This is a genomic window from Pseudomonas sp. NFACC25 (assembly GCF_900100935.1).
Taxonomy (GTDB): domain Bacteria; phylum Pseudomonadota; class Gammaproteobacteria; order Pseudomonadales; family Pseudomonadaceae; genus Aquipseudomonas; species Aquipseudomonas marginalis.
Map to the genome: position 1 here is coordinate 1 of NZ_FMUC01000020.1, position 98846 is coordinate 98846.

Below are 98846 nucleotides of genomic sequence, written 5' to 3' on the forward strand. Positions count from 1 at the left end.
ACGTGCTGATCGTCGTAGCGATAAACCTCGCTTTCACCTACCGCATTGGTCGCCGAGACCAGTCGGCCAGCGTCGTCATAGGCGTAGGAAACGACGGTCTGCTCGGTAATCCAGACATACGGGCCACGGCCTTCGGCCCGCTGCACCTGGTAGTCCACCGCGACGATGCGTGCCGACGCATAGCGCAGGAACAGCGCACACCCCGCACCGTTATCCAGCCGCTCAATCCGCCCCAGAAAATCCCGAGAAATCCGCAGCCGGTTGTCGTACGCATCACTGATCGAGACCAGCACACCGTCGCGAAAGTGATAAAACCGCGACGCCTGGGCCAACACCAGTTCATCCGGCGACGCGCCCAAATAGATCGCGGCTTCGGCCAAACTATTGGTGATGGCGGGTCGAGCAACAGTCGGCAGTGGAAACCCAATCGAGCGGTTCTCATGGTCCGTCCACACCACCGAATCGCCCGACACCGCAAGCCGATGCGCCAGCGAATGACTCCAGCCAAACCCCAACCCGCCATCCACTTCCACCGCACTGGTGCGGTACAACCGTGTCCACTCGAACGGCAAGATTCCATCCAACGTGCCGTCGGTGAGGGTGAGCAATTCCTCCCCGGTAACCATCGACACCGGGCAGCCGTTGGTGACGGTCTTATCCGAAGGGGCCGCCGCATCTCCGTTCGGGTTCTTCCCTGAAACCGGCACATCATCGACAGGCTCCTGCCTTACCAACGCGGTCTTCTGTGTCTTGTTACGAACCGCCGGCACCGGGTTCGAAACCACATGCTCCCCAGCCTTCAACGGCGCCACCGGAATGGTCTTGATCGACGTTTCAGGGCCACCCAGCAGAACCGGTCTGGCGAGCTCGACATGCTCATCCATGGGCGATTTTCCGAACTGCCCCGCCATGCGTTCCAACCATCGGCGCGCGCGTTGAGACTTGATGCCGCCCAGCACGTTGGTACTTATTCGAACCGCCATCCCCATCCCTGCAGTGGCGAGGCACAGCAACAAGTTGATCAATACGTCGGCGCTGATTTCCCCGAGCAACTCGTTCATATAGGGCGGCGGCAACAGGCGCATCCAGCTGACCATTGCCGACAGATGGATGAACAGCAGCGGCTCGTCGCTGAGCACCAACAAGCCCTTGGCGAGGGTGTCGGCGCCGAGGCTCAGCAGCTTTTCAAGCTCGTCCGCTGACAGGTAGTGCAGCAGTTGTTCGGCATAGGCCAACGGTTCGCCAAGCCACTGGAACAGCTGCTTGACAGTGTCCCAGAGCGAGTAGAGCGCTTCGCCGAAGCCGCGGGCGTAGGCTTGATGCAGGGCGAGGTAACGCTTGGGGAGGCTGGCTTCGGCGTAACCCTTCCACAACGGTTCGAAGATGGTCTCCCATTCACTGCGCAACCAAGCGTCCAGCGGGGCGATAACCGACTGATAAGAGGCATACAGCGCCTTGAAATGGTCTTTGGAGACGTTGGGGTAGAAGCTGATCCGGTACTGTTGGTTGCGATCACACTCGGTGATTTCGAGGATGCCGCTGGGGCCGATGGTCCTGTGGATCGGCTCGCCCAGGGGACCGCCCTCTGGATCGATGCGTTGCACCATCACGGGCGTATTGCCAATGGGCACGAACCGAGCGCTCTGGAACATATGCACCAGGGTCAACGTGCCGTTTGCCTGGCACATTGCGGTCGTGCTGCTGGGAAGGATGGCGCGGTTGATCGGCGCGACGAGCGCCACGTCATCCCCGACCTTGAAGACCTGTTCGATATCCAGGGCCGAAAAGCTAAAGAAGCTTTCCGCCCAGGTCTCGTAGGTATTGAGGCAGCGCCCGAAGTCGCTGAGAACGGATTCGACGTCCCGCGTCTTTGAATCCATGGCGGCCAGCACCAGGTAGCCAATGGCTTGGCGGGTCACCTCGATCATGAAACAGCCCCGTCAACCGGGGCCTTAACGAAAACCACCATCTGCAATCCCTCGCACTGTGTATTCAGGCGAGGGACTTTGCAGCGGTTTTCAGGGCAGGGGAGTAGCGCTTATCCGGCGCTTACGTGGGGCGTTTCGACAATTTTTGTCTTCTCCCGCCCCAGCACCAGGCTGCACAGCGCCGGCAGAAACAACAGCGTCAACACCGTGCCCACCAGCACCCCGCCAATCAGCACGAATGCCAGGGACGACCAGAACACCGACAGCGTCAGCGGAATAAACGCCAGCGCCGCCGCCAGCGCGGTCAATATCACCGGCCGCGCGCGCCGCACCGTGGCCTCGACAATCGCCGCGTGGATCGCCATGCCATGTTCCTGGTTCTGGCGGATCTGGTCGGTAAAGACAACGTGTTGCGCATCAGGATCCCGCCGATCCCGATCAAGCCCAGGATCGCGTTGAACCCGAACGGCTGGTTGAACAGCAGCAAGGTCGGCACCGCGCCAATCAAGCCCAGCGGCGCGGTGGCGAAGACCATGAACATCACGCCGAAGGAACGCACCTGGAACATGATCACCGTGAGGGTCAGCAGGATCATGATCGGGAACAGCGCCGCCAGCGCCACGTTGGCCTTGGCGCTTTCTTCCACCGGGCCGCCGATGTCGATCCGGTAACCGGCCGGCAGCCGGGCGATCAGCGGTTGCAGGTCTTTGTACACGGCCATTTCCACGTCGGGCGGTTGCACGCCGTCGATGATGTCGGCACGCACTTCCACGGTGCTCGCGCGGTTGCGGCGCTTGAGGATCGGTTCCTCCATCACCGCCTGGAACTGCCCGACCTGGGCCAGGGGCACCGACGTGCCGGCGCTGTTGGTCAGGGTCATGTTGTTGAGGTTGCCGAGGTTCTCGCGCTGGTTGCCCTTGGCCCGGGCGACCACGGACACGGTGCGGTTGCCCTCACGCACTTCGGTGATCGGGTTGCCGCTGAGCAAGGCGTTGAGCTGGGATTTGACCTCGTTGGGGGTAAAGCCCAGCAGGCGCAGGCGGTCTTGATCCAGCACCAGGCGATAACCACTGGTGCGCTCGCCCCAATCGAGAAAGGCGTCCTTGGTCAGCGTGTTGGCGGCAACGACCTTGCGCACGTCCTCGGACACCCCGCGCAGCACCTCCACATTCGGGCCGGACACGCGGAACACCACCGGGAAGGGCACTGGCGGACCGAACAGCAGTTGGGTGACCCGCACCCGCGCCGCCGGAAACTCACCGGCCGCAATTCGCTCACGCATGCGCAGCTTCAAGGTGTCGCGGGCGTGAGAGTCCGGCGTCTGCACGATCAGCTTGGCAAACGCCGGGTCCGGCATTTCGGGGTTCAGCGACAGGAAGAAACGCGGTGCACCACCGCCCACATAGGTGTCGACCATGCTGGTCTGCGGCTCTTGCAGCAGCGCCTTTTCCAGCTGCGCCGCCACCGCCTCGGTGCTCTTGAAGGCACTGCCGGGCGGCATATACACCTCAAGAATCAGCTCGGACCGGTCGGAGTTGGGGAAGAACTGTTTCTTCACCACGGCCATGCCCAGTACGCACAGTACAAAGGCAGCGATCACCAACCCGGTCACCAGCCAACGCCTGCGTACGCAGGCTTCGACCAAATCACGCAGCTTCTGGTAATAGCGCCCGGCATAAATCGCGTCGTGGCCACCGGGCACCGGTTTGATCTGCGGCAGCAACTTCACGCCCAGGTACGGCGTGAACACCACCGCCACCAGCCAGGACGAGATCAGCGCAAAGCCGACGATCCAGAAGATATTGCCGGCGTATTCCCCCGCACCGGACCGTGCAAACCCCACCGGCAGAAAACCGATGATCGTCACCAGCGTACCGGTGAGCATCGGTGCCGCCGTGGAGCTCCAGGCGAAGGTGGCCGCATGAATCCGGTCAAAACCTTCCTCCAGTTTCACCACCATCATCTCAATGGCGATGATGGCGTCATCCACCAGCAGGCCCAGGGAAATGATCAGCGCGCCCAGGGTAATGCGGTCGAACTCACGCCCGGTGAGCAGCATGATCACAAACACCACCGACAAGGTCAGCGGCACCGCCGCCGCCACCACCAGGCCGACGCGAAAGCCCAGGGCCAACAGGCTGATGATCATCACCACCGCCAGGGCGACGAAGAATTTGAGCATGAATTCATTCACCGCCAGGCTGATGTTTTTCGCCTGGTCGGAGACTTTGGCGAAGTTCACGCCCAACGGCAGGTCCGCCTGGATCCGGGCTTCCTCGGCCTTGAGGCTTTTGTCCAGCTCCAGACCGTTCCAGTGCTTTTCCATGATCACGCCGAGCATCAGCGCCGGGTCGCCCTGGTGGCGGATGCGGTAGCTGGGCGGGTCTTCATAACCGCGGCTGACGCTGGCCACATCGGCAATGCGCAGCACGCGACCGTTGACTTCCAGGGGCACGTTTTCGATCAGCGCCAGGCTGTCGAAGGCACCGTCGATACGGATATAGGCGCGCGCGCCTGCGGTTTCGACAAAACCTGACGGGGCCACGGCGTTCTGTGCGGCGAGGGCGGCGAAGATCTGCTCCGGCTTGATCCCGAGGGTCGCCAGGCGCTCATAGGAGAACTCGACGAAGATCCGCTGCGCCTGCTCGCCGAGGATATTGACCTTCTTCACCCCCGGCAGGTTGAGCAAGCCCTGGCGCAACTCCTCGGCCATCTGCACCTGTTGCCGATGGGGCAAGTGCTCGGCCTCCAGGGCGTACAGGGCGAAGTACACATCGGAATATTCATCGTTGAAGAACGGCCCGATCACCCCGCTGGGCAGCCTCGCGGCTTCATCGCTGAGTTTTTTGCGCGTCTGGTAGAACAGCTCCTGGATTTCGCTGGGGCGCGTGGACTCCTTGTAGGTCATGCGCATCGACACAAAGCCCGGCTGGGCGATGGTCTCGACGCGGTCGTAGTAGTCCAGTTCCTGCAGGCGCTTCTCCAGGCGGTCGGCCACCTGCTCCTGCATCTCCTGGGCAGTGGCGCCGGGCCAGGCGGCGGTAATGGTCATGACCTTGACGGTAAACGAGGGGTCTTCGGCGCGTCCCAGTTTGCCGAACGAGAAGATCCCGGCGGCGAGGATCGCAATGATCAAAAACAGCGTGACTGCGCGGTGCTTGACCGCCAGTTCCGAGAGGTTGATACCGCGCATGCTCATTGGTCCTGTTTGCGGTTGAGGGCCAGCACCTGGGCGGGCAGCAGGCGCACCGCGTCGCCGCTGTGCAACAGGTGCGCACCGAGGGCGACGACGACCTGGCCGGGGTTCACGCCGCTGTCGAGCAGGGCGTCTTCCTGGCCGAGGCTGGCGACCTTGACGGCGGCGAAGCTGACCTTGTCATCCGCGCCGATCAACCACACACCGGTGCCTTGCCCTGCATCGTGCAAGGCGCCGATCGGTACGCGGGTTTGTTGTGCCTGGCCATTGCCTTGCAGGCGCACGGTGATGGTCGAGCCGAGGGCGAAGCGCTCGACGTTACCGTGCAGTACATAACGGGCGCGGTAGGTGCGGGTGGTGGGATCGGCGCTGGCCGACAGTTCGCGCAAGGTCGCCGTCACTGCCTGGTCCGGGGCGCCGAAGGGGAAGGCCAGGGCTTTTTGCGCGGCCTGGTCGCGCTGGTTTTCCGGCAGGTTGACGATGGCTTCGCGGGCGCCGTCATGGGCCAGGCGCGCGACGACTTGCCCTTCGGCGACCACTTGGCCGCGGTCCACCCGCACGTCGGTGATGATGCCGTCGCCATCGGCCTTGAGCACCGAATAAGTGCGGCGGTTCTCGATCTGGCTGGCGTCGGATTGCGCCGCGGCCAACTCGGCCTCGGCCACGCGCAGGTTGGTGGCCGACTGGTCGAAGATCTGCCGTGACACCGCACCGGTACTGGACAGGCGCTGGTAGCGGTTTTCATCGTCGCGGCGCTGACGCAGCTGGGCCTGGGCGGCGTTGACGCGGTTTTTCGCCGAACGCAGGGCGAGCTCGAAGTCGCCGATGTCCAGCACCAGCAGGGTGTCGCCACGGGAGACATGCTGGCCGGGGTCGACCTTGCGTTCGATGACCTTGCCGCCGACCCGGAAGCCCAGGTCGCTTTCCGTACGTGCAGCCACCACGCCGGTATAGGCGCTTTGCTGAGTTCCGGCGGCGTCGACCTTGGCGGCGAGTACCGGACGCGGTTGCGGCGCTTGGGCGGTGGTGTCGGCCTGGCTGTTGCAGCCGCTGAGGACGATCAACACGGCCAGGGGCGTGAGAAGGCGCGAGGGGAGAGGGATCATGTCGGGCTCCGGGGATGACCAGTGGGCAAAAAATTATGGACATAATTTTTCACGCATATTATGGTCGAAATATAAATAAAACCAGCCCCGGATAATCCCCATGTCGAACGCCCCGGCCCCATCGCGAAGCTTGTTGTTTTTACTGGTGGCCTTGACGGCGCTGGGTGAAGTCTCGACCCAATTGATCATTCCAGGCTTGGGTCTGATCGAGCATGCCCTGTTGGCGCCACCGGGTTCGGCGTTGATGGCACTGTCGGCGTTTGTCGCCGCCTTTGGCCTGGGGCAACTGCTGTTCGGCCCGCTGTCGGACCGTATCGGCCGCCGTCCGGTGCTGATCGGCGGGCTGCTGCTGTATGTGCTGGCGACCTTGTCGATGCTGCTGGTCAATGACATCCAGCAATTTATCGCCGCTCGCGTCGTACAAGGCCTCGGCGCCTGCGCTGCGCTGGTACTGGCGCGCACCGTGGTGCGTGACGTGTGGAAGGCCCAGGCGGGGCCGGCGCTGGCGCTGACCATGATCGGCATGCTGTACGCCATCGTCGTCGCACCGATGGTCGGCGGCCTGCTGATCAAGCTGCTGGGCTGGCGTGCGCCGATCCTGCTGGCACTGGCGATTGGCAGTGGGGTGTTGCTGCTGGCGCTGCTGTTCTTCCGCGAGAGCAACCACTTCCTCGACCCCAAGGCCGGCCACTGGCGCACCCTCGGCGGGCAATACCTGGACCTGCTCAAGGGCCGCCCGTACCGCGCGTTCGCCGTGGCGCTGGCGTGTACCTATGGCGCCATGTTCGCGGTGATCGCCGGTTCCTCGGCGGTGTATATCAATCTGCTGGGCTTGAGCAGCCTGGAGTACGGCATCAATTTTGGCCTGATCGTGTCGATGCTGATCATCGGTTCCACCTACACCCGACGCAACATCCAGCGCCTGGGGCCGCAACGGATTGTGGCGATGGGCGTGACGCTGGTGGCCATGGGCGGGATTGCCGCACTGGTGATTTATGCGCTGTTTGGCCTGTCGGTACTGGGCCTGGATATTCCCATTGCGCTGGCGACCCTCGGCGGCGGCCTGGTATTGCCCGGGTCGGTGACCGGAGGGGTCATGCCCAACGCTCACCGCGCCGGTTTGGCGGCGGGCTTGATGGGCTTTGCGCAGATGTTCGGCGCGACCTGCAGCGGCCTGTTACTGAGCCATCTGCGCGACGGCAGTGCCACACCGATGATCGTGATCCAGGCGTGTTTTGCCGTGACGGCCTTCGTGGCCTTCCATCTGTTGCGTGAGCGCCGTACCGCGGAGGTCGCGGCGGCTTGAGTTGTCACACTTTGTCCAAGTTATTCGGGGCTGGATGATTACGATTCTCTTTTGAGTCTAATCCGAAGGTCTTCGCCCATGCTGCCTGCTTTTCGTTTCTCGCCCCTGGCCCTGCTGGTGGCCGCCAGTCTTCATGCCCACGCCGATGAGCCTGTTGCACTGGAACTCAATGATGTAGTGGTGACTGCATCCGGTTTTGCGCAAAGCGTGGAAGACGCGCCGGCCTCGGTCACCGTGATCGATGGCGAGGCGCTGCGTCGCAAGTCCTACCGCGACCTCGGCGACGCGGTTAAAGACGTGGAAGGCGTCACCGTCAACGGCGGTGCGAATGAAACCGACATCTCCATCCGTGGCATGCCGGCCGACTACACCCTGATCATGGTCGACGGCAAGCGCCAGAGTGCGCGGGAATCGCGGGTCAACGGCAACAGTGGCTATGAACAGAGCTTCGTGCCACCCGCTGCGGCCATCGAGCGGATTGAAGTGGTGCGCGGGCCGATGTCGTCGCTGTACGGCTCGGATGCCATCGGCGGGGTGATCAACGTGATCACGCGCAAGGTCTCACCGACCTGGGGCGGCTCCGTCGGGTACGACTACTCGGCGCGCCAGCACAGCGACCAGGGTAATGCACGCCAGACCCAGTTCTACCTCAGTGGTCCGCTCAAGGAAGATTTCCTCGGTTTGCAGGTGTGGGGCCGCTACCTGGACCGCCAGGCCGATGACGACATCGAGCAGACCAATGGCTTCAGCAAGGCTGACCACCGCGACCTCACCGCGCGCCTGGCCTTCACCCCCACTATCGACCACGACATCCTGCTGGAAGCCGGCGCCACGCGCTTGAAGAATGGCGACGGCATGAGCGCCAACTGGGCCACCCGCGAACAGGAAAACAACCGCGATCACTGGTCGCTGTCCCATCAGGGCCGCTGGGGCTGGGCCACCTCGGACATTGCCTTGTCCCAGGAAACCTCCAGCCGTGAAGGCAAGGCGACACCGGCGCAGACTGACATCTACGGGCGCAAACCCGAGATCAAGAACAGCGTGTTCGACGCCAAGCTGGTGGTGCCCACCGCCCACAACGTCAGCACCGTGGGCGTGCAATGGAATAAAAGCGAGCTGACCGACTGGAACCAGGGCCTCGGTGACCGCGTCGACTATAAATTCTCGGTGGTGCAAAAAGCCCTGTTCGCGGAAAACGAGTGGTCGATGACCGACAGCTTCGCCCTGACCACCGGCCTGCGCCTGGATGAGCACGAAGAGTACGGCGCCCACCTCAGCCCACGGGTCTACGGGGTGTGGCGCGCCACCGAGCAGTGGACGTTCAAGGGCGGTGTTGCACGTGGCTTTAAGGCCCCCGAGCTGCGTGCGGTCGTCGAGGATTACGCCTACCTGCGCCGCAACCGCTTCGTGATGTTCGGCAACCCGGACCTCAAGCCCGAGACCAGTACCAACTACGAAGTCTCGGCGCTGTGGAGCAACCGCGACAACCTGTCCGGCGGCGTGACGCTGTTTTACAACGACTTCCAGGACAAGCTTTCCACCGTCACCACCGACCGGCGCTGGAACGGCTACACCATCATGGAGCGGGTCAACGTCGACAAGGCGATCATCCAGGGCGTTGAGCTCAACGGCCAATGGGACATCAACCCCAGCGTGCTGCTCAAGGCCAACTACACCTACACCGACTCCGAGCAGAAAAGCGGTGCCAACAAAGGTGCGCCCCTGGCCCTCACCCCTGAGCAAAAAGCCAATGTGCGTACCGAGTGGACTATTAACGATCGCACCCAGGCCTGGGCCTCGCTGAGCTACTACGGCGAGGAAACCGGCAACACCATCACCACCGACGAACCGGCGCCGGGCTACACCACCGCCGACCTGGGCGGCTCCTATGACGTGAGCGATTCGTTGACCCTCAACGCCTCCCTCAACAACCTCACCGACAAGCGCCTGGACGATGAAACCTATGGCACGGTGAACTACGGCCGCACCCTGTGGATGGGCGCCACGCTCAACTTCTAGAGCGCTGTGGGCAATCGCACCACCGCGCACAGGCCGGCCGGTGGGCGATTCTCCAAGACCAGTTCACCGCCATGGGCCTGGATGCACGAGCGTGCGATCGCCAGGCCCAGCCCCACGCCGCCGTCACTGACACCCCGTTGTACGAAGGGCTCGAAGACTTTGCTCAACCACGCCTCGGGTAGACCTTGGCCGTGGTCGAGAATCTCGATGCGCAGCCAACCGTTGTCCTCGCGCGCCAGGCTCAGGTCGGCGTCGCCGGCATGGCGCAGGGCGTTGTCAATCAGGTTGGTCAGTGCGCGCTTGAGCGCCAGCGGGCGGCAGGTCAGCAGCAACGCGGGTGCGCCGGCCCAGGTGACGGGCTGTCGCAGGCGTTGGTAACGCTTGGCCAGGTCATCCAGCAAGTCGCTCAACGAAAGCGTGGCAGTCGCTTCCTGCACCGCGTCGTCGCGCACGAAATCCAGGGTTTCACGCACCATCGCACTCAGTTCCCCGAGGCTTTCGAGCATGTCATCGCGGGCTGCGCCGGACTCCAGCAACTCCACTTGCAGGCGCAGTTCGGTGATCGGCGTATTCAAGTCATGGCTGACCGCTGCGAGCATCCGCGTGCGCCCTTCGACATGCCGTGCGAGGTTGACCTGCATGGTGTTGAAGGCGGCAGTGAGGTCGCGGGCTTCCTGTGGGCCGGTTTCCGCCAGCGGGGCGATCCATTCACCACGGCTGACGCGTTCGGTGGCCTGGGCCAGGGTCTTGATCGGGCGCACCACGCGGGCAATGAAAAACATCACGATCAGCAGCACCGGCAGTGTGGTCACCGGCAGGCTGTAGGCCAGGACGCGACCCCACTCATAGGCGCCGGCGGGGTATTGCACGGCATTCAGGTAGGTACCGTTGGGCAGCGGCACGCTGCTGCGCAGGCGCAACGGCGCCCAGCCGGCGGGGCTGAACACATGGGTGCGGGCGTCGGCGCCGCTGATGCGTTCCAACTGCATGCCAATGGCGGCGCTGTTATCCAGCTGTAATTGGCGGCGCAGCTCGTTGGCCAGGCGCTGTTCTTCCGGGCGTTGCGCAAACGGCGCCACCTCCGGCGTGGGGCCGATCCAGAAGCGCGTGTCGTCGGTGCTCATGCCGGCCAGCAGGTGCGCGGTTTCACCTGGGGTCAGGTCGATTGCCGTGTGATGGGCAATCCCCAGGCGTTCCAGGCTGAAACTGCGCGACAGCGGGTGGATCAGGCTGCCGGTGCGTTGCAAAAACAACATCGCAATGGCGTTCGACGCCAGCAGTGCCAGCAACAACAACAGGCTCAATTGCCGTGCCAGGGTGCGCGGCCACAGCCGGTTCAGGGCGTGCATTCGCTGACCTCGGCGGCCAATAGATAACCGCCGCCCCAGATGGTGCGCAACAGTTCCGGCGCCGCATCGCCCTGGGCCAGCTTGCGGCGCAGGCGGCTGACTTGCCGGTCGATGGCGCGGTCGCTGACATCGCTGTCGGCGGCGGCGGTGAGGTCGATCAAGCGTTCGCGGGGCAGCAGGGTGTTGGGGTGGGCGAGGAACACCTGCAGCAACCGGCTTTCAGCGGTGCTGAGTTGGATGTCGGGGTGGGCATCGCGGCGTAAGGTGGCGCTGGTCACACTGAAGTGCCAGCCGGCAAACTCATAGGCCCGTGCGCCGGCGCCGGGCGCGGTGGGGCCGGTAGCGCGGCCCTGACGACGCAGCACGCTGTTGATACGCGCCACCAGCTCCCGGGGCTCGAACGGCTTGGTGACGTAATCGTCGGCACCCAGGTCCAGGCCGCGTATGCGGTCGGCGGCAGTGTCGCGGGCGGTCAGCAGGATCACCGGGGTGTTGCTGCGCCGATGCAACTGGTTGCACAACTCAAAGCCATCGCCATCCGGCAGCAGCACGTCGAGCACCACCACATCGAACGCCTGGGTCTTGAGCAATTGCCACATGCCGGCCGCGTCTTCAGCGGTGCGCACCTCAAAGGTGTAACGTCGCAGGTACGTGGCCAGGGGTTCACGAATCTTGCGGTGGTCATCCACCACCAGTACGCGCGGTGCGGCAGGCGCAGGGGCAAACGGCATTGCAGCCTCGAGGGTTGAGCGGGAGAGGGTGGATATTACTACGAGTCATTATCATTAACGCTGTTTTGTGAGGATGCCGCCGTAGATCGTCCTGTCGGTAGGACGATCAAGGTTTTTTTTACCGTCTAGCGCCGAATTGCTGCGAGTTTTAAGGTGTATGCACTTTGGAGGACTACCATGAAAAAACTCATCGGCATCTACACCAGCCCTCGCGCCCATTGGGTCGGCGACGGCTTCCCCGTGCGTACGCTGTTTTCCTACGACTCGATGGGCAAGCACATCAGCCCATTCCTGCTCCTGGACCACGCCGGCCCGGCCGATTTTGCCCCGACAGACCAGCGTCGCGGCGTCGGCCAGCACCCCCATCGCGGTTTTGAAACCGTGACCATCGTCTACGATGGCGAAGTCGAACACCGCGACTCCACCGGCGCCGGCGGCAAAATCGGCCCGGGCGATGTGCAATGGATGACCGCCGCCAAGGGCATCCTCCACGAGGAATTCCACTCCGCCGCCTTCGCCCGCAGCGGCGGTGCGTTGGAGATGGTGCAACTGTGGGTCAACCTGCCCGCCAAGGACAAAATGGCCGACGCGGGCTACCAGACCATCGTCGACGGCGATATCCCCTTGCTGCCCCTGGCCAACGACGCCGGCCACCTGCGCCTGATCGCCGGTGAATTCGCCGGCACCCAGGGCCCGGCGCGCACCTTTACGCCGATCGATGTGTGGGACCTGCGCCTCAACGCCGGCAAGCCCGTCACCCTCGACCTGCACGCCGGGCGCAACACCGCCCTGGTGATCCTGCGCGGCACGGTGCTGGTCAATGGCGAAGAAGTCGCACGCCAAGGCCAACTGGCGTTATTCGAACGCGACGGCCGCCAACTCACCCTGGAGGCCAACGACGACGCCAAGGTCCTGCTGCTCAGCGGCGAACCGATTGACGAGCCTATCGTTGGGCATGGACCGTTTGTGATGAATACCGAGCAGGAGATTCACCAGGCGTTTGCGGATTTCCAATCGGGTCGTTTCGGACAGATGCAGGATTAAGGTCGGCCACAAGGCCAATGTGGGAGGGGCGGTGCGACGATTCGACTTGCCCCCGATGGCGGTGGATCAGGTACAGAGGTTCAACCTGACACTCGGCTATCGGAGGCAAGCCTCCTCCCACTTTTTTTCGCTATACCCTGGAACGGCATTTCATGCGATCTTCCCGTCATTCGCCCTGGAGTCTCCTGGATGCCCTCATTTATCGCTGATCACCCGATGCTGTGCGCCGTGGCGCTGATCTTTATCGACATCGCCGTGTGGCGCCTGATCTCTGCCGACCTGGCCAATTGGAAGCTGGCTGCGCGACTGGCGATTTTTGCCGTGTTCAGTGCCGTGCTGTTCAACGACGGCATGAACCCCATGCAACTTGCGCCCTATGCCGACAGTACCGCCTTGCACTTGGCCGCCACGGCCCTGCAGATCGGCTGGTGGCTGTTTGCGGCGCGTACGCTGACGGTGTTGCTGGGCGCGGTGATGATGCAGCGGGTAGGCCACACCGGGCGGTTGTTGCAGGACTTGATGGGCGCGGTGATTTTCCTCATCGCGATCATCGCCGCCATGGCCTACGTGCTCGACCTGCCGGTCAAGGGCGTGCTGGCCACCTCCGGCGCGGTGGCGATCATCGTCGGCCTGGCGTTGCAAAGTACCCTCAGCGATGTGTTTTCCGGGATCGTGCTCAACACCACCAAGCCTTATCAGATCGATGACTGGATCTCCATCGACGGCACCGAAGGGCGGGTCACCGACATCGACTGGCGCGCCACGCGCCTGCAAACCTCCCAGGGCAGCCTGGCGGTGATCCCCAACTCCCTGGCGGCCAAGGCCAAGATCATCAACTTTTCGCGCCCGGCGGATATGTTCGGCCTGGCGGTCAGCCTGCAGGTCAGCCCCCATGCGCGCCCGCAAACCGTGATCGAGGCGCTGGAGCGTGCGATGCAGGGGTGCCGGCCACTGTTGGCCAAGCCGGCGCCGAGCGTGGCGTTCAAGACCTCTGCCAGTGGCGGCGTGGAGTATGAAATCAGCGGCTTCGTGCCAGCCATGGCCCTCAAGCGCGAGGTGCGCAACCAGCTCTATGACCTGGCGTTCCGGCACCTGCAGGCGGCGGGCGTGGCTGTGCTGTCCGCCACCGAAAGCAGCGCGCCGCCGGCCATGTCCGCCGCGCGGGCGTTGCTGGAGCGGTCGTCGATTTTCTCCACCCTGCGCCAGGAAGAGAAAGACACCTTCAGCCAGAACATGACCCTGCACACCTACCGCGCCGGCGAGATGATCCTGCCGGCGGGGGAGGTCAGCGATCATTTGTTTATCGTCGAGTCCGGTGTGGTTTCGGTGATGTTGACCAAGGGCGGCCATGTATTCGAAGCCGGGCGCATGGGGCCGGGAGAAGTGATTGGCGAGGCCGGGATCTTGTCTGACCAGGCCGCGCTGGCGGACTTTTCCGCCAAGACCTTCTGCACGCTGTACCGCATCGAGAATGAATACTTGAAACCGTGCCTGGACGCGCGTCACGACATCGGCGAGGCGATGAAGGCGCTGCTGGATTTCCGCCTGCACGCCGCCCAGGTCCTGACCCAGGAAGCGCCGGTGGTGCCGGTGAAAAAGGGCTTTTTGCAGTGGTTGCGCAAGCGCGGTCTGTGAGAGGCGAGGGCCTGGAAGTGCTGTACTCGAGGTCGAATGATCTCCAATGTGGGTTTCTTGACTGTCTCTGACCACGTGAGGGCTCGACCTTGATTCGACTCGCCGACTACATCGCCAACCTTGCTCAATCCCCCTTGGCCCCGTGGGCCGGCCTGGCGCCCTGGGCCCTGGTCGCCCAGGCGCCGGCCGTTGTTCGTCAGATGCTCGCCGAACTGCCGGCCGACGACTACCGCGTGCACGACGAAGTCGCCATCCAGCGTACCGCCATCGTCGAACCCGGTGCCTTGCTCAAGCCGCCCCTGATCATCGGCGCCCATTGCTTTATCGCCAGCGGCTCGCTGCTGCGCGGTGGGTGCTGGGTGGATGAGCACTGCATCATCGGCCCCGGCGCCGAACTGAAAACCACCTTCATGTTCAGCGGCAGCAAACTGGCTCACTTCAACTTTGTCGGTGATTCAGTGCTGGGCCATGGGGTCAACCTCGAGGCGGGAAGTATCGTCGCCAACTACCGCAACGAGCGGGACGACAAGGAAGTACTGGTACGGGTTGACGGGGTGTTGCAGCGCAGCGGCTGCGACAAGTTCGGCGCGTTGCTGGGGGATCAATGCCGGATCGGCGCTAACGCGGTGCTGGCGCCTGGGGCGCTGTTGGTGCCAGGCAGTGTCGTGGGGCGTGGGCGGGTGTTTGATGCCGAGGCGTCGGTATAAACGCGAAGTTGAAAAGATCATGGTGTCCCGGCACGATATTAAATAGAATGAATCTCATTTGAGACTCAATCGCGCCGTGCAGGTTGTTGCCATGAATGATGCTGTTGTCCCCACGCACGCTCCTGAACTGACGCTATCGAGCTTGTACCGTGACCATCGCAGTTGGCTGGAAAGCTGGCTGCGGCGGCGCCTGGGCAATGCCTGGGATGCGGCCGACCTGAGCCAGGATACGTTCCTGCGGGTGCTTGCCAGTGCGCAGCCGATTGCGCAGATGCAGGAACCCCGGGCGTACCTGGTAACGGTGGGCAAGCGCCTGCTGGTGAATTTTCATCAGCGCCGCAGTTTGGAACAGGCGTATCTGAATGCCCTGGCCACCTTGCCCGACACCTGTGTGCCGTCGCCCGAACAGCGCTGGCTGGTGCTGGAAACCCTGCAAGCCCTGGATGAATTGCTCGACGGCTTGCCCGTGCTGGTGCGCCGTGCGTTTCTATGGAGCCAGCTGGAAGGCCTGGGTTACCGCGAGATTGCCGAGCGCCTTGACGTGTCCGAACGTACGGTGAAGCGCTACATGGCCCAGGCCTACGAGCATTGCCTGCTGGTGGAGCTGTGAGCCGCGACGTCGCGCGCGCCGCCGCCCAGTGGCTGGCGCTGCTCGAATCCGGCGCGGCCACCGAGCGCGATCACGCCGCCTTGCAGCACTGGCGCGACAGCCATCCCCAGCATGAACAGACCTGGCAAAGAGCCCAAACCCTGCGCCAGCGTTTCAGCGATTTGCCCCAGGCGCTCGCCATGGCCAGCCTCGACCGCCCGCAACCGGGGCGACGTGCCGTGCTCAAGCGCGCCCTGGGGGTGGCGGCGCTGGTGCCGGCGGCCTGGCTGATCAGCCGCCAGTTGCCCATCGACGCCTGGCGTGCCGATTTGCACACCGCTACCGGCGAACGCAAACGCCTGCCGTTGGCCGAGGGGGGCAGCCTGCAACTCAATACCGCTACAGCCGTAGACGTGGACCTGGCACAACGGCGCATCACCCTGGTCGACGGTGAGCTGGCGCTGAACGTTCCGGGTACGGCGGCGATGACGGTGCAAACCCGCTACGGCCAATTGCTCGTCAGCCAGGCCGAGGTGTGCGTGCGTCAACTGCCTTCCGGCTGCCTGGTGTCGGTGCTCAAGGGCACGGTGCAGGTGCGTGATTTGCGCGCAAACCTGGCGACATTGCAGGGGGGCCAGCAAGCGCCGTTGAAAGCCGCCGGGCTTGGCGCCTCGGTGCCCTTCGATGTGCTGCAATTAGGCTGGCGCGACGGCGTGTTGACCGCACAGAACCAGTTGCTGGGGGATTTTCTGCGCGAGCTGGAACGCTATCGTCCGGGCGTATTGCGCTGGGATCCCAGCCTGGAAACGCTGCGGGTGACCGGCAGTTTTCGCCTGGATGACACCGACCGCATCCTCAACCTGCTGGCCTCGACCCTGGGGCTGGAGGTGCAAGCTCGAATGCGTTATTGGGTGAGCCTGCGCAAGGCGGCATGATGCGGTTTTGTGGCCTGCCTGCTTGTTGCGGTGAACAAGCTTATTGTGCTGAGCGGGCTTGCTGTGGTGAGCGGGCTTGCCCCGCGCTGGGCTGCGCAGCAGCCCCAATCAGGCTCCCTGTGTTCTGTCAGGTAAACCGCAGCGCCTGGTTTTGGGTCTGCTTCGCAGCACAGCGCGGGGCAAGCCCGCTCACCACAGGTTACGAGTAGTCCTCAGATCACGTGGGGCGTGGAGGTGCAATCTCGAATGCGTTATCGGGTGAGCTTGCGCAAGCTTATTGTGGTGAGCGGGATTGCCACAGGTTACGAGTAGTCCTCAGATCACGTGGGCACGCTGCAACTCGGTCAAGGCCCGCGCCTTGAGCCGGGCCAGCAACGGATCACGCCGATCCCTCGGGTGCGGCAGGTCGATCGTCAGCTCCTGGCGGATGCTGCTGGGCCGGTTGTCCATCACCAGCACCCGGTCACTCAGGTACAGCGCTTCGTCCACATCATGGGTCACCAGCAACAGGGCGATGGCGTGGTGCGCGGCCAGTTGCAGCAGCAAGTCCTGGAGCTTCATGCGGGTGAAGGCATCCACCGCACTGAACGGTTCGTCGAGCAGCAACACCTGCGGACGTGAATACAGGCCGCGTGCGATCGCCACCCGCTGTGCCATGCCGCCGGACAACGCCTTGGGCAGCGCCTGGGCGAAGCCCTTGAGGCCGACTTCCTCGATCAATTGTGTGACCCAGGCCCTGTCGTAGCGGTTGTCATCGCTGAAACCAATGTTCTGCTCCACCGTGAGCCAGGGCATCAGGCGCGGTTCCTGGAACACGAACGCCACGTCGCCGTCAGGGCTGCGCAGTTCGCCCTGGAAGTCCTTTTCCAACCCGGCGACGATCCGCAGCAGGGTACTTTTGCCACAGCCACTGGGGCCCAGCAGGCTGACCGCTTCGCGCGGCTGCAAGGCCAGGCGTACGTCTTTCAACACGGTGGTGCTGGCAAAGCTTTTACGCTCCACCCGAATGTCCAATAACGGCTGCGTACTCATTGTTCCGCTCCTTGGCCGGTGAAGGTGTCGCGCCAGGCCAGGCAGCGTTTCTCCAGCGCCGCGAGCAGGCCGTCGCTGACCTTGCCCAGTAGCGCCAATACGATGATGGCGGCCAGCACAATGTCGGGCCGTGAGGTTTCCCGCCCATCGCTGAGCAGGTAACCCAAACCCTTGGTCGCCGCGATCAGTTCGGCCGCCACGAGGAACATCCACGCCAGGCTCAAGCCACTGCGCAGCCCGGTGAACAGGCCGGGCAGGGCCGCGGGCAGCAGGATCCGGCGCACCAGGCGGCGGCGACTGAAACCGTACATTTGCCCGACTTCCACCAGCTTGCGATCAATATCGCGAATCGCCGCGACGCCATTGAGGTACACCGGGAAAAACGCGCCAATGGCGATCAGCACAATCTTCGAGGTTTCATCGATGCCCAGCCAAAGCAGCAGCAAGGGCACCCAGGCCAGGCTCGGGATCGAACGCAGGCCGGCGAAGGTCGGCTCCAGGTAGGCTTCGGCTTCACGGCTCAAACCGACCCAGGCGGCAAACACCAGGGCCAGGCTGGCGCCGATGGCAAAGCCCAGCAGCACGCGGGCGAGGCTGGCGCTGATGTGTTTCCACAAGGCGCCCTCGGCCAGGTCGGTGAGGGTCACGGCGATCTCGCTGGGGGCCGGCATCTGGTAGGACGGCAGCCAGCCCACCCGCACGACCACTTCCAGGATCAACAGGATCAGCACCGGCAGGACCAGGCCTTTGAACCGTCGTGGCCAGGCGCTGCGCTGGCTGACCGCGGGGACCGGAAGGGGCAATGCCTGGCTTTTGCTGGTCATCGCGCGCCCCTTATTGCTTCGACAGGGTTTGGCCGAACGAAGGGTCGATCAGTTGATCGATCACCTGGTCCACATTCACCCCGCGACGCACCAATTCCTCGGACACCAGGATCGGCGCCGCCGCCTTCGACGACTGCACATCCTTGGCGCTCAACAACGGCGTGCTCAGATCGGTGCGCGACAATTGCAGCTTGGCCACTTCCAGCGGCAGGCCGGATTCATCCGCCAGCAACCTGGCGAATTCATCGGGGTGCTTCACCGCCCAATCCCGGGCTTTTTCATACGCCCCGAGCACCTTGGTGATGGTCTGTGGGTGCGCCTTGGCGAACTGCTCGGTGACGCTCACCACGCCATAGCTGTTGAAATCCTTGTTGCGGTACAGCAGGCGCGAACCGGCCTGGATTTCACTCGCGGCCATGTGCGGGTCGAGGCCGGCCCAGGCGTCCACGTCACCTTTTTCCAGGGCGGTGCGGCCGTCCGGGTGTTGCAGGTGCACCAGTTCCACGTCGTCTTTTTTCAGCCCGGCCTGTTGCAGGCTGCGCAGGGTGAACAGGTACGGGTCGGTGCCTTTGGTCGCGGCGATTTTCTTGCCCTTCAGGTCGCTGACGCTGTTGAGCGGCGAGTCCTTGCGCACCACCAGGGCGGTCCACTCGGCGCGGCTGTAGACGTACACCGATTTGATCGGGCTGCCATTGGCGCGGCTCAACACGGCGGACAAGCTTGCGGACGAAGCGAAATCCACGCCGCCGCTGTTGAGGTATTCCAGGGAGCGGTTGCTGCCCTGGCTGAGTACCCAGCCGACCTTGCTGTGGGGCAGGGCCTGTTCCAGCCAGCCGAAGTGCTTGAGCACCAGGCTGACCGGCGAGTAGTAGGCGTAGTCGAGGTTGACTTCGGCGGGATCGGTTTCGGCGGCATAGGCATGTGCCTGCAGGCTCAGGATGAGGGCGCAGGCGCCGAGTAGACGCTGGGTGAAGGGTTTCATGGAACAGCTCCGGACAAGGCGTTGAGAGAAGGCTTTTCTTATATTCAGAAAGATGATTTTTAATGTCTCATCATGCTTTACAGGAATATGCAGTCTCTATGCCAAGGTTACCGCTACCCCGCGTAGAGATCGTCTTAACCGTAAATATCGCCTTATCCAAATCCGCAGCTGCTACGGGGGTAGCAAATTGTTGATCGGCTGTTGGTGGGGCAACAGTGCGCATATATTTTTATGGAATAAATAAAGAGTTATATATTCCTTTTAATGTTCTGCGTGATGGCGCACTTTGAGGGCCTGCGCATTCGTGCGGATTGACCCAACAGCCAAAAGGAAAGCCGACATGACCATTAAAGCGATCAACGTGCGCAACCAGTTCAAGGGTGTGATCAAGGAAATCCTGCTGGGGGAGGTGGTGTCCGAAATCGACGTGCAAACCGCGTCCGGCATCGTCACCTCGGTGATCACCACCCGCTCGGTGCGTGACCTGGAATTGAAGGTGGGCAGCGAAGTGATTGCCTTCGTGAAGTCCACCGAAGTGTCCATCGCCAAGCTGTGAAGCCCACCGGATGTGGGAGCGCTGCTCCCACATCCATAAAGCCTGCCTCAGCGTTGCTGCAGCGCACGCTCCATACGTTGCAGACCCTCTTCCAGCAAAGCCCGTGGGCAGCCGAAGTTCAGGCGCACGAACTGCTGGCTGTCGTCACCGAATTCGATCCCCGCACTCAGCCCGACCTTGGCCTGTTCGAGGAAGAACTGCTGTGGGTCGTCCAGGCCCAGGGCGCTGCAGTCCAGCCAGGCGAGGAAGGTGCCTTGCGGCGCATGCATCACCACGCCGGGCAAACGGGTTTGCACGGCGTCGAGAAGGTAATCGCGGTTGGCTTGCAGGTAGTGCTTCAGCGCGTCGAGCCATTCACCGCACTGGCTGTAGGCAGCGCGGGTGGCTTCCAGCCCCAGGGGGCTGACGCTGTCGACCATGCCGCAGCGGGCCTGGTTGAAGCGCTCGCGGATCTCGGCGTTCTGGATCACCGCAAAGCAGGTCTTCAGGCCGGCCACGTTGTAGGCCTTGCTCGCCGACATCAGCGTGATGGTGCGCTGGGCAATCTCAGGGCTAAGGCTGGCGGTGGGGATGTGGCGGCGGCCGTCGAAGCACAGTTCGGCGTGGATTTCGTCGCTGATGATCAGCGCGCCGTTTTCCAGGCAGGCAGTGGCCAGGGCCAGCAGTTCTTCGCGGGGGAAGACCTTGCCGATCGGGTTGTGCGGGTTGCTCAGCAGCAGTGCGCCGGCGCCGCTCAGGGCCTCGCGCAGGGCGGGCATGGGGGTGACGTATTCAGCGTTGTTCAATTCGAACGGTACTTCGATGCGCGGCAGGTTCCAGTGGCCGGGCGCCAGGCGAATCGGCCGGTAGTTGGGGGTTTGCAGCACCACCGGCTGGCCCGGTTGGACGAAGGCGTGCAGCGCCATATTGAAGCCAGGCTCGACGCCGGGCAGGAACAGCAGGTCGTCGGGCTGCACGCGCCAGGCGTACTTGGCCCACAGGTCGGCCACGATGGCCTCGCGTACATCCGGGCCGGCCACGCTGTAGCCGAGAATCTGCTGGTCGAGGCGCGCGTGCAGGGCCTGCAGCACGGCGGGCGGCGCGGCGATGTCCATGTCGGCGATCCACATCGGCAACACATCGGCCGGGTAGCGGTTCCACTTGGTGCTGCCGGTGCCGAGGCGGGGGTGGATCGTGTCGAAATCAAAGCTCATGAAGGGGCTCGTGTCAGGGAGGGCAGGCGGGAATGGCGATGATTCTAACGGGATAAAATCCAGATGCCAGCCCCGTCTTTACAGGCCCTGGCTGCCCCGGATCAAGTCATACGCCTTGCGCGCAATCGGGTTCGCCGTATTCGGCCGAATCCACAGGTAATACGTGACCTCCGGCAACCTCGGCAACCCATCCGTTTCGCCCAGCACGCGCATGTCCGGGCCGAGCATTTCCATGCTGCGCGGCGTCACCCCCAGGCCCGCGCGAGTGGCCGCTTTAATCCCGATCAGGTTCGACGCCAGGTACGCCTGGCGCCAGGGAATGTTCGCCCGTTCCAGCGCCTCCAGCGCGTAGCGCCGGTAGATGCTCGGCTCATCCACCAGGATCAGCGGCAGCGGCTCGCTCGGCTGGTGGATGTACTGCGCCGAACAGATCCACCACACCGGCGACGTACGCAGCGCAAAGCCTTCCAGGTTCGGGTCGGCGCGGGTGGAGATCACCATGTCCACCTTGCCCCGGTGCAGGTCGTCCATCAGGAACGGACTGCGGCCCACGTCGATCTCCAGGCGCAGGCGCGGCGCCGAGCGGGCGATATGGCTGAGGATCGGCGGCAGGATGGTGTCGGCAATATCGTGGGGCGAGCCGATGCGCAGCACACCGCTCAGGCTGCTCTCGCGCAGGGAATTCAAGGCATCGTCATTCAGCGCCAGCATCTGCCGCGCATGGCGCAGCAGTTGCAGGCCGGGCTCGGTCAGTTGTTTTTGCCGGCCGCGCTTCTCGAACAGGCTGACCCCCACTTGCTGCTCCAGGCGCTGCATATGCTGGGTCACGGACGACTGGGTGCGCGCCAGGTGCGTGCCGGCTTCGGCGAAACTGTGGTGGTCGACCACGGCGATAAAGGTGCGCAGGAGTTCAAGGTCGAGGGTCGACATGGCCATTTCCAGGGGCGGTTTTATATCAAGGACGTGAAGTTAAACATTACAGATATTTATGCTTTTCTGGAGATTATTTTTGCGTGGGTCAATAAATAAAGGGTTATGCCAAAAACGAAGGCGGGGCGGACACGGCAAGTTATAACGATATGAGATATTTGCATTTCCGTTGCCCGCGCACTCTCCCTAGCATGCCCCTCCATCAGGTCGGGGTACGCCGATCATTCGCCAGGGGGAAGTCCAATGATGTTGAAGAAATGGTTGCCGGTGGCCCTGGGGTCGATGATCGCCCTGGGCGGCAGTGTGGCGGCGCAGGCCGATGCGACCCTGGACAAGATCGAGCAGCGCCATGTGCTGGTGGTGGGCGTGTTGTTGTCCGGCGGGCCGTTTGGCAGCATCGATCCGGCCACGCAACAGCCCAAGGGCTTGAACGTCGACCTGGCCAATGAGCTGGGCCGTCAACTCAAGGCCGAAGTGCAACTGGTGCCGGTATTGCCGGCCAACCGCGTGCAGTTCCTGCAACAGGGCAAGGTCGACCTGCTCATCGCCAATATGGAATGGACCGCCGAACGCGGTGAAATCCTCGGCTTCGTGCCGACGCCGTTCTACCGCGTCGGCGGTGCGGCTGCGGTGCTCAAAGACAGCCAGATCACCCGCTGGGAAGACCTCAAGGACCAACCCGTGTGCACCTCCCAGGGCAGCAGCTACGTCAAGCCGCTGACCGGGTTCGGCGCGCAACTCAAGGCGTTCAAGAGCTCGTCCGAATCGCTGCTGGCCCTGCGGGGCAACAACTGCGTCGCGGCGGTACACGACTCTACCCTGATCAACCCGTTGATCAACGACAGTGCCGAATGGAAGGACTACCGCGTCCTTGGTCCGGAGCTCAACCCGGCACCGTCGGTGATCTGGACCCGTCGTGGCGAGAATGACACCCAGGCCAGGCTCGACCCGATCGTCAAGGAACTGCACCGCAGCGGCTGGCTGATCGACGCCCAGACCCGCAACCGCATCAGTCCGGCATCACCGGCCCTGGTGGAATTGCAGAAACAGTTCAAGGGCGCCTGAGCATGAACCTGAAAACCTTCACCGCACTCGGCCTGGCCCTGTGCGCGGGCCTCGCCCATGCCGACGCCACCCTCGACAAGATCCAGCAACGCCACGTCGTCAGCGTCGGCGTGATCCTCAGCGGTCCGCCGTTCGGCACCATTGATCCCAAGACCGGCGAACACCTGGGCTACAACGTCGAGCTGGCCAAAGGCATCGGCCAGGCGCTGGGTGTCGAGACCCAGACTGTCTCGGTGCTGGCGCCCAACCGCGTGCAGTTCCTGCAACAGGGCAAGGTCGACATTCTGATCGCCAATATGCAGTTCACCGAAGAGCGCGCCGAAATCCTCGACTACGTGCCTACGCCCTATGAAGAAGTCGGCGGCGCTGCGTTGATTCGCAAAGGCGCCGGCATCCAGCAGTGGGCCGACCTCAAGGGCCAGCCGGTGTGCGTGTCCCAGGGCAGTAACTTCATCAAGCCTTTGCAGGAGACCTACGGCGCACAGATCAAGGCGTTCCGCAGCCAATCCGAATCGCTGCTCTCGCTGCGTGGCAATGGTTGCGTGGCCGCCGTACATGTCAGCCCGACCATGCATGCGCTGCTCAGCGATGCCGAGTGGGCCGGTTATGAAATCCCGTTGCCTGGCGATTTGATCCCGTCGAAATCGGTGATCTGGATTCGCAAGGGCGAGCACGACACCCAGGCCAGACTCGATGCCATCGTGAAGAGCTGGCATAAAAGCGGCTTCCTGATCGCCCTCGGCGAGCGCACCGGCATGGCGCCGTCCCAGGCCTTGCGCGACCTGCATGAGCAGTTCAGCCATGAGTGATGCGCTGTTCGCCACCTTGCAACAACTGCTCGGCGCGGCCCATGTACAAACCAGTGATGAGGCGGCGCACCGCCTCACCGATAAACAGGGCCGTTATAGCGGGCGGGTGGTAGCGGCGGTGCACCCAGGGAATACCGAAGAAGTTGCCGCGGTGGTGCGCGCCTGTGTGGCGTTGAAAGCGCCCATCGTGGTGCAGGGCGGCAACACCGGCCTGATGGCCGGCGCGACGCCGGATGCCAGCGGGCGCTCGGTGTTGCTGTTGCTCGACCGCATGAACCGTGTGCGCAATGTCGATACCGACAATGACACCCTCACGGTAGAAGCCGGCTGCATCCTGCAAAACGTCCAGGACCTGGCCCGCGAGGCCGGCCGTCTGTTTCCGTTGAGCCTGGGCGCCGAAGGCAGTTGCACCCTCGGCGGCAATCTCGGTACCAATGCCGGCGGCACCGCCGTGCTGCGCTATGGCAACACCCGTGAGCTGACCCTGGGCCTGGAGGTCGTCACCGCCGAAGGCGAGATATGGGATGGCCTGCGCGGTTTGCGCAAGGACAATACCGGCTACGACCTGCGCGACCTGTACATCGGCAGCGAAGGCACCCTTGGCATTATTACTGCCGCCACCTTGAAGTTGTTCCCGCTGCCCAAGGCCCAGGCCACCGCACTGTTGGCCTTTGATGAGCTGGCCCAGGCGGTGGCGTTCCTGTCCCACGCCCGTGCCGGTTTTGGCGCCAATCTCACCGCTTTCGAATTACTCAGCGCCGATTGCCTGGCCTTGCTGCGCGACCAGTTCCCTGAAGGCCCCCAGCCGTTCAGCAGCGCGCGCCAACCCTGGTTTGCCTTGATCGAACTCTCGGATAACCATGGCGAAAGCCATGCCCGCGAGGCTTTTGAACACGTGCTTGGCGAAGCCTTCGAGCACGAATTGATCGCCGACGCCCTGATCGCCGAAAGCCTGGCGCAAAGCGACGCCTTGTGGCTGCTGCGCGAGAACATGAGTGAGGCGCAGAAACGTGCCGGGGGCAACATGAAGCACGACATCTCGGTGCCGATTTCTCAGGTGGTGGCCTTCGTTGCCCACACCGATGCAGTGCTCCAGGAACATTTCCCCGGCGTGCGCAACTTCACCTTTGGCCATCTGGGCGACGGCAACCTGCATTACAACGTGGCCCATCCGCTGGATTCGACGGTGGAGGCGCATATGGCCCATTACGCGCAATTGAGCGCGCTGGTGCATGACAGCGCCCACGCCCACGGCGGTTCGATCAGCGCCGAGCATGGCATCGGCCAGCGCAAGGTCGGCCTGCTCGGCCGCTATAAAAGCCCGGTGGAGCTGGACCTGATGCGCCGCATCAAGCAGGCGCTGGATCCGCACAACCTGCTCAACCCCGGCAAAGTCCTCGAGGTTCAGCCATGACCGTACGCCTGTCCCGGCGCGTGCAGCGAGTGTCGCTGTCCGCCAACGCCGCGGCCAAATCCCGCGCGACTGAATTGCGCGATGCCGGTCGCGACATCCTCGACCTCACCACCGGCGAGCCGGATTTCGACACGCCCGAGCACATCAAGCAGGCCGCCTGCGCAGCCATCGCTGCCGGTGCGACCAAATACACACCGACGCCGGGCGTTAAAGCCTTGCGCGTCGCGGTGCAGCGCAAGCTGGCCGAAGAAAACCAACTCGACTACCCGCTGGCGTCCATCGTGATTGCCAATGGCGCCAAGCAGATCATCTTCAATGCCTTCGCCGCTACCCTGGATGACGGTGATGAAGTGCTGGTGCCGACGCCGTACTGGCCGTCTTTCCCGGATAGCGTGCGTTTCAATGGCGGCGAACCGGTGTTTATCGAATGCGGCCTGGAGCAGGGCTGCAAGCTGCTGCCGGCGCAATTGGAGCAGCACATCGGCGCACGCACACGCTGGCTGATCCTCAATGGCCCCGGCAACCCCAGTGGCGCGGTGTACAGCGAAGCCGAGCTGCAGGCGCTGGCCGAGGTGCTGCGGCGTCATTCCCACGTATTGATCCTGCTGGACGAGCTGTATGAACACATCCGCTTCGATGGTCGCCCGGCGCAGAGCCTGTTGAATGTCGCGCCGGATTTGCAGGCGCGCTGCCTGCTGGTGGGCGGCGTGTCCAAGACCTACGCCATGACCGGCTGGCGCATCGGCTTTGGGGCGGGGCCGAAAACCCTCACCGACGCCATGGCGGTGGTGCAATCCCAATCCACTTCCGGCGCCTCATCGGTGGGGCAGGCGGCAGCGTTGGCGGCGTATACCGGCGGGTTGGACTTCCTCGCGGAGCAGGTCGCAGCCTATCAATTGCGCCGCGACATGCTGGTCGAGGCGCTGAAAAACATCGATGGACTGGACGTACTCGAGCCCCAAGGCGGCTTCTTCGTCTTCGTGCGTTGCGCCGGGCTGGTGGGGCGTTCTCGTCCGGACGGCCAGCGTATCGACAATGACGCCGATGTGGTGGCCTGGTTGCTGGAGGAAGGCGTGGCCGGCGTGGCGGGCAGTGCCTATGGCCTGTCGCCGTGGTTCCGCCTGTCCATCGCCACCGCGACCGACAGCGTTGCCGAAGCCGGGCGGCGTATCGTGACAGCCTGCGGAAAATTGCAATGATGGAGCTTTTCGTCGATTGGGCCGCGCGTATCGGCCTGAACTACACCTTCCTGCTCGACGCCTATCAGCGCGGCAGCCTGGTCCAGGGCGCGCTGACCACCGGCCTGCTGTGCCTGTTCACCATCCTCGGCAGCTTGCTGGCGGGGATCACGCTGGCTGCGATGCTGACCTCAGGCAACCCGTGGCTGGCCAAGCCGGCGCGGGTGTTCGTGGAAGTCACGCGCAACACGCCGACGCTGGTGCAGCTCTATTGCGCGTTCCTGGTGTTGAACATGCTGCTGACCCAGGCGGTCGGCGCGGCCAATCCGCTGACGCCGTTTGCCTGGGTGGTGATCGTGATTTCCCTGCACAAGGGCGCGTTCCATGCCGAGGCCCTGCGCGCCGGCATCGAAGCGGTGCCGGCCGTCACGCTGGAGGCCGCCAGCTCCCTGGCCTTCAGTCGCCGCCAGTTGCTGTGGAATGTGCAGTTGCCCCTGGCGCTGCGCTTTGCCTTGCCATCGCTGATCAACAACCTGATCGACCTGGTGAAGATGACCGCCGTGGCCTCCGCGATTGCGGTGGGCGACATCACCTACGCGGCGATCATGATCTGGACCCAGAGTGACAACGTGCTGGAGCTGATGCTCCTGATCCTGAGCTTTTTCGGCCTGCTGAGTTTTATCGTCAATTGTGTGGGGCGCTGGCTTGAAGCGCGCCTGAGGATGCCCGGCTATGGCCATTGATTCATTTCCCGTGCTGTCGGCGTTGTGGCAATGGTCGCCGGCGCTGGTCGCAGGCTTTGGCCAGAACATTCTGATCAGCCTGCTGGCGATCGGCATTGGTTCGGTGCTGGGCCTGTTGATCGGTGCATTGGCATTGTCGCCCCTGGGCTTTGTGGCGCGGCTGTGGGTGCAGGTGTTTCGTAATGCGCCATGGCTGGTGCTGATCTACTTCACCACCTATGTGTTCCCGTTCGAGATCCGGATCGGCAGCGGCTACGTGTCGTTCCCCGACTGGGTCAAGGTCACTATCGGCCTGGCCTTGCCGGCCAGCGCCAATGTCGCGGAAATCTTCCGTGGCGCCATCGGTTCGATCCCCAGCACCCAATGGGAAGCCGCGCGGTCCCTGGCGTTCACCCGTGGCCAGCTGTTTCGCTCGATCATCCTGCCGCAGTGCTTCAAGCGCATGTTGCCGCCGTGGATGAACCTCTACGCGGTGGTCACCATGGGCACCGCGCTGGCCTCGCTGGTGGGCGTGCATGATGTGATCGACACCGCGCAGATCGCCAGCAACACCGTGAACATGACCGGCTTTACCGTGGTGATCTACCTGAGCCTGCTGGTGCTGTTCTTTGCGTACTGCTACCCGATTTCCCGCCTGACCCAACACCTGGAGCGCCGTTATGCCTTCTACTGAACCCCTGGTGAGCCTGCGGGATGTGCACTTGTCGTTCGGCGCCAACCCGGTGCTCAAGGGCATCGACCTCGACGTGCTGCGCGGCCAGGCCGTGTCGATCATCGGCCCGTCGGGCTCGGGCAAGTCCACGATCCTGCGCTGCATCACCGGGCTGTTGCAGCCCCAGCGCGGCAGCATTCGCGTGGACCAGACCCAGGTCGACAGCCTGGTCCAGGAAGCCCAGCGCATCGAGTTGCGCAAGCGCGTCGGCTTTGTGTTCCAGCAATACAACCTGTTCCCGCACTTGTCGGTGCTGGAAAACCTGGTGATCGCCCCGCGCAAGGTGCTCGGTCGCAGCCGTGCCGATGCGGAAAAAGACGCGCGGGCGCTGCTGGCCAAGGTGCGCATGGAGCACAAGGCCGATGCGTACCCGGGCCAGTTGTCCGGCGGCCAGCAGCAGCGCGTGGCGATTGCCCGCGCCCTGGCGATGCGCCCGGAGCTGATCCTGTTTGACGAAGTGACCTCGGCGCTCGACCCGGAAACCGTCGGCGAAGTGCTGACGGTGATCCGCGAGTTGACCGAAGAGGGCATGACCTGCGTGCTGGTCACCCACGAAATGCGCTTCGCCGAAGAGATCAGCGACGTCGTGTACTTCACCGAAAACGGCGTGATTGTCGAGCATGGCAGCGCCGCGCAGATCTTCCAGAACCCTGGCAACGAACGCACCCAGACGTTCCTGCGCCATGCCTTGGGCGATTCGGGGCGCCGTGGCCCCATCCACCATGACCCGTACCTGTTGACCCATTTGAGCCGTTACAGCCTGTCAGTCTGATAAGAGGAAAACCGTGATGAGCAACGCAAACCGTGCCGCCGTGATCGAGGCGTTTTTGCAGCAGATCCGCGTCATCAACCAGCGCGGCGTAGACCGTGCGGCCCTGGTGGACATCGTCGGCCTGCTGGAGCAATTGGCCGAGCGCCGCGACCTGTTCAACTTCGAGGCATTCCCCGCACCTGTGCCAGGGCAGGGCAGCAGCGCATTCCGCTATCGCCTCAACGACGACGGCGATACGCCGACCCTGTACCTCAACTCGTTGTTGCCGGGCAAAAGCACGCTCCCGCACAACCACGAGACCTGGGCGATCATCAGCGCGGTGGAAGGCCAGGAGATCAACTACGTCTATGCACGCAATGACGAAGGCCGCGAACCGGGCTTCACCACCCTCAGCCTTGAGAAGGAAGTGATTGTGCAGCCGGGCACGTCGATCTCGTTCCTCGGTGAAGACCTGCATGGCATCAAGGTTGAAGGTGAGCAGGCAACGTTGCATTTCCACCTGTATGGCTTGCCGCTGGAATCCCTCAATGGCCGCTACGGCGTGGACGCGGACGGCCGCATCCTCAACTACAACGCCTCGCAGATGGCGCCGTCGATCAAGGCCTATGCCTGACGCGTTGCAGTCACTTTTCTCTTAATTGTTGGGACTTCCATGAGCCAGACCATCACCCCACTTCAACTGCAGCAATGGCTGTTCGATGGGCAGGAAATCGCCGTGTTCGACGTGCGTGAGCACGGGCAATACGGCGAAGCCCACCTGTTCCATGGGGTGAACCTGCCCTATAGCCGCCTGGAGCTGGAAGTACGCCGCCTGGCGCCCAACCCGCAGGTGCGGCTGGTGATCTATGACCAGGATGGCGGCGAGGTGGCGGCGCTGGTTGCCGCGCGTTTGCAGGCGCTGGGCTACCGCCGCGTGCATGTGCTGGAGGGCGGTGCCGAGGGTTGGCAGGCGGCGGGGTTGCAGCTGTTTGCCGGTGTGCACGTACCGTCCAAGGCCTTTGGTGAGTTAGTGGAAGAGGCCAGTCACACGCCCCATGTCACTGCGCGGCAGCTGGCGGATTGGCAGGCGCGCGGCGAACCGCTGGTGGTGCTGGACGGACGACCGTTCGAGGAGTACCGCAAGATGACCATCCCCGGTTCCATCTGCTGCCCCAACGGTGAGCTGGGCTACCGTGTACAGGACCTGGTGCCGGATGAAAGCACGCCCATCGTAATCAACTGTGCAGGACGCACCCGCAGCATTATCGGCGCCCAGACCCTGATCAACCTGGGCCTGAAAAACCCTGTCTATGCCTTGGAAAACGGGACCCAGGGCTGGTACCTGGAAGATTTCCAGCTGGAACATGGCAGTACTCGGCGCTATGCCGATCAGGTCAGCACTGACCTGGCTCGGCAGCGCCTGGCTGCGCGGCAATTGGCAGAGCGGGCAGGGGTGGTGACGGTATTGGCGGATCAGGTTCGACAATGGGCCGAGGACGCGCAACGCAGCCTGTTCCTGTGTGATGTGCGCACCGCTGAAGAGTTTGCCCTTGGCTCGTTGCCAGGCGCGCAACATACACCGGGCGGGCAGTTGATCCAGTCCACCGACTTGTATATCGGCGTGCGCCAGGCACGCATCGTGCTGGTGGACAGCGATGGTGTGCGTGCGCCGATTGTCGCCAGTTGGCTGCGTCAACTCGGGCACGAAGCCTATGTGCTCAGCGGTGGTATCGACAGCGGCCTGGCGCTGCCGGTGTTGCCGACGGTGGCGTATCAGCCGTTGCCGCTGATCAGCGCCCAGGCCCTGGCGCTGGAATTGAGCGATGTGAACCTGATCGACCTGCGCCCGAGCATGGCCTACCGCAAGGGCCATATTGCCGGATCCCGCTGGTCGATTCGTGCGCGGCTCAAGACCGACCATCGTCCCTTGGTGCTGGTGGCAGATGACCCGGCATTGGCGGCCTTTGCTGCCGAAGGCCTGTCGGCCAGGTTGCTTGACGGTGGCTTCGCTGCCTGGGTCTCGGCCGGCCTGCCGGTCAACCAAGATCCGCAGACACCGCCCGACGCCGAGTGCATCGACTTCCTGTTTTTCACCCACGACCGTCACAGCGGCAACAAGGACGCCGCGCGCCAGTACCTGGCCTGGGAAATCGGCCTGCTCGCACAAATGAGCAAAGCGGAAATCGCCAGTCTCAAGCCGCTGGTACCTGTGTCGCGGGTGCGCACGCGCTTGATCCATGCCGCGCGTACCGAAAAAGGTCATGGCGGCCGTGCCGTCAACGTACCGATCACGCGCCTGAGCACCGTGCTGTTCGACAACCTGGCGCAGATGCGCGACGCCCGTGCCCGCCGCGACGGCGAGCGGGTGCTGACCTACGGCGCGCGTGGCAACCCGACCTCCCATGCGCTGGAAGACCTGGTCACCGAGCTGGAGGGCGGCTTTCGCACACGGCTCTACGGCACGGGCCTGGCGGCGGCGGCCCAGGTGTTCCTGGCCTACCTGCGCCCCGGCGATCATGTGCTGATCACCGACGCGGTGTATTCCCCGGTGCGCAAGCTGGCACGGGAATTCCTCCAGCCGTTCGGCATCGAGGTCGGCTACTTCGCACCCGATGGCAAGGGGCTGGAAGCGCAACTGCAAGCCAATACCCGGCTGGTCTACGCCGAAGTGCCGGGCTCACTGTTGTATGAGCTGTGCGATCTGCCGGCGATTGCCGCATTGTGCAAGCCTCGCGACATCCTGCTCGCCGTCGACAACACCTGGGGCTCGGGCTACCTGTACCGGCCACTGGCGTTGGGCGCGGATATTTCGATCATGGCCCTGACCAAATACCTCGGCGGCCACAGCGACGTGATGATGGGCAGTGTGTGCACCACACCAGCGGCCTGGCCGGCGCTGGGCAGGATGAGCGACACCTTCGGCAACGCGGTGAGTGCCGACGACGCCTACCTGATCCTGCGCGGCGCCCGCACCCTGGCCTCGCGCCTGGATGTGCACGAACGCCAGGCCGTGGACATCGCCCTGTGGTTGCAGGCGCAACCCCAGGTCAAGCGCGTGTTCCACCCGGCCTTGCCCGGGCATCCGGGGCATGGGTTGTGGCGCCGGGACTTCACCGGCAGCAATGGCTTGGTGTCGTTTGAACTGGTGAATGCCGAGGCCGCCTACGTCGAGCGGTTTATCGACGGCTTGCAGCTGTTCGGCCTGGGCGCCTCGTGGGGCGGCTATGAAAGCCTGGTCACCGTGGCCGACACCGGCGACCGCGAGAGTGCGGCCGACCGTGGGCTGAACCCGGTGGTGCGCCTGCATATCGGTCTGGAAGATGTGGCGGCGTTGATCGAGGATCTGCAACGCGGCTTTGCACGTGCCGTTCTGTGACCGACAGGTTCTGTAATAAAAACGCCATTGCGCTGGGGATTAAATTCGGGACGGGCTATTTTGGTGCATCTCAATAACTAGAGTAGCCATGGATGAAATACCAACCCTTCAGCCGCACACTGATTGCCACCGCCCTGGTGTTGACGGTCAGCGGCGTGCACGCCGCGTCCCAGGCCCCGGTGGCCGGTGAAAATGGCATGGTGGTGACCGCCCAGCATTTGGCCACGCATGTCGGCGTGGATGTACTCAAGGCCGGCGGTAACGCGGTGGATGCCGCCGTGGCGGTCGGCTACGCGCTGGCGGTGGTGTACCCGGCGGCGGGTAACCTGGGCGGCGGCGGGTTCATGACCGTGCAACTGGCGGATGGGCGCAAGACCTTCCTCGACTTCCGCGAAAAGGCCCCGTTGGCGGCCACCGCCGATATGTACCTGGACAAGGCCGGCAATGTGGTCGAAGGCCTGAGTGCCAAGGGGCACCTGGCGGTCGGCGTGCCCGGCACCGTGTCCGGCATGGAGCTGGCCCTGAGCAAGTACGGCACCCTCAAGCGCGCCCAGGTGATTGCCCCGGCGATCAAGCTGGCGGAAAACGGCTTTGCCCTGGAGCAGGGCGATATCGACCTGCTGCACACCGCCACCGGTGAGTTCGAAAAAGACAAGGATATGCGCGGGATCTTCCTGCACAACGGCCAGCCGCTGCAGGTCGGCCAGAAGCTGGTGCAGAAAGACCTGGCCAGGACCCTCAAGGAAATCTCCGCCAAGGGCAGCGACGGTTTCTATAAGGGTTGGGTCGCCAAGGCCCTGGTGGATTCCAGCCAGGCCGGCAAGGGCATCATCACCCAGGCCGACTTGGACAAGTACAAGACCCGCGAACTGGCGCCCATTGAGTGCGACTACCGTGGCTACCACGTGGTCTCGGCACCGCCGCCAAGCTCGGGCGGTGTGGTGATCTGCCAGATCATGAACATCCTCGAAGGCTACCCGATGGCTGACCTGGGCTATCACTCGGCCCAGGGCCTGCACTACCAGATCGAAGCCATGCGCCACGCCTACGTGGACCGTAACAGCTACCTGGGCGATCCGGATTTCGTGAAGAACCCGATCGAGCATCTGCTGGACAAGAACTACGCGGCCAAGCTGCGTGACGCCATCGAGCCGCAGAAGGCCGGGGATTCCCAGGCGATCAAGCCGGGTGTGTCTCCGCACGAAGGCAATAACACCACGCACTACTCGATCGTGGACAAGTGGGGCAACGCGGTCTCGGTGACCTACACCCTCAACGACTGGTTCGGGGCGGGCGTGATGGCGAGCAAGACCGGGGTGATCCTCAACGATGAAATGGACGACTTCACCGTCAAGGTCGGGGTGCCGAACATGTACGGCCTGGTCCAGGGTGAAGCCAACGCCATCGCACCGGGCAAGGCGCCGCTGTCGTCGATGAGCCCGACCATCGTGACCAAGGACGGCAAGGCCGTAATGGTCGTCGGTACGCCAGGCGGCAGCCGCATCATTACCGCGACCCTGCTGACCATCCTGAATGTCATCGACTACAAGATGAATATCCAGGAGGCCGTGGACGCGCCGCGTTTCCACCAGCAGTGGATGCCGGAAACCACCAACCTGGAGACCTTCGCGGTCAGCCCGGACACCCAGAAGATTCTGGAAAGCTGGGGCCACAAGTTTGCCGGGCCGCAGGATGCCAATCACTTGGCGGCGATCCTGGTGGGGGCACCGTCCCTGGAGGGTAAGCCGGTGGGCAACAACCGCTTCTATGGGGCGAATGACCCGCGTCGTAATACCGGCCTGTCGCTGGGCTACTAACCCCCCCCTAAAACCAAACACCGCGTCCTGTCTGGCAGGCTGCGGTGTTTTTATTGGGGCGGCTTCGCCACCCAGCGCGGGGCAAGCCCGCTCACTACAACAGCTGTTCTACCGCAGCAAACGCGGCGGTGCGGCGCTCCTCCCAACTCCCCCTGATGACCACCACCGCCTGTCGATGCGCCTGCATCCACGCCAGGCTGTCCTGGAAAAACGCCTGGCGGTCGGCCAGTTCCGGTTGGCAGCGCTGCCCGTCGGCGGTCCATTCCACATCATCCGGCGACAGCAGCAGGTGCAGGTCGTAGTGACGCGCCAGCAGTTCGTCGTCGAGCCATGCCGGGTAGTCTCCGAACAGGGTCTGGCTCCAGAGTTTGTTGGTCAGCAGGTGCGTGTCGAGGACCAGCAGGCGCGGCTGCCGGGCGCGGGCGGCATCTTCCCAGGCCAGTTGGCCGTGGGCGATGGCCGGGATATCCGCCAGGCTGGTGTCGCGCTGGTGGCGGTCCATGAAATCGCGCACGTATTCACGCACCATCAGCCCACCGAAATGCGCGTGCAACTCGGCAGCCAGCCAGCTTTTACCGCTGGATTCGGGTCCGGCCAGTACCACCACCTTCATGGTTGCAACGCCGGGTCGGCGCGCCATTCACGCCAGCCTTGCACGGCGATCACGGTGAACAGGGCGTAGAGCGCAGCGGTGAGGTACAAGCCCTTGTAGAGGAACAGCCCGACAAAAATCACGTCCACGGTGATCCACAGCGGCCAGCATTGCACGCGTTTCTGCGCCATCCACATTTGCGCCACCAGGCTGAAACCGGTGAGGGCGGCATCCAGCCAGGGTTGCGCGGCGTCGGTCCAGTGCGCCATCGCAGCGCCCAGCAGCAGGCTGCCGACCGCACCGATGGTCATGCTGATCATGATTGCCGGCCAACCCAGGCGGGTGACCTGGCGCCCTTGCCTGACCTCGCCGGCGCGGGTCCACTGCCACCAGCCGTAGACTTGCAGGGCGGCGTAGACCACTTGCAGCAGCATGTCGGAATAGAGCTTCACGTCATAGAACACCCAGGTGTACAGCAACACCATCACCAGGCCGATGGGCCAGCACCAGGGGTTTTGCTTGACCGTCAGCCAGACAGCGATCACCCCCAGGGCGGCGGCGAACAGTTCAAGCCCGGACATGGCGGTTCCTTGGGAGAGTGGGAGAGGGCGGGGATTGTAACCAGAGGCCAGCAATCTTCAAAACACAGTAAGGCAAATGTGGGAGAGGGCTTGCCCCGATAGCGGAGGGTCAGCTGCACATATGCAGACTGATGTATCGCCATCGGGGTGTAGCCCCCTCCCACATTTGGAGCAGTGTTAGACCTTGAACTGGCGCAAGAGGCCGTCGAGCTGCTCGCTCAGCCCGCGTAAATGCACGCTGGCCACGTTGGACTGCTCGGCCGCCATTGCGGTGCTGTGGGACAGGCTCGCAGCCTGGGTGACGTTCTGGTTGATGTCTTCCACCACATGGGCCTGTTGCAGGGTGGCGCTGGCAATCGAGGCATTCAAACCGTTGAGGTTGTGCAGCGCCTGGCCGATGGCGGTAAGGCTGGCACCGGCCTGGCCGGCTTGTTCGATGGTCAGTTGCGAGGCGCTGTGGCTGTCGCTGATCACCTTGACCGCGGCTTCCGAGTGACCTTGCAGGCGCTCGATCATCGCCTGGATCTCGGCGGTGGATTTTTGCGTGCGCTGGGCCAGCAGGCGGACTTCATCGGCCACCACGGCAAAACCACGGCCTTGTTCCCCGGCGCGCGCCGCTTCGATGGCGGCGTTGAGGGCCAGCAGGTTGGTCTGGTCGGCGATGGAGCGGATCACTTCCAACACGCCACCGATCTGCGTGCTTTCGCTGGACAAGGTGCGGATCACTTCCACGGCCTGGCTGATGGTGGTGGAGAGCTGGTCGATCTGCTGCAGGCTGCTGTCGATATTGACCTGGCCTTGCTGCGCCTGGGCCTGGGCATCGCGCATTTCGCTGGCGGCGTGTTCGGCGTTCTTGGCCACGTCCTGCACGCCGTAGGTGACTTCATTGATGGCGGTGGCCACCAGTTCCATCTGCTGGGACTGCTGCTGGCTGCGGTCGTGGGCCTGGGTCGCGTTGTTGCCCAGTTCCGTGGAGGACTGGCCCAGGGCGTTGGCGCACACCTGCAACTGGCTGACGACCTGGCGCAGCTTGGCCGTGAAGGTGTTGAAGTGCTGGGACAGCTGGGTGACTTCGTCGCGGCCGTGGGTGTCGAGGCTGCGGGTCAGGTCGCTTTCGCCGCTGGCGATGTTGCCCATGGCGTTCACCGCATCCTGCAGGGGGCGCACGATGCTGCGGGCAATCAGCGATACGAGCAGGGCCATCACCAGTGCGATGCCGAGGACGATAAGCGAGGCCTTCCACACTTGGCTGTTGAACTCGGCCTGCACATCGTCCACGTACACGCCGGAGCCGATGATCCAGCCCCACGGCTCGAACAACTGGATATACGAGGTTTTCGCCACCGGCGCCTCCGCGCCCGGCTTCGGCCAGCGGTAGTTGATGATGCCGGCACCCTTGGCCTTGGCCAGGATCACGAACTCGTTGAACACGGCAAACCCGTCGGGATCGCGGATGGCCGAGAGGTTCTGGCCGTCCAGCTTGGGGTTGGCCGGGTGCATGATCATCACGGGGGTGAGGTCATTGATCCAGAAATAGTCGTCGTGGTCATAGCGTAAGCCGCGCACTGCGCTCAGGGCTTGTTTTTGCGCCGCTTCGCGGGTCATAACCCCGGTGGTTTCGAGGCTGTGATAAAACGTCAGGATCCCGCTGGCGGTCTGGACCACGTGCTGGGTCTGCTGGCGCTTGGCCTGGTACAGGTCGTCGTGGATCTGCTTGAGCATCAGCAAACCCAGGGCCATCAGCATCAGCACGGCGACGATCAGGATCATCCAGAGGCGTCGGCTGATCGACATATTGCGCAAACTGTTCATCGTCCTGTCACTCCGGGCTTTTTATAATTGTGGGCGTCGCATCGACTTTTACGCCTTGTCTGATAGGCTTTCGGCCTGAAATCGCAAAACCTGAGTACTGCCTGATTTTTCACAGAATTTTTGCAGGCCGGCATTGACCATGGTCAACACCGGGCACTTGAGTGCGCTCGTCAGTGAACCATTAAAAGATTGATAAGGCATGCCACCGCGCATGACCTTTGGGGGAAGCATGGATTTTTGGACCGCCATTCAGGCATTGATTCTTGGCGTCGTGGAGGGGCTTACCGAGTTCCTGCCGATCTCCAGCACCGGACACCAGATTATCGTCGCCGATTTGCTCGACTTCGGCGGCGAACGCGCCATGGCGTTCAACATCATCATCCAGCTGGGCGCCATCCTCGCGGTGGTCTGGGAATTCCGGCGCAAGATCCTCGATGTGGTCACCGGCTTGCCGACCCAGCGCAACGCCCAACGCTTCACGGTCAACCTGCTGATCGCGTTCCTGCCCGCCGTGGTGCTGGGGGTGATCTTTGCCGACCTGATCCACCATTACCTGTTCAACCCGATCACCGTGGCCGCCGCGTTGGTGATCGGCGGCATCGTCATGCTGTGGGCCGAGCGCCGCGAGCATGAAGTGCACGCCGAAAGCGTCGATGACATCACCTGGAAAGACGCGCTCAAGGTCGGTTTTGCCCAGTGCCTGGCGATGATCCCGGGTACGTCGCGCTCCGGCTCGACCATCATTGGCGGCCTGCTGTTCGGCCTGTCGCGCAAGACCGCCACCGAGTTTTCGTTCTTCCTGGCCATGCCGACCATGGTCGGTGCGGCGGTGTACTCGGGCTACAAATACCGCGACCTGTTCCAGCCGGCGGACCTGCCGGTGTTCGCCATCGGCTTCGTCACCTCGTTCATCTTCGCGATGATCGCGGTCAAGGGCCTGCTCAAGTTCATCGCCAGCCATAGCTACGCGGCGTTCGCCTGGTACCGCATTGCGTTCGGCCTGCTGATCCTGGCGACCTGGCAATTCGGCTGGATCGACTGGGCAGCGGCCAAGGCATGATGATTCAGCATCCGCGCTTGAAAGCGGCGATCTTTGTGCTGCTGTGCGCGGCGCCGCTGGTGGGGTCGGTATTGGTGTGGCAACGCGGCGAAACCGTGATCCCGCTGGTGGCCTATGGGGTGGTCAGCGTGATCGCGTTTTTCCTGTATTGGAGCGACAAGCGCAAGGCTCGCACCGACAGTTGGCGCACCCCTGAGAACATCCTCCACGCCGTGGAACTGGCGGGCGGCTGGCCGGGGGCGCTGATTGCCCAGCAGGTGTTCCGGCACAAGACGCGCAAGGTGTCTTACCAGGTGCTGTTCTGGGTGATCGTGTTGTTGCACCAGGTGTTCTGGCTGGACCAATTGTTCCTCGGTGGCACGCTACTGTCCGTTCTCTAGCAGCAACCCCACCTGTGTGCGCTTGGGCAATTTGCTCACCACCAACTGGTGGGAGCGCTGCAACAGGCTACGCAGTTCCTCGGCCCCCAGCGGGTAGGGCGTGTTCATGATGATCCACTGCGCGCGTGCCAGGTACGGCGCCGGGTGGATGCCGGGACGGTCCACATGGCCGAGGAACAATTCCTTGTCGACCTTGAACGCCAGCGAGTCGCCGCGCAGGTTTTGCAGGGCAAACATCTTGTTGCCTGCTATCGAGAACACCCGCACGCCACCCCATTTGTAGTCTTCCCGCGCGCCGGGCAGGCTCAGGCAGAACGTCGCGACCTGTGCTTCGGTCATTTTCATAGCAGGCGGTCTCCGCAGCTTTTGAAGCCTTCTTCCAGGTAATCGATCCAGGCGCGAATCGCCGGCAGCACGCCACGGCGATGCGGGTAGACGGCCTGCAGCCAGCCGCCCGGCAACGACCATTCCGGCAGCAATTGTACGAGCCGGCCGCTGGCCAGTTCTTCTTCGCAGTACATCATCGGCAGCACGGTAAAGCCCAGGCCCATGATGGCGCTGGCCTTGCGTACGTTGAAGTCATCGACGCCCAGGCGCGCTTCCATCACCAGGTCGTGGGGGTTGCCTTCGGGATCGAGGATGCGTTGGTGCACCATGCGGTCTGCTTCCAGCGCGCCGAGTATCGGCAGTTGCTTGAGGTCGTCGAGGCTGTTGATGTGCCGACCGTGCAAAAAGTTCGGGCTGGCGACCAGTGCCGTCTGGGCCGGGCGCAGGCGCTTGGTGACCAGCAGCGGGTCTTCATCGCCGAGTTCGCGCACGCGCAGCGCCACATCGATGCCTTCGGCTACCAGGTCGACACGGCGGTTGACCAGGGTCATCTCCAACTGCACCTGGGGGTGGGCGGCCAGGAAACCCGCGACCACATCCGGCATCATGTTTTGCGCCAGGCCCACCGGACACGTCACCCTCAGCCGCCCACGGGGTTCGCTGGACATGCTGGCGACGGCCTCGTCGGCCATTTCCGCTTCCAGTAGCATCGCCTGGCAGTGGCGCAGGTAGCGCTCGCCGACGGCGGTCAGGGTCAGTTGCCGCGTGGTGCGTTGCAGCAGGCGCGCGCCGAGGCGTTCTTCCAGCTCGGCAATGCGCCGCGACAGCCGCGACTTGGGAATGCCCAACAGCCGCCCGGCCGCCGCAAAGCCGCCGGCTTCGACGACTTTGGCAAAATAGTAGAGGTCGTTGAGGTCTTGCATGGTCAGCCTATTGTCCTGTCAGTGGGACAAACTATCGCATTTCAGGCGTCTTATCGACTATTGGTTTCATGCGTAGCATCCCCTCCATCTGATCGCCACTGTCGATCCCACCCTCGGAGATCCACCATGAAACTGTTGCACATCGATTCCAGTATCCTCGGCGACAACTCGGCTTCCCGGCAGCTCAGCGCTGGCGTGGTCAAGGCCTGGCAAGCGGCCGAGCCAGGTGTGGAAGTGACCTACCGTGACCTCGCCAGCGAAGGCATCAACCACTTCTCCGGCGCGACCCTGGGCGCCCTGGGCACCGCCGCCGAACTGCGTGACGCCGCACAACAGCACGAGGCCGACCTGAGCGCCAACAGCCTGGCCGAATTCCTCGCCGCCGACGCCGTGGTGATCGGTGCGCCGATGTACAACTTCACCATTCCAACCCAGTTGAAAGCCTGGATCGACCGCATCGCCGTTGCCGGCCAGACCTTCCGTTACACCGAAGCGGGCCCTGAAGGCCTGTGCGGTAACAAGAAAGTCATCATTGTGTCCACCTCCGGCGGCATGCATGTCGGCCAGGCAACCGGTGTGGCCCACGAGGAATACCTCAAGGTGATGCTGGGCTTCCTCGGTATTACCGACATCGAATTCGTCCGCGCCCATGGCCTGGCCTACGGTGATGAAGTGCGCAGCAAATCCCTGAGCGACGCCAACGTGCTCATCAACGAACAATTGTTCGCTGCTGCGTAAGGCTTGTGTAAATTTCGCCTCTGCTCGGTTTCAATCCGAAGCCGGGCGCCTAAACTCTGTATTCTTGTCGCCTGAAACGACCGGAGTACGGAGTTTTTTCGTTTACCCGCTGTCATTACTTTGGCCCAGGTTATGCACGCATGGGTTTATCACCCGATGCGAGTGCCTTGAACCATGGACTTTTCATATAGACATGCCGCGGGTGTTGAACGTGGTCACGCAGCAAAGGTGGACATCCTCATGATGCGTCTTTGTGCTGTTATGGTTCTTTCCCTGCTCGGCGGCCTGATTTCAGTGCACGCCGCGCCCGCGCCGCACCCCCATTGGAGTGTGGGCTTCCACCGCATGAGCTTTCTCGACCCGCTGGACCTGCAGCCGATGAAAGCCGTGGCCTTCTACCCGTCCACCGACGATGAACACAGCACGCAACTGGGTCCCTACCACGTCGCCGCCAGCGAAGATTCCAAGATCGCCATTGGCCGCTTTCCGATGTTGATGCTGTCCCATGGCAACACCGGTACGCCGCTGGCCCTGCATGACCTGGCCACCTCCCTGGCGCGCAAAGGCTTTGTGGTGGTCGCGGTGTTGCATCCCGGCGATAACTATAAGGACCACAGCCGCCTGGGCACGGTGAGTAACCTGTACGGCCGGCCGATCCAGATTTCCGAAGCGATCACCGCGACCCTGGCCGACCCGATGCTGTCGCCGTTCGTCAACGTCGATCAGGTGGGCGTTATCGGCTATTCGGCCGGTGGCGAAACCGCGTTGATCCTGGCGGGAGCCAAGCCGGACTTCGACCGCCTGCGCCGCTATTGCCAGGAACGCCCCGAAGATCGTGATGCCTGCACCACCAAGGGCGAACTGGTGGTGGACCGTGACGACCTGCAACCGCAATCCGACCCGCGCATTCATGCCTTGATGTTGATGGCGCCGTTGAGCCTGATGTTCGGCCGCCACACCCTGGCCGACGTGCATGTGCCGGTGCTGCTCTACAGCGGCGATGGCGACAAGCTGGTGGCGGTCGACAAGAATGCCGCCGCCCTGGCACGCAAACTGCCGGAGCCACCGGACTTCAAGCTGCTGGCGGGGGCAGGGCACTTCGTGTTCATGGCGCCGTGCGACAGCGACCAACTGGCCGCGATGCCGGCCATCTGCACCGATGCGGACGGCGTCGACCGTGAAGGCATCCACCGCGACCTGATCTCCGAGGCCGGGCGTTTTTTCACCCATACCCTCGGCCAGGCTACCCGCGCCGGCTTGCAGACCGCCGATCAGTAAGCGCGGCGCTTGAGCAGCAAGGTCACGCCCAGCGCCGTGACCGATAACAGCGCTGCGCAGAAGAAAATCCAGCTGTAACCCAGGTTCAGCGCCACGGCGCCCATCAACGGCCCGGCAATCGCCAGGGCCAGGTCGAAAAACACCGCATAGGCACTCAGGCCGGCACCGCGGCTGCTGTTGGGCACCTGCTTGATGGCCTCAACGCCCAGCGCCGGGTACACCAGCGACAAGCCAAAGCCGGTCAGCCCTGCACCGATCAAGGCTACGCCGGTGGACGGTGCCAGCCATAGCAGTGTCAGGCCCAGGGTCTCGATGATCATGCAGGCAATCGCCGCCCTGAAGCCGCCAAACCGGCTGATCGCGGAGATGAACAGCAGCCGCGAGAGGATAAAACATACGCCAAACACCGTGAGGCAGTACGCCGCGCCGGCCCAGCCGCGATTGAGGTAATACAGGGTGATAAAGGTGGTCAGGGTGCCGTAGCCGATGGATGCCAGGCACAGGCTGGCACCAAAGGGTGCGATGCGCCCGAACACCGCCCAGAACGGCAGGCGCTCGCCACGCACCACCGGCACCGAGGGTTTGTTGCGGATCAGCATCAGGCCCAGCGCCGCCAACACCGACAGCGCGATACCCAGGCTGGTGTAGCCATATTCGGCGACCATCACCACCCCGAGCGGCGCGCCGATGGCGATGGCACCGTAGGAGGCAATGCCATTCCACGAAATCGACCGCGCCGTGTGCTCCGCCCCGACCTGGCCCATGCACCAACTGATGGTGCCCACGCCGATCAGACCCTGGGCCACGCCCAGTAACAGCCGGCCGACGATCAGAATCCCCAGGCTCAGGCTGGGCAGGCTGTCCACCAGGGTGGCGAAGAACGTCAATACACCGCTGACCAGGATGCCCGCCAGCCCCAGCACAATCGCGCGCTTGGTGCCGACGTTGTCGGACATGCGCCCGGCCATGGGGCGGCTGAGCAGGGTTGCCAGGTACTGCGAGCCGATGGTAATCCCGGCCACCACCGCGCTGAAGCCCAGTTGCTCATGGACATAGCCCGGGATTACCGCAATCGGCAGGCCGATGCAGATAAAGGCGATGAAGGTGTAGAACACGATGGAGACGATCTGCAGGGTGATCGACAGGGAGGAGGGGGCGGCGTTGGACATGGGCACTCGTTCGCGGGCGGGCGGTGAATGCATCATGGCAAGGGCTTGGGGGAAAAGGAAGCAGGCTAACTACTTTGGCTGAGAAACCGTCCTACTGTGGCGAGCGGGCTTTTGTGGTGAGCAGGCTTGTTGTGGTGAACGGGCTTGTTGTGGTGAGCGGGCTTGCCCCGCGCTGGGCTGCGCAGCAGCCCTGAAAACGAACACCGCGTTTTGCCTGGCAGAATGCGGTGTTTTTTATTGGGGCTGCTGCGCGGCCCAGCGCGGGGCAAGCCCGCTCACCACAAAAGCCTGCTCACCACAAAAGCCCGTTCACCACAACGAGCCTGTTCCCCAGGGTTTCACGTCGCTACTGTTAGAACACCACGCCCTGGCTGCGCAGGTAATCGTCGTAGGTGCCGCTGAAGTCGATCACGCCGTTGGCGCTCAACTCGATGATGCGGGTGGCCAGGGACGATACGAACTCACGGTCATGGCTGACGAAAATCAGCGTGCCCGGGTAGTTCTCCAGCGCCAGGTTCAGCGCCTCGATGGATTCCATGTCCAAGTGGTTGGTCGGTTCGTCCATGATCAGCACGTTCGGCTTTTGCAGGATCAGCTTGCCGAACAGCATGCGGCCTTGCTCACCACCGGAGATCACCTTGACGGACTTCTGGATTTCATCGTTGGAGAACAGCATACGACCCAGGGTGCCACGGATCATTTGCTCGCCTTGGGTCCACTGGCCCATCCAGTCGAACAGTGTGACGTCGTCTTCGAAGTCGTGGGCGTGGTCCTGGGCGTAGTAGCCCAGTTCCGCGGCGTCGGTCCACTTGATGCTGCCGGCATCCGGGGTCAGTTCGTTGACCAGGGTGCGCAGCAGGGTGGTCTTGCCGATACCGTTCGGGCCGATGATCGCCACGCGCTCGCCGGCTTCGATCTGGAAGCTGAAGTCCTTGAACAGCGGCTTGCCGTCGAAACCTTTGGCCATGCGCTCGACGATGACCGCCTGGCGATGCAGCTTCTTGTTCTGTTCGAAACGGATGAACGGGCTCACACGGCTCGAAGGCTTGACCTCGGCCAGTTGGATCTTGTCGATCGCCTTGGCGCGGGAAGTGGCCTGCTTGGCTTTCGAGGCGTTGGCCGAGAAGCGGCTGACGAAGGACTGCAGCTCGGAGATCTGCGCTTTCTTCTTGGCGTTGTCCGACAGCAGTTGCTCGCGGGACTGGGTCGCCACGGTCATGTACTCGTCGTAGTTGCCCGGGAACAGGCGCAGCTCGCCGTAGTCCAGGTCAGCCATGTGGGTGCACACGCTGTTCAGGAAGTGACGGTCGTGAGAGATGATGATCATCAGGCTGGAGCGCTGGGTCAGGATGTTTTCCAGCCAGCGGATGGTGTTGATGTCCAGGTGGTTGGTCGGTTCGTCGAGCAACAGCACTTCCGGGTCCGAGAACAGCGCCTGGGCCAGCAACACACGCAGTTTCCAGCCGGGGGAGACTTCGCTCATCGGGCCGAAATGCTGTTCCAGGGGAATACCCAGGCCCAGCAGCAGTTCACCGGCACGGGATTCGGCGGTGTAGCCGTCCATCTCGGCGAATTCGGTTTCCAGCTCGGCCACGGCCATGCCGTCGTCTTCGCTCATTTCCGGAAGCGAGTAGATACGGTCGCGCTCGGCCTTGACCTTCCACAGCTCCTCGTGGCCCATGATCACGGTGTCGAGCACGGTGAATTCTTCGTAGGCGAACTGGTCCTGGCGCAGCTTGCCCAGGCGCACATTCGGCTCCAGCATGACCTGGCCGCCGGACGGATCGAGGTCGCCGCCGAGGATTTTCATGAAGGTCGACTTGCCGCAACCGTTGGCACCGATCAGACCATACCGGTTGCCGGCGCCGAACTTGACCGAGACGTTCTCAAAGAGCGGCTTGGCGCCGAACTGCATGGTGATGTTAGCTGTGGAGATCAATTACTTTACCTATCAATGGGTTGCGAGCGTGGCGGCAGGAGCCTTCAGGCATGCATCAACAGCGACATCAAGGCGCGAAACCCGGTCGCTGAGCAAAAAATGGGGGATGTGTGTTGGAATTTGGCGCGCATTGTCGCATATGTCAGGCGACAGTTGTATGGCGGCCGACGACGGATGTTCAGCGTTTTGAATGTGGCAAGCCGTTCTCGACGAGGCCGCGCTCAGTAAGTTGTTGCGATTGCCTGTGCGAGCTGCATATCGGTCATGGGGCGCGTGTGAGGGGCCGAGCGGTAGTGTAGAGATGCCTGCTCAAACTGAGCGCCGCGAATTTCGCCCTCGGAGCCAATGAATGCAAGGGCATCATCCTTCGCTTTTTTCATTACTGAGGGCGAGTAGACCGTGAATGCCGTGGTCCCGCCGAGGACAATGGTCGGGAACAGGGTGGTGGCGCTCAGCGCTCTCTCGACCGGGTTCTCCACATACCATGCCATAGCGTTGGTGCTGATCGATGCCATGAGGGCGATTGCCAGCGTCTTCCAGGAATTCATTCTTCGATGCTTCCATTGCGGTCGAAGGACGCACGGTAACAGAGTCGGCTGAGCGCCAGAAACCCGGCCCGTCAGCAATTAAACACAGGCGCATAACGCTCTTCGCGTTTCTTGAAATGAATCGGGGCCATAGGGACTTTTTCACCGTTGACGAATATGTCCGGAAAGGTGAGCGTGAAATCATCCATGTCGCCTTGGCCCAATGCTGTCCCTTTGAACTCGCTGTGGAATGTTTTCCTGGGGTCGAAACCGGTTTTGAGTTGTTCAATGGTGACAGGATAGCTTTGCCCATTCGCCAGGGTGACCGTGACAACGGGCGACGCTGCACTGACCCAAAGCGCCGGGTCGGCCTGTTTGACGGCTGCTGTGCTATTGGATGGGTAGAGCCGTCCGAACAGGCGCAGTTCAGCCGCGGTTGAGCGCTGGTTACCCGGCCAGCTGGATGTGCCGGGTGGCGCCACATAGACCAGCACATGAACCCAGTTGAGTTCTTCTGCCAGTGGGGCATAGCTCATCGCCGCTTTCGGGCCGGGGCAGGTGCGCGAAAGCAGGGCGTTGCTGCCCACCGTCGACTCCGGATGCAGATAGGGCCCCGTGCTGCATCCTGCGAGCAGAAGCAGTAGCGGATACAGGATGTATTTCTTCATAGGGGCAACTCCATTTGCTGTTTGGGTTCGGCGCACAGTGTCGCTTATATCATGCGGCAGATGCGTGGGGGGCCAAGATGGGCTTCGCCAGCGTCTCCGGCATCGCCAGCCATAACAGCGCCAACGCGACGCCCGCCACCCCGGCCAGGGTGAGGAAGGCCGCATTGTAGCCCGCCTGCTGCACCACAAAACCGGCCAGGCTGCTGCTCAAGGCCGCGCCCAGCCCAAATACGGTGGACAGCGCCCCCAGGCTGACGTTGAAACGCCCGGTGCCCTGGGTCAGGTCCTTGACGATCACCGGGAACAGCGCACCGAAGATCCCTGCGCCGATACCGTCGAGCATCTGCACGGCCACCAGCCAGTAGGGATCGCTGGACAGGGTATAGAGCACGCCACGCAGCGGCAGGATCATGAAGCCGAACAGCAACAGCGGCTTGCGCCCCCACACGTCGGCCTTGCTGCCCACCAGCCAGGCCATCGGCACCATCACCAATTGTGCGGCGACAATACAGGCCGAGGTCAGCGGCGTGGCCATCTGCAGGTTGATCTGCGAGAGCTTCTGGCTGACCAGTGGCAGCATCGCCGCATTGGCCAGGTGGAAGAGGGCGCAGCAGACGGCAAACAGCAATAACGGCCGGTTGGCCAGCAAGACCGCAATGCCGGACGGCTGCTCATGGTCGCTGTGGTGGGCAGGGTCGAAGCCCCGGGCCACCTCATGGTCGATCGCCTTGGCCGAGACGCAACTGACCGCGACGACGCTGGCCACCGCCATAAAGGCCATCAGGTAGAACACCACCACGGGGCCGAACAGGTACGCCAGGCCACCGGCCAACAGCGCCGCCACAGCGTTGCCGGCGTGGTTGAAGGTTTCGTTGCGCCCGGTGCGCCGGGTGAACGCACGTGGCCCGGTAATGCCCAGGGAAATCGCGGAAATCGCCGGCGCGAACACCGAGGCGGCGATGGCACTGGCCGCCTGGGTCAAGGCAACCAGGCTGAATGAACTGACGAAGGGCAGCAACAGGCAACTGCCGGTCACCAGCAGGGCGGCAACGGCAATCACCGCGCGTTTGCTGCGCGTGCGGTCGATCAGGGCACCCGCCGGGCCCTGGGTGATCAGCGCGGCGATACCTGCCAGGGTCATGACTACGCCGATACTGGCCGGATCCCATTTGTGCACCGCCAGCAAGTAGATGGCCAGGTATGGACCGAGGCCGTCGCGCACATCCGCCAGGAAAAAATTCAGGCTGTCCAGGGACAGGGTATTACGCAGGTCGGCGTGTGTGGCCATGATCAGGACTTCGCAGGGGGCGTTCAAAGGCTGAACACTCATTGCGCTAGTGACCTGCGCGCAGTTCATTTAGTTTCGCCTGCTGCTGGGGTTTTAATCTGCGGGCTTGTGGCTTATTTTCTTTGCCTCGCCGTATGACTTATCTGGAGACGCAATGGACATGCCCTCAGCTCAACAGGCGATTGCCTGCAACAAGGACGCCTGGGATCAATCCGCCGACCTGCACAAAACCACCGAGACCTGGAGCGCCCTGCTTAACGGGGTCCGCGACCCTGGGTTTTCGTGCCTGGACCCCACCCTTACCGGGCTGTTGCAAGACATCGGCGTTGCCGGCAAAGAGGTGGTGCAGGTGTGCTGCAATAACGGCCGCGAAAGCCTGTCGCTGTTTGGCCTGGGCGCGCGTTTGGTGGTCGGTGTGGATCAATCCCGGGCGTTCCTGCAGCAGGCCCGTGAGCTTGCCGACGTTTCGCCCCACAACCCGGAATTCATCGAAAGCGATATCCACCAGTTGCCATCCCGCTTGCACGAGCGCTTCGACATTGCCTTGGTGACCATCGGCGTGCTGGGCTGGATGCCGGATGTGGCGCTGTTCATGCGCCATGTTGCGAGGACCTTGAAACCCGGTGGCACGCTGGTGATGTATGAAACCCACCCGTTTCTGGAAATGTTCGACCCGCGCGCGCCAGACCCACTGTTGCCGGCCAGTTCGTACTTCCAGCGTGAGCCTTTTGTGCTGCAGGAGTCGATTGTCTATGAGGGGCAGGGCGAAGTGGCGGGGCCGACCTCCTATTGGTATGTGCACACCCTGGGGGATGTGGTGAGCGCGGCGATTGCTGCGCAATTGCAGATCGACCATCTGCAGGAATATGCCCACTCCAATCGCGAAGAACTTTACGACCAGTACGAGCACCAGCCTGCCCAGTTGCCCCTGTGCTTCACGCTGGCCGCCACCAAGCGTCCCGCCTGAGCCGATTCGCACCAGGCAAAAAAAAGCCCGCGAACTGGCGGGCCAAGGGATTTACTGGAGTAGGTAGGCTTTACCCTATAGGGCTGAAAGTGAAGGCTTTGTGAAAATGCTGTCGCGCGTTCGGATGGCGTACAGCATCAAGCGCGGCGCACGAAAGTGCGCATGGTTTGGCCTGGGCCGGTACTGAACACGATGGGCCTGGGCATACCTTCATCCGCCGCAATGAACACAAATGAATCCCCCTCGAGGCGATAACTGGCGGGCAGGTGCTTACCGGCGTCATCGCCCAGGGCGTCCACCCAGGTAATGCTTTTGGGAACCGTGCTGCTGTCGAGGAAAAACCGACCCGCCAACAACACCTCGCCACTGACGGTCTTCACTTCGAAGCGGTCGCCGCTGATAGTGGTTAAAGCACCCGGAGCGCTGTGGGCATCGATGGGATTGAGTACGCCACTGTCTTCGAGTGAGATTTGCTCCCAGGCGCCTTGAAGGGCTTGAATATCCGGGTCTGAAATGGATGACATACAAAGTCCTTTTTGTTGTAGGGTTAATTGCCGGCCGTTCCAGACGGTGCGGCGTTTTTTATCATCTGATTTGGGAATATATGTAGGAATTATCGTGTTTTTTAGTTTTTTTTGTAATTTTTCCTTTAATAACAGGTGATCAGCGTTACTTTGTCTGCCCGTCGGGCAACGTCTCATAACAGACCGTCTATGCTCGTGGTGTTTGTCAGAGAAGACACCCGTGTAACTGAAATGAAACCTCTGGCTGCTTAGGTGTGAAGATTCATTCAATTGGGTGGTTGACGTTGCCCCCTGTTTATTCAGTTGTTATTCAGGTCTGAGTTTTTGGGCGCTGGATTTCAATTCATCAGGGTTTACGTAATTTGAACAACATTCCCCAGCTCCACCAACGGTTGACATCGGACGAAATTGATCTCTTTGAACTGTTTCACGCGATATGGAAGCAAAAAAAATGGGTCATCGGTTGTACGATCCTGGCAGGCCTCCTGGGAGTAGGTTACGCGCTTCTTGCTCCCAGGGTTTACCAGGTCAGCAGTGTACTGCGGCCAGCGGCGATCAATGAGCTGGATGCCCTAAACCGTTCAGAAGTCTACAAGTTGCCGCCGGGCGACGCGTTGGCCAAGGTCGGGGCACAGTTGGAGTCCTATCAGGTGCGGCTGGGCTTTTTCAGGGCCAACCCCGCACTGTTCGAAGACCTCAAGCGGCCGGGGCAAAACCTGGAGCAGAGCTTTGAAGCGTTCAACAACAACGCCATCAACCTGGTGATGCCTGATTCGAAGAAGTCCGACGCAGTCAACAACGCTTACCTTCGCCTGGAAATGCAGTACCCCACGGGGATCGATGGCGCGGCCATTCTCAATGGATTCGTCGACTACGCCATTGCCCAGGAACGCACCCAGATTGGGGCCGACCTCAAGGTGATCGTCAATAACCGCCTCAACGAACTCAAGGGTAAGATCGACGCTGCGCGTGACAACTACGAAAAGGGCAAAGCGTCGAAGGTCGCCAGGTTGCTGGAGGCCGATAAAGTCCAACGCGCGCGCTTGCAGGATGAACTCACGGCTTTGCGCTTGCAGATGAAGATGGAACGCACCAACCGCCTGGCAGAACTGGCCGAGGCGATCTCGATTGCCAGGTCCGTTGGCATCAAGAACCCCACGACCCCCTTATCCATGGGAGGGGATGCGCTGAATGGATCGAACCAGGTGATGCGCACCGTGGTGACTAATCAGAAGGCTCCTTTGTACTTCATGGGTACCGAAGTGCTGGAGGCGGAGCGGGCCGCGCTGCAACAGCGCACCAACGATGATTTCACCAACAGCAGGGTAGCCGAGATCGCCAAGGAACTGCGCATGCTCGACACTAACCGTGAAGTCGAGGTTCTCAACAGCCGTAAAAATGAAGATATGTTCCTGCCGGACGTTGAACCGCTGTGGGCGGAAGAAGCGCGGTTGCGCAGCCTGAATATCGACATGAGCGCGCTGAAACTGGTCACTGTGGATCGTCAGGCACAGGCGTCGCCGAATCCGATAAAGCCAAGGGTGGGCATTATCATCGCGCTGAGCGTAGTGGCTGGCCTGATGCTGGGGATGCTCGTGGTCCTGATACGGCATTTCGTGCAGGTACGGCGCGCAATCGGGCCGTTTTCGGTATTCGAGGATCGCCAGTTGCCTCGTCAATAGGTCGGCCGAACGCCTCTCGGGCTGTTGCGCGGCCAGCCCGTCGAGGCGTCTGCCAGGCACATTCGGTAGACAGGTTTTCACAATTCTTGATTAACTTTTGGTTACAAACTGTGGCTAAATAACTGCCACGGACCACGTATCGGGACATTACTCAGCCGTTCGTGCCAATTGTGTGAATTGTGATTTCAGATGCTGCTATCCATCCTCAGCCGTTGTGGGCGCGCAGGAGCAGCCTGTTTTCTTCTGACATGTGACGAAATCCCTTGAAACTCATCATTGTTGTTCTCTACGTTGCCTCCATTGCGTATGTACACCTGCGTGGTCGGGTGCGGCATAAGCTGGGCCGCCAACTCAGTGATCATTCGACCTTCTTGGCCCCGATCAACTGCTTGCTGTACCTGTGCTCCAGGTTACCCGGCCGTCCCTACCTGTCACCCAGTGACTTTCCTGACTTGAGCCCCCTTGAGGCGCATTGGAAGGAGATTCGCGAGGAGGGCCTGAACCTCATGCACATGGGTGAAATCAAGCGCTCGGACCAGTACAACGATGTAGGTTTCAACTCGTTCTTCAAGTCTGGCTGGAAGCGCTTTTACCTGAAATGGTACGGCGAAAGCCATCCTTCGGCGATGAAACTGTGCCCGCGTACTACCGAGCTGTTGCAGGGCATCGGCTCGATCAAGGCGGCAATGTTCGCCGAGTTGCCACCGGGCTCCAAGCTGGTGCGCCACCGTGACCCCTACGCCGGTTCGTACCGTTATCACTTGGGTCTGGTGACCCCGAATGATCCGGGCTGCTATATCAATGTGGACGGCGAGAACTATTACTGGCGTGACGGTGAGGCAGTGATGTTTGACGAGACCTACATCCACTACGCCGAAAACACCACGCAGCAGAACCGCATCATCCTGTTTTGCGATATCGAGCGGCCGATGAAATATCGCTGGGCTGCCACGTTCAACCGTTGGTTCAGTCGTAACGTCATGGCCGCTGCAGGCTCGCCCAACGATGCAGGCGACAAGACCGGCGGGCTCAATCGCGCATTTAACCGGCTGTACAAGATTCGCTTGCGTGGCAAAGAGCTGAAAAAACGCAACCGCACACGTTACTACCTGGAAAAATGGGCGATCTTCGCGGCCCTGGCACTCATCTTCATACTGATTTGAAGTCGATTCGGGCGTTAGTCACTCCGGTGGCTTTGCGCCCAACTTTTCCCACATTTTTTTACTGATCTTCTGCCGATTGGCGTAGCCGGCCCAAGGATCAACCTTCAGCTCCTGCAAGCGTTGGTGCAGGTTGGCCACCGTCCATTGCTGAGCGCCGCGCAATCCCTTCAATTCCTCGCGACTGACCGGCACCGACACCGGCAGCCCAGCGCGCGCGCGCACCGAATAAGCCGCCACGGTGCTCGCGCCTCGTGCATTGCGCAGGTAATCGATAAAGATCTTGCCTACACGGTTTTTCGGCCCGGAGGTGGCGGTGAAGCGCTCGGGCAGTTGCTCGGTCATGAAATGGGCAATGGCCTTGGCAAAGGCCTTTACGCTGTCCCAGCCATCCCGCCGCGCCAACGGTATGACCAGGTGCAAGCCTTTGCCGCCGCTGGTCTTGACGAAGGCTTCCAGCCCCAGCTCGTCGAGTACCGACAAGGTGAGCTGAGCGGCTTCCAGCATGGTTTTCCAGGGCAGCGCCGGGTCCGGGTCAAGGTCCAGCACAAACAGGTCCGGGGTTTCGATCTTGTCCGAGGTGGCGCCCCAGGTATGCAGTTCGAGGGTGCCCATTTGCACGGCCCCAATCAGCGCTTTTGTCGTGTCGATCTCCATCAGGCGCGCATGGCCTGGGTCCAGTGCCGGGTCCAGTTGCTTGATGTTCGGAATCGCCAGGCGCTCCGCGTGCTTCTGGAAGAACTGCTCGCCCTCGATGCCTTCCGGAGCCCTGAGCAGGGACACGGGGCGATGGCGCAGGAAGGGCAGGATCCATTCGCTGATGCCTTCGTAGAACTGCGCCAATTGCTGTTTCTGCGTGCCGCTTTGCGGGTCGATGACGCGGTCGGGGTGAGTGATCGTCACCCCGCTGGCTTTGCGGGCCGCCGGTGCTTTCAGGGTTTTGGCCGCGCGGGGCTGCTCCCGGATGACCTGCGCGGCGGGTTTGTCCGTGCGCAACCCCACAAACGCTGCCTGGCGTACCACGCCCTCTCGGGTCCATTGGGCAAACTGCACCTCGCCCACCAGTGTCGGCTCCACCCAATGTACGCCGCGCGCCTGGGCGCCGGTAAGCGGTTTTGCCAGGGGCGACGCGGTGCGTTCCAAAGGCTTGAGCCGGGCATGGATATTTTTCAGTGAGGCCTGGTCGAACCCGGTGCCCACGCGCCCGGCATAGACCAGCGCGCCATCGGCATGGACGGCCAGCAGCAGCGCACCAAAACCGCTGCGTGAGCCCTGGGGGAGGGTGTAGCCGACGATCACGAACTCCTGGCGCAGGCGGCATTTGAGCTTGATCCAATCGGTACTTCGACTGGAGGCGTAGGGACTGCCCTTACGTTTGCCGATCACGCCTTCCAAGGCCAGCTCGCATGCGCTTTCGACAATATCGCGCTGGTTGGCGGCAAACGCCTCGGAGAAACGCAGCAATTTGCTGCGGCTGCCGGACAAGGCGTCTTTGAGCGCGGCGCGACGCTCCTCCAGTGGCGCCTGGCGCTGATCGCTGCCGTTTAAAAACGGCGCGTCGAACAGGTAGTAGACGATGTCCAGGCTGCGGCCGAGCTCAAAGGCATTTTGCAGCGCCTGGAAGTCCGGCAGGCCGTCGTCATTGAGGCTGACCACCTCGCCATCGAGCCAGCTGTCCTTGAGCTTCAGGGCCTGCAGGGCCTTGACCTGGCGTGGCAGGCGCTCGGTCCAGTCGTGGCCATTGCGGGTAAACAGGCGTACCTCGCCGTCGCGGATGCGGGCGAGCATGCGGTAACCATCGAACTTGATCTCGTAGTGCCAGTCGCCTTCGGGCGCACGGTCCACCAGGGTCGCCAGTTGCGGGGCGAACTGCTCGGGGAGGGCCGTTGCCCGCTTCTGTGGTTTGGCGCGAGGCCTGGTCTTGGGTTCACCGACCGAGGCGTCACTGAGCACGCTCTTTGGCTGGGCCTGGACGATATCGTATTCGGTGGCGGGGCGGGCCTGCTGGTCTTTTTCCTTGATCAGCAGCCACTGCTCCTTGTCGCCGCTGCCCTTGAGGCGCGTACGTACCAGCGCCCAGTCACCGGAGAGCTTTTCACCGACCAGGGTAAATTTGAGTTTGCCGGCGGCATAGGCCTTGCGCGGGTCGTCGTGGGGTTGCCAGATGCCGCGGTCCCACACGATCACATCGCCGGCGCCGTACTGGCCGGCCGGGATGCTGCCCTCGAAACCGCCATAGCTCAGGGGATGATCTTCAACGTGCACGGCCAGGCGTTTCTGGCTCGGGTCCAGGCTCGGCCCCTTGGGCACTGCCCAACTGAGCAGCACCCCGTCAAGCTCAAGACGGAAGTCATAGTGCAGGTTGCGCGCGTCGTGCTTCTGGATCACGAAGCTCAGGGCCGACGCCTTGGGCTTACGGCCCGGTGCGCGGCCTGATGGCTCGGCGGTGACCTCGAAATCGCGTTTACGGTTGTATTCGCTCAGGGGCTTGGCCATGTGGTTCTCCCGCATACGTCAGGCTCAAGAGGCCTTTTTGCCGGTTTTTTTCGCGGCCGGTTTTTTCGTCGTCGGCTTGCCGGCCAGGCTGCGCTTGAGCAGCTCGGTCAGGTCGATCACATCGGCGGACTTGCGTTCCTCGCTGCCTTCCTGGGATTCGACGTCTTCGATCTTGCCGGCCTTGGCCTTCCTGGCCACCAGCGCCATGATCTTTTCCTGAAAGCTGTCGCGATATGCCTCGGGCTGCCAGTCGGCGCTCATGTCTTCCACCAGGCGCCTGGCCATGTCCAGCTCGCCCTTGGCCAGGCTGGGTTTGGTCACATCGCTGGGCAGTTCCAATTCATCCAGGCTGCGCACTTCAGCCGGCCAGCGCAGCATCACCAGCACCAGCGCCGACTCCAGGGGCATCAGTGCCGCCAGGTGTTGCTTGGTGTGCAACACCACATTGGCCAGGGCGACCTTGCGGGTTTTCTTCAAGGTTTCGCGCAGCAGTGCGTAGACCTTGCCACCGCGTTTATCCGGGGCCAGGAAGTAGGGCGTGTCGATGTTTTGCAGAGGGATCTGGTCGCTGGCGACGAACGCGATGATCTCGATGGTCTGGGTCGACTTGGGGTGGGCCGAGCGGATCTCGTCTTCGCTGAGTACCACATAGCGGCCTTTCTCAAACGCCACGCCCTTGACGATATTCTCCTTGGTGACCTCCTTGCCGGTGGCCTTGTTGATGCGCTTGTAGCCCACCGGGTCCATGCTGCGCTTGTCCAGCCAGTCGAAATCCACGCCCTGGGCGGACGTGGCCGAGACCAGCGATACCGGAATATGAACCAGGCCGAAACTGATGGCGCCTTTCCAGATTGCCCGTGGCATACGTGCGATTCCTTAACAAGAAGCTGTGTTCTGGTGACTCGAAGGCTGCGTGAAAAGTTTCGCCGGGCAGATGCATGGACAGATCTCGTTACACCTGATCAGAAACTATTTAGTTACGAAAGCCGAACCCAGGGCGTAGCGTGGTATCGAAAGCACGTACTCCTCGCCCCAGAGAGGCTTTGTCATGAACAGCTGTGTGCGTCATCTCGCGGTGCTGGTGTTGGGCCTGGCACTTGGGCCAGTTGCCCTCGCGCAAAACCTGCCCGGCAGAAGCGATTCCAATACCGGCCCGATCCACCGGGCCAACCCCAACAGCATGCAGGGCACCCAGCCCAATACGCCGGTGGTGCGTGGTATTCAGACCGTGCCAACGCCGCGCACACCGACCCTGGAAAACGGTGGTATCGGCAATCGCTACCCGCAACGCGATGCGGCCCCCAGCCGTCCCGCCACCGAAACCAAAGCCCCCACCTATGATGCCAACGGCAATCGCCGGTAAGGACGCTGTCTTATGTTTATACGCAAAACCCTGCTCGCCACCCTGTGCGCCACCGCGCTGCTTGCGCAGACGGCCGTTTATGCCGCCGATGGGCAGCAGTTCCCCAGTGAACAAGGCAGCATCACCGCGACTCCGATTGCCAAAGGCCTCGATCACCCGTGGGCCGTGGCGTTTCTACCCGACCAGCAAGGTTTCCTGGTGACCGAGCGTCCGGGGCGCCTGCGCTTTGTCAGTCCGGACGGCAAGCTGTCTGCGCCGTTGACCGGCGTGCCTGAGGTGTGGGCCAAGGGGCAGGGCGGTTTGCTCGATGTGGTGCTGTCGCCGGACTTCAAGCAGGACCGCATGGTCTACCTGACGTACGCCGAAGGCGGTGGCAAGGGCGGCACGGCCGGCACTGCGGTGGGGCGCGGGCGCCTGGCGCCGGACCTGAGTGGCTTGACCGATTTCAACGTGATCCTGCGCCAGGAGCCGAAACTCTCCACCGGCAACCACTTCGGTTCGCGCCTGGCCTTCGACCGCGATGGCTACCTGTTCGTAACCCTGGGGGAAAACAACGACCGCCCGACCGCCCAGGACCTGGACAAGCTGCAGGGCAAAGTCGTACGGATCTACCCGGATGGCCGCGTACCCGATGACAACCCGTTTGTCGGTCAAGCCGGGGTACGTCCCGAGATCTGGTCCTACGGCCAGCGCAATCCGCAGGGGCTGGCGCTGAACCCATGGAGTGGCACGCTCTGGGAAAACGAACACGGGCCGCGCGGCGGTGATGAAATCAACATTATCGAGCGGGGCAAGAACTACGGCTGGCCGCTGGCGACTCACGGCATCAACTATTCGCTCACACCGATTCCCGAGGCCAGGGGCAAGACCGCAGAAGGCACCGTGGCGCCCCATCATGTGTGGGAGAAATCACCGGCCATCAGTGGCATGGCGTTCTACGACGCCGACCGGTTCAAGGCGTGGCAGCACAACGTGTTCATCGGTGCGCTGGCCAGCCAGGAACTGATTCGTCTGCAGTTCGATGGCGACAAGGTTATCCATGAAGAGCGCTTGCTGGGCGGTTTGAAGGCACGCATTCGCGATGTGCGGCAGGGGCCGGATGGCTTTCTGTATGTGCTGACGGATGAGGACGATGGCGTGCTGTATCGAGTGGGCCTCAATCAGGATTGAGCAAGGAGCCGCAAGCTTGAAGTTTCAAGCTTGCGGCTTCAGTCAAAGCCCGAGTTCGGACAACCCCGGATGCTCATCCGGGCGCCGTCCCAGCGGCCAGTGGAACTTGCGTTCGCTCTCCTTGATCGGCAGGTCGTTGATGCAGGCAAAACGATTGGCCATCAGGCCATTCTCGTCGAACTCCCAGTTCTCATTGCCATAGGAGCGGAACCAGTTACCCGAGTCGTCGTGCCATTCGTAGGCATAGCGCACGGCGATGCGGTTGTCGGTAAAGGCCCATAGCTCCTTGATCAGCCGATACTCCAGCTCCCTGGCCCATTTCCGGGTGAGAAAGCCCTTGGCCTCTTCGCGGTTATGGGCGAATTCGGCGCGGTTACGCCACTGCGTGTCCAGGGTGTAAGCCAGCGACACCCGATGCGGGTCGCGGGAATTCCAGCCGTCTTCGGCCAGGCGCACTTTTTCAATCGCCGATTCACGGGTAAACGGCGGCAAGGGCGGACGTGTTTCTGCGGTAGATGACATCAGGCGGCTCCTCAAAACCATACAGCGTTATCGAAAGTTGCCAGGCGGGTGCGTTCACAGTCCCAATAACGTTCGCGCCATGCATTGCGCATTATCGGCAGCTGTTGAATCACCCATGACCAGGGCAACGGTAATGGCGCCATCGATCAGGATCAGCAGTTGCGCGGCCTGCCGTTCGGGGTCGGGGGTACCATGTGCTTGGCACAGTTCGAGTGCGTACTCGAACAGTTTCTGTTTATGGGCCTTGGCCAGCAGGCGGACCGGGTCGTGCGGGTCGCCGGTTTCGCCACTGGTGTTGATAAAGGCGCAGCCGCGAAAATCCGCCGAGCCGAACCAGGCCTTGAGCGCGTCGAACAGCGCGAGCAAGCGTGCGCCGCTGCCATCGACGCGCTCCACTTCGGCGCGCAGCCAGTGCATCCAACGCTCGTCACGGCGCTGCAGGGCCGCGATCACCAGCTCATCTTTATTGGCGAAGTAACGGTAAATGCTTTTTCGCGAGACGCCGGCGGTTTTCACCAGGAAGTCCATGCCGGTGGCGGCGATGCCGTGGCGATAGATCAACTTCTCGGTGACGTCGAGGATAATGTCGCGGGTTTCATTGGGGGTCATATCGTTCATGGCTGCTAAAGTAGAACGATCGTTCTTCTTGGTCAACAGGAATTTTACTCTCTGCCACTGCGAGACCTGAGCACCCCCATGGTGTAAGCTCGGGGCCTCTTCGGATTCGACCCATTGCGAGCCTTATGCCGTCGTTCTTCAAACGCTCCCTGTTGCCCAAACTGCGCGGTTTTCCCCTGACCCCCGACGCCATTGACGTGCTGTCCGGCGCTGACGCGTTCCGTCGCTGCCTGCTGGAGAACATCGCCACGGCCACCCGCCGCATCTACATCGTCGCGTTGTACCTGCAGCAGGACGAGGCAGGGCAGGAGATCTACGACGCCCTGCACGCCGCCAAGGCCGCACGGCCGGAGCTGGACATCGTGGTGGTGGTCGACTGGCTGCGCGCCCAGCGCGGGCTGATCGGTGCCGGCAAGCAACCGGGCAACAGCGCCTGGTACCAGGCCATGACGCAGCGCCATGCCAGTGAAGTGCCGGTGTACGGCGTACCGGTGCAAACCCGCGAGCTGTTCGGCGTGCTGCACCTCAAGGGCTTCGTGATCGATGACAGCGTGTTGTACAGCGGTGCCAGCCTGAACAACGTGTACCTGCACAAGTTCGATAAATACCGCTTTGACCGTTACCACCTGATCCACAGCCAGCCCCTGGCGGATTCCATGCAGCACTTGGTGGAACACGGCCTGGTGGCCTCCAAGGCCGTGCACCGCCTCGACCTGCCCAACCCGCCGACCACCCGCAGCCTGCGCAACGACATCGGCGACCTGCGCAGCCGTCTCAAGCACGCGGCCTACGACACCACCGCAGGGCAGTTGCCCAACGGCCACCTGTCTGTCAGCCCGTTGCTCGGCGTGGGCAAGAACAACCCGTTGAACCGCGTGATCCTCGAACTGATCGCCAGCGCCCAGCACCAACTGACCATCTGTACGCCGTACTTCAACCTGCCGCTGCCGGTGACCCGGGAGATCAACCGCGCCCTGGCGCGTGGGGTGAAGGTCGACATCATCGTCGGCGACAAGACCGCCAACGATTTCTACATCCCGCCCAGCGAACCCTTCAAGGTGATCTCGGCACTGCCGTACCTGTACGAAATCAGCCTGCGCCGTTTCGCAAAACGCCATCAACCGGTGATCGACAGCGGCCAGTTGAACCTGCACCTGTGGCGCGACGGCGACAACACCTACCACCTCAAGGGCATGTGGGTCGATCAGCGCTACACCTTGCTCACCGGCAACAACCTCAACCCACGGGCGTTTCGTCTCGACCTGGAAAACGCCTTGCTCGTCGATGACCCCCAAGGCCAGTGGCTGGAGCCGCGACGCACGGAGCTGGCGCAGATCTTCCAGCACACCACGCGGATCGAGCGTTACCAGGACTTGCAAACCCTGGTGGATTATCCGCAGGCGGTGGGCAAGTTCCTGCGTCGCGTCAGCCGGGTGAGGATTGAGCGATTGCTGTACCGAATCCTTTAAGCCGCCTTGTGAAATCATCAGCAATGCAATCGTAGAGGGTATCGGACAGTTCCTATATCCAGCCTGGGATAAGCGTCTTTAGATTGCCTCTCACCGTTCACGGATGGACGGATCCATTCTTAATGGACTCATCCGAGAGAGCGATGACTATGTTGATGCTACTGCCTCACAGCCGCCCATCCGTTCCGGAGTTTCCCACCCCACCCAGCGCAGTGCCTGCTGCGCCTGATCCCATACCGACTCAACCACCCACCCTGCGCAGGCGGCGATCCACTGCCGATGCAACGCCGGCCGCGGCTGGCCCGTGGACGCGACTGCCTCCCCGGGATCAGGCGCGCACTGCCGCCGCCGACACTCAGTTGGCTGAGCGCGTTGCCGCCGCTGAAAGCAGCGGCTACACGATGGTCGAGGTGCCGCCGGACAGCAGTCCGGGCCTGGCAACGCGCTTGTACCAACACCTGCTGAACCGGCCAGCGTTGCAACAGTGGATTGCCGAGCAGCGCCTTGAGCCTGCGACCCTGACCTTTCACCGCGATCATATCGAGGGCTACGCCAACCATAATGGTGTACGCAGCGCCGTCAGATTCAGCCTGACCGATAACTCCGGCTGGAACGAAGTTTCCCGCACCCTGAGGCCGATTCGAGAACTGCTGGACCCCTCGGACCAGGGGCTGCCTTTTATCGGGCCAGACGACGCATTGTGGCTGCCGCGCCAAGGGGTCGGCCAGATCACTGCCGGCAACCTTGAGCAGACCTGGCAAGTGATCAGCGAACTGGAGGAGCGCCTTGCCCTGGCCGATCGCCTTGAAGCAGAACTTGAAGAACTGCCGGACACTGCGCGTACGGACTGGTCGGATCATGAGACCGAGCTTTCACCGGCATCGTCATTGCCCCGGCATAGCCAGGCTGCGGTGGAGCGTTTGCAGCGGTTTGTCACGTGCCCGCAAATGGTTCGCCTGCTGGAGCAGGAGGGCTTCGCCTGGGCCGGTGCGCCATTCAGGGTGTCTGAAGGCAGGCTTGAGCGCCTGAGTCCGGTAGGCGGTTGGGTGAATCTGACCCGCTACGTGGAAGCCGTACCGGAACTGAACGATGAGTTCGAGGCACTGGCGGCGCTCAGCGTGCCCTTGGGCAACGCCCTGTACTCGACGCCACGCTACGACATGCGCCAGCTCCTGGATTTCAAGGGCTTGGGCTCGGCGCGTACCGTGAGTGAAACGCGCAACCTGGTTGCCTGGTTGCGCACTGCCTTGCCAACGCCGCCGCCATTGGGGGACTACGGCGCGTTGTTGCCCCAGGAGTGGAAGCCGGGCACCTTGACCGCAGACGATCAAAAGCACATGGGCACCATGGCCGACATCCGCCTGCGCGGTCCCCTGGCTCGTGGGTTCAGCGCATTGTCCAGGGTCACATTGCAGGCGTTGCAGGCCGACCCGCAGGCTCACCTGGACAGGCTGCTGGACAGCCCGGATGCCTTGGCGTTCGGCGAGCAAATGGCTGGCGCGCTGCGCTGGCAGGTGGGCCAGGGCGCTAACTCGACGCTGCCCAGGACGCTGCTCCAGCAACTGGTAACCGCCGCGATCAAGCTGCACGTCGATCCCTCGATGTCCGACAAGCCCGGGGAAGTGGCGGGCTATCCGATCTACCAGCCGACGAACATGGGGCGCTCGTTCAGTCAGGTACGCCGTGACATCGAGCGCCACCTTCAGCACAACAAAGGCCTGGACCCCAAGCTGGCGGTGTTGGCTGCCCACGTGTGCCTGGCGCAGGCGGCGCCGGAAATGCTCGTGCGCGATGTGCCCGAGTCCGTGAGTATCGGCACGCCGGCCTGGATGGAGCTGCGCCTGGGCTGCGCATTGGCCGATCACAATGCGCCAGGGACGTCGAGGATGATGAATGAACAGCAGGTCACCGACTTGACCACCCTGGAACCCGTCAGTGACGCGCAGGCGACGCTGATGCAACTCAATGCCTTGAAAGTCATCGCTGATTGGGGGGTGTTGAACGGCTGTATCAGGCAGCGCAGTGACAGTGGATACTCGTCGGGGGATATCCAGGAGGCTGCGCGGGTATTTTTCCGCCAGCGTGAAGACGTCGCCACCGCCTTCACGACTGCGAGCAGTGAACTGCCGACGCGCAAGGCGCTGGCGATCAAGGAATTGCTGCGCGTGTTTCCTGGTATCACCCAGGCCGAACTGGAAGGCATGACCGTGCATGTGGCCAGTGCAGAGGATCGTCGCAACCTGCCGGTCTCGGAACCGCGCACCCGCTCGTTGGTGGAGACCTATATGACCGGCGACCTGGCACCGGGCAAATGGGTGCTCAGTGACGACATGCCTGCTTTCCCCGCGACGGCGAAAACGCCTTACCACCACGCGCGGGCACCCCAGGTAACCGAGGCGGCGCGGGCCAGGCTCGATACACGTATTCGCCGTCTGCCCGAGCTGGATAAGTTGCTGGAAAACTCGGTGCTCCAGCACCGGAAAAAGCTCCAGGACGCATACGCCACCAAGCTTAAGCTGATGTTTGCCGAGTTGCCTCTGGAGGATCGCAAGTTGCTGGAACTGGGCAAGGTCGAACTGTTCACCTTGCGCCGGGAAACCGGGAAGATCCAGGCCGAGGAGACCGACGCACTCAAAGACGCCAGCAGGGCGCGCCACGGCACCCTGATGCGCGTTGAGCATGGACCCACGGTCGTGCATTTCGAGGTGTTCGCCAACGGCAAGATCATCAAGCGCACGGATCTACCCGACGCGATGGAGCTCGACGGCGTCATTCACCGCGAGGGTTTTCCATCACCCCATGGCCCGGTGTATTTACCGGTGGTACGCGGCGCGCAGATGAACCTTGATTTGGACGCCTATGCCAACGGTTCCCATCCTGATCCCAACCCAGCGTTCCAGGCGGTGATCGTGTCGGCGTTGGGCGGCGCATTTGCTGCGCGAGAATTACCGCCCAGCCATACGCCGGAATCGTTCGTCCCGGACACCTACAGTTCGCGAAAAACAGCGAGCATCGTCAACAGGATCGCCCAGGACAACTTTTACGAGCCCGCCGAAAGCATGTTGCAACGCGCAAGCGAGTCACTGCCGCTGGAGAAGCACCGTGAAGCGCGGGCACGCGATCATGCCTTTCTACTGGGGTTCGTGCCGTTCGTGGGGGCGTATCAGGAGTTCAAACAAGGCAATATCAGCGCAGGTCTGGCCAACCTGGCACTGGATGTAGTCGGCGTGGCCATTGGTGCGGGTAGCCAGGCCCGGGCGCTGATCCGCTCGGCCAGGGCCCTGGTGCCCAGCCGCCTGACCCAGCTTGTTACACGACTCAAGCCATCGGCGATTGCGGTGCCCCAGGTGAAAGCTGGAGCGAGTTTCAGCGATCGAGCATTTGACTTCATCAAGCAGTCCGGTTTGTTTACCAGTGCGGCGCTGAACCCGCTGGATGGTTACCCGCAGATGATCAATGCCGCGACCAAGGGACTGGTAAAACTGCCGGCGTTGCTGGCGGGTGGGGCAATGAAGTGGGGCAAGACGGTCCCGCATCTGGTGACCGCCGAGGAGAAGTTGCGTGCGTATCTGCTGATTGCAGCCGGGCAGGCGAGCGGCACGGAGGCGCCCGTGGTGACACCGACAGCGGGCAAGGCGGGGCGTTATCGGGAGGTCGACGTGCACGCCACGCCATACAACGGCCGCTGGTATGCGATTGACCCGCGCAGCGGCGCGCCTTTCGGCACGCCACTGAACGGCTTCCAGCCAACCCGTTGAGCCGACGACCTCCCGCGCCAGGCGCGGGAGGCCGTATCAGTTCAGGCCCAGCTTGCCGCGCAGGGTCGACAGGTCTTCGGCCAGGGTGTTGACCGGACCTACCAGCGCCTTGCGGTCGTTTTCCTTGACCTTGTCGTAGGTCTGGAAGCCGCCGTCCTTGGTCTTGTACTTGGCCAGGATCTTGTCCACGCTGGCGAAGTTCTTGTCGACCTTGGCCAGGAAAGCCTTGTCCTGTTTCTCGATCTGGCCACGGAACAGGTCGACGATTTTCTTCGCACCGTCGATGTTGCCCTGGAAATCATACAGGTCGGTGTGGCTGTAGCGGTCTTCTTCACCGGAGATCTTGGTGGCGGCAACTTCTTCCAGCAACGCAGCGGCACCGCCGACGACTTTCTCCGGCGGGAAGGTCAGGCCGTCGACACGGGTTTTCAGGTCGTTGACGTCAGTGTTGAGCTTGGCCGTCAGGGCTTCCAGGCCTTTGGTGGTGTTCTGGGAGAACAGCGCGTACTCGATGCGGTGGAAACCGGTGAAGTCTTCGGCGGTCACGCCTTTTTCGTGGTCATCGACCCGGGAGTCAATGGACGCATCCAGGTCGCTGAACAGCTCGGCGATCGGCTCGATGGACTCATAGTGCACGCGGGTCGGCGCGTAGAGCTTCTTGGCGGTGGCCAGGTCGCCTTGGTTGATGGCGTCGGTGAACGCCTGGGTCTGGGTGACCAGCTCGCCGATTTCTTCGGTGACGTAGATCTTGTAGTCCGACACCGGGCCTACCAGGTCCAACGGCGCGGTAGCGGCAAACGCTGCCAGCGGCGAAAGGGTCATTAACAACGACAACGCGATAGTCGACTTCTTCATGGGACGTGTTCCGCTCTGGTTTGTTTTAGGTGTGGGCAGTGGTTTGAAAAGGCGTTGCAGCGAGCAGCGTGCGCCCGATGAAATCCTTAGGTCCGGTGACCCCCGGCAAGGTGAAGAAATACCCGCCGCCGACCGGCTTGAGGTATTCCTCCAGGGGTTCGCCGTTGAGCCGGGTTTGCACGCTGATAAAGCCTTTCTCCAGGTCAGCCTGGTAGCAGATGAACAACAGCCCCATGTCCAGCTGACCGTTTTTATTGACGCCGTTGGAGTAGTTGAACGGCCGACGCAGGATCAGGTTGGCCTGGGTCTGCGGGGTGCGCGGGTTGGCCAGGCGGATATGGGCATCGAGCTTGGTCAGCTTGCCTTCCGGGTCCTTGCTGTAGTCGGGCACCTGGGATTCTTTCTGGCCATCCATGGGCGCGCCGCTGGTCTTCACACGGCCGATGATGCTTTCCTGCTCCTGCAGGGGCGTGCGGTCCCAGCGTTCGACGAAGTTGCGGATGATGCGCACCGCCTGGTAGCTGCCATGGGCCGCCCAGCTCGGTTCGTCGCTGCCGGGTTGGACCCACACAATCTGGTCCATGGCCTTGTTGTCGTTGGAGTTGGGGTTGGCCGAGCCGTCGCGGAAACCCAGGAAGTTGCGCGCGCTTTGTGCCGGTTCGCCGGGTTTGGCCGGTGCCTGGGGCGGCACGCTGCCTTCCTGCTTCCAGCGCACCAGCAGCAGGTCGGGCAGGTTTTTCACGATGTCGCGCAGGGCGTGGATATTGGTGTCCGGGGTGTTGGAGCTGAATTGCAGGCTCAGGTCGCCGTGGCACTGCGCCGGTTCCAGCGCATCGTTGGGGAAGCCCACCATGCGGATCAGGCGCTTGGGTTTGACGGCGGCCAGGCCGAAGCGCTCATCGAACAACGATGCGCCGACGGACACGGTGATGGTCAGGTTATCCGGCGTGACCACCGGGCCGAGGATGCCGGAATCGGTGGGCGGCAGCTTCGGGTCGACCTGGGGTACGGTGCCGCCGGTCATCAGGAAGCCGATGCGTTCGTTCAAGGTGCGGAACAGGCGCTCCAGGTCTTCGCGGTCGCTGGCCAGGACGTCGAACGCCACGAGCATGCCGCAGGCCGGGCGTGGGGTGACGATGCCGCTCTGGTGCTGGCCGAAAAAATCGTGGTGGTCCTGGGTCTTGTCGCTGCGCGGTGCGGTGGTGACTTGCTCGGCGGCGGCCGCCATGGCCGGGCAGGTCAGGGTGCTGCCGGCAATGGCGGCACCGGTGGCGGCCATGCCCAGGAGGACACGGCGACGTTGTGCTGAAAACTGTTCTGAATCACTCATGTGTGCGGTCGTCTTCACTGCAGGCCGGAAAGGCCAAGGGCGGGGTCGATTCCATCGAGTGCGGCGGCCAGAGCCTTGGCCTTGTCGGCGATCTGCTTGCGCTGATCGGCGGTAACGCTGTCGTACGTGGCGTAGCCCTTGTCGAGCTTGAATCCCTGGAGCTCGGCATCGAAGGCGGCGAGGGCGCTGTCGACTGTCGGCAGCAGGTCGGCGGCGGACTTGGTCAGCAGCGGACGCATCAGTTCGACCACCTTGTGCGCGGCCTCCAGGTTGGCGGCGAAACCATTCAGGTCGACATGGCTGTAGCGCTCTTCTTCACCGCTGATGGCGCGTACATCCGCCAGGCTGTTGAGGTTGCGCACCACGATGCTCACCAGTTGTTCCGGCGGCAGTGACTGTGCCAGCAACTGCTGTTTGAGGCGGGTGACATCGGTGACCAGGCGCTGCGCAATCGGCCCCAGGCCATCAAGGCTGCGTTGCTGGAACAGGCTGTATTCGAGGCGATGGAAGCCGCTGAAGGCCGGGTCTTGCTCACGTTTTTCAAAGTAATCGGCCCGGGCGTTGATGGCGTTGTCCAGCTCGGCCAGGCGCTGCGAGGCCGGGGCCAGGCGTTGGTAAGCCTCACGGGCCGGCACGTACAGCGCTTGCGCCTGAGCCAGGTCACCGGCGTCGATCGCCTGTTGCAGGGCGGTCACGGCCTTGACCAGGGCACTGCCCTGGCTGCTCAGGTACACGCGAAACTCCGACAGCGGGCCGATAAACGCCACCATCGACGGCTTGGCCTTGGCCTGTGCGTCGGATTCTGCGGTTGGCGTCACATGCAGGGTGCCGCGCGGGTTGCTCAGCAGGCCGCAGGTAATTGCATAGTCGCCTGGCAGCAGGTTGGCGTTGATCACCTGGCTCAGGCCGGGGGCGATGTTTTCGCGCTCTTCGACCACCAGCACGCCGTCGAGGATTTCCCACTCCACCGCCCGGTCAGAGCGGTTGATGATGCGAAAGCTCGCACGGCCGGCCGGCACCGTCAGTGCATTGGGCTCGCAGGCATGGCCATGGATGGTCACGGCGATTTCATCGTGGTTGGTCTGGCGCTTGCTGGCCGCCAGTTGCGAGGCGTAATAGAACAGGCCACCGGCGGCGATCATCACGACCACCGAGCCGGCTAGCGCCCAGCGCAGGGCGCGGGGGGGCGAAGCGGGTTGAGGCGTTGGGTTGGACAAGAGACGGTCCTTACTGGCTGGAAACGGAAGAAGGGCTGGCGGCAGGCTTGGGCGGTGCCGCGGGCAGGAAAAACATCACCAGCGCCACCACCAGATACATCAGATAGGCGCCCAGGGTGCTGACGGTCGGCGCTTCCTGGTAGCCGAACATGCCGGCCAGTACCGAACCGAGCGGGCTGTCCATCGGCAGCTCGGCGCTGAAATCGAACAGCACGGTCTGCCAGTGGTTCCACACGCCCGCTTCATGCAGGGCTTGCACCGAGTTGGCGAGGATGCCGGCGGCGACCACGAGGATGAACAGGCCGGTCCAGCGGAAAAACGCACCGAGGTTCAGGCGCATGCTGCCGGTGTAGATCAGGAAGCCGACGATGATCGCCAGGACCAGGCCGAGCAGGGCGCCAATCGGTGCGCCTGGGCCCTCGCTCTGTTGGAACACCGCCAGCAGGAAGAACACGGTTTCCAGGCCTTCACGAGCGACGGCGAAGAACACCATGAGGATCAATGCCGTGACCTGGTGTTTGGAACCGGTCAACGCCTGGTCAAGGGAGGCGTGCAACGAATGCTTGATGGAGCGCGCGACCTTGCGCATCCAGAACACCATGGAGCTGAGGATGCCCACGGCGACCAGGCCGACGATGCCCTCGAACAATTCCTGCTGCTTCTGCGGAAACTCGGCACTGACCAGTTCCAGGCCACCGCCCACCAGCAAGGCCAGGGCCGCGGCGAGGAACACGCCGATCCACACGGCGGGCATCCACTGGCCGCGGCCGGTTTGTTGCAGGTAACTGGCGATGATGCCGACGATCAGCGCGGCCTCAATGCCTTCGCGCAGCATGATTAAAAAGGGAACAAGCATCGGGCACCGCAGCTTAAGTAGATAGGAGGCTAAGTTGTAACATAATGATACTCATTGCTAAACAGGAAAACTTGACGTTTGCTGAACAATGGCTGAACGGTGGTGGCGAATCGCAACCCACCTTATGATGCGCGGCATCGATAGCGCCGCCGGATTGCCCAACCTCCCATGTCGGAAAAAGACACCATCTCCATCCATCTCGTGCGCGAAGCCTTGTTGCAGAGCTGCGCACCGGGGCCGGCCACCGTCGAAGCCTTGAGCAAGGTCGGGATCGAGCCGGCATTGCTGGAACAGCCCGTGGCCCGCGTTCCGGCCACCGCCTACGCCCGTTTGTGGCGTCTGCTGGCCAGGCGCATGGACGATGAGTTCTTCGGCATGGACCCGCGCAAGCTCAAGTCCGGTAGCCTGGAGTTCCTTTGTCGCGCCGCCATTGCACAGCCCAGCCTGGCATCGGGCCTGCACACCGGCCTGGGGTTCCTCTCGCTGATGCTGGAACACCTGCCGGCCCAGTTGGTGCGCCAACAGAGCCTGGCGGAAATCGTGTTGCTCGAACCCGAGCCGGCGCCCAAGCGCGCATTCACCTATTTCACCTACTGGATGATCGTGCACGGCGTCGCCTGCTGGCTGGCAGGCCGGCGCATCCCGATCCTGGCCATCGAACTGCGCTGCCCGCAGCCGGACTTTTGCGATGACTACCAGGTGATGTTTTCCGACAACCTGCGTTTTGATCGGCCACGCACGCGGATGATCTTCTCCGCCGACTGCCTCGACCTGCCGATCAAGCGCAGCCCGGAAGAACTCAAGCGCTTCCTCGCCCATGCGCCGGCCAACATCCTGGTCAAATACCGCAACCCCGACAGCCTGGCTACACGCATCAAGCACGACCTGCGGCAAATGCCTCCCGACACCTGGCCTGAGACCGAGGGCCTTGCGGCCACGCTGTGTATCTCCGCTTCCACGCTGCGCCGCCGCCTGGCGGAAGAAGGGCAGAGCTACCAGGGACTCAAGGACAGCGTGCGCAAGGAGTTGGCGATTGTCTGGCTGGCCGAACCGCAGATCAGCTTTGCCGAGATCGCGGCGCGGTTGGGGTTTGCCGATACCAGTTCGTTTTATAAGGCGTTTCGCAAGTGGGTGGGGTCCAATCCTGGGCATTACCGCAGTTTGATCCTGGGGGAACCTCGTTGAGTCGCGCACAGGCTGCTGGCGGCCAGGACTTTTCCGATCCCATCCATTCGTGTTCCGGGGCAGGGTAGACACTCTTCAATCGTGAAAGCGAGTTCTCCTGATGTCCAAGGTCGTTGCTACGCCTGAACCTGTTGCAGTGGGTTTGCCATCCACGGCCGCCGGGATTCAGCCAGATCGTTCCCCAGAGGTCATCCGTCCGGAGCCTTTGCTGCGCCCTTCGACACTGGTTCATCACATTCCAGGCCAATTGCAGGGCATCAGCGATTTTTCGCAAGCCCTGCTCGACACGGCGATACTGGAAGCCAGAAATAAGGAACGCTGGATCGCTGCCCTGGAGCACCACGTGCAGGGCAAGGCGGATCAGGACACTATCGACCTCGCCGAGATCCGCTTTTCAAGCGTCACGAGATCCACGCTGGCGACCGATGTACAGCGTGGGCGCAAGGCCCTGGCCGCTTTGGCAAATCGTCCCGGCATGCAGGCGGCCTTGGAAAAATATGGAATCGACAGCCAGACTGCCCATCTACGCATCTTCGATGGACGCTTGGAGGTATTGGACAGTGCAGGGCGCTGGATCGATTTGAGCGACTCTGTATCCGCCCGGCCAGGCTTGAAGAAACGCTTCGACACGCTGTTGGACATGGCGCGAACCACCGGACATATTCTGCACTCCACGGGCGAAGTCGATGCATTGCAGATGCTGCGCGTGACGCTGCCCAACGCCGACGGGCAGGATGTCCCGCGCTCGGCCAAGGTCATTCGCAACCTGATTGGCTGGCAGCGCCATCCGCTTCCCTCCAGCCCGCCGATGGGCAACTATACCGGGCCCTGGCTGGCGCTGGACTCGCCGCTGAAACTCAGCCAGCAAGACCGCCAAACGCTGGTTGGGTCCTTTGAACGCTTCGTCGGCCCGCAGTGGCTGGATAAGCAGCCGCCTCTTTCCGGAGACGTCGATGCGCACATCCTTGGGCGGTTACGCAGCCAGAAGAATCTCAATGTGTACCGCCAGCACCGCTTGCTGGAAGGGCTGAACGCTCCCCACGATGGTTGGCGCAAACAGCAGCTCAATCAGTTGCAGGTTACCGCCCATCTGTTGCGTATTGATCCGCACCTGGGGCAGCAGAGAAATCACGTGGCGGGGTATGACCTGTACTCGCTGCAAAATGCCGGGCTCAAGATGGCCGATGCCCGCGAAGACCTGCACATGCACCTGGTGCACCGCAAAGGCGTGAGTCCGGACGCCGTGGAGGTTGTCAGCCATCTATTCCTGGCGACTGTCGCGCCGGAGTTTCTGGTGCGGGATATCCCCGACACCGTGCATATCGGTTCTCCCGCCTGGCTGGTGTTGAGGAAAACCGTTGCCCTGCTTGAAGCCCACGCGCCAGGATCGAGTCGGACCCTGACCTATGCTCAAGTGCTGGAGCGCGCGGCTCTCCAGCCTCCAACACCCGCACTGGTGCCGTTGTTCCAGGCGGCCGAGGCAGATCCGTTGCTGGATTGGGGCGTGCTCAATGGCGTGATCGCGGGCCGTGCCGATGACCGTTACACCGTGGAAGATCTGCGCAAGAGCGCGGGCAAATACAAGGACTATATCGAGACCACTCAAAAGGCCACTGCGGTCCTGCAGACCCCTCCCGTGACGCGCAGAGCCTTGGCCCAGGCGGACCTCAAGGCGGTGTTCCCAGGGCGGGACTTGGATAAGCCCGTGCAGAGAGATACCTATCCGATGCCTTTTTTCATGGCTGATCCCTCCCATGAATTGAGCTTGATCGACCTGCATATGATGGGGGCGTTGAAGAACGGTGGGTATGCGCAAAAAGTGGCCAACGGCCCCTTTGGCGGGACTACGGCAGACATAGGTAGAGAGCTCGCCGACCTGCAGGCGGGTTTTAATCGGCTTCGGTTTACCAAAGACATGCTCGACCGCTCGGTAAAGTCGGAGGTCGACACGTTCACCTCAGCCATCACCACACGTCTCAAGGACCTGTTCAGCAAAATGCCCTATCAGGACCGACAGCTGCTGGAGCGAGAAGAACTGACGTTTTACCGGGTCGAGGGCGAGTCCATCACCGCCGAAGGAAAGACCATCAGCGGTGCGGCGGAACAAACGGAGCGGGTAAAGGGGCGCTATGGTTTTATCGTTCAGGCGGGACAGGGTGACAATGCGAAATGTTTTGAGTTTTGGCCCTTGAGGGGCGAGTACTTCGAGCGTCCCGATTTCCTCAAGGCACTGGCCCGAGGCGAAGCGCAGGTGCCCCGTGTGTGGGTGACGAAACTGCAATCCCACGCGGACGGCCATGGGGCCAGGGAGTCCCAGGTACAGATACGCGCCCTGCGCGAGACCCTGCCGGCCGGCAGCGGGCGCGGATCATTGGCAGACGGCGGATACTTTTCGCAGAAAACCAGGGATTTTGCCGCCTATGTGCGGCGCCATGACCTGGTGCTCAATCGCCAGGAACTCCTGGACTCCGCCATGGGCACGACGCCGCGTGAGCGTTTCGAGGCGCGCACGCAGGAAGCGGTCAAGACCATTGAAGACCTGCTTATTCCGTTCAAGGGATGCTACGACGACATCGCCTCCGGGCGCGTGAAGACCGAGCTGGGCGCGCTCACCGGCTGTGCGCTCGACGCCGTGATGATTGGCTCCGTGGTCGCTGGCGAGGTTGTGGAAGGGGCGCAGGCTGTCAGTCGGGCAGAGACTGCCTTGTCCAAGATGTCGGCGGCCACCAGAGCGTTTGGTGCGCTGAGCAATAACCTGTTCAACCCTGTTGCGGGTTTGGAGCAGCCGTTACAGGCAGGCTACGAATGGTTGAGCAGCCGCCCTGTTTTTCGTCTTGGCAGGCCGCTGGGGGAGCTCCGTGCGACCTGGAAGACCGCGATGAAGGAGCAACTGGGCGCGCCGCCTTTTGCCACCGAGCGTCCCCGGAAAATGCGCAGGCCTTCCGTTGACGGTGAGCAACCGCGTCCGCACGACCCGGCTCGACTGCCCACCCTGGAGACCGCCGAAGCGCCCGCCGCGACAAGCCCTCTTGAGCAAAGCCGCCAAGCCATTGAACGAGCACTGCCCATCGCCCGGGAGCGACTCCATGGTGCCTTGAGTGCGTTGTCTGATCCTGAGTTCGAGAAAGACCTCAAATTCGTGTGCAAAACCTTCTTCGGCGCGGATTCCGAGGAGGTCGTGGCTGCCTTTACACGCAAGCAGCGCACCATGAAAGTGGACTTGGACAAGCTGGATCTTTCCAACATCAACTTCCTCGAAAACGAAGGCTCGGAGTGGCAGGCCCAGCTCCTGCCGTCGTCCTATAGCCGTTACAAAGCAGGCTATCGCCAGGAAAAATACATAGAGGTGAATGTGAACGGCGCCACGGACTATTACCGCAGCATGGGGAGTAGCGACGATGCCATGGCCAACACACTGATCCATGAGCAGGCCCATGGTTTTCCCGGTGATGAGGATTATGTCTATTCCGGCGCGATCAAAGGCGGACGCGAGGACATTGCCGACCTGCTCAACCTGGGGAACACCACGGACCCCAAGCACTTTCGCCACTTGGGTGACGAGGTGCAGGAGGCGACCTTGAGCTTGTTCGCCAAGGCGCCCCAGGCGCATAACGCCGATTCGACCCTGTTCGGCATTGCGTTGCTGGACCAGGCTAAAAACAACCGGCCGTTGTACGAGGAAAATGTGAAAGCGATTCAACAGGCGCTGGACAAGGCCAAGGCCACAGGTGGTGTAATTACCGAACAATTGCCCGTCAGGATTATTCGCAAGCGTGCAGTCAGCAGCGCTCCCTTGCCGCGCTTTGTGCTGGTGCGCCATGATCAGACCGGCAAAATCGTCCAGGTGCTGGAGCGTCTCCCCCGGCCGGGCGGGCACGGGCCTCATGCTCCACGGTCTGTCAGCGATGTCGTTCAAGAGGTGTTCAAGTGGCACTGAAGCGCATGTTTGAATGCACTGGGGAAAGACGGATTGTCTGAGCCGCAGATCAGCTTTGCCGGGCAACTGGGAATGGCGTGATGCGCCCAGCCTTATCAATACGGTTACCCAGTCGCTCCCTCTATGAGCTCTAACTGACATATTTTGGAATTCGCCGCGTAGCCGATTTCCTAAAGTGAAAAATAGCCGGCAAATTCGCCCGGTAAAATCACGACATCTCAGCTGAGCGTTACTAGGTGGCTGAGGCATTAAACAAAAAAAAGCCCCATGACCAAATAGGCCACGGGGCTAAAAATTGGCTGGATGCGACCAACCAAAGGAGCTCTTTACGTTACTGGGCAGTCGCCACGACGGTGTCCGGCTTCCAGCCACCCCCCAGCGCCTTGTAGATCGCCACAATCCCGCGATACAGGTCCACTTCGGCCTGGGCCTGGGAGTCTTCGGCGGCCAGGCGTTCCCGTTGGGCGTCGAGCAGGACGAGGAAGTCCACGGTGCCTTCGCGGTAGCGGATCGCGGCGAGGTCGGCGGCGGCGCGGCTGGATTCGCTTTGGCGGATCAGCGAGACCAGGCGTTGCTGACGCTTGCCGTAATCGCTGAAGGCATTTTCGGACTCTTCCAGCGCCAGCAGTACTTGCTGCTCGTAGGTCGCCAGGGCGCCATCGGCTTCGGCGTCTGCGCCACGCAGACGGGCGCGGACGCTGCCCAGGTCGAAGGCAGCCCAGGTGATGCTCGGGCCCAGGGCCCAGGCATTTGCGGCGGATGAGCCGATCTGCGAACCGCGTCCGGCGGTGAAGCCGAGGAACCCGCTGAGGCTGACCCGTGGGAACAGGTCGGCCTTGGCCACGCCGATACGCGCGGTGGCGGCGGCCAGTTTGCGTTCGGCGCTGAGGATGTCCGGGCGCCGTTGCAGCAGTTGCCCCGGGTCGCCGATCGGCAACGCCTTGGCAATCGCCGGCAGGTCTTTCGGGCTCAGGTCCACGCTCAGCTTGTCGGGACGCTGGCCGAGGAGGGTGGCGATGCGGTTGCGCTCACGCACCTGTTCGGCCTGCAGTTGCGGCACGCTGGCTTCCACTGCGGCGAGGCGTGCGTCGGCGCGCTCCACGTCGAGTTGGTCACCCACGCCGGCATCCCGCAGGCTGACGGTGATGGTGCGCGAGTCCTGCTGGTTCTTCAGGTTGTCGAGGGCGATGCGTTCACGCAGTTGCGCGCCGCGCAGTTGACCGTAGGCGTCTACCAGTTCGGCAATCAGGGTGACTTGCAGTTGGTACAGGTCGGCCTCGGCGGCTTGCTGGTCGGCATCGGTGGCTTCCAGGTTGCGCTGGATGCGCCCGAACAGGTCCAGTTCCCAGGCCATGTCCAGGCCCAGGTCGTACCGCTCGGTCTTGACCCGGCTGGTGGTCTGGCCGGGGATCTGGCCCTTGCCCTGGTCGCTGCTGACGCGGCTGGTAATCGTCGGCATGGCGTCATTGCTGGCGTCATCGCGGATTGCACGGGCAGCACGCAGACGGGCAAACGCCACGCGCAGATCACGGTTACCTTGCAGCGATTGCGTGACCAGCTGGTTGAGGGTCGGGTCGTCGAACTGCTGCCACCAGATGCCTTCGAACTTGGCGTGGTCATACTGCTTGGCGTCCGCGGCGGCGGTGATGTTCGCCGCCTCCGGGGTCTGGGTCTTGTAGTCCGGGCCCACGGCACAGGCGCTCAGCGCCAGGACCAGCAAGCTCGGCAGGAATACTTTCACACTCATTGCTGTGTCTCCAGCTTCAAGGCCTTGGCCGCTTTGCGCGCTTCGCTGCGCTCCACATAGCGACGGATCAGTACGTAGAACACTGGTGTCAGCAACAGACCGAAGAAGGTCACCCCGATCATCCCGGAGAACACCGCCACGCCCATGGCATGACGCATCTCGGCACCGGCGCCGCTGGACAACACCAGTGGCACCACACCCATGATGAAGGCGAACGAGGTCATCAGGATCGGCCGCAGACGCAGGCGGCAGGCTTCCAGTACCGCAGCGAGCGGGTCGAGGCCTTCCTGCTGTTTGTCCTTGGCGAACTCGACGATCAGAATCGCGTTCTTGCACGCCAGGCCCACCAGTACGATCAGGCCGATCTGGGTGAAGATGTTGTTGTCGCTACCCGAGATGATTACCCCGGTAATGGCCGACAGCAGCGTCATCGGGACGATCAGGATCACCGCCAGCGGCAGGCTCCAGCTTTCGTATTGGGCGGCCAGGACCAGGAACGCCAGCAGTACGCAGAGCGGGAACACGAACAGCGCGGTGTTGCCCGAGAGGATTTGCTGATAGGTCAGGTCGGTCCACTCGTAAGTCATGCCGTTGGGCAGTTCATCCTTCAACAGTTTTTCAATCGCCGCCTGGGCCTGGCCGGAGCTGTAGCCCGGTGCCGCGTTGCCGTTGATTTCAGCGGTGATAAAGCCGTTGTAGTGCATCACGCGGTCCGGCCCCGAGGTGTCGCTGACCTTGATAAAGGTCGCCAGCGGGATCATCTCGCCCTTGTTGTTGCGTACTTTCAGCTGGCCGATCTGGTCGGCGTCCTGGCGGAACTGTTGTTCAGCCTGCACGTTGACCTGGTAGGTACGCCCGAAGCGGTTGAAGTCGTTGGCATACAAGGAACCCAGGTAGACCTGCAGGGTGTCGAAGATGTCGCTGATCGCCACGCCGTGGGTCTTGGCCTTTTCGCGGTCGATGGCGGCATCGACCTGGGGCACGTTGACCGTGTAGCTGGTGAACAGGCCGAACAACTCGGGCACGCCACGGCTCTTGGTGATGACGTTCTGCACTTCTTTGTACAGCTCGTCATAGCCGAGGTTGCCACGGTCTTCGATCTGCAGGCGGAACCCGCCGATGGTGCCCAGGCCCTGTACCGGCGGCGGTGGGAAGATCGCCATGTAGGCTTCTTCGATGTTGGCGTATTGGCCGTTCAGCGCACCGGCAATCGCACCGGCGGACATGCTCGGGTCTTTACGCTCATCGAACGGCTTCAAGGTCACGAACACGATGCCGCTGTTCGGGCTGTTGGTGAACCCGTTGATCGACAGGCCAGGGAACGCAATCGCAGCTTCCACACCGGGCTGCTTCAGGGCGATCTCCGACATGCGCTTCATCACGTTTTCGGTGCGGTCCAGGCTCGCAGCATCGGGCAGTTGGGCGAAGGCCACCAGATATTGCTTGTCCTGGGCCGGTACGAAACCGGTCGGGGTGTGGGCAAACCCGAAGAAGGTCAGCACCATCAGGCCGGCGTACACGAACAGGGCAATGCCCGTGCCGCGAATCACCCGGCGTACGGTACCCACGTAGCCATGGCTGGACTTTTCGAAAAAGCGGTTGAAGGGACGGAACAGCCAGCCACCGAGGAGCTTGTCGAGGACCTTCGAGAAACGATCCTTCGGTGCATCGTGACCGCGCAGCAACACGGCGGCCAGGGCAGGGGACAGGGTCAGCGAGTTAAACGCCGAGATCACCGTCGAGATCGCAATGGTCAAGGCGAACTGTTTGTAGAACTGCCCGGTCAAGCCACTGATAAACGCCGCTGGAATGAACACCGCACACAGCACCAGCGCCGTGGCGATGATCGGGCCGGTCACTTCGCTCATGGCTTTTTCAGTCGCCGGGAACGGCTCCAGGCCCAGCTCGATGTTACGTTCGACGTTCTCCACCACCACGATAGCGTCGTCCACCACGATACCGATGGCCAGTACCAATCCGAACAGCGACAGCGCGTTGAGGGAGAAGCCGAACAGGTGCATCACCGCAAAGGTCCCGATCAACGAGACCGGCACCGCCACCAACGGAATGATCGAGGCGCGCCAGGTCTGCAGGAACAGGATCACCACCAGCACCACAAGGATCAGCGCTTCGAACAGGGTGTGCACCACCGCTTCGATGGAACCGCGCACAAAGATCGTCGGGTCATAGGCGATGCGGTAATCCATGCCGGCCGGGAAGCTCTTTTTCAGCTCGGCCATCTTGGCGCGCACATCGTTGGAGATGTCGATGGCATTGGAGCCGGGGCGTTGGAAAATCGGAATTGCGACGGCCGGCTGGTTATCGATCAGCGAGCGCAGCGCGTATTGGCTCGACCCCAACTCGACCCGGGCGATGTCCCTGAGACGCGTGATTTCACCGTTGGCGCCGGCGCGGATCACAATGTTCTCGAACTCTTCCTCGGTGACCAGGCGGCCCTGGGTGTTCACCGACAACTGGAAGCTGGTGTCAGACGGTGCGGGCTGGGCGCCCAGGGCACCGGCTGCCACCTGGCGGTTCTGCTCGCGGATCGCGGTGACCACATCGGTCGCAGTCAGGTTGCGCGAGGCGGTCTTGTTCGGATCCAGCCAGACACGCAGGGAGTAGTCGCCCATGCCGAACAACTGCACGTCGCCGACGCCGCCCAGGCGGGCCAGCTCATCCTTGATATTGAGGATCGCGTAGTTGGACAGGTACAGCATGTCGTAGCGCTGATCCGGGGAGGTCAAGTGCACCACCATGGTCAGGTCGGGGGAGGCCTTGTCCACGGTGATACCGATGCGCGTCACTTCCTCAGGCAGTTTTGGCTGAGTCCGCGTCACCCGGTTTTGCACCTGCACCTGCGCATTGTCCAGGTCGGTGCCCAGGGCGAAGGTGATGGTCAGGGTCAGCTTGCCGTCGGCCGTCGATTGCGAGGACATGTACAGCATGCCCTCGACGCCGGTGATGGCTTGCTCCAGCGGCGCGGCCACGGTTTCACCGATGACCTTGGGGTTGGCGCCCGGGAAGTTGGCGCGTACCACCACGGTCGGCGGCACGACTTCCGGGTATTCGCTGATCGGCAATTGGAACAGCGAGATCGCACCGGCGATCAGGATCAGCAGCGACAGCACCGCTGCGAAGATCGGCCGTGAAATGAAGAACTTGGAAAAATTCATCTTGAGTCGTATCCCTTAACCGCGTGGAGACGCAACGGCTGCGAGCTTGGGCGCGGTTTTTTCCGGCGCCACTTGCTCCAGGTTGCTGGCTTCAAGCGCTTGTCGTTGTTGGGCCAAGGCGGCGAGGGTTTCCTTGCTGGCCATCGGAATGGTTTCCGGGGCGACCGGCGAGCCGGGGCGCGCGCGTTGCAGGCCCTTGACGATAATGGTGTCGTCCTTGTTCAGGCCGCTGCGCACGATGCGCAGGCCTTCGATCTTCGGCCCCAGTTCCACCGCGCGATACGCCGGCTTGTCGCCTTCCATCACCAGCACGAACTTCTTGCCCAGGTCGGTGCCGACGGCCTCGTCGTTGATCAGCACGGCGGAGTAGGTGCCGCTGCCGACCAGCTTCAGGCGCGCATACAGGCCAGGGGTGTATTCGCCCTTGCTGTTATCGAACACGGCGCGCCCACGGATGGTGCCGGTGGCCGGGTTGACCTGGTTGTCGACGAAGTTCATCTGGCCGAGGTGCGGGTTACCGGTTTCATTCGACAGGCCCAGGTACACCGGGGTGGTGGCACCACGGCGGCCTTGGCGAGCGAGTTCGGTGTACTTGAGGTACACACGTTCATCGGCGTCGAAGTAGGCGTAGACCTTGTCGGTGGAGACCACGCTGGTCAGCGCGGTGACGTCGGCGGTCACCAGGTTGCCGGCGGTGATTTCGGCACGGCTGACGCGGCCGCTGATCGGCGAAGTCACGCGGGTGAAGCTCAGGTTCAGCTTGGCCAGGTCCAACTGCGCCTGGATCCCGGCGACGGCGGCGCGGGCTTCCTGGGCGGCGGTGGTGCGCGAGTCGGCCAGTTCGGCGGAGATCGCATTGCTCTGGCGCAGGCGTTCGCCGCGCTGGGCTTCGTTGTCGCTGCGGCTGGCGGCGGCTTTGGTTTGAGCCAGTTGGGCTTCCAGGCGGCGCACTTCGGCCTGGAACGGACGCGGGTCGATCTGGAACAGCAGGTCGCCTTTCTTGACCAAGGCGCCTTCGGTGAAAGCGACTTGGTCAATCTGGCCAGACACCCGTGGACGAATCTGTACGGTTTCGGGCGCTTCCAGGCGACCGGTGAATTCATCCCACTCGTTGACCGGCTGCTCAAGCACCTTGGCCACGCTGACTTTTGCCGGTGGCATGGCGGCCGCTTGGTCCGGGGTCTTGCCGCACGCGCTCATCACCACCACGGCCAGGATCGCCAGGGGGAAGCGCAAATGTTTGAGTGACTGTTCCATGAGGTGCATCCGCCAATGTATTTGAGATGGGCGGATCATGCGCGGCGACGCGGTATGTCACGAATCGAATGAAGCAAAGGTAACTATCATTCGGAATGATATAAGCGCGGGATTAGCCCTCTAGCATGGGGCTTTCGTTAGGGGGCTATCAATGGGCGTGATGACAAAGGACTGTTGTCGAGGGTGCAAGGAACTATTTCAACAGCGGTTTGCAGGGGGCGACGAAGGCCAGGATGGGTAAAAAAACGCCCGGTTCACCTGAGCCGGGCGCCAATCTCCAGGGTGCGTCAGGCGGTACCGAACCCCACCTGCACCGTCAGCGCCCCCTGGTTATCCCCCAAACCAATGCCATAACGCCCCTCCAGATCATCATTGATACACAGCTGCAATTCCCCGGTCTGCCCCGCCGGAATCTCCGCCAGGTCACCCACCAGAAACGGTGTCCCGCTGCTGCTCACCCGGCCAATCAGCGCCCCCTCATTGGCGCCCGGCAAGGTGTAGCCCGCCTTGGCGATCAACCCCGGGCTGCCGTTGCCATCGACCATGCCGCCCACCGGGCTGGCCAGCCACTTGCCGCTGACATACCGCACCCGGCGCGGGCTCGGGCCGCTGATCTGCACGCCGGTGCCTTGCCATGGCTGGTTGGCCTGCACCTGTAGCGTCGCGGCCTTGAGCTCGTTGCACAGGGTGTCGCCGGCCTGGATCGACAGCGCGGCGATGGTCAGGCTGGGGTTGGAGGTGCCGGTGGTGGGGAACACGCCGTCACCCACCAGGAACAGGTTGTTGTGGTCCCAACTGCGTTGGCTCTTGTCCACCACCGAGGTCTTGGGGTCGTCCCCCATGCGGTAGGTGCCCATCAAATGCCCGGCACCCTGGAACGAATAGGATTGCCCTTGGTAGGTGAACACCCCGGGCGGGATGTCGGCAGTCAGTTCGGTAGCCCCGAGCAGTTCGGTGATGACATGGCTGGCCAGGATCCGCGCCTGTTTGAAACCTTCCTTGGTGTAGTCGGACAGGTCGTAGTGGATTTCCGGGCGCGGGATGCCCAGGCGGTCCTTGTATTGGCTGGAAGGCACGATATAGCAGTTGGCGTTATTGGGATCTTCCTCCACTTGCTCCACCAGGAAACCTATCCGAAATTGCCGTGTGAGCAGGTTGTTCAGCTGTTGCACCAGCGCCGTGCCGAACAGCACCTGGGGCGCGCCCGTGGCGTTTGGCAGCGGGTTGGTGTGGCTGACGTTGGTGCCATCGATCAGGTCGGCGACGGTGGTGTAGGGATCGCCGATCGGCCAGTTGAAGCCCTCGTTGCCGATCTCGATCCGCCAGGCCGCGCGCTGGCTGCGGAAGGCGCCGTCGCGCAGGCTTTCGATGCCGGAGGTGGACACCGGGCCGCGATACGGGAACACCGTCTTGCCTTCGGGCATCAGGCCCCAGGCCAGGTAGATCGGGTGGTCCGCCAGGCTGCGCCCGACCTGGCCGCTGCTGTTGGCCACGCCGTTGGGCCAGGCGCTGCTGGTGGAATTGAGCAGCAACTTGGGCGTCTCGATGGCATGGGCGGCGATCACATAACGTTGCCCCACGGCCACGCCGGTGCCGGTCGGTGGTCCATCGCCGAGTTGGTACTGGATGAACTCGATACCGCTGATGCTGTTGTCCGCCGCCACGGTGACCTTGCTCGCCACGGTCTTGTACAGCACCCGCACATTGCCGGTGTTGAGCGCGTTGTTCATGGTCACCGTGGCATCGTACTTGGCCTGGATCGGGCAGATCGGCGTGCAGTTGGTGTTACCCGCGCACACCCGTCGCCCGGCATACGGCTGCGAGTTGCGCCCGGCCGGCGTCGGGCTGACCACCAGGGGCAGGCCCTCGAACGACTGGCCCTGCACCGCGCTGACGAAGCTGCCATCGACCAGCGACAGCGGGATACTGGTCATCGGGTATTCATAGTTGGCCGGGAAGGTAATGCCCAGGTACGCCTGGTCGGCCACATTCGCGGCCACACCGATTTCCGCCTCGGCACGGCAATAGGCGCTTTGCAGGTCGTTGTAGCTGATCGGCCAGTCCACCCCTACGCCATACAGCGTCTTCATCTTGAAGTCATTCGGCAACATACGCAGGCAGGTGGCGACCCAATGCCAGGTGGTGCCGCCGCCCACGCGCTCGTAGGTACTGGTGAACGGCAGCGGGCCTTTTTGCACCAGATAGCTGATGTCGGGGTTGTTCCAGCCGTTGATCAGGTCGGCGATGGTCGCGCGCGGTGCGTTCTGTTCGGCGGGGTTGCGCGCCGGGCTCAGGGTGCTCACCGGCGGGTAGGGTGATTCGGGGGTCTTCAACGTCGCGGTATAGAAACGCTCCAGGTACTGGTTACGATTGGGCGGGATCTCCGGCCCCGATTCCAGCACCAGCACTTGCACCCCGGCCAGGCCCAATTGATAGGCAATGAGGCTGCCCGCAAGGCCCGCACCGACAATCACCACATCTGCTTGTTCGCTACTCATGACGATGCTCCTGGCTGCGTGCTGGCGTTAACCCCAGTGAAGTCTTCCAGGCTGGGCGGCGGGCTGTTCCAGTAGCCGAAGAAGAACTCGCTGTAGCCCATGGGGTGGGCCTGGGCAATACTCCACGCCCAGCTCTGGGTGTAGGCCTCGTCACTGACCACGGTTTGCTCGCCGACTGGGAACGCACCCTGGGTATACGGCTGGTACCACACGCCCAGCAGCCAGAGCTTCATGATCGCGCGTGCCACCTGGGCGGTTTGCGTCGGTGCCGGTTGGCCGTTCTGCATCAGGATCGCTGTGCCGATTTGCTGCGGTGTCGCCTGCTCGGCTGCCAGCGCGGCGTACTGGGCCAGCAGGGCGCTGAGCACGCTTTGCCCGACACGCGGGCCGATGAAGTTGAGAAAGGTGCTGGGCAGGCCGATGGGATCCACGGAGGGCGCCAGCAGTTCCTGATCGATGCCGGTGAGCACCACGCTCAGGCCGGTGAAATTGTCCAGGTCGGTACTCATGGCTGACTCCTTGTCACACCGGTGGATTGGGCGCGCTCGAGCAGGTAGGTGAAGTCCGCGAAGCTGGTGCGCGGCGACTGGGTCACGTGGGTGGCGGCATTGCCGTGACAGGCGATGCAACTGGACGACGCCTGGGGCACGGTGCCCTGGATATAGGTCTCCAGCGTGGCATTGGCGAGGAACGACGGCGCCGGGTTGCCCAGCGGCCGGGTTGCGGAGATCTGGCACGGCGGCTGGCCGCTGAGCGTCGGCCACTGGGTGCTGATCAGCTGGTAGTTGGCCCATACGCTGTTGGGATTCACTGTGCGCAGCAGGGTCTGGTAGGTGGTGTTGAGGGCCTTGGTTTCATCCGTCAACGGTATCTCGCGCACGATCTGCGAGGGCGTGGCCTTCACCGCCGGGTTCCATGGCCGGGGCGGCGGCTGGTTGACCTCGGCCTGGCTGCTGGCGTTGTAGAACAGGTACGGGCCTTTGCGCTCGGCGGGCGGCGTGGTCTTTTCCGGCACATTGTCGACGTGCTCGAAGGTCGACCACACCCACTGCGGCGCGCTGGTGGTCTTGTGCACGATATGCAGGCCCACCAGCCCGACCGGCTCGGCCACGCAGGACTCGGCCACCACCGGCCCCTTGCTCGGGTTGCTGTTGCCCGGCGTATACACCAGGGCATCGACACTGTGGAAGCTGGCGGGATTGTCGTTGCCGTCCAACACCTTCCACGAGGCCTTGACCATCAGCGAACCCACCTCACTGGTGCTCGGGTTACCGCAACTGAACGCCACCGCATTGGTCGGGCTGGCGGCAAAAAACGCCTGTTGGCCCTGGATGCTGTAGAGGCCGTTGTTGACGATGCCGTCGAACATGGCTTGGTTGACCACGATTTCATTGCGCGTGTACACGCCGCTCTGGTCCACCAGGGGGCCGCTTTCAAACGGCTGGATAAACTCGTCGAGCACATCCGGAACCTTGCCCATCTGTTGCAGCAAGCGCCCGGAACCCTTGCCTTCACAGGCTTTCGGTATGCTGGCGGGCGCATGAAAAGGCAGCGGCTTCTGCCCTTGGGCCAGGAATATCTGATAGCTCTCCTTATAGCTTTCCCACACGGTGGCCGCGTCCTGCTGGCCGATCTGCACAGCGCTGTTGGGTTGACCCGTGTCCAGGGCCGGCCAGTTCAGCGCGATGAACGTCTGCCACGACATTTCATCGAAGTTGGCTTGCAGGCTGGACAGGGAAAAGGGCGGGGTCGCCGTGACATCGAAAGGTATTTGCGTAGACAACGTGGGGGCCGCGACGACCAGGGGGCTCAGCAACGCGCCAAACAGCGCACAGCCGAACCCGGGCCGGGGGCGATGGGTTTCCATTCTCATCGGTATCTCCTAGGCATCAGGCGCCGGGAGACAGTGGGTCCGTCATGGACTCTTCAATGCGCCTCCTGGCACGGGCTAGAGCGTAGATAAGGTTGGCGGCGCAGGTGTATGGGCGGCTAGATTTGTTCGTAATAAAAACAATCGCCAAGAGGCGGTTCAGGCGCGCCCTGTTCGAATGTAAGTGCGAAACACATGGTCCCACAGCGGCGAAGACACCCCGAAGTTCTTCTCGATGCCTTTGCGATGATGCAGGTCGTGATTGGCCACCAGCCCCGGAATAAATCCATAGGCCCAATGCTGCGGGCGGTGCATCACGTAATGCAGCGAGATGTAGACGAAATAGCCCGCTACGGCGCCGATAAAGGCCGAGGCTAGGCCGGTGGACCAGGCGAGCAGCAACAGCACGGCGAAGGTCGAGCTGGTTTTCCAGCTGGACACGCCGATGTAGGCCAGCACGTCGATGTGGTGGGTCCAATGCTCGCGGCGATACAGCGAGTGGAACAGGAAACGGTGCGCCGAATATTCCACCAAGGTCCAGGCCAGCAAGCCGGCAAGGGCGAGGGTCAGGTCAAACGGCGCGAGGTAAAGGGCAAGGGCGACGAACAGCGGAACGGTAAAAAAGTCGAGGTAATAAGCGACTGACGACATCAGCCATTTATTTGAAGCAGCCATGTGCGGAATATCCCTGTAGTGCGCGATGGATGAATGGAGGCGCGAGTGTCAGCTTTCGCGGCTCTGCACACAACTGGCAGCGTGGGCACCGGTGACAGGATGAGTGTTGCGTCACATCGTCAAAACGTCGCAAACGGTTGTCGCTGTGAGAACCACGCCAACGCGTGCGCCTTGAACGCCTCGGCGGGCGGTGTCAACGGGTAGCGCTGATCGTAGGCGAGCACGATACGTTGCGCAGGCAGCTGCTGTTTGATCGGCCGGCACACCAGCGGCTGGCCGTCGTAGCTGTGGTCGCCGAAAGGGCGGGTGTAGGTGAGCGCCACGCCGAAACCATTGGCGACCAGACTGCGCTGGAATTCGAAACTGTGGGTGGGCTGAACGCTGGCGGGCACCAGGCCAAAAGCGTTGAACAGGTCGAGGATGTGCTGCCAGCTGTGGATCTGGTCCATCACCACCAGGTTGCACGCACTGAGCGCGGCCATGTCCACCTGCCTTTCTGCCGCGAGCGGATGATCTGCCGCCAGCAGGGCGTGGGCGGTCAGTTGGCAGAGTTCGACGCGCTCCATGTTGGCCGGCAAGCCCAGGTCGTAGGTCAAGGCCAGTTCCAGGGCCCCTTCGCCGAGCCGTTTGCCCAGGTATTCAAACCCGCCTTCGCGCATATCCACCCTGACCCGAGGCGAGACTTGCTGCAGGCGCTTGAGAATTTGCGGCAAGCAATACGGCGCGAGGTCCGCATAACAGCCCAGCACCAGGTCCCCGGCGAAGTCATCGGCTTGGCTGCCGATGTCCGCGAACGTCTGCGCCTCGGCGAGCACGCGCTTGGCCTGGGCCATGACGGTGCGCCCAAACGGCGTCAATGACACGCCCAGCCCGCGCTGGCGAACGAACAACGGTTGCCCGTAGAGGCCTTCCAGCTCGGTGATCGCCGTGGAGATGGACGGCTGGGAAACATGCAACTCTTCAGCCGCCAGGGTGAGGTTGCCGTGCTTGGCCGCCGCCAGGGCATAGCGCAATTGTCGCAATGTAAAGTTCATAGGTTTTTCTTGGGTGATATATCAAGACTTATTATTTTATCTTACTTGGTTGTCATGGAATATTGGCCCTGCACAACTTTCATCTTGTTAAGGGAGTACCCGGCCATGACCCACAGCTCATACACCGTTGGCCAAGAAGACATCGACGCCTTCCAGCGCGATGGCGCGGTGTGCCTGCGAGGCATCTTCAGCGATTGGACCGCGCAGATCGCTGCGGGCATCGAGCGCAACCTCGCGGAGCCTGGCGTGTACGCAAGCCGCTACATCGAGCAGGGCGGGCAGTCCGGCGGTTTTTTCGACGACTATTGCAACTGGCAACGCATCCCCGAATTTCGCGCGATCATCGAGCAGTCGCCGGCCGCCGCGATTGCCGCGCAGGTGATGCAGTCACGCACAGCACAGTTTTTTCATGACCATGTGCTGGTCAAGGAGCCCGGTACGCAAAAAGCCACGCCTTGGCACCAGGACATCCCGTACTACTTCGTCGACGGCAGCCAGTCCGTGAGTTTTTGGATTCCCGTGGACCCGGTACGCGAGTCAACCCTGCGGCTGCTGCCCGGTTCCCATCGCTGGGATAAAGGCATCCGGCCGGTGCGCTGGGCCGACCAGAGCGACTTCTACCAAGGCGCGGATGACTACCGCGACGCACCGGACCCGGACGCGGAGGAGGGTATGCCGGTGTTGGAATGGGAAATGCAACCGGGTGACGCGGTGCTGTTCGACTTTCGCACGGTGCACGGCGCCCGGGGCAATGGCTCCGCGCAGCGTCGACGGGTACTTTCGTTGCGCTGGGTCGGGGATGATGTGCGCTATCTCGAACGCCCGGGGCGTACGTCCCCACCTTACCCAGGCCACGCCATGCAAACCGGCCAGCGCCTGCGCGAAGACTGGTTTCCAACGATCCATACAGCTGGCTGACGCACAACTTTTAGAGCGTAATTTCGCTGACATCTGCCCCTCCCTGATCTGACCCTTTCACTGCATAGGTGCATCGATGATGAAGCTGAATAAAAACGTGATGGCATGGCTGCTTTCTTGCGGGCTGTTAGCGGGCAGCGCCACGACCCAGGCTGCCGGATGGTGCGAATCCGGCAAACCGGTGAAGTTCGCCGGCCTGAACTGGGAAAGCGCGATGCTGCTGACTGATGTGCTGCAAACCCTGCTCAAGGATGGCTATGGCTGCGCGGTCGACACCTTGCCGGGTAACTCCATCACCATGGAGAGCGCGCTGGGCAGCAACGACATCCAGGTGCTGGCCGAGGAGTGGATCGGGCGCAGTGAGGTGTGGAACAAGGCGGCGGCCAGCGGCAAGGTGGTGGGCGTCGGCGCTCCCATCGTAGGCGCCACCGAAGGCTGGTACGTGCCGCGTTACCTGGTGGAAGGGGATGCCAGGCGCGGGCTGAAAGCCAAGGCCCCCGAGCTGAAGAAGATTGCCGATCTGGCGCAGTACGCCCAGCTGTTCAAGGACCCGGAAGAACCCGGCAAGGGCCGCTTCTACAACTGCCCGGCGGGCTGGACGTGCGAGCTGGAAAACAGCGAGATGCTCAAGAGCTATGGCCTTGAAGCCAGCTACACCAACTTTCGCCCGGGCACCGGCCCGGCGTTGGATGCGGCGGTGTTGTCGAGCTACAAGCGCGGTGAGCCGATCCTGTTCTACTACTGGACGCCGACGCCACTGATGGGGCAGGTCGACCTGGTCAAGCTGGAGGAAAAACCGGGCGTGGACAAGAAGATCAGCATTCAGGTCGGCTTGTCCAAAGCGTTCCATGAACAGGCACCGGAGCTGGTGGCGGTGCTGGAAAAGGTCAACCTGCCGATTGACCTGCTCAACCAGAACCTGGCGCGGATGACCAAGGAGCACATCGACTCTCCCAAGCTGGCCAAGCTGTTCTTCAAGCAGCACCCGGAGATCTGGCATGGCTGGGTGAGTGAAGCGGCGGCGAAGAAGATCGAAACGACGTTGTAGGTCGTTCCAGGGCAAGGATGCCTTGCTTCACGAGTAAAAGAGATTAATCAGCACGTCCGCGGCGATTAACGCCCCGGCGAGGATAAACAGTACCCGAAGGCTCATGAGGGCGCTTACAGCGATGCGTTAAGTTCGTCGATCAGCGTCTCTCGGTACTTCAGCGCCGATATCGACAGCTCACCGAGCTTGCTGGCAACCGCGCTTAACAAACCCTGCGCCAGCAACATAAAGGCACACATGCTGTTGCTGAAGAACAAGCTGTGATTGGGGACATAGAAGCTGTGCAAGGCCACCTTCGCCAGTGGCGAGCTGGCAGAGTCGGTCAGTGCGATGACCTTGATCCCATGGCGAGCGGCGACCTCGGCCGTGGCCAGGACGCTGGGTGTGTAGGGAAAACAGCTGGACACCACCAGTACGTCACCCTTGTCCAGTTGTGCGAGGGCATCCGCAACACCTTGGCGACTGGAATCCAGGGCCGCCACATCCGGACGCAACATACCCAGGCCGTAGGACATGAACAGCGCCAGTGAATTGAACTGGCGCATGCCATGGATCCGAACCCGGCGGGCACTGGCCAGCAGTTCCACCGTCTGTACAAACACATCGGGATCGACCTGCTCGATCATGCTGGCGATGTTGGCGTTTTCCTGGCGGCCCAGGCGCGTCAGCTGATTGAGGATGTCCTTGTCTTCATGATTGATGACCAGCCGTGAGGCCTGATCACTATAGAAATGCTTGCCTTCGGTGATCTCTCGGCGAAACACATCCTGCAATTTGCTGAAACCGCCATAGCCCAGCCGTTGCGCCAGCCGGGACAGGGTCGAGGCGTTGACATCCAGTTGCTGCGCCAGCTCGCTGATCGAACACACTGCGGTGCGTTGGGGGGATTCGATCAGCGCCATCAGCACGCGCCTGGAGCTGCTGCCCAAGGCAATATCGACCTCACGCCGCTCGATGGCCGCGAGCAGTTGCTTGAGGCCGTCCAACGTGTCGGGAAGTGCTGCCGGGACTTTATTCATTAACGGTATCCATTATTCAGTGAGCGCCTGCGCTCCACCCTCAACGACCCGAACAAGCGTCAATCAATGAGCGGTGGACCACACCTTCAGCATCAGGCTGGTCAGGGTTCGGTTGCGTATAGACGCGCCACTCTACAGTGTTGGCGCTGATCAGAAAAACACCGGTTGCCAGGGTATTTTCGTTGTCCGAATCATCCGCTGCGCAGCGGTAGACAGGCAGGTCCTGCCCCGAAGTGTCGCGCAGGATACCCAGCGCGACGTCGGCGTCCAGGTCGCCAGGAAGGTGTTGCAGGCGCTGGTCGATACACCGCTGTCGGGCGCCTGAGCTGGCGGTGATGCGCTGTTTCACCTGGCTCAACGACAGCGATACCAGGTGGTTTGAATGCCCCGCCGGCCATTGGATTTCGCTGACATTGCTGCCCTCGGCGCTGGCCTCGACACTGACGACTCGGGCGCTCCCTACCTGGCCGAAGGTGTGGTGAAACGCCCCGGCGCGATCCTTGCGGGTCACCACGGCAATGGCTTCGTCGAGACTGCCGGCGTCGAGGGTCGCGCGCGCCAGGATCTGTCGAGGAATGCCGGCGGGAATGCGCGCCGGACGAATGTTGTTGACGGTCGCCACCAGGCCGCGTTCATTGATCGCCAGCGTGTGCCCGGGCAAGGACCCTGGATAGATAAAGCTGCTGAACGCAAGGCCCGATTCGGGCGTGGCATGCAAGAGCGCGCAATGCCCCTTGAGCTGCGGCAGGCCGTCTTCGTTATGGGCGATCAGCGTACCGGTGCGGGTTGGGCCGAACACTGTCGTGCAGCCATCCACGCTCTGTTCATGTACGTAGTCACCTCGGCAATTCCACATGAACACTTCGTCAAGTGGCAGTTGCAATCCGTCGGCCAGTCCCTCGATTTCCTGCCAGTAACGGGGGAACTCGGTCCTCACCTGTTGACGCATCTGCAACGCCGCGGGGGTTTGAGCCTGCAAGGCCAGGTATTGCCAGAGTGCAAGAGGGCGTAAGTGCCCATGCACGGCGTCCCGACCGAAGACACCCAGCCCGCGACCAATCGCGTAAGCGCTTCCATCAAGATGAATAGAGGGCAGTGTCATGGCATCTCCTCAGGATACGTGTTGCAGGAATTCCCGCAGGCGGGCACTGGGTGGGTTGGCGATCAGTTCAGCGGGGGCACCGTCCTCGGCGATGCGGCCCTTGTCGATGAAGATCAGGCGCGTGGCGACCTTGCGGGCGAAGTCCACTTCGTGGGTGACGATGACCATCGTCATGCCCTCATCCGCCAGTGACTTCATGACGGTCAGCACCTCGTGGCGCAACTCCGGGTCGAGGGCGGAAGTCGGCTCGTCGAACAGCATCAACTTCGGCTTTACCGCCAGCGCCCGGGCGATCGCCACGCGTTGCTGCTGTCCGCCCGACAGCTCGGAAGGGTAGTGATCGGCACGGTCGGCCAGGCCGACTTTGGCCAGGAGTTCGGCGGCGAGTTTCTCCGCCTCCTGGCGGCTGGCGCCGCGCACGCGCACCGGGCCGAAAGCGACGTTCTGCAGCGCGGTCATCTGTGGGAACAGATGGAACTGCTGGAACACCATGCCCGCTTCCTGGCGAATCAGGCGTTCGTCGACCTTCGGGTTATTGACCTCCAGGCCATCGACCATCAGTTGGCCGTCGGTGACTTCCTCCAGTTTGTTGATGCAGCGCAGCAGCGTCGACTTTCCCGAGCCCGAAGGACCAATGATCACCACCACTTCGCCGCTGGCGATCTTGAGGTTGATGTCGTGCAACACTTGGGTGCTGCCGAAGTGCTTGGAAACACCTTTGAACTCAATCATAGGATTTTCAGCCTCGATTCCATGCGCCGCAGGACATAGCTCAGCACCAGGGTAATGATCAGATAAATGACGGCGACTGCAGACCAGATCTCCATGGCGCGGAAATTACCGGCGATGACTTCCTGGCCCTGGCGCGTCAGTTCGGCGACGCCGATGACAATGAACAGCGACGTATCCTTGATGCTGACAATCCACTGGTTGCCCAGCGCCGGGATCATGCGTCGAAACGCCAGCGGTGCGATGACGTAGCGCAGCGTGTCGCGCCTGGACAAACCCAGCGCCAACCCCGCTTCGCGAAAACCACGGTGGATCGACAGCACCGCACCACGGGTGATCTCGGCGATGTAGGCCCCGGAGTTGAGCATGATGGTCACCACGGCTGCGGTGAAAGGGTCGATGCGCACCGGCACCATCATGGGCAAGGCAAAGTAGATAAACATCACCTGCACCATGATCGGGGTGCCACGGATCAGTTCAATGAACACAAGCGCTGCGCGGCTGCTGAAAAAACCGCCATAGGCGCGGGCAAAGCCCGCGACCACGCCGATCACGGCACCACCGATCAGACCCAGGATCGAAATCCACAGGGTCAGCTTGGCGCCTTCGAGCAGTACCGGCAGCGCATCCCAAATGGCGCTCCATTGGAAATGCATGCTGAATTCTCTATTGATGAAGGGCGGGAGTTATTTCGGGTCAGTGCCGAACCATTTGCGGTAGATCTGCGCATAGGTACCGTTTTCACGGATCTTTTTCAGCGCGGCGTTGACCGGTTCACGCAGTTCGCTGCCTTTTGGGAAACCGATGCCGTACTGCTGGGCGAGCATCTGCTGGCCGACCGCTTTTACCTGGCCTTCGCCGGCGGTCTTGATGTAGTACAGGACGTTCGGCGTATCGTGCATGGCGGCATCGACACGGCCAGTGCGCAATTCAAGGTAGGCATTGTCGATATTGGGGAACTGACGCAGGTCGCTGGCCTTCAGGTTGGCCTTGGCATAGTCCGCCGCCGACGTACCGCTTTTCACCGCCAGGGTCTTGCCGGCGATGTCCGCCTCTCCTTTGATCGTGTCGTTGTCGCTCTTGACCATCAGGAGAAAGCCGCTGTCGTAGTAGCCGTCGGAAAAATCGATGGCTTGCTTGCGCTCTTCCTTAATGGTGATACCGGCCAACGCCACGTCGACATTGCGGGTTTGCAGGGCAGGGATGATGCCATTGAAATCCATGGGTTTGAGCTGGTAGGTCACGCCCATTTCTTTCGCGATCGCCGCCCACAGGTCGATATCGAACCCCACGTATTCATTGCCTTGCTTGAACTCGAAAGGCACGAATGCCGTATCGGTGGCCACCAGCAATTCCTTGCCGGCAGCGAACGAACTTGAGGTGGTGAGCAGTGCCATTACCGCCAGTGAGGCCTTCAGAAAGTTCTTCATGCGTGTTTTCTCTTCAGGGGGATACAAGCCCCAAGGCAAGCCTGGGACGGTGGGGATAGCGGCAGTTGAATTTTTGAGTGATACATCACGACCCACTCCATTTTTTATTGTTGGCCCGGCTAGCCACCCGAGAAAGGAGGCGCACGAAACATTTGCTCTTTCGCAAAATATACATGCATTTAATTTGCGTGCAACTATATTTTGCTTGTCGCAATTCAGTTCGATAGGTTTGTTTTGTCCAGTAAATGCTGGGTTTTGTAACGTTTAAGTCGGGTTTCCTGATGACGAGCGGCTTGCAAAAATTAATTGCATTTAAAATCTATGCATCTATTATTTGCAAAAATATCGGGAGCGGCACCATGAGCCACGTCTTTCATCGCAGCCTTACACATAGCTACACAATGGCCGTCCGCGGCGAAGGGCCTTATCTGATCGACAGCGACAACCGTCGCTACCTGGATGCCAGCGGTGGGGCGGCGGTGTCATGCCTGGGCCATAGCGACCCCCAGGTGATCGAGGCCGTGCGTCAACAGGTGGGGCAGTTGGCCTACGCACACACTTCGTTCTTCACCACCCAGGTCATGGAAGAACTGGCGGATTTCCTGGTTGCCCGGGCACCCGAAGGCATCGCATCGGTGTACTTCGTCTCGGGCGGGTCCGAAGCGATAGAAGCGGCATTGAAATTGGCCCGCCAGTATTTCATCGAGGTGGGCCAGCCTCAGCGCAAGCACTTGATCGCCCGTCGCCAGAGCTACCACGGCAATACCCTCGGGGCATTGGCCACGGGTGGGAATGAGTGGCGGCGCAAGCAGTTTGAACCGTTGCTGATCGACGTCAGCCATGTCAGTCCCTGCTATGCCTACCGTGAGCAGCAACCCGGCGAAACCCCGGAGGCCATGGGCGTGCGCCTGGCGGCCGAACTGGAGGCGGAGATCCTGCGGCTGGGGGCAGAAAACGTCATGGCGTTTGTGGCCGAGCCCGTCGTAGGGGCGACGCTGGGTGTCGTGGTCGCAGTGCCGGGCTACTTCAAGCGCATTCGCGAGGTGTGCGACCGCTATGGGGTGTTGCTGATCCTTGATGAGGTCATGTGCGGCATGGGCCGTACCGGAACCCTGTTTGCCGCCGAGCAGGAGGGCATCACGGCTGACCTGATCACCATCGCCAAAGGCCTGGGCGCGGGCTACCAGCCGATAGGTGCAACGTTGGTGAGTCAGAGAATCCGTGATGCCATTGCGACGGGCTCAGGGTTTTTCCAGCATGGTCACACCTATATCGGCCACGCCACCGCCTGCGCGGCCGCACTGGCGGTGCAGAAAGCCATCGAGTCCCGCGGCTTGCTGGACCGGGTCAACCACTTGGGCGCAGGTCTGCGTGAGCGTTTGCTGGCGCAGTTGGGTGAGCATCCGCATGTGGGTGAGATTCGCGGGCGCGGGTTATTCCAGGGCATTGAGTTGGTTGCCGACCGAGCCACCAAAACCCCGTTCGACCCCGCGCTGAAGCTGCACGCCAGACTCAAGCAGTCCGCCATGGCGGCAGGCCTGATGTGCTACCCGATGGGTGGCACGGTGGACGGGCTGCGGGGCGATCATATCCTGCTGGCGCCGCCGTTTATTCTTGAGGACAGCCACTTGGATGAGATCGCCGACAAACTCCTGGGTGCGGTGAACAGCACATTGAAAAGCCTCTGAGGAAATTGCGCATGACGATTCAATCGCGGCTCAGCGAATTGACTGAAACGAGCATGGACGACGCTCAGCGCGCAGTGCTCAAGGACATTCTCGCGGGACCACGCGGGAACCTGGACGGCCCATTCCTGGCGTGGATTCAAAGCCCGGAACTGGCCAATCACGCGCAGCGCTTGGGGGCGTTCTGTCGGTATGGCACTCGGCTCGAACTGCGCCTGACCGAACTTGCGATCCTGTTCACTGCCGCCTGGTGGCAGTCCCAGGCGGAGTGGCAGATTCATGAGCCCATCGCACGTTCGGCGGGGGTGGCTGATGCGGTGATCGAGGCGTTGCGTGAGCGGGCGGTTCCGGTCTTTACGCGTGAGGACGAGCAACTGGTCTATCGGTTAGGCAAGACGTTGTACGAGACGCGTCGAATCGACGACGCGCTGTATGCGCAGGCGATCCAGGCGTTCGGGGAGCCCGCCGTGGTCGAATTGGTCGGGGTCTTCGGTTATTACGCCCTGGTGGCGATGACCCTGAATGTGTTTACCGTTCGCCGTGATACCGACACACCGCTTCCCTTTGCCGAACCTTGAACATCGAGCCCGCGGGCGCTAGCAGCGCCGTATCGCGGTTGATGCCGGCGGCGTCTCGACGTTGCCGGGCGTGGCGGTAGCACCGCGCCGCTGCAACAACTCAATACGGTCCGCCGGCACCAGCGTGCGCAAGGTCTTGTACAGCACCCGGGTTTCCAGCAGGTTCCACACCCGCAGCATGGTTTCCAGCGCATCCAGGGGTTTGCTGATGAAGTCCCGGGCGCCCAGGGCCAGGGCGCGCAGGCGTGTGTCGCGGGTGGCGTCGGCAGTGAGCACCAGGATCGGCAGGTATTCACCCTGGGGGATGCGCCGGTTGAGTTGCTCCAGCACGGCAAAGCCGTCGAATTCCGGCATGTGCAGGTCGAGGATCACCAGGTCCGGCTCGAAGCTGTTGAACAACTCCAGGGTGCGCAGTGGCTGGGTGCTGCTCAGCACGTTGGTCAGCCCTTCGCGCGCCAGCAGTTGCTCCACCAGGTCGAGGTTCGGGCGTTGGTCGTCGATGATCAGGATACGCAGGTCGAGGTTCACGCGGGCTCCGGAAAGGCTTGGTCGAGGTGGGCGAGAAACGCCGGCACGTTGATCGGTTTGTTCAATAACGCGGTGGCGCCGGCCTCCTGCAAGGCCTGGCGGGTAAGGTCGCTGGCGTCGGCGGTGATCATCAGCACCGGTGTGTCGCGGGTGATCGGTGACTGACGCAGGCGTTGCAGCACCTTCAAGCCATTGATGTCCGGCAGCGACACATCCAGCAGAATCAACTGGGGTGCGTGCTGCGCGGCGAGGTCCAGGCCCAGTTGGCCTTGCATGCTCGACAGCAGCCGTATGCCGGGCCGGCGTTGCAGCAGGGTTTCGATCAGCGCCAGGCTGGAGAGGTTGTCCTCGATGCACAACACCTTGCCCTCGAAGGTGTTGACGACGGGAGCTGGGCGCTTCAATTCGGTGTCTATGCCGGGCGTGGCAATACTCTGGGCGTGGGCCACGCGCACGAAGGGCAGTTCCAGGGTGAAGCGCGAACCGACGCCAGGCTGGCTCTGCACCTTGAGTCGGCCGTCCATGTTCTCCAGCAGGCTTTTACTCAGTGCCAGGCCCAGGCCGCTGCCTTCCACATTCGGGTCGGCCCCCAGGCGTTCGAAAGGCTTGAACAGTTGCCCCATATGATCGGCTGCGATGCCGTTGCCGGTATCGCACACAGCCACGCTGACTCGTTGTCCACGGATATCGACCTCAAGGCTCACCTGACCATCGCGCCGGTTGTATTTGATCGCATTGGACAGCAGGTTCAGCAGCACCTGGGTCAGGCGCTGGCGGTCGGCAACGATGCCCGTATCCGCCGCCAGTGCCGGCAGCGGCCGCAACTGCACGCCTGCGTCGGCGGCCATGGGCGACACCAGCGTCAGCGCCTCTTGCAAGGTGCCCGCCAGCGGGATCGGCACGATATTCAACGCCAGGCTTCCGGCCTCGATCTTGGCGATGTCCAACACCTCGTTGATCAGCGTGAGCAGGTGCTGGCCGGCGCGCAGAATGTGACCGACATCGGCCTTTTGCGCCTTGGGCGCGTCCATGTCCAGCAGTTGCGCAAAGCCCAGGATCGAGTTGAGCGGGGTCCGCAGTTCGTGGCTCATGCGCGACAGGAATTGGCTTTTGGCGCGGCTGGCGCGTTCGGCTTCCTCGCGGGCGGTGCGCAGGGCGATCTCCGCCGCGCGGCGGTCGGTGATGTCGCGGGTGATCTTGGAAAAACCGCGCAGGGCGCCGGTGCCGTCGTACTGCGCCGTGATCACCACGCTGGCCCAGAACCGCGTGCCGTCCTTGCGGCAGCGCCAGCCTTCTTCGGTGTAATCACCGTTGCGGGTGGCCTCGCGCAACGCCATGTCCGGGTGCTGCGGGCATTCCTGGGGCAGGTAGAACAGCGAGAAATGCTGGCCGATGATCTCCTGTTCGGTATAGCCCTTGATCCGCTCGGCGCCGTTGTTCCAGCTGGTGACATGGCCCGCCGTGTCGAGGGCGAAGATCCCGTAGTCCTTGACCCCATCGATGATCAGCCGCAAGCGTTCTTCGTTGTCGCGCAAGGCGCGCTCGCGCTCGGCCAGCAACAGTCCGGCCTCCACCAGGCTGGTGCCCAACTGGCCGATTTCGTCTTTTTCCGGCGGCTGTGGCAGCAGCGGCGAGCCCAGGGCCAGGCGCTGGGCATTGCGCTGCACATTCTGCACCCGGGCGACAATGCCCTTGGACAGAAACAGCACCGCGACAATCGCCCCGAACAACCCGCAGATCGCCGCCAACCAGGTCGACAGCAACAAGCGCTGGCGGGTCTCGGACGCAGCGGCGCTGCGCTCGGCCAGCAACGACGCCTCAAGGGTGAGCATGGTGCTGATGTGTTGGCGCAGGGCGTCGAGGATGTGCTTGTTGCTGATCAGGATGGCACTGATGGACTCCGGTGTGGCGTCGCTGTCCTTGAGCATTTCCTCCAGCCCGTCGACCTTGCCGTCGATCAGCGGCTTGATCGCGCTGAGCTGCTCGCGCACCCGTGGATCGCGCACGTTGCGGTCCAGTCGGTGCAGGGCCGACTCGATCTGGGGCTTGGCGTTCAGGTAGCTGGGCAGGAAGTCTTCGCGGCGGGTGAGCAGGTAACCGCGCACACTGGCGGCGGCTTCCGCGAGCAAGGTATGCACGGCCTGGATATCGCCTTGCACGCGTAAAACCCGGCGCACATCCTCTTCGGCACGGGCGGTCTGGCGTTCCGTGGTGTAGATCAGCACCAGGGACAGCAATAGCACCACCAGTGGCAGTGAAATCACCACCAGCGCCTTGCCGCGCAGCGGCAGGTCGGCCCAACGCTTTCTCATTTGGGCCGCCTCATGTGGGTGTCACCAGGCCCAAGGCGATGCCCCGCACGGCGGCCTGGGTACGGTCAGCCGCGCCGAGCTTGCCGATCACCCGCTCGACATGGGCCTTGGCCGTGCCGGTGGTAATGCCCAGGTGTTCGCCGATGGCGCGGTTGCTCATGCCGTTGGCGACCAGGCCGAGGACCTGGCGTTCCCGTGGGGTGAGCGGTTCGCCGGGGGCGGCACCGCTGGCCTGGCGTTCGGTCATGCGCCGCAACAGCCGGGCGCTGACCGCCGTGTTGAGCGCTTCGCCACCGGCGGCCACGTGTTGCAGCGCCTGGATCACCTCGGCGCGGCTGGCGTCTTTGAGCAAGTAGCCCACCGCACCGGCATTCATGGCCGCCTCCAGGTACTCGGGGCTGTCGTCCATGGTGAACATCACCACCTTCACCGCCGGCAGGCGTTGTTGCAGCAAGCGTGCGGCGCCCAGGCCATTGAGCCCGGGCATGCGAATGTCGAGGATGACAATATCCGGCAGCAGTTGCTCACACAGCTCCACCGCTTGCAGGCCATCGCTGGCCTGGCCGACCACCTCGAACTGCGGATGGCCGGCCAGCAGGGAGACAAAGCCGGTGCGCGTGACTTCATGGTCGTCCGCCAGCACCAGGCGCAGGACGTGGGTCATTGGGGGACTCCAATCAAGTGCGCAGGCACGCGCGCGTGCAGCCGGGTACCGCCGTCGACGGTGCTGACGCAGGTGAAGCTGCCGCCCAACAGGCTGGCGCGCTCCTGCATGGTGGCGAGGCCCAGATGCTGGGCGTCATCCGTTGATGGCTCTGCCTTGAAGCCTCGGCCATTGTCGTCCAGCCGCAGGGACGCCTGGCCGTCGTGCAGCGCCAGGGCCAGTTGCACCTGGCTGGCGCGCGCATGCTTGAGCACATTGTTGATGGCTTCCTGGCCGATCCGGAACAAGGCGATTTCCACCTGGCTGGGTAAGCGCGCCTCACAGTACGCCTGCCACACCACGTTGATGCCGGCGTCACGCAGGCGGTCGGCCTCCTTATCGAGGGCTTTGAACAAGCCGAAATCATCCAGCACCGTGGGACGCAGGCCCGCAATCAGTTGCCGGCCCTCGCCAACCGAGTGTTGGGCCAGGGTAAGAATCGCCTCGAGGTCGGCGGCCAATGCCTCCGGCAGCGGCGGGCAGCGCCCGGCAAAGCCTTGCAGCCGCTGGTGCAGGCCCGCCAGGGTTTGCGCCAGGCCATCGTGGAGGTCGTAGGCGACGCGCTTGCGTTCGTCTTCCTGGGCGCGGAGCAAGCGGTTGACCAGGTCGGACAGGGTTTTGTCGCGCAGCTTGAGGGTGCTCAGCAGCCGGTCGTTTTCCAGGTGGGCGGCCAGCAATGTGGCGAGCAGTTGCAGGGATTCGCTGTCTTCGTGCTCCGGCGCCCGCAGGCTGACGCTATTGCCCAGCACCAGTACACCAAAGGCATCGCCGTCACCGGCGCGCAACGGCACTTGCAAGACGCTGGGCACGTCCTCGGATGGCCGCTCCTGCCAACACGCCGTGCGCAGGCTGCGGTCGGCGAGGGCGGCCAGGCTGCCCAAGCGCGACGGGTTGCCATGGCGGGCGCTGGTATAGGCGATGCCCTCGGCGTCCCACTCCTGCAGCAGCCCGTGGTCCATGGCCAGAAACGCGCAGGCCCGCGCGAGCACGCGTTCGCGCATGGCGTCGGGGGGCAGTTGGCGCAACTCCTGGCCGGTATCCACCAACAGCCGCAGGCGCGCCGTACGACTTTGCGATTGGCGAAAGTGCGCGCGCATGGCCAGGGCGCTGCCGGGATCATGGGGCGTGTCATGCATGGTTGATGCTCCATTGCTGCGGGCGCGAGGGGGATCTATTAGACAGGGTCGGACCCCTTGGCGCTATCTGCCAAATGGCATAGGTAAATACCTCCGGTTGGCCGATGGCGGCCGGTGGGCAGGTTGGCAAAGTGGCCGCAACGACGACCACTGGAGTATCGCCATGAAATTCAAGATTGCCCCGATCGCCCTGATGTTTGCCCTGAGCGTACCGTTTGTTCATGCCGCCGAGACGGCCCCGTATGTCTACCGTGAAGTCGCCCAGGCGCCGGCCAATGTCAAAGACCGCGAGATTGCCGGTTTATTCGACCGCTGGAACAGCGCCCTGCAGACCGGCAACGTGAAATCCGTGGTCGACCTCTACGCGCCGGGCGCTGTGTTGCAGCCGACCGTGTCCAACCAGGTGCGCACGACGCCGGAGCAGATCACCGACTACTTCGACCACTTCCTGGCGCTCAAGCCGGTGGGCCAGATCAACTACCGCGAGATCCGCCAACTGGGCAGCAACGTGGCCATGGACAGTGGCGTCTACACCTTCACCCTGACCGAGTCGGATGGCAAGGTGCGTCAGGTGCAGGCGCGCTACACCTTCGTCTATGAGCAGGTGGGTGGCCAGTGGAAAATTCTTAACCATCATTCTTCGGCGATGCCTGAAGTCCAGGCCAAGCACGCCAAGCAGTAATGGTTGGAGGGAAAATGCCCATCCCTTACCGGGGGTGGGCATTTTTTTGTTGGGGCTGGGAGATTGTTCCTGTGACGGCTCGGGAACCGGCGCCTGTCTAACTGATGGTCCGCGACCTGAATGTGCGAGGGCGCTTGTCCCCCCGATGGCCATAGGTATCTACACAACTTTCAGCGGTCTGTGGCTTGCTTCCGTGGCGGCCTTAGAGCCGACCGGAGTTGGGTCTGGTGTACTGGGTAAATGTGGGAGGGGGCTTGCCCCCGATGAGGGAGTGTCAGTCACTTATTTTTTAACTGACCCGGCGCTATCGGGGGCAAGTCGAATCGTCGCACCGCCCCTCCCACATTTGGATCTCCACATATCAGCTAGAACTCGGTCTGCTTTTGCTCTGCTTTTGCTCT

81 protein-coding genes and 1 pseudogene are annotated in these 98846 nt (G+C 62.5%); 36 read left to right on the forward strand and 46 right to left on the reverse strand.

The window, feature by feature from the left end:
• The 3 genes and pseudogenes from BLQ09_RS28470 to BLQ09_RS28480 form a co-directional block, all read right to left on the reverse strand.
• Positions 1-1928 (reverse strand): RHS repeat domain-containing protein (locus tag BLQ09_RS28470; RefSeq protein WP_175472337.1); only part of this gene is annotated, 1928 nt, incomplete at its 3' end.
• 110 nt (positions 1929-2038) lie between these two features.
• Positions 2039-5121 (reverse strand): annotated as a pseudogene (locus tag BLQ09_RS28475) (efflux RND transporter permease subunit).
• 2 nt (positions 5122-5123) lie between these two features.
• On the reverse strand, positions 5124-6230 hold the full coding sequence (locus BLQ09_RS28480; protein WP_092359407.1) for an efflux RND transporter periplasmic adaptor subunit: 1107 nt from the start codon (positions 6228-6230) through the stop codon (positions 5124-5126).
• Between the two features lie 100 nt (positions 6231-6330).
• On the opposite strand from BLQ09_RS28480, the gene BLQ09_RS28485 reads away from it, so the two are divergent.
• The gene (locus tag BLQ09_RS28485) at positions 6331-7536 is read left to right on the forward strand and encodes a multidrug effflux MFS transporter (protein WP_092359409.1); all 1206 of its coding nucleotides are present in this window, start codon (positions 6331-6333) and stop codon (positions 7534-7536) included.
• Positions 7537-7614: 78 nt separating this feature from the next.
• On the forward strand, positions 7615-9555 hold the full coding sequence (locus BLQ09_RS28490; RefSeq protein ID WP_092359411.1) for a TonB-dependent receptor domain-containing protein: 1941 nt from the start codon (positions 7615-7617) through the stop codon (positions 9553-9555).
• On the opposite strand, the gene BLQ09_RS28495 is transcribed toward BLQ09_RS28490, so the two are convergent.
• Together BLQ09_RS28495 and BLQ09_RS28500 are read right to left on the reverse strand one after the other, a co-directional pair.
• The gene (locus BLQ09_RS28495) at positions 9552-10871 is read right to left on the reverse strand and encodes a sensor histidine kinase (RefSeq protein WP_175472338.1); all 1320 of its coding nucleotides are present in this window, start codon (positions 10869-10871) and stop codon (positions 9552-9554) included. The genes BLQ09_RS28490 and BLQ09_RS28495 overlap by 4 nt on opposite strands.
• Before the next feature lie 20 nt (positions 10872-10891).
• Entirely contained in the window at positions 10892-11635 is a 744-nt protein-coding gene (locus BLQ09_RS28500) for a response regulator (RefSeq protein WP_027607934.1), read from the reverse strand.
• A 177-nt stretch (positions 11636-11812) separates the two neighbouring features.
• Between BLQ09_RS28500 and BLQ09_RS28505 the strand changes: the two genes are divergently transcribed.
• The 5 genes from BLQ09_RS28505 to BLQ09_RS28525 all read left to right on the forward strand — a co-directional run bounded on the left by BLQ09_RS28505 (position 11813) and on the right by BLQ09_RS28525 (position 16545).
• Positions 11813-12679 (forward strand): pirin family protein, encoded by an 867-nt coding sequence (locus BLQ09_RS28505; protein WP_092359414.1) that lies wholly within the window; start codon positions 11813-11815, stop codon positions 12677-12679.
• A gap of 189 nt (positions 12680-12868) precedes the next feature.
• The gene (locus BLQ09_RS28510) at positions 12869-14314 is read left to right on the forward strand and encodes a mechanosensitive ion channel family protein (protein WP_027607932.1); all 1446 of its coding nucleotides are present in this window, start codon (positions 12869-12871) and stop codon (positions 14312-14314) included.
• An 89-nt stretch (positions 14315-14403) separates the two neighbouring features.
• Entirely contained in the window at positions 14404-15021 is a 618-nt protein-coding gene (locus tag BLQ09_RS28515) for an LbetaH domain-containing protein (protein ID WP_092359416.1), read from the forward strand.
• 91 nt (positions 15022-15112) lie between these two features.
• Positions 15113-15631 (forward strand): sigma-70 family RNA polymerase sigma factor, encoded by a 519-nt coding sequence (locus BLQ09_RS28520; RefSeq protein ID WP_027607930.1) that lies wholly within the window; start codon positions 15113-15115, stop codon positions 15629-15631.
• A complete protein-coding gene (locus BLQ09_RS28525; RefSeq protein ID WP_027607929.1) occupies positions 15628-16545 on the forward strand; it encodes a DUF4880 domain-containing protein in 918 nt (305 codons plus the stop codon). The genes BLQ09_RS28520 and BLQ09_RS28525 overlap by 4 nt, the downstream gene beginning before the upstream one ends.
• A gap of 315 nt (positions 16546-16860) precedes the next feature.
• On the opposite strand, the gene BLQ09_RS28530 is transcribed toward BLQ09_RS28525, so the two are convergent.
• Genes BLQ09_RS28530 through BLQ09_RS28540 form a run of 3 tightly spaced genes read right to left on the reverse strand, consistent with a single transcriptional unit; the run spans position 16861 to position 19383 of the window.
• A complete protein-coding gene (locus tag BLQ09_RS28530) occupies positions 16861-17577 on the reverse strand; it encodes an ABC transporter ATP-binding protein (RefSeq protein ID WP_027607928.1) in 717 nt (238 codons plus the stop codon).
• Positions 17574-18401, reverse strand: coding sequence for an ABC transporter permease (locus BLQ09_RS28535; RefSeq protein WP_027607927.1), 828 nt, complete (start codon positions 18399-18401; stop codon positions 17574-17576). Before BLQ09_RS28535 ends, BLQ09_RS28530 begins: the two co-directional genes overlap by 4 nt.
• 10 nt (positions 18402-18411) lie before the next feature.
• Positions 18412-19383 carry an aliphatic sulfonate ABC transporter substrate-binding protein gene (locus BLQ09_RS28540; RefSeq protein WP_027607926.1) on the reverse strand — a complete coding sequence of 324 codons (972 nt, stop codon included), beginning with the start codon at positions 19381-19383 and terminating at the stop codon, positions 18412-18414.
• Between the two features lie 340 nt (positions 19384-19723).
• Between BLQ09_RS28540 and BLQ09_RS28545 the strand changes: the two genes are divergently transcribed.
• Complete coding sequence (locus BLQ09_RS28545) at positions 19724-19939, forward strand: TOBE domain-containing protein (RefSeq protein ID WP_003173733.1); 216 nt, start codon at positions 19724-19726, stop codon at positions 19937-19939.
• A 47-nt stretch (positions 19940-19986) separates the two neighbouring features.
• On the opposite strand, the gene BLQ09_RS28550 is transcribed toward BLQ09_RS28545, so the two are convergent.
• Positions 19987-21132 carry a MalY/PatB family protein gene (locus BLQ09_RS28550; RefSeq protein WP_027607925.1) on the reverse strand — a complete coding sequence of 382 codons (1146 nt, stop codon included), beginning with the start codon at positions 21130-21132 and terminating at the stop codon, positions 19987-19989.
• A gap of 78 nt (positions 21133-21210) precedes the next feature.
• The gene (locus tag BLQ09_RS28555) at positions 21211-22062 is read right to left on the reverse strand and encodes a LysR substrate-binding domain-containing protein (RefSeq protein WP_370671275.1); all 852 of its coding nucleotides are present in this window, start codon (positions 22060-22062) and stop codon (positions 21211-21213) included.
• A gap of 243 nt (positions 22063-22305) precedes the next feature.
• On the opposite strand from BLQ09_RS28555, the gene BLQ09_RS28560 reads away from it, so the two are divergent.
• The 10 genes from BLQ09_RS28560 (at position 22306) to ggt (ending at position 33927) form a co-directional block, all read left to right on the forward strand.
• Positions 22306-23127, forward strand: a complete 822-nt coding sequence (locus BLQ09_RS28560; protein ID WP_027607923.1) for a transporter substrate-binding domain-containing protein — start codon at positions 22306-22308, stop codon at positions 23125-23127.
• 2 nt (positions 23128-23129) lie between these two features.
• Positions 23130-23936, forward strand: a complete 807-nt coding sequence (locus BLQ09_RS28565) for a transporter substrate-binding domain-containing protein (RefSeq protein WP_027607922.1) — start codon at positions 23130-23132, stop codon at positions 23934-23936.
• Positions 23929-25350 carry an FAD-binding oxidoreductase gene (locus BLQ09_RS28570; protein ID WP_092359419.1) on the forward strand — a complete coding sequence of 474 codons (1422 nt, stop codon included), beginning with the start codon at positions 23929-23931 and terminating at the stop codon, positions 25348-25350. The genes BLQ09_RS28565 and BLQ09_RS28570 overlap by 8 nt, the downstream gene beginning before the upstream one ends.
• Positions 25347-26549: an aminotransferase class I/II-fold pyridoxal phosphate-dependent enzyme gene (locus tag BLQ09_RS28575; RefSeq protein WP_092359421.1), complete on the forward strand. Its 1203-nt coding sequence runs from the start codon at positions 25347-25349 to the stop codon at positions 26547-26549. Before BLQ09_RS28570 ends, BLQ09_RS28575 begins: the two co-directional genes overlap by 4 nt.
• On the forward strand, positions 26546-27271 hold the full coding sequence (locus BLQ09_RS28580) for an amino acid ABC transporter permease (protein WP_027607919.1): 726 nt from the start codon (positions 26546-26548) through the stop codon (positions 27269-27271). Before BLQ09_RS28575 ends, BLQ09_RS28580 begins: the two co-directional genes overlap by 4 nt.
• The gene (locus BLQ09_RS28585) at positions 27261-27944 is read left to right on the forward strand and encodes an amino acid ABC transporter permease (protein WP_027607918.1); all 684 of its coding nucleotides are present in this window, start codon (positions 27261-27263) and stop codon (positions 27942-27944) included. Before BLQ09_RS28580 ends, BLQ09_RS28585 begins: the two co-directional genes overlap by 11 nt.
• A complete protein-coding gene (locus BLQ09_RS28590) occupies positions 27931-28755 on the forward strand; it encodes an amino acid ABC transporter ATP-binding protein (protein WP_027607917.1) in 825 nt (274 codons plus the stop codon). Before BLQ09_RS28585 ends, BLQ09_RS28590 begins: the two co-directional genes overlap by 14 nt.
• Before the next feature lie 16 nt (positions 28756-28771).
• Positions 28772-29368, forward strand: a complete 597-nt coding sequence (locus BLQ09_RS28595; RefSeq protein ID WP_092359423.1) for a cysteine dioxygenase family protein — start codon at positions 28772-28774, stop codon at positions 29366-29368.
• Positions 29369-29407: 39 nt separating this feature from the next.
• On the forward strand, positions 29408-32110 hold the full coding sequence (metC, locus tag BLQ09_RS28600; RefSeq protein ID WP_092359425.1) for a cystathionine beta-lyase: 2703 nt from the start codon (positions 29408-29410) through the stop codon (positions 32108-32110).
• A 92-nt stretch (positions 32111-32202) separates the two neighbouring features.
• Entirely contained in the window at positions 32203-33927 is a 1725-nt protein-coding gene (ggt, locus tag BLQ09_RS28605) for a gamma-glutamyltransferase (protein WP_092359427.1), read from the forward strand.
• A 94-nt stretch (positions 33928-34021) separates the two neighbouring features.
• Here the strand turns inward: ggt and BLQ09_RS28610 are convergent, their stop codons facing one another.
• From BLQ09_RS28610 to BLQ09_RS28620, 3 genes are all read right to left on the reverse strand, one after another.
• Positions 34022-34540 (reverse strand): AAA family ATPase, encoded by a 519-nt coding sequence (locus BLQ09_RS28610; protein ID WP_065927763.1) that lies wholly within the window; start codon positions 34538-34540, stop codon positions 34022-34024.
• Positions 34537-35100: a nicotinamide riboside transporter PnuC gene (gene pnuC, locus BLQ09_RS28615; RefSeq protein ID WP_092359429.1), complete on the reverse strand. Its 564-nt coding sequence runs from the start codon at positions 35098-35100 to the stop codon at positions 34537-34539. Before pnuC ends, BLQ09_RS28610 begins: the two co-directional genes overlap by 4 nt.
• Before the next feature lie 177 nt (positions 35101-35277).
• Positions 35278-36912: a methyl-accepting chemotaxis protein gene (locus tag BLQ09_RS28620; RefSeq protein ID WP_027607911.1), complete on the reverse strand. Its 1635-nt coding sequence runs from the start codon at positions 36910-36912 to the stop codon at positions 35278-35280.
• 229 nt (positions 36913-37141) lie between these two features.
• Here BLQ09_RS28620 and BLQ09_RS28625 point away from each other — a divergent pair, with 229 nt between their 5' ends.
• Together BLQ09_RS28625 and BLQ09_RS28630 are read left to right on the forward strand one after the other, a co-directional pair.
• Positions 37142-37972: an undecaprenyl-diphosphate phosphatase gene (locus tag BLQ09_RS28625; protein ID WP_027607910.1), complete on the forward strand. Its 831-nt coding sequence runs from the start codon at positions 37142-37144 to the stop codon at positions 37970-37972.
• The gene (locus BLQ09_RS28630; RefSeq protein WP_092359431.1) at positions 37969-38352 is read left to right on the forward strand and encodes a DUF1294 domain-containing protein; all 384 of its coding nucleotides are present in this window, start codon (positions 37969-37971) and stop codon (positions 38350-38352) included. Before BLQ09_RS28625 ends, BLQ09_RS28630 begins: the two co-directional genes overlap by 4 nt.
• On the opposite strand, the gene BLQ09_RS28635 is transcribed toward BLQ09_RS28630, so the two are convergent.
• Entirely contained in the window at positions 38335-38697 is a 363-nt protein-coding gene (locus BLQ09_RS28635; protein WP_027607908.1) for an MmcQ/YjbR family DNA-binding protein, read from the reverse strand. The two genes, BLQ09_RS28630 and BLQ09_RS28635, sit on opposite strands and share 18 nt — an antisense overlap.
• Entirely contained in the window at positions 38694-39602 is a 909-nt protein-coding gene (locus BLQ09_RS28640; RefSeq protein WP_027607907.1) for a LysR substrate-binding domain-containing protein, read from the reverse strand. The genes BLQ09_RS28635 and BLQ09_RS28640 overlap by 4 nt, the downstream gene beginning before the upstream one ends.
• A 126-nt stretch (positions 39603-39728) precedes the next feature.
• On the opposite strand from BLQ09_RS28640, the gene BLQ09_RS28645 reads away from it, so the two are divergent.
• Positions 39729-40340, forward strand: coding sequence for an FMN-dependent NADH-azoreductase (locus tag BLQ09_RS28645; protein ID WP_027607906.1), 612 nt, complete (start codon positions 39729-39731; stop codon positions 40338-40340).
• A 240-nt stretch (positions 40341-40580) separates the two neighbouring features.
• Entirely contained in the window at positions 40581-41618 is a 1038-nt protein-coding gene (locus tag BLQ09_RS28650; RefSeq protein ID WP_027607905.1) for an alpha/beta hydrolase family protein, read from the forward strand.
• Here BLQ09_RS28650 and BLQ09_RS28655 read toward each other — a convergent pair.
• From BLQ09_RS28655 to BLQ09_RS28675, 5 genes are all read right to left on the reverse strand, one after another.
• Entirely contained in the window at positions 41612-42787 is a 1176-nt protein-coding gene (locus BLQ09_RS28655; protein ID WP_027607904.1) for an MFS transporter, read from the reverse strand. The two genes, BLQ09_RS28650 and BLQ09_RS28655, sit on opposite strands and share 7 nt — an antisense overlap.
• Before the next feature lie 352 nt (positions 42788-43139).
• Positions 43140-44726 carry an ABC-F family ATPase gene (locus BLQ09_RS28660; protein WP_027607903.1) on the reverse strand — a complete coding sequence of 529 codons (1587 nt, stop codon included), beginning with the start codon at positions 44724-44726 and terminating at the stop codon, positions 43140-43142.
• Between the two features lie 221 nt (positions 44727-44947).
• Positions 44948-45274, reverse strand: coding sequence for a DUF2388 domain-containing protein (locus BLQ09_RS28665; RefSeq protein ID WP_027607902.1), 327 nt, complete (start codon positions 45272-45274; stop codon positions 44948-44950).
• A 71-nt stretch (positions 45275-45345) separates the two neighbouring features.
• A complete protein-coding gene (locus BLQ09_RS28670) occupies positions 45346-45921 on the reverse strand; it encodes a hypothetical protein (protein ID WP_027607901.1) in 576 nt (191 codons plus the stop codon).
• A 49-nt stretch (positions 45922-45970) separates the two neighbouring features.
• Positions 45971-47209, reverse strand: coding sequence for an MFS transporter (locus tag BLQ09_RS28675; protein WP_027607900.1), 1239 nt, complete (start codon positions 47207-47209; stop codon positions 45971-45973).
• 154 nt (positions 47210-47363) lie between these two features.
• Between BLQ09_RS28675 and BLQ09_RS28680 the strand changes: the two genes are divergently transcribed.
• Positions 47364-48176: a class I SAM-dependent methyltransferase gene (locus BLQ09_RS28680; protein ID WP_092359433.1), complete on the forward strand. Its 813-nt coding sequence runs from the start codon at positions 47364-47366 to the stop codon at positions 48174-48176.
• A gap of 137 nt (positions 48177-48313) precedes the next feature.
• On the opposite strand, the gene BLQ09_RS28685 is transcribed toward BLQ09_RS28680, so the two are convergent.
• A complete protein-coding gene (locus tag BLQ09_RS28685) occupies positions 48314-48700 on the reverse strand; it encodes a TIGR03067 domain-containing protein (RefSeq protein ID WP_092359435.1) in 387 nt (128 codons plus the stop codon).
• Between the two features lie 362 nt (positions 48701-49062).
• On the opposite strand from BLQ09_RS28685, the gene BLQ09_RS28690 reads away from it, so the two are divergent.
• Both BLQ09_RS28690 and lpxO read left to right on the forward strand, forming a co-directional pair.
• Positions 49063-50382 (forward strand): Wzz/FepE/Etk N-terminal domain-containing protein, encoded by a 1320-nt coding sequence (locus BLQ09_RS28690; protein WP_092359437.1) that lies wholly within the window; start codon positions 49063-49065, stop codon positions 50380-50382.
• Positions 50383-50645: 263 nt separating this feature from the next.
• Complete coding sequence (gene lpxO / locus BLQ09_RS28695) at positions 50646-51545, forward strand: lipid A hydroxylase LpxO (RefSeq protein ID WP_065948679.1); 900 nt, start codon at positions 50646-50648, stop codon at positions 51543-51545.
• 18 nt (positions 51546-51563) lie between these two features.
• Here the strand turns inward: lpxO and ligD are convergent, their stop codons facing one another.
• Positions 51564-54038, reverse strand: coding sequence for a DNA ligase D (gene ligD, locus BLQ09_RS28700; RefSeq protein WP_092359468.1), 2475 nt, complete (start codon positions 54036-54038; stop codon positions 51564-51566).
• A 24-nt stretch (positions 54039-54062) separates the two neighbouring features.
• Positions 54063-54902 carry a non-homologous end joining protein Ku gene (locus BLQ09_RS28705; RefSeq protein ID WP_027607894.1) on the reverse strand — a complete coding sequence of 280 codons (840 nt, stop codon included), beginning with the start codon at positions 54900-54902 and terminating at the stop codon, positions 54063-54065.
• Between the two features lie 184 nt (positions 54903-55086).
• Between BLQ09_RS28705 and BLQ09_RS28710 the strand changes: the two genes are divergently transcribed.
• Both BLQ09_RS28710 and BLQ09_RS28715 read left to right on the forward strand, forming a co-directional pair.
• Positions 55087-55401 carry a hypothetical protein gene (locus tag BLQ09_RS28710; RefSeq protein WP_092359439.1) on the forward strand — a complete coding sequence of 105 codons (315 nt, stop codon included), beginning with the start codon at positions 55087-55089 and terminating at the stop codon, positions 55399-55401.
• 12 nt (positions 55402-55413) lie between these two features.
• A complete protein-coding gene (locus tag BLQ09_RS28715) occupies positions 55414-56571 on the forward strand; it encodes a PQQ-dependent sugar dehydrogenase (RefSeq protein WP_092359442.1) in 1158 nt (385 codons plus the stop codon).
• A 42-nt stretch (positions 56572-56613) separates the two neighbouring features.
• Here the strand turns inward: BLQ09_RS28715 and BLQ09_RS28720 are convergent, their stop codons facing one another.
• Together BLQ09_RS28720 and BLQ09_RS28725 are read right to left on the reverse strand one after the other, a co-directional pair.
• On the reverse strand, positions 56614-57093 hold the full coding sequence (locus tag BLQ09_RS28720; protein ID WP_092359444.1) for a nuclear transport factor 2 family protein: 480 nt from the start codon (positions 57091-57093) through the stop codon (positions 56614-56616).
• 54 nt (positions 57094-57147) lie between these two features.
• Positions 57148-57711 (reverse strand): TetR/AcrR family transcriptional regulator, encoded by a 564-nt coding sequence (locus BLQ09_RS28725; RefSeq protein WP_027607890.1) that lies wholly within the window; start codon positions 57709-57711, stop codon positions 57148-57150.
• A gap of 125 nt (positions 57712-57836) precedes the next feature.
• Here BLQ09_RS28725 and pssA point away from each other — a divergent pair, with 125 nt between their 5' ends.
• A complete protein-coding gene (pssA, locus tag BLQ09_RS28730) occupies positions 57837-59180 on the forward strand; it encodes a CDP-diacylglycerol--serine O-phosphatidyltransferase (RefSeq protein WP_092359446.1) in 1344 nt (447 codons plus the stop codon).
• A gap of 359 nt (positions 59181-59539) precedes the next feature.
• A complete protein-coding gene (locus tag BLQ09_RS28735) occupies positions 59540-62938 on the forward strand; it encodes a hypothetical protein (RefSeq protein ID WP_092359449.1) in 3399 nt (1132 codons plus the stop codon).
• Between the two features lie 36 nt (positions 62939-62974).
• Here the strand turns inward: BLQ09_RS28735 and efeO (BLQ09_RS28740) are convergent, their stop codons facing one another.
• Genes efeO (BLQ09_RS28740) through efeU form a run of 4 tightly spaced genes read right to left on the reverse strand, consistent with a single transcriptional unit; the run spans position 62975 to position 67196 of the window.
• The gene (efeO, locus tag BLQ09_RS28740) at positions 62975-63793 is read right to left on the reverse strand and encodes an iron uptake system protein EfeO (protein ID WP_027607887.1); all 819 of its coding nucleotides are present in this window, start codon (positions 63791-63793) and stop codon (positions 62975-62977) included.
• Positions 63794-63818: 25 nt separating this feature from the next.
• Complete coding sequence (efeB, locus tag BLQ09_RS28745) at positions 63819-65123, reverse strand: iron uptake transporter deferrochelatase/peroxidase subunit (RefSeq protein ID WP_027607886.1); 1305 nt, start codon at positions 65121-65123, stop codon at positions 63819-63821.
• A gap of 14 nt (positions 65124-65137) precedes the next feature.
• On the reverse strand, positions 65138-66340 hold the full coding sequence (efeO, locus tag BLQ09_RS28750) for an iron uptake system protein EfeO (protein ID WP_092359451.1): 1203 nt from the start codon (positions 66338-66340) through the stop codon (positions 65138-65140).
• Positions 66341-66350: 10 nt separating this feature from the next.
• The gene (gene efeU / locus BLQ09_RS28755; RefSeq protein ID WP_027607884.1) at positions 66351-67196 is read right to left on the reverse strand and encodes an iron uptake transporter permease EfeU; all 846 of its coding nucleotides are present in this window, start codon (positions 67194-67196) and stop codon (positions 66351-66353) included.
• Positions 67197-67364: 168 nt separating this feature from the next.
• Here efeU and BLQ09_RS28760 point away from each other — a divergent pair, with 168 nt between their 5' ends.
• Both BLQ09_RS28760 and BLQ09_RS28765 read left to right on the forward strand, forming a co-directional pair.
• A complete protein-coding gene (locus tag BLQ09_RS28760; RefSeq protein WP_092359452.1) occupies positions 67365-68381 on the forward strand; it encodes an AraC family transcriptional regulator in 1017 nt (338 codons plus the stop codon).
• A 100-nt stretch (positions 68382-68481) separates the two neighbouring features.
• Positions 68482-72318 (forward strand): hypothetical protein, encoded by a 3837-nt coding sequence (locus tag BLQ09_RS28765; RefSeq protein WP_139202143.1) that lies wholly within the window; start codon positions 68482-68484, stop codon positions 72316-72318.
• Between the two features lie 331 nt (positions 72319-72649).
• Here BLQ09_RS28765 and BLQ09_RS28770 read toward each other — a convergent pair whose 3' ends face one another.
• From BLQ09_RS28770 to BLQ09_RS28805, 8 genes are all read right to left on the reverse strand, one after another.
• Complete coding sequence (locus BLQ09_RS28770) at positions 72650-74065, reverse strand: efflux transporter outer membrane subunit (RefSeq protein WP_092359455.1); 1416 nt, start codon at positions 74063-74065, stop codon at positions 72650-72652.
• Positions 74062-77241 carry an efflux RND transporter permease subunit gene (locus tag BLQ09_RS28775; RefSeq protein ID WP_027605655.1) on the reverse strand — a complete coding sequence of 1060 codons (3180 nt, stop codon included), beginning with the start codon at positions 77239-77241 and terminating at the stop codon, positions 74062-74064. The genes BLQ09_RS28770 and BLQ09_RS28775 overlap by 4 nt, the downstream gene beginning before the upstream one ends.
• Before the next feature lie 15 nt (positions 77242-77256).
• Entirely contained in the window at positions 77257-78498 is a 1242-nt protein-coding gene (mexE, locus tag BLQ09_RS28780) for a multidrug efflux RND transporter periplasmic adaptor subunit MexE (RefSeq protein WP_092359470.1), read from the reverse strand.
• A 287-nt stretch (positions 78499-78785) separates the two neighbouring features.
• Positions 78786-80996, reverse strand: coding sequence for a GMC family oxidoreductase (locus BLQ09_RS28785; protein WP_092359457.1), 2211 nt, complete (start codon positions 80994-80996; stop codon positions 78786-78788).
• Positions 80993-81505 carry a sorbitol dehydrogenase gene (locus tag BLQ09_RS28790; protein WP_092359460.1) on the reverse strand — a complete coding sequence of 171 codons (513 nt, stop codon included), beginning with the start codon at positions 81503-81505 and terminating at the stop codon, positions 80993-80995. The genes BLQ09_RS28785 and BLQ09_RS28790 overlap by 4 nt, the downstream gene beginning before the upstream one ends.
• A complete protein-coding gene (locus BLQ09_RS28795; protein WP_092359463.1) occupies positions 81502-82869 on the reverse strand; it encodes a cytochrome C in 1368 nt (455 codons plus the stop codon). The genes BLQ09_RS28790 and BLQ09_RS28795 overlap by 4 nt, the downstream gene beginning before the upstream one ends.
• 156 nt (positions 82870-83025) lie before the next feature.
• Positions 83026-83541: a sterol desaturase family protein gene (locus tag BLQ09_RS28800; RefSeq protein ID WP_027605660.1), complete on the reverse strand. Its 516-nt coding sequence runs from the start codon at positions 83539-83541 to the stop codon at positions 83026-83028.
• A 119-nt stretch (positions 83542-83660) separates the two neighbouring features.
• The gene (locus BLQ09_RS28805; RefSeq protein WP_027605661.1) at positions 83661-84575 is read right to left on the reverse strand and encodes a LysR substrate-binding domain-containing protein; all 915 of its coding nucleotides are present in this window, start codon (positions 84573-84575) and stop codon (positions 83661-83663) included.
• 105 nt (positions 84576-84680) lie between these two features.
• On the opposite strand from BLQ09_RS28805, the gene BLQ09_RS28810 reads away from it, so the two are divergent.
• Together BLQ09_RS28810 and BLQ09_RS28815 are read left to right on the forward strand one after the other, a co-directional pair.
• Positions 84681-85493, forward strand: coding sequence for a phytanoyl-CoA dioxygenase family protein (locus BLQ09_RS28810; protein ID WP_027605662.1), 813 nt, complete (start codon positions 84681-84683; stop codon positions 85491-85493).
• Between the two features lie 79 nt (positions 85494-85572).
• Entirely contained in the window at positions 85573-86541 is a 969-nt protein-coding gene (locus BLQ09_RS28815; RefSeq protein WP_092359465.1) for an ABC transporter substrate-binding protein, read from the forward strand.
• Between the two features lie 113 nt (positions 86542-86654).
• Here BLQ09_RS28815 and BLQ09_RS28820 read toward each other — a convergent pair whose 3' ends face one another.
• From BLQ09_RS28820 to glnH, 5 genes are read right to left on the reverse strand one after another with little or no spacing between them, the layout of a single operon-like run.
• Positions 86655-87560 carry a MurR/RpiR family transcriptional regulator gene (locus BLQ09_RS28820; protein ID WP_027605664.1) on the reverse strand — a complete coding sequence of 302 codons (906 nt, stop codon included), beginning with the start codon at positions 87558-87560 and terminating at the stop codon, positions 86655-86657.
• 40 nt (positions 87561-87600) lie between these two features.
• A complete protein-coding gene (locus BLQ09_RS28825; RefSeq protein ID WP_043293534.1) occupies positions 87601-88662 on the reverse strand; it encodes an acyl-CoA--6-aminopenicillanic acid acyl-transferase in 1062 nt (353 codons plus the stop codon).
• A 9-nt stretch (positions 88663-88671) separates the two neighbouring features.
• Positions 88672-89394, reverse strand: coding sequence for a glutamine ABC transporter ATP-binding protein GlnQ (gene glnQ, locus BLQ09_RS28830; RefSeq protein WP_027605666.1), 723 nt, complete (start codon positions 89392-89394; stop codon positions 88672-88674).
• On the reverse strand, positions 89391-90047 hold the full coding sequence (gene glnP / locus BLQ09_RS28835) for a glutamine ABC transporter permease GlnP (protein ID WP_027605667.1): 657 nt from the start codon (positions 90045-90047) through the stop codon (positions 89391-89393). The genes glnQ and glnP overlap by 4 nt, the downstream gene beginning before the upstream one ends.
• 30 nt (positions 90048-90077) lie before the next feature.
• Complete coding sequence (gene glnH, locus BLQ09_RS28840) at positions 90078-90821, reverse strand: glutamine ABC transporter substrate-binding protein GlnH (RefSeq protein WP_027605668.1); 744 nt, start codon at positions 90819-90821, stop codon at positions 90078-90080.
• Between the two features lie 359 nt (positions 90822-91180).
• Between glnH and BLQ09_RS28845 the strand changes: the two genes are divergently transcribed.
• Positions 91181-92509 (forward strand): aspartate aminotransferase family protein, encoded by a 1329-nt coding sequence (locus BLQ09_RS28845; RefSeq protein WP_027605669.1) that lies wholly within the window; start codon positions 91181-91183, stop codon positions 92507-92509.
• 11 nt (positions 92510-92520) lie between these two features.
• Positions 92521-93084 carry a carboxymuconolactone decarboxylase family protein gene (locus tag BLQ09_RS28850; RefSeq protein ID WP_027605670.1) on the forward strand — a complete coding sequence of 188 codons (564 nt, stop codon included), beginning with the start codon at positions 92521-92523 and terminating at the stop codon, positions 93082-93084.
• An 18-nt stretch (positions 93085-93102) separates the two neighbouring features.
• On the opposite strand, the gene BLQ09_RS28855 is transcribed toward BLQ09_RS28850, so the two are convergent.
• From BLQ09_RS28855 to BLQ09_RS28870, 4 genes are read right to left on the reverse strand one after another with little or no spacing between them, the layout of a single operon-like run.
• Positions 93103-93612 (reverse strand): response regulator, encoded by a 510-nt coding sequence (locus tag BLQ09_RS28855; protein WP_027605671.1) that lies wholly within the window; start codon positions 93610-93612, stop codon positions 93103-93105.
• Entirely contained in the window at positions 93609-95924 is a 2316-nt protein-coding gene (locus BLQ09_RS28860; protein WP_092359466.1) for an ATP-binding protein, read from the reverse strand. Before BLQ09_RS28860 ends, BLQ09_RS28855 begins: the two co-directional genes overlap by 4 nt.
• Positions 95925-95934: 10 nt before the next feature.
• Positions 95935-96588, reverse strand: coding sequence for a response regulator (locus BLQ09_RS28865; RefSeq protein WP_027605673.1), 654 nt, complete (start codon positions 96586-96588; stop codon positions 95935-95937).
• On the reverse strand, positions 96585-97763 hold the full coding sequence (locus tag BLQ09_RS28870; protein ID WP_027605674.1) for a sensor histidine kinase: 1179 nt from the start codon (positions 97761-97763) through the stop codon (positions 96585-96587). The genes BLQ09_RS28865 and BLQ09_RS28870 overlap by 4 nt, the downstream gene beginning before the upstream one ends.
• Positions 97764-97926: 163 nt before the next feature.
• On the opposite strand from BLQ09_RS28870, the gene BLQ09_RS28875 reads away from it, so the two are divergent.
• Positions 97927-98445, forward strand: coding sequence for an SgcJ/EcaC family oxidoreductase (locus BLQ09_RS28875; protein ID WP_027605675.1), 519 nt, complete (start codon positions 97927-97929; stop codon positions 98443-98445).
• The last annotated feature ends 401 nt before the right edge of the window (positions 98446-98846 follow it).

Excerpts from the sequence above, each read along its gene's own strand:
- BLQ09_RS28480 (WP_092359407.1), bottom strand. The coding sequence starts at position 6,230 with ATGATCCCTCTCCCCTCGCGCCTTCTCACGCCCCTGGCCGTGTTGATC.
- BLQ09_RS28485 (WP_092359409.1), top strand. The coding sequence starts at position 6,331 with ATGTCGAACGCCCCGGCCCCATCGCGAAGCTTGTTGTTTTTACTGGTG.
- BLQ09_RS28490 (WP_092359411.1), top strand. The coding sequence starts at position 7,615 with ATGCTGCCTGCTTTTCGTTTCTCGCCCCTGGCCCTGCTGGTGGCCGCC.
- BLQ09_RS28500 (WP_027607934.1), bottom strand. The coding sequence starts at position 11,635 with ATGCCGTTTGCCCCTGCGCCTGCCGCACCGCGCGTACTGGTGGTGGAT.
- BLQ09_RS28505 (WP_092359414.1), top strand. The coding sequence starts at position 11,813 with ATGAAAAAACTCATCGGCATCTACACCAGCCCTCGCGCCCATTGGGTC.
- BLQ09_RS28510 (WP_027607932.1), top strand. The coding sequence starts at position 12,869 with ATGCCCTCATTTATCGCTGATCACCCGATGCTGTGCGCCGTGGCGCTG.
- BLQ09_RS28520 (WP_027607930.1), top strand. The coding sequence starts at position 15,113 with ATGAATGATGCTGTTGTCCCCACGCACGCTCCTGAACTGACGCTATCG.
- BLQ09_RS28530 (WP_027607928.1), bottom strand. The coding sequence starts at position 17,577 with ATGAGTACGCAGCCGTTATTGGACATTCGGGTGGAGCGTAAAAGCTTT.
- BLQ09_RS28535 (WP_027607927.1), bottom strand. The coding sequence starts at position 18,401 with ATGACCAGCAAAAGCCAGGCATTGCCCCTTCCGGTCCCCGCGGTCAGC.
- BLQ09_RS28540 (WP_027607926.1), bottom strand. The coding sequence starts at position 19,383 with ATGAAACCCTTCACCCAGCGTCTACTCGGCGCCTGCGCCCTCATCCTG.
- BLQ09_RS28545 (WP_003173733.1), top strand. The coding sequence starts at position 19,724 with ATGACCATTAAAGCGATCAACGTGCGCAACCAGTTCAAGGGTGTGATC.
- BLQ09_RS28550 (WP_027607925.1), bottom strand. The coding sequence starts at position 21,132 with ATGAGCTTTGATTTCGACACGATCCACCCCCGCCTCGGCACCGGCAGC.
- BLQ09_RS28555 (WP_370671275.1), bottom strand. The coding sequence starts at position 22,062 with ATGTCGACCCTCGACCTTGAACTCCTGCGCACCTTTATCGCCGTGGTC.
- BLQ09_RS28560 (WP_027607923.1), top strand. The coding sequence starts at position 22,306 with ATGATGTTGAAGAAATGGTTGCCGGTGGCCCTGGGGTCGATGATCGCC.
- BLQ09_RS28565 (WP_027607922.1), top strand. The coding sequence starts at position 23,130 with ATGAACCTGAAAACCTTCACCGCACTCGGCCTGGCCCTGTGCGCGGGC.
- BLQ09_RS28570 (WP_092359419.1), top strand. The coding sequence starts at position 23,929 with ATGAGTGATGCGCTGTTCGCCACCTTGCAACAACTGCTCGGCGCGGCC.
- BLQ09_RS28575 (WP_092359421.1), top strand. The coding sequence starts at position 25,347 with ATGACCGTACGCCTGTCCCGGCGCGTGCAGCGAGTGTCGCTGTCCGCC.
- BLQ09_RS28580 (WP_027607919.1), top strand. The coding sequence starts at position 26,546 with ATGATGGAGCTTTTCGTCGATTGGGCCGCGCGTATCGGCCTGAACTAC.
- BLQ09_RS28585 (WP_027607918.1), top strand. The coding sequence starts at position 27,261 with ATGGCCATTGATTCATTTCCCGTGCTGTCGGCGTTGTGGCAATGGTCG.
- BLQ09_RS28590 (WP_027607917.1), top strand. The coding sequence starts at position 27,931 with ATGCCTTCTACTGAACCCCTGGTGAGCCTGCGGGATGTGCACTTGTCG.
- BLQ09_RS28595 (WP_092359423.1), top strand. The coding sequence starts at position 28,772 with ATGAGCAACGCAAACCGTGCCGCCGTGATCGAGGCGTTTTTGCAGCAG.
- metC (WP_092359425.1), top strand. The coding sequence starts at position 29,408 with ATGAGCCAGACCATCACCCCACTTCAACTGCAGCAATGGCTGTTCGAT.
- ggt (WP_092359427.1), top strand. The coding sequence starts at position 32,203 with ATGAAATACCAACCCTTCAGCCGCACACTGATTGCCACCGCCCTGGTG.
- BLQ09_RS28610 (WP_065927763.1), bottom strand. The coding sequence starts at position 34,540 with ATGAAGGTGGTGGTACTGGCCGGACCCGAATCCAGCGGTAAAAGCTGG.
- pnuC (WP_092359429.1), bottom strand. The coding sequence starts at position 35,100 with ATGTCCGGGCTTGAACTGTTCGCCGCCGCCCTGGGGGTGATCGCTGTC.
- BLQ09_RS28620 (WP_027607911.1), bottom strand. The coding sequence starts at position 36,912 with ATGAACAGTTTGCGCAATATGTCGATCAGCCGACGCCTCTGGATGATC.
- BLQ09_RS28625 (WP_027607910.1), top strand. The coding sequence starts at position 37,142 with ATGGATTTTTGGACCGCCATTCAGGCATTGATTCTTGGCGTCGTGGAG.
- BLQ09_RS28630 (WP_092359431.1), top strand. The coding sequence starts at position 37,969 with ATGATGATTCAGCATCCGCGCTTGAAAGCGGCGATCTTTGTGCTGCTG.
- BLQ09_RS28635 (WP_027607908.1), bottom strand. The coding sequence starts at position 38,697 with ATGAAAATGACCGAAGCACAGGTCGCGACGTTCTGCCTGAGCCTGCCC.
- BLQ09_RS28640 (WP_027607907.1), bottom strand. The coding sequence starts at position 39,602 with ATGCAAGACCTCAACGACCTCTACTATTTTGCCAAAGTCGTCGAAGCC.
- BLQ09_RS28645 (WP_027607906.1), top strand. The coding sequence starts at position 39,729 with ATGAAACTGTTGCACATCGATTCCAGTATCCTCGGCGACAACTCGGCT.
- BLQ09_RS28650 (WP_027607905.1), top strand. The coding sequence starts at position 40,581 with ATGATGCGTCTTTGTGCTGTTATGGTTCTTTCCCTGCTCGGCGGCCTG.
- BLQ09_RS28655 (WP_027607904.1), bottom strand. The coding sequence starts at position 42,787 with ATGTCCAACGCCGCCCCCTCCTCCCTGTCGATCACCCTGCAGATCGTC.
- BLQ09_RS28665 (WP_027607902.1), bottom strand. The coding sequence starts at position 45,274 with ATGAATTCCTGGAAGACGCTGGCAATCGCCCTCATGGCATCGATCAGC.
- BLQ09_RS28670 (WP_027607901.1), bottom strand. The coding sequence starts at position 45,921 with ATGAAGAAATACATCCTGTATCCGCTACTGCTTCTGCTCGCAGGATGC.
- BLQ09_RS28675 (WP_027607900.1), bottom strand. The coding sequence starts at position 47,209 with ATGGCCACACACGCCGACCTGCGTAATACCCTGTCCCTGGACAGCCTG.
- BLQ09_RS28680 (WP_092359433.1), top strand. The coding sequence starts at position 47,364 with ATGGACATGCCCTCAGCTCAACAGGCGATTGCCTGCAACAAGGACGCC.
- BLQ09_RS28685 (WP_092359435.1), bottom strand. The coding sequence starts at position 48,700 with ATGTCATCCATTTCAGACCCGGATATTCAAGCCCTTCAAGGCGCCTGG.
- ligD (WP_092359468.1), bottom strand. The coding sequence starts at position 54,038 with ATGGCCAAGCCCCTGAGCGAATACAACCGTAAACGCGATTTCGAGGTC.
- BLQ09_RS28705 (WP_027607894.1), bottom strand. The coding sequence starts at position 54,902 with ATGCCACGGGCAATCTGGAAAGGCGCCATCAGTTTCGGCCTGGTTCAT.
- BLQ09_RS28710 (WP_092359439.1), top strand. The coding sequence starts at position 55,087 with ATGAACAGCTGTGTGCGTCATCTCGCGGTGCTGGTGTTGGGCCTGGCA.
- BLQ09_RS28715 (WP_092359442.1), top strand. The coding sequence starts at position 55,414 with ATGTTTATACGCAAAACCCTGCTCGCCACCCTGTGCGCCACCGCGCTG.
- BLQ09_RS28720 (WP_092359444.1), bottom strand. The coding sequence starts at position 57,093 with ATGTCATCTACCGCAGAAACACGTCCGCCCTTGCCGCCGTTTACCCGT.
- BLQ09_RS28725 (WP_027607890.1), bottom strand. The coding sequence starts at position 57,711 with ATGAACGATATGACCCCCAATGAAACCCGCGACATTATCCTCGACGTC.
- pssA (WP_092359446.1), top strand. The coding sequence starts at position 57,837 with ATGCCGTCGTTCTTCAAACGCTCCCTGTTGCCCAAACTGCGCGGTTTT.
- efeO (WP_027607887.1), bottom strand. The coding sequence starts at position 63,793 with ATGAAGAAGTCGACTATCGCGTTGTCGTTGTTAATGACCCTTTCGCCG.
- efeB (WP_027607886.1), bottom strand. The coding sequence starts at position 65,123 with ATGAGTGATTCAGAACAGTTTTCAGCACAACGTCGCCGTGTCCTCCTG.
- efeU (WP_027607884.1), bottom strand. The coding sequence starts at position 67,196 with ATGCTTGTTCCCTTTTTAATCATGCTGCGCGAAGGCATTGAGGCCGCG.
- BLQ09_RS28760 (WP_092359452.1), top strand. The coding sequence starts at position 67,365 with ATGTCGGAAAAAGACACCATCTCCATCCATCTCGTGCGCGAAGCCTTG.
- BLQ09_RS28765 (WP_139202143.1), top strand. The coding sequence starts at position 68,482 with ATGTCCAAGGTCGTTGCTACGCCTGAACCTGTTGCAGTGGGTTTGCCA.
- BLQ09_RS28770 (WP_092359455.1), bottom strand. The coding sequence starts at position 74,065 with ATGAGTGTGAAAGTATTCCTGCCGAGCTTGCTGGTCCTGGCGCTGAGC.
- BLQ09_RS28775 (WP_027605655.1), bottom strand. The coding sequence starts at position 77,241 with ATGAATTTTTCCAAGTTCTTCATTTCACGGCCGATCTTCGCAGCGGTG.
- mexE (WP_092359470.1), bottom strand. The coding sequence starts at position 78,498 with ATGGAACAGTCACTCAAACATTTGCGCTTCCCCCTGGCGATCCTGGCC.
- BLQ09_RS28785 (WP_092359457.1), bottom strand. The coding sequence starts at position 80,996 with ATGAGTAGCGAACAAGCAGATGTGGTGATTGTCGGTGCGGGCCTTGCG.
- BLQ09_RS28790 (WP_092359460.1), bottom strand. The coding sequence starts at position 81,505 with ATGAGTACCGACCTGGACAATTTCACCGGCCTGAGCGTGGTGCTCACC.
- BLQ09_RS28795 (WP_092359463.1), bottom strand. The coding sequence starts at position 82,869 with ATGAGAATGGAAACCCATCGCCCCCGGCCCGGGTTCGGCTGTGCGCTG.
- BLQ09_RS28800 (WP_027605660.1), bottom strand. The coding sequence starts at position 83,541 with ATGGCTGCTTCAAATAAATGGCTGATGTCGTCAGTCGCTTATTACCTC.
- BLQ09_RS28805 (WP_027605661.1), bottom strand. The coding sequence starts at position 84,575 with ATGAACTTTACATTGCGACAATTGCGCTATGCCCTGGCGGCGGCCAAG.
- BLQ09_RS28810 (WP_027605662.1), top strand. The coding sequence starts at position 84,681 with ATGACCCACAGCTCATACACCGTTGGCCAAGAAGACATCGACGCCTTC.
- BLQ09_RS28815 (WP_092359465.1), top strand. The coding sequence starts at position 85,573 with ATGAAGCTGAATAAAAACGTGATGGCATGGCTGCTTTCTTGCGGGCTG.
- BLQ09_RS28820 (WP_027605664.1), bottom strand. The coding sequence starts at position 87,560 with ATGAATAAAGTCCCGGCAGCACTTCCCGACACGTTGGACGGCCTCAAG.
- BLQ09_RS28825 (WP_043293534.1), bottom strand. The coding sequence starts at position 88,662 with ATGACACTGCCCTCTATTCATCTTGATGGAAGCGCTTACGCGATTGGT.
- glnQ (WP_027605666.1), bottom strand. The coding sequence starts at position 89,394 with ATGATTGAGTTCAAAGGTGTTTCCAAGCACTTCGGCAGCACCCAAGTG.
- glnP (WP_027605667.1), bottom strand. The coding sequence starts at position 90,047 with ATGCATTTCCAATGGAGCGCCATTTGGGATGCGCTGCCGGTACTGCTC.
- glnH (WP_027605668.1), bottom strand. The coding sequence starts at position 90,821 with ATGAAGAACTTTCTGAAGGCCTCACTGGCGGTAATGGCACTGCTCACC.
- BLQ09_RS28845 (WP_027605669.1), top strand. The coding sequence starts at position 91,181 with ATGAGCCACGTCTTTCATCGCAGCCTTACACATAGCTACACAATGGCC.
- BLQ09_RS28850 (WP_027605670.1), top strand. The coding sequence starts at position 92,521 with ATGACGATTCAATCGCGGCTCAGCGAATTGACTGAAACGAGCATGGAC.
- BLQ09_RS28860 (WP_092359466.1), bottom strand. The coding sequence starts at position 95,924 with ATGAGAAAGCGTTGGGCCGACCTGCCGCTGCGCGGCAAGGCGCTGGTG.
- BLQ09_RS28865 (WP_027605673.1), bottom strand. The coding sequence starts at position 96,588 with ATGACCCACGTCCTGCGCCTGGTGCTGGCGGACGACCATGAAGTCACG.
- BLQ09_RS28870 (WP_027605674.1), bottom strand. The coding sequence starts at position 97,763 with ATGCATGACACGCCCCATGATCCCGGCAGCGCCCTGGCCATGCGCGCG.
- BLQ09_RS28875 (WP_027605675.1), top strand. The coding sequence starts at position 97,927 with ATGAAATTCAAGATTGCCCCGATCGCCCTGATGTTTGCCCTGAGCGTA.